This is a genomic window from Thalassobaculum litoreum DSM 18839, from assembly GCF_900102465.1.
GTDB lineage: Bacteria > Pseudomonadota > Alphaproteobacteria > Thalassobaculales > Thalassobaculaceae > Thalassobaculum > Thalassobaculum litoreum.
In genome coordinates this window covers 53,635-161,422 of sequence record NZ_FNBW01000007.1, presented here as the reverse complement: position 1 = coordinate 161,422, position 107,788 = coordinate 53,635, and the positions used below count along the sequence as shown (strand labels likewise).

General features: G+C 66.0%; 128 protein-coding genes and 1 other RNA gene (2 of these 129 running past the window's edge). 68 read left to right on the top strand and 61 right to left on the bottom strand.

All coding sequences use genetic code 11. The features are described 5' to 3' along the window. From BLS34_RS12890 to lpxC, 21 genes are all read left to right on the top strand, one after another. A protein-coding gene (locus tag BLS34_RS12890) for a DMT family transporter (RefSeq protein ID WP_028794087.1) crosses the window boundary here: on the top strand, positions 1-753 show its 3' portion. The gene continues 138 nt to the left of window position 1, outside the view; only the last 753 of its 891 coding nucleotides appear in the window; its start codon lies off the left edge, out of view; its stop codon occupies positions 751-753. Then, entirely contained in the window at positions 750-1,457 is a 708-nt protein-coding gene (locus BLS34_RS12885; RefSeq protein ID WP_093150862.1) for an N-acetylmuramoyl-L-alanine amidase, read from the top strand. The genes BLS34_RS12890 and BLS34_RS12885 overlap by 4 nt, the downstream gene beginning before the upstream one ends. Before the next feature lie 262 nt (positions 1,458-1,719). After that, a complete protein-coding gene (locus BLS34_RS12880) occupies positions 1,720-2,862 on the top strand; it encodes a type III PLP-dependent enzyme (protein ID WP_425441436.1) in 1,143 nt (380 codons plus the stop codon). A 125-nt stretch (positions 2,863-2,987) separates the two neighbouring features. After that, an RNA gene (gene rnpB, locus BLS34_RS12875) (RNase P RNA component class A) lies at positions 2,988-3,394 on the top strand. A gap of 423 nt (positions 3,395-3,817) precedes the next feature. After that, positions 3,818-4,285 carry a division/cell wall cluster transcriptional repressor MraZ gene (gene mraZ, locus BLS34_RS12870; RefSeq protein ID WP_028794085.1) on the top strand — a complete coding sequence of 156 codons (468 nt, stop codon included), beginning with the start codon at positions 3,818-3,820 and terminating at the stop codon, positions 4,283-4,285. Then, entirely contained in the window at positions 4,282-5,298 is a 1,017-nt protein-coding gene (rsmH, locus tag BLS34_RS12865; RefSeq protein WP_093150858.1) for a 16S rRNA (cytosine(1402)-N(4))-methyltransferase RsmH, read from the top strand. Before mraZ ends, rsmH begins: the two co-directional genes overlap by 4 nt. Then, the gene (ftsL, locus tag BLS34_RS12860; protein ID WP_051244481.1) at positions 5,298-5,705 is read left to right on the top strand and encodes a cell division protein FtsL; all 408 of its coding nucleotides are present in this window, start codon (positions 5,298-5,300) and stop codon (positions 5,703-5,705) included. The genes rsmH and ftsL overlap by 1 nt, the downstream gene beginning before the upstream one ends. Beyond that, positions 5,702-7,414, top strand: a complete 1,713-nt coding sequence (locus BLS34_RS12855; RefSeq protein ID WP_028794083.1) for a peptidoglycan D,D-transpeptidase FtsI family protein — start codon at positions 5,702-5,704, stop codon at positions 7,412-7,414. Before ftsL ends, BLS34_RS12855 begins: the two co-directional genes overlap by 4 nt. Beyond that, entirely contained in the window at positions 7,401-8,864 is a 1,464-nt protein-coding gene (locus tag BLS34_RS12850; protein WP_245701971.1) for a UDP-N-acetylmuramoyl-L-alanyl-D-glutamate--2,6-diaminopimelate ligase, read from the top strand. The genes BLS34_RS12855 and BLS34_RS12850 overlap by 14 nt, the downstream gene beginning before the upstream one ends. Continuing rightward, the gene (locus BLS34_RS12845) at positions 8,861-10,294 is read left to right on the top strand and encodes a UDP-N-acetylmuramoyl-tripeptide--D-alanyl-D-alanine ligase (RefSeq protein WP_093150853.1); all 1,434 of its coding nucleotides are present in this window, start codon (positions 8,861-8,863) and stop codon (positions 10,292-10,294) included. The genes BLS34_RS12850 and BLS34_RS12845 overlap by 4 nt, the downstream gene beginning before the upstream one ends. Before the next feature lie 3 nt (positions 10,295-10,297). Then, entirely contained in the window at positions 10,298-11,386 is a 1,089-nt protein-coding gene (gene mraY, locus BLS34_RS12840; protein ID WP_028794080.1) for a phospho-N-acetylmuramoyl-pentapeptide-transferase, read from the top strand. Positions 11,387-11,390: 4 nt separating this feature from the next. Beyond that, entirely contained in the window at positions 11,391-12,806 is a 1,416-nt protein-coding gene (gene murD / locus BLS34_RS12835; protein WP_093150852.1) for a UDP-N-acetylmuramoyl-L-alanine--D-glutamate ligase, read from the top strand. Continuing rightward, positions 12,803-13,930, top strand: coding sequence for an FtsW/RodA/SpoVE family cell cycle protein (locus tag BLS34_RS12830; protein ID WP_093150849.1), 1,128 nt, complete (start codon positions 12,803-12,805; stop codon positions 13,928-13,930). Before murD ends, BLS34_RS12830 begins: the two co-directional genes overlap by 4 nt. After that, positions 13,927-15,105 (top strand): undecaprenyldiphospho-muramoylpentapeptide beta-N-acetylglucosaminyltransferase, encoded by a 1,179-nt coding sequence (gene murG, locus BLS34_RS12825; RefSeq protein ID WP_093150847.1) that lies wholly within the window; start codon positions 13,927-13,929, stop codon positions 15,103-15,105. Before BLS34_RS12830 ends, murG begins: the two co-directional genes overlap by 4 nt. Then, positions 15,102-16,598 (top strand): UDP-N-acetylmuramate--L-alanine ligase, encoded by a 1,497-nt coding sequence (gene murC / locus BLS34_RS12820; protein WP_093150845.1) that lies wholly within the window; start codon positions 15,102-15,104, stop codon positions 16,596-16,598. The genes murG and murC overlap by 4 nt, the downstream gene beginning before the upstream one ends. Before the next feature lie 32 nt (positions 16,599-16,630). Beyond that, a complete protein-coding gene (gene murB, locus BLS34_RS12815) occupies positions 16,631-17,548 on the top strand; it encodes a UDP-N-acetylmuramate dehydrogenase (protein WP_028794076.1) in 918 nt (305 codons plus the stop codon). Further along, positions 17,545-18,465, top strand: coding sequence for a D-alanine--D-alanine ligase (locus tag BLS34_RS12810; protein ID WP_028794075.1), 921 nt, complete (start codon positions 17,545-17,547; stop codon positions 18,463-18,465). Before murB ends, BLS34_RS12810 begins: the two co-directional genes overlap by 4 nt. Then, positions 18,453-19,331 carry a cell division protein FtsQ/DivIB gene (locus BLS34_RS12805; RefSeq protein ID WP_093150843.1) on the top strand — a complete coding sequence of 293 codons (879 nt, stop codon included), beginning with the start codon at positions 18,453-18,455 and terminating at the stop codon, positions 19,329-19,331. The genes BLS34_RS12810 and BLS34_RS12805 overlap by 13 nt, the downstream gene beginning before the upstream one ends. Before the next feature lie 19 nt (positions 19,332-19,350). After that, positions 19,351-20,646 (top strand): cell division protein FtsA, encoded by a 1,296-nt coding sequence (ftsA, locus tag BLS34_RS12800; protein ID WP_028794074.1) that lies wholly within the window; start codon positions 19,351-19,353, stop codon positions 20,644-20,646. Positions 20,647-20,880: 234 nt separating this feature from the next. Then, a complete protein-coding gene (gene ftsZ, locus BLS34_RS12795; protein ID WP_093150840.1) occupies positions 20,881-22,533 on the top strand; it encodes a cell division protein FtsZ in 1,653 nt (550 codons plus the stop codon). 171 nt (positions 22,534-22,704) lie between these two features. Further along, complete coding sequence (gene lpxC, locus BLS34_RS12790) at positions 22,705-23,634, top strand: UDP-3-O-acyl-N-acetylglucosamine deacetylase (protein ID WP_093151046.1); 930 nt, start codon at positions 22,705-22,707, stop codon at positions 23,632-23,634. A gap of 18 nt (positions 23,635-23,652) precedes the next feature. Here the strand turns inward: lpxC and BLS34_RS12785 are convergent, their stop codons facing one another. The 3 genes from BLS34_RS12785 to BLS34_RS12775 all read right to left on the bottom strand — a co-directional run bounded on the left by BLS34_RS12785 (position 23,653) and on the right by BLS34_RS12775 (position 26,191). Then, a complete protein-coding gene (locus BLS34_RS12785; RefSeq protein WP_093150839.1) occupies positions 23,653-24,480 on the bottom strand; it encodes an alpha/beta fold hydrolase in 828 nt (275 codons plus the stop codon). A gap of 151 nt (positions 24,481-24,631) precedes the next feature. Further along, positions 24,632-25,069: a baeRF12 domain-containing protein gene (locus BLS34_RS12780; protein ID WP_028794070.1), complete on the bottom strand. Its 438-nt coding sequence runs from the start codon at positions 25,067-25,069 to the stop codon at positions 24,632-24,634. Positions 25,070-25,288: 219 nt separating this feature from the next. Beyond that, positions 25,289-26,191: a branched-chain amino acid aminotransferase gene (locus tag BLS34_RS12775; RefSeq protein WP_093150837.1), complete on the bottom strand. Its 903-nt coding sequence runs from the start codon at positions 26,189-26,191 to the stop codon at positions 25,289-25,291. Positions 26,192-26,317: 126 nt separating this feature from the next. Here BLS34_RS12775 and BLS34_RS12770 point away from each other — a divergent pair, with 126 nt between their 5' ends. The 4 genes from BLS34_RS12770 to BLS34_RS12755 all read left to right on the top strand — a co-directional run bounded on the left by BLS34_RS12770 (position 26,318) and on the right by BLS34_RS12755 (position 30,324). Beyond that, positions 26,318-26,890 carry a MarR family winged helix-turn-helix transcriptional regulator gene (locus tag BLS34_RS12770; RefSeq protein ID WP_093150835.1) on the top strand — a complete coding sequence of 191 codons (573 nt, stop codon included), beginning with the start codon at positions 26,318-26,320 and terminating at the stop codon, positions 26,888-26,890. Positions 26,891-26,894: 4 nt separating this feature from the next. Continuing rightward, on the top strand, positions 26,895-27,611 hold the full coding sequence (locus tag BLS34_RS12765) for a response regulator (protein WP_175474198.1): 717 nt from the start codon (positions 26,895-26,897) through the stop codon (positions 27,609-27,611). A 98-nt stretch (positions 27,612-27,709) separates the two neighbouring features. Next, positions 27,710-29,419, top strand: a complete 1,710-nt coding sequence (locus BLS34_RS12760) for a SulP family inorganic anion transporter (protein WP_093150832.1) — start codon at positions 27,710-27,712, stop codon at positions 29,417-29,419. After that, the gene (locus BLS34_RS12755; protein WP_093150831.1) at positions 29,416-30,324 is read left to right on the top strand and encodes an amidohydrolase family protein; all 909 of its coding nucleotides are present in this window, start codon (positions 29,416-29,418) and stop codon (positions 30,322-30,324) included. Before BLS34_RS12760 ends, BLS34_RS12755 begins: the two co-directional genes overlap by 4 nt. Before the next feature lie 7 nt (positions 30,325-30,331). Here the strand turns inward: BLS34_RS12755 and BLS34_RS12750 are convergent, their stop codons facing one another. The 5 genes from BLS34_RS12750 to BLS34_RS12730 all read right to left on the bottom strand — a co-directional run bounded on the left by BLS34_RS12750 (position 30,332) and on the right by BLS34_RS12730 (position 35,535). Further along, complete coding sequence (locus BLS34_RS12750; RefSeq protein WP_175474211.1) at positions 30,332-31,642, bottom strand: TRAP transporter large permease; 1,311 nt, start codon at positions 31,640-31,642, stop codon at positions 30,332-30,334. Next, positions 31,639-32,304, bottom strand: a complete 666-nt coding sequence (locus BLS34_RS12745; RefSeq protein ID WP_051244467.1) for a TRAP transporter small permease subunit — start codon at positions 32,302-32,304, stop codon at positions 31,639-31,641. The genes BLS34_RS12750 and BLS34_RS12745 overlap by 4 nt, the downstream gene beginning before the upstream one ends. A 111-nt stretch (positions 32,305-32,415) precedes the next feature. Continuing rightward, entirely contained in the window at positions 32,416-33,453 is a 1,038-nt protein-coding gene (locus BLS34_RS12740; protein ID WP_093150829.1) for a C4-dicarboxylate TRAP transporter substrate-binding protein, read from the bottom strand. 218 nt (positions 33,454-33,671) lie between these two features. Beyond that, positions 33,672-34,544, bottom strand: coding sequence for an NAD(P)-dependent oxidoreductase (locus tag BLS34_RS12735; RefSeq protein ID WP_093150827.1), 873 nt, complete (start codon positions 34,542-34,544; stop codon positions 33,672-33,674). Positions 34,545-34,569: 25 nt separating this feature from the next. Further along, entirely contained in the window at positions 34,570-35,535 is a 966-nt protein-coding gene (locus tag BLS34_RS12730; RefSeq protein ID WP_093150825.1) for a S1C family serine protease, read from the bottom strand. A gap of 147 nt (positions 35,536-35,682) precedes the next feature. On the opposite strand from BLS34_RS12730, the gene BLS34_RS12725 reads away from it, so the two are divergent. Both BLS34_RS12725 and BLS34_RS12720 read left to right on the top strand, forming a co-directional pair. Next, complete coding sequence (locus tag BLS34_RS12725) at positions 35,683-36,612, top strand: NAD-dependent epimerase/dehydratase family protein (protein WP_093150824.1); 930 nt, start codon at positions 35,683-35,685, stop codon at positions 36,610-36,612. Positions 36,613-36,997: 385 nt separating this feature from the next. Next, on the top strand, positions 36,998-37,921 hold the full coding sequence (locus tag BLS34_RS12720) for a TIGR04372 family glycosyltransferase (protein WP_175474210.1): 924 nt from the start codon (positions 36,998-37,000) through the stop codon (positions 37,919-37,921). A 28-nt stretch (positions 37,922-37,949) separates the two neighbouring features. Here BLS34_RS12720 and BLS34_RS12715 read toward each other — a convergent pair whose 3' ends face one another. Beyond that, a complete protein-coding gene (locus BLS34_RS12715) occupies positions 37,950-39,263 on the bottom strand; it encodes a methyl-accepting chemotaxis protein (protein ID WP_093150820.1) in 1,314 nt (437 codons plus the stop codon). Then, on the bottom strand, positions 39,238-39,762 hold the full coding sequence (locus BLS34_RS12710) for a PAS domain-containing protein (protein WP_028794057.1): 525 nt from the start codon (positions 39,760-39,762) through the stop codon (positions 39,238-39,240). Before BLS34_RS12710 ends, BLS34_RS12715 begins: the two co-directional genes overlap by 26 nt. A 372-nt stretch (positions 39,763-40,134) precedes the next feature. Between BLS34_RS12710 and BLS34_RS12705 the strand changes: the two genes are divergently transcribed. Next, the gene (locus tag BLS34_RS12705; RefSeq protein ID WP_093150818.1) at positions 40,135-40,521 is read left to right on the top strand and encodes a VOC family protein; all 387 of its coding nucleotides are present in this window, start codon (positions 40,135-40,137) and stop codon (positions 40,519-40,521) included. 63 nt (positions 40,522-40,584) lie between these two features. Here the strand turns inward: BLS34_RS12705 and BLS34_RS12700 are convergent, their stop codons facing one another. From BLS34_RS12700 to BLS34_RS12685, 4 genes are all read right to left on the bottom strand, one after another. Beyond that, the gene (locus tag BLS34_RS12700) at positions 40,585-40,839 is read right to left on the bottom strand and encodes a hypothetical protein (RefSeq protein WP_139189300.1); all 255 of its coding nucleotides are present in this window, start codon (positions 40,837-40,839) and stop codon (positions 40,585-40,587) included. 2 nt (positions 40,840-40,841) lie between these two features. Then, entirely contained in the window at positions 40,842-41,180 is a 339-nt protein-coding gene (locus tag BLS34_RS12695; protein ID WP_093150815.1) for a hypothetical protein, read from the bottom strand. Positions 41,181-41,360: 180 nt separating this feature from the next. Further along, positions 41,361-42,215 carry an O-methyltransferase gene (locus tag BLS34_RS12690; protein ID WP_093150812.1) on the bottom strand — a complete coding sequence of 285 codons (855 nt, stop codon included), beginning with the start codon at positions 42,213-42,215 and terminating at the stop codon, positions 41,361-41,363. A gap of 5 nt (positions 42,216-42,220) precedes the next feature. Beyond that, entirely contained in the window at positions 42,221-42,961 is a 741-nt protein-coding gene (locus BLS34_RS12685; RefSeq protein ID WP_038013963.1) for a lysophospholipid acyltransferase family protein, read from the bottom strand. A 171-nt stretch (positions 42,962-43,132) separates the two neighbouring features. On the opposite strand from BLS34_RS12685, the gene BLS34_RS12680 reads away from it, so the two are divergent. Continuing rightward, entirely contained in the window at positions 43,133-43,504 is a 372-nt protein-coding gene (locus tag BLS34_RS12680) for a DUF423 domain-containing protein (RefSeq protein WP_093151044.1), read from the top strand. A 12-nt stretch (positions 43,505-43,516) separates the two neighbouring features. Here BLS34_RS12680 and BLS34_RS12675 read toward each other — a convergent pair whose 3' ends face one another. Further along, positions 43,517-44,041 (bottom strand): ureidoglycolate lyase, encoded by a 525-nt coding sequence (locus BLS34_RS12675; RefSeq protein ID WP_093150807.1) that lies wholly within the window; start codon positions 44,039-44,041, stop codon positions 43,517-43,519. A gap of 145 nt (positions 44,042-44,186) precedes the next feature. On the opposite strand from BLS34_RS12675, the gene BLS34_RS12670 reads away from it, so the two are divergent. The 3 genes from BLS34_RS12670 (at position 44,187) to BLS34_RS12660 (ending at position 45,750) form a co-directional block, all read left to right on the top strand. Continuing rightward, a complete protein-coding gene (locus tag BLS34_RS12670; RefSeq protein ID WP_028794051.1) occupies positions 44,187-44,990 on the top strand; it encodes an SDR family NAD(P)-dependent oxidoreductase in 804 nt (267 codons plus the stop codon). A 167-nt stretch (positions 44,991-45,157) separates the two neighbouring features. Next, positions 45,158-45,421, top strand: coding sequence for a hypothetical protein (locus tag BLS34_RS12665; RefSeq protein WP_038013961.1), 264 nt, complete (start codon positions 45,158-45,160; stop codon positions 45,419-45,421). A 74-nt stretch (positions 45,422-45,495) separates the two neighbouring features. Then, positions 45,496-45,750 carry a hypothetical protein gene (locus tag BLS34_RS12660; protein WP_028794050.1) on the top strand — a complete coding sequence of 85 codons (255 nt, stop codon included), beginning with the start codon at positions 45,496-45,498 and terminating at the stop codon, positions 45,748-45,750. A 10-nt stretch (positions 45,751-45,760) separates the two neighbouring features. Here BLS34_RS12660 and BLS34_RS12655 read toward each other — a convergent pair whose 3' ends face one another. The 3 genes from BLS34_RS12655 to BLS34_RS12645 form a co-directional block, all read right to left on the bottom strand. After that, a complete protein-coding gene (locus BLS34_RS12655; protein WP_093150805.1) occupies positions 45,761-46,315 on the bottom strand; it encodes an RBBP9/YdeN family alpha/beta hydrolase in 555 nt (184 codons plus the stop codon). Positions 46,316-46,353: 38 nt separating this feature from the next. Further along, positions 46,354-47,295 (bottom strand): acetamidase/formamidase family protein, encoded by a 942-nt coding sequence (locus BLS34_RS12650; protein ID WP_093150803.1) that lies wholly within the window; start codon positions 47,293-47,295, stop codon positions 46,354-46,356. A 143-nt stretch (positions 47,296-47,438) separates the two neighbouring features. Next, positions 47,439-48,056 (bottom strand): hypothetical protein, encoded by a 618-nt coding sequence (locus BLS34_RS12645; protein WP_139189298.1) that lies wholly within the window; start codon positions 48,054-48,056, stop codon positions 47,439-47,441. A 213-nt stretch (positions 48,057-48,269) separates the two neighbouring features. Between BLS34_RS12645 and BLS34_RS12640 the strand changes: the two genes are divergently transcribed. Beyond that, complete coding sequence (locus BLS34_RS12640; RefSeq protein ID WP_139189296.1) at positions 48,270-49,172, top strand: hypothetical protein; 903 nt, start codon at positions 48,270-48,272, stop codon at positions 49,170-49,172. A gap of 36 nt (positions 49,173-49,208) precedes the next feature. On the opposite strand, the gene BLS34_RS12635 is transcribed toward BLS34_RS12640, so the two are convergent. Beyond that, positions 49,209-49,994 carry a hypothetical protein gene (locus tag BLS34_RS12635; RefSeq protein WP_139189294.1) on the bottom strand — a complete coding sequence of 262 codons (786 nt, stop codon included), beginning with the start codon at positions 49,992-49,994 and terminating at the stop codon, positions 49,209-49,211. Between the two features lie 207 nt (positions 49,995-50,201). On the opposite strand from BLS34_RS12635, the gene BLS34_RS12630 reads away from it, so the two are divergent. Beyond that, positions 50,202-50,561: a DOPA 4,5-dioxygenase family protein gene (locus BLS34_RS12630; protein WP_093150799.1), complete on the top strand. Its 360-nt coding sequence runs from the start codon at positions 50,202-50,204 to the stop codon at positions 50,559-50,561. A gap of 143 nt (positions 50,562-50,704) precedes the next feature. Here the strand turns inward: BLS34_RS12630 and BLS34_RS12625 are convergent, their stop codons facing one another. Continuing rightward, positions 50,705-50,968, bottom strand: a complete 264-nt coding sequence (locus BLS34_RS12625) for a DUF6356 family protein (RefSeq protein WP_245701970.1) — start codon at positions 50,966-50,968, stop codon at positions 50,705-50,707. A 72-nt stretch (positions 50,969-51,040) separates the two neighbouring features. Between BLS34_RS12625 and BLS34_RS12620 the strand changes: the two genes are divergently transcribed. Further along, positions 51,041-51,502 carry an Lrp/AsnC family transcriptional regulator gene (locus BLS34_RS12620; RefSeq protein WP_093150797.1) on the top strand — a complete coding sequence of 154 codons (462 nt, stop codon included), beginning with the start codon at positions 51,041-51,043 and terminating at the stop codon, positions 51,500-51,502. On the opposite strand, the gene BLS34_RS12615 is transcribed toward BLS34_RS12620, so the two are convergent. From BLS34_RS12615 to BLS34_RS12605, 3 genes are all read right to left on the bottom strand, one after another. Beyond that, positions 51,486-53,309 (bottom strand): sensor domain-containing diguanylate cyclase, encoded by a 1,824-nt coding sequence (locus tag BLS34_RS12615; RefSeq protein WP_093150795.1) that lies wholly within the window; start codon positions 53,307-53,309, stop codon positions 51,486-51,488. The two genes, BLS34_RS12620 and BLS34_RS12615, sit on opposite strands and share 17 nt — an antisense overlap. Before the next feature lie 130 nt (positions 53,310-53,439). Next, on the bottom strand, positions 53,440-55,275 hold the full coding sequence (locus BLS34_RS12610; RefSeq protein ID WP_175474209.1) for a sensor domain-containing diguanylate cyclase: 1,836 nt from the start codon (positions 55,273-55,275) through the stop codon (positions 53,440-53,442). A gap of 120 nt (positions 55,276-55,395) precedes the next feature. Beyond that, positions 55,396-56,289, bottom strand: a complete 894-nt coding sequence (locus tag BLS34_RS12605) for a TauD/TfdA dioxygenase family protein (RefSeq protein WP_215906099.1) — start codon at positions 56,287-56,289, stop codon at positions 55,396-55,398. A gap of 95 nt (positions 56,290-56,384) precedes the next feature. Between BLS34_RS12605 and BLS34_RS12600 the strand changes: the two genes are divergently transcribed. Continuing rightward, on the top strand, positions 56,385-57,353 hold the full coding sequence (locus tag BLS34_RS12600; RefSeq protein ID WP_028794038.1) for an aldo/keto reductase: 969 nt from the start codon (positions 56,385-56,387) through the stop codon (positions 57,351-57,353). A gap of 5 nt (positions 57,354-57,358) precedes the next feature. Here BLS34_RS12600 and BLS34_RS12595 read toward each other — a convergent pair whose 3' ends face one another. Next, on the bottom strand, positions 57,359-58,651 hold the full coding sequence (locus BLS34_RS12595; RefSeq protein WP_169400845.1) for an MgtC/SapB family protein: 1,293 nt from the start codon (positions 58,649-58,651) through the stop codon (positions 57,359-57,361). Between the two features lie 115 nt (positions 58,652-58,766). Between BLS34_RS12595 and BLS34_RS12590 the strand changes: the two genes are divergently transcribed. After that, positions 58,767-60,008: a Zn-dependent hydrolase gene (locus BLS34_RS12590; RefSeq protein WP_093150786.1), complete on the top strand. Its 1,242-nt coding sequence runs from the start codon at positions 58,767-58,769 to the stop codon at positions 60,006-60,008. Positions 60,009-60,091: 83 nt separating this feature from the next. Here the strand turns inward: BLS34_RS12590 and BLS34_RS12585 are convergent, their stop codons facing one another. From BLS34_RS12585 to BLS34_RS12575, 3 genes are all read right to left on the bottom strand, one after another. Continuing rightward, positions 60,092-60,652: a type 1 glutamine amidotransferase domain-containing protein gene (locus BLS34_RS12585; RefSeq protein WP_093150785.1), complete on the bottom strand. Its 561-nt coding sequence runs from the start codon at positions 60,650-60,652 to the stop codon at positions 60,092-60,094. Between the two features lie 181 nt (positions 60,653-60,833). Then, entirely contained in the window at positions 60,834-61,013 is a 180-nt protein-coding gene (locus tag BLS34_RS12580) for a hypothetical protein (RefSeq protein ID WP_028794034.1), read from the bottom strand. A 304-nt stretch (positions 61,014-61,317) separates the two neighbouring features. Beyond that, the gene (locus BLS34_RS12575) at positions 61,318-61,527 is read right to left on the bottom strand and encodes a cold-shock protein (RefSeq protein ID WP_028794033.1); all 210 of its coding nucleotides are present in this window, start codon (positions 61,525-61,527) and stop codon (positions 61,318-61,320) included. A 483-nt stretch (positions 61,528-62,010) separates the two neighbouring features. Between BLS34_RS12575 and BLS34_RS12570 the strand changes: the two genes are divergently transcribed. The 3 genes from BLS34_RS12570 to speB all read left to right on the top strand — a co-directional run bounded on the left by BLS34_RS12570 (position 62,011) and on the right by speB (position 66,069). Continuing rightward, positions 62,011-63,903, top strand: a complete 1,893-nt coding sequence (locus tag BLS34_RS12570; protein ID WP_245701969.1) for a TonB-dependent receptor domain-containing protein — start codon at positions 62,011-62,013, stop codon at positions 63,901-63,903. Between the two features lie 16 nt (positions 63,904-63,919). After that, the gene (locus tag BLS34_RS12565; RefSeq protein ID WP_093150781.1) at positions 63,920-65,044 is read left to right on the top strand and encodes a PepSY-associated TM helix domain-containing protein; all 1,125 of its coding nucleotides are present in this window, start codon (positions 63,920-63,922) and stop codon (positions 65,042-65,044) included. A gap of 80 nt (positions 65,045-65,124) precedes the next feature. Next, positions 65,125-66,069, top strand: coding sequence for an agmatinase (gene speB / locus BLS34_RS12560; RefSeq protein WP_093150779.1), 945 nt, complete (start codon positions 65,125-65,127; stop codon positions 66,067-66,069). Between the two features lie 153 nt (positions 66,070-66,222). On the opposite strand, the gene BLS34_RS12555 is transcribed toward speB, so the two are convergent. Then, positions 66,223-67,014 carry a helix-turn-helix domain-containing protein gene (locus BLS34_RS12555; RefSeq protein ID WP_093150778.1) on the bottom strand — a complete coding sequence of 264 codons (792 nt, stop codon included), beginning with the start codon at positions 67,012-67,014 and terminating at the stop codon, positions 66,223-66,225. A 132-nt stretch (positions 67,015-67,146) separates the two neighbouring features. On the opposite strand from BLS34_RS12555, the gene BLS34_RS12550 reads away from it, so the two are divergent. Both BLS34_RS12550 and BLS34_RS12545 read left to right on the top strand, forming a co-directional pair. Next, positions 67,147-68,307 (top strand): acyl-CoA dehydrogenase family protein, encoded by a 1,161-nt coding sequence (locus BLS34_RS12550; RefSeq protein WP_093150776.1) that lies wholly within the window; start codon positions 67,147-67,149, stop codon positions 68,305-68,307. 25 nt (positions 68,308-68,332) lie between these two features. Continuing rightward, the gene (locus BLS34_RS12545) at positions 68,333-69,376 is read left to right on the top strand and encodes a class I SAM-dependent methyltransferase (protein WP_093150773.1); all 1,044 of its coding nucleotides are present in this window, start codon (positions 68,333-68,335) and stop codon (positions 69,374-69,376) included. Positions 69,377-69,400: 24 nt separating this feature from the next. Here the strand turns inward: BLS34_RS12545 and BLS34_RS12540 are convergent, their stop codons facing one another. Continuing rightward, positions 69,401-70,135 carry a PAS domain-containing protein gene (locus BLS34_RS12540; protein WP_093150771.1) on the bottom strand — a complete coding sequence of 245 codons (735 nt, stop codon included), beginning with the start codon at positions 70,133-70,135 and terminating at the stop codon, positions 69,401-69,403. Between the two features lie 314 nt (positions 70,136-70,449). Here BLS34_RS12540 and BLS34_RS12535 point away from each other — a divergent pair, with 314 nt between their 5' ends. Beyond that, positions 70,450-71,031, top strand: a complete 582-nt coding sequence (locus BLS34_RS12535; protein WP_093150769.1) for a PAS domain-containing protein — start codon at positions 70,450-70,452, stop codon at positions 71,029-71,031. Here the strand turns inward: BLS34_RS12535 and BLS34_RS12530 are convergent. Continuing rightward, the gene (locus BLS34_RS12530; RefSeq protein ID WP_093150767.1) at positions 71,028-71,741 is read right to left on the bottom strand and encodes a YrhK family protein; all 714 of its coding nucleotides are present in this window, start codon (positions 71,739-71,741) and stop codon (positions 71,028-71,030) included. The two genes, BLS34_RS12535 and BLS34_RS12530, sit on opposite strands and share 4 nt — an antisense overlap. Before the next feature lie 124 nt (positions 71,742-71,865). Here BLS34_RS12530 and BLS34_RS12525 point away from each other — a divergent pair, with 124 nt between their 5' ends. After that, positions 71,866-72,570: a haloacid dehalogenase type II gene (locus BLS34_RS12525; RefSeq protein ID WP_028794024.1), complete on the top strand. Its 705-nt coding sequence runs from the start codon at positions 71,866-71,868 to the stop codon at positions 72,568-72,570. 84 nt (positions 72,571-72,654) lie between these two features. Here BLS34_RS12525 and BLS34_RS12520 read toward each other — a convergent pair whose 3' ends face one another. The 4 genes from BLS34_RS12520 to BLS34_RS12505 all read right to left on the bottom strand — a co-directional run bounded on the left by BLS34_RS12520 (position 72,655) and on the right by BLS34_RS12505 (position 75,316). Then, positions 72,655-73,401: a S1 family peptidase gene (locus BLS34_RS12520; RefSeq protein WP_028794023.1), complete on the bottom strand. Its 747-nt coding sequence runs from the start codon at positions 73,399-73,401 to the stop codon at positions 72,655-72,657. A gap of 129 nt (positions 73,402-73,530) precedes the next feature. Continuing rightward, on the bottom strand, positions 73,531-73,794 hold the full coding sequence (locus BLS34_RS12515) for a DUF1488 family protein (RefSeq protein ID WP_084618785.1): 264 nt from the start codon (positions 73,792-73,794) through the stop codon (positions 73,531-73,533). A 409-nt stretch (positions 73,795-74,203) separates the two neighbouring features. Continuing rightward, positions 74,204-75,010 carry a transglutaminase-like domain-containing protein gene (locus BLS34_RS12510; RefSeq protein WP_342739917.1) on the bottom strand — a complete coding sequence of 269 codons (807 nt, stop codon included), beginning with the start codon at positions 75,008-75,010 and terminating at the stop codon, positions 74,204-74,206. Positions 75,011-75,115: 105 nt separating this feature from the next. Beyond that, the gene (locus BLS34_RS12505; RefSeq protein WP_139189290.1) at positions 75,116-75,316 is read right to left on the bottom strand and encodes a hypothetical protein; all 201 of its coding nucleotides are present in this window, start codon (positions 75,314-75,316) and stop codon (positions 75,116-75,118) included. A 692-nt stretch (positions 75,317-76,008) separates the two neighbouring features. Between BLS34_RS12505 and BLS34_RS12500 the strand changes: the two genes are divergently transcribed. From BLS34_RS12500 to BLS34_RS12490, 3 genes are all read left to right on the top strand, one after another. Then, complete coding sequence (locus BLS34_RS12500; RefSeq protein ID WP_028794019.1) at positions 76,009-76,218, top strand: cold-shock protein; 210 nt, start codon at positions 76,009-76,011, stop codon at positions 76,216-76,218. A gap of 121 nt (positions 76,219-76,339) precedes the next feature. Beyond that, positions 76,340-76,528, top strand: a complete 189-nt coding sequence (locus BLS34_RS12495; protein ID WP_038013956.1) for a hypothetical protein — start codon at positions 76,340-76,342, stop codon at positions 76,526-76,528. A gap of 256 nt (positions 76,529-76,784) precedes the next feature. Next, a complete protein-coding gene (locus tag BLS34_RS12490) occupies positions 76,785-77,012 on the top strand; it encodes a hypothetical protein (protein WP_028794018.1) in 228 nt (75 codons plus the stop codon). Positions 77,013-77,089: 77 nt separating this feature from the next. On the opposite strand, the gene BLS34_RS25900 is transcribed toward BLS34_RS12490, so the two are convergent. After that, entirely contained in the window at positions 77,090-77,560 is a 471-nt protein-coding gene (locus BLS34_RS25900; protein ID WP_175474208.1) for a hypothetical protein, read from the bottom strand. Between the two features lie 553 nt (positions 77,561-78,113). On the opposite strand from BLS34_RS25900, the gene BLS34_RS12480 reads away from it, so the two are divergent. Genes BLS34_RS12480 through BLS34_RS25465 form a run of 8 tightly spaced genes read left to right on the top strand, consistent with a single transcriptional unit; the run spans position 78,114 to position 80,843 of the window. After that, positions 78,114-78,551, top strand: a complete 438-nt coding sequence (locus tag BLS34_RS12480) for a hypothetical protein (protein ID WP_093150762.1) — start codon at positions 78,114-78,116, stop codon at positions 78,549-78,551. After that, positions 78,541-78,807 carry a hypothetical protein gene (locus BLS34_RS12475; RefSeq protein WP_093150759.1) on the top strand — a complete coding sequence of 89 codons (267 nt, stop codon included), beginning with the start codon at positions 78,541-78,543 and terminating at the stop codon, positions 78,805-78,807. Before BLS34_RS12480 ends, BLS34_RS12475 begins: the two co-directional genes overlap by 11 nt. A gap of 1 nt (position 78,808) precedes the next feature. Further along, positions 78,809-79,060, top strand: coding sequence for a hypothetical protein (locus BLS34_RS12470; RefSeq protein ID WP_093150756.1), 252 nt, complete (start codon positions 78,809-78,811; stop codon positions 79,058-79,060). Next, entirely contained in the window at positions 79,057-79,362 is a 306-nt protein-coding gene (locus BLS34_RS12465; protein ID WP_093150754.1) for a hypothetical protein, read from the top strand. The genes BLS34_RS12470 and BLS34_RS12465 overlap by 4 nt, the downstream gene beginning before the upstream one ends. A 33-nt stretch (positions 79,363-79,395) precedes the next feature. Continuing rightward, positions 79,396-79,773: a hypothetical protein gene (locus tag BLS34_RS12460; RefSeq protein WP_093150751.1), complete on the top strand. Its 378-nt coding sequence runs from the start codon at positions 79,396-79,398 to the stop codon at positions 79,771-79,773. 2 nt (positions 79,774-79,775) lie between these two features. Beyond that, positions 79,776-80,162: a hypothetical protein gene (locus BLS34_RS12455; protein WP_093150750.1), complete on the top strand. Its 387-nt coding sequence runs from the start codon at positions 79,776-79,778 to the stop codon at positions 80,160-80,162. Then, the gene (locus BLS34_RS12450; RefSeq protein ID WP_093150749.1) at positions 80,155-80,475 is read left to right on the top strand and encodes a hypothetical protein; all 321 of its coding nucleotides are present in this window, start codon (positions 80,155-80,157) and stop codon (positions 80,473-80,475) included. Before BLS34_RS12455 ends, BLS34_RS12450 begins: the two co-directional genes overlap by 8 nt. Then, positions 80,472-80,843 carry a hypothetical protein gene (locus tag BLS34_RS25465; protein WP_139189288.1) on the top strand — a complete coding sequence of 124 codons (372 nt, stop codon included), beginning with the start codon at positions 80,472-80,474 and terminating at the stop codon, positions 80,841-80,843. Before BLS34_RS12450 ends, BLS34_RS25465 begins: the two co-directional genes overlap by 4 nt. On the opposite strand, the gene BLS34_RS12445 is transcribed toward BLS34_RS25465, so the two are convergent. Next, on the bottom strand, positions 80,771-81,631 hold the full coding sequence (locus tag BLS34_RS12445; RefSeq protein WP_093150746.1) for a GIY-YIG nuclease family protein: 861 nt from the start codon (positions 81,629-81,631) through the stop codon (positions 80,771-80,773). The two genes, BLS34_RS25465 and BLS34_RS12445, sit on opposite strands and share 73 nt — an antisense overlap. 12 nt (positions 81,632-81,643) lie before the next feature. Further along, positions 81,644-81,778 (bottom strand): hypothetical protein, encoded by a 135-nt coding sequence (locus tag BLS34_RS26670; RefSeq protein ID WP_281241207.1) that lies wholly within the window; start codon positions 81,776-81,778, stop codon positions 81,644-81,646. A gap of 108 nt (positions 81,779-81,886) precedes the next feature. Between BLS34_RS26670 and BLS34_RS12440 the strand changes: the two genes are divergently transcribed. The 10 genes from BLS34_RS12440 (at position 81,887) to BLS34_RS25445 (ending at position 85,580) form a co-directional block, all read left to right on the top strand. Further along, positions 81,887-82,081, top strand: coding sequence for a hypothetical protein (locus BLS34_RS12440; protein ID WP_093150744.1), 195 nt, complete (start codon positions 81,887-81,889; stop codon positions 82,079-82,081). Between the two features lie 276 nt (positions 82,082-82,357). After that, positions 82,358-82,537, top strand: coding sequence for a hypothetical protein (locus BLS34_RS12435; protein ID WP_093150742.1), 180 nt, complete (start codon positions 82,358-82,360; stop codon positions 82,535-82,537). A 22-nt stretch (positions 82,538-82,559) separates the two neighbouring features. After that, the gene (locus BLS34_RS12430) at positions 82,560-82,889 is read left to right on the top strand and encodes a helix-turn-helix domain-containing protein (protein WP_093150739.1); all 330 of its coding nucleotides are present in this window, start codon (positions 82,560-82,562) and stop codon (positions 82,887-82,889) included. Positions 82,890-83,147: 258 nt separating this feature from the next. Then, entirely contained in the window at positions 83,148-83,306 is a 159-nt protein-coding gene (locus BLS34_RS25895; RefSeq protein WP_175474207.1) for a hypothetical protein, read from the top strand. 351 nt (positions 83,307-83,657) lie between these two features. Beyond that, entirely contained in the window at positions 83,658-83,894 is a 237-nt protein-coding gene (locus BLS34_RS25455; protein ID WP_139189284.1) for a hypothetical protein, read from the top strand. A 73-nt stretch (positions 83,895-83,967) separates the two neighbouring features. After that, positions 83,968-84,528: a hypothetical protein gene (locus tag BLS34_RS25450; protein ID WP_139189282.1), complete on the top strand. Its 561-nt coding sequence runs from the start codon at positions 83,968-83,970 to the stop codon at positions 84,526-84,528. A gap of 19 nt (positions 84,529-84,547) precedes the next feature. Further along, positions 84,548-84,835 carry a hypothetical protein gene (locus BLS34_RS12420; RefSeq protein WP_093150736.1) on the top strand — a complete coding sequence of 96 codons (288 nt, stop codon included), beginning with the start codon at positions 84,548-84,550 and terminating at the stop codon, positions 84,833-84,835. Between the two features lie 21 nt (positions 84,836-84,856). Then, positions 84,857-85,066, top strand: coding sequence for a hypothetical protein (locus BLS34_RS12415; RefSeq protein WP_093150733.1), 210 nt, complete (start codon positions 84,857-84,859; stop codon positions 85,064-85,066). A 14-nt stretch (positions 85,067-85,080) separates the two neighbouring features. After that, positions 85,081-85,302, top strand: a complete 222-nt coding sequence (locus BLS34_RS12410; RefSeq protein WP_093150731.1) for a hypothetical protein — start codon at positions 85,081-85,083, stop codon at positions 85,300-85,302. An 11-nt stretch (positions 85,303-85,313) separates the two neighbouring features. After that, positions 85,314-85,580, top strand: coding sequence for a hypothetical protein (locus BLS34_RS25445; RefSeq protein WP_139189280.1), 267 nt, complete (start codon positions 85,314-85,316; stop codon positions 85,578-85,580). 784 nt (positions 85,581-86,364) lie between these two features. Here the strand turns inward: BLS34_RS25445 and BLS34_RS12405 are convergent. The 6 genes from BLS34_RS12405 to BLS34_RS12385 are packed head-to-tail and all read right to left on the bottom strand — an operon-like array spanning position 86,365 to position 88,791. Continuing rightward, a complete protein-coding gene (locus BLS34_RS12405) occupies positions 86,365-87,072 on the bottom strand; it encodes a hypothetical protein (RefSeq protein ID WP_093150728.1) in 708 nt (235 codons plus the stop codon). Continuing rightward, positions 87,062-87,439 carry a DUF1353 domain-containing protein gene (locus BLS34_RS12400; RefSeq protein WP_093150725.1) on the bottom strand — a complete coding sequence of 126 codons (378 nt, stop codon included), beginning with the start codon at positions 87,437-87,439 and terminating at the stop codon, positions 87,062-87,064. Before BLS34_RS12400 ends, BLS34_RS12405 begins: the two co-directional genes overlap by 11 nt. Positions 87,440-87,443: 4 nt before the next feature. Next, on the bottom strand, positions 87,444-87,614 hold the full coding sequence (locus BLS34_RS25890) for a hypothetical protein (RefSeq protein WP_175474206.1): 171 nt from the start codon (positions 87,612-87,614) through the stop codon (positions 87,444-87,446). Continuing rightward, the gene (locus tag BLS34_RS12395; RefSeq protein WP_093150723.1) at positions 87,607-87,822 is read right to left on the bottom strand and encodes a hypothetical protein; all 216 of its coding nucleotides are present in this window, start codon (positions 87,820-87,822) and stop codon (positions 87,607-87,609) included. Before BLS34_RS12395 ends, BLS34_RS25890 begins: the two co-directional genes overlap by 8 nt. Positions 87,823-87,839: 17 nt before the next feature. Then, positions 87,840-88,415, bottom strand: coding sequence for a pesticin C-terminus-like muramidase (locus BLS34_RS12390; RefSeq protein WP_093150720.1), 576 nt, complete (start codon positions 88,413-88,415; stop codon positions 87,840-87,842). A 22-nt stretch (positions 88,416-88,437) separates the two neighbouring features. Beyond that, a complete protein-coding gene (locus BLS34_RS12385) occupies positions 88,438-88,791 on the bottom strand; it encodes a hypothetical protein (RefSeq protein ID WP_093150717.1) in 354 nt (117 codons plus the stop codon). A 59-nt stretch (positions 88,792-88,850) separates the two neighbouring features. Between BLS34_RS12385 and BLS34_RS12380 the strand changes: the two genes are divergently transcribed. Continuing rightward, a complete protein-coding gene (locus BLS34_RS12380; RefSeq protein WP_175474205.1) occupies positions 88,851-89,267 on the top strand; it encodes a thermonuclease family protein in 417 nt (138 codons plus the stop codon). Here the strand turns inward: BLS34_RS12380 and BLS34_RS12375 are convergent. After that, the gene (locus BLS34_RS12375) at positions 89,264-89,932 is read right to left on the bottom strand and encodes a DUF4376 domain-containing protein (RefSeq protein ID WP_093150712.1); all 669 of its coding nucleotides are present in this window, start codon (positions 89,930-89,932) and stop codon (positions 89,264-89,266) included. The genes BLS34_RS12380 and BLS34_RS12375 overlap by 4 nt on opposite strands. A 53-nt stretch (positions 89,933-89,985) precedes the next feature. Here BLS34_RS12375 and BLS34_RS12370 point away from each other — a divergent pair, with 53 nt between their 5' ends. Then, the gene (locus tag BLS34_RS12370; protein ID WP_093150710.1) at positions 89,986-90,369 is read left to right on the top strand and encodes a hypothetical protein; all 384 of its coding nucleotides are present in this window, start codon (positions 89,986-89,988) and stop codon (positions 90,367-90,369) included. Positions 90,370-90,468: 99 nt separating this feature from the next. Here BLS34_RS12370 and BLS34_RS25440 read toward each other — a convergent pair whose 3' ends face one another. The 6 genes from BLS34_RS25440 to BLS34_RS12340 are packed head-to-tail and all read right to left on the bottom strand — an operon-like array spanning position 90,469 to position 101,068. Further along, positions 90,469-92,571 carry a LamG domain-containing protein gene (locus tag BLS34_RS25440; protein WP_139189278.1) on the bottom strand — a complete coding sequence of 701 codons (2,103 nt, stop codon included), beginning with the start codon at positions 92,569-92,571 and terminating at the stop codon, positions 90,469-90,471. Continuing rightward, the gene (locus BLS34_RS12360) at positions 92,571-93,518 is read right to left on the bottom strand and encodes a hypothetical protein (protein WP_093150706.1); all 948 of its coding nucleotides are present in this window, start codon (positions 93,516-93,518) and stop codon (positions 92,571-92,573) included. Before BLS34_RS12360 ends, BLS34_RS25440 begins: the two co-directional genes overlap by 1 nt. A gap of 12 nt (positions 93,519-93,530) precedes the next feature. Continuing rightward, the gene (locus tag BLS34_RS12355) at positions 93,531-94,409 is read right to left on the bottom strand and encodes a hypothetical protein (protein ID WP_093150703.1); all 879 of its coding nucleotides are present in this window, start codon (positions 94,407-94,409) and stop codon (positions 93,531-93,533) included. 3 nt (positions 94,410-94,412) lie between these two features. Beyond that, positions 94,413-94,808, bottom strand: coding sequence for a hypothetical protein (locus BLS34_RS12350; RefSeq protein ID WP_093150701.1), 396 nt, complete (start codon positions 94,806-94,808; stop codon positions 94,413-94,415). A gap of 3 nt (positions 94,809-94,811) precedes the next feature. Then, positions 94,812-96,404: a hypothetical protein gene (locus BLS34_RS12345; RefSeq protein WP_139189276.1), complete on the bottom strand. Its 1,593-nt coding sequence runs from the start codon at positions 96,402-96,404 to the stop codon at positions 94,812-94,814. Next, on the bottom strand, positions 96,401-101,068 hold the full coding sequence (locus BLS34_RS12340) for a coiled-coil domain-containing protein (RefSeq protein ID WP_093150696.1): 4,668 nt from the start codon (positions 101,066-101,068) through the stop codon (positions 96,401-96,403). The genes BLS34_RS12345 and BLS34_RS12340 overlap by 4 nt, the downstream gene beginning before the upstream one ends. 82 nt (positions 101,069-101,150) lie before the next feature. Between BLS34_RS12340 and BLS34_RS12335 the strand changes: the two genes are divergently transcribed. Further along, positions 101,151-101,471 carry a hypothetical protein gene (locus tag BLS34_RS12335; RefSeq protein ID WP_093150694.1) on the top strand — a complete coding sequence of 107 codons (321 nt, stop codon included), beginning with the start codon at positions 101,151-101,153 and terminating at the stop codon, positions 101,469-101,471. A gap of 42 nt (positions 101,472-101,513) precedes the next feature. On the opposite strand, the gene BLS34_RS12330 is transcribed toward BLS34_RS12335, so the two are convergent. The 11 genes from BLS34_RS12330 to BLS34_RS12280 form a co-directional block, all read right to left on the bottom strand. Continuing rightward, positions 101,514-101,699, bottom strand: a complete 186-nt coding sequence (locus BLS34_RS12330) for a hypothetical protein (RefSeq protein ID WP_139189274.1) — start codon at positions 101,697-101,699, stop codon at positions 101,514-101,516. Between the two features lie 155 nt (positions 101,700-101,854). Further along, positions 101,855-102,298, bottom strand: a complete 444-nt coding sequence (locus tag BLS34_RS12325; protein WP_093150689.1) for a hypothetical protein — start codon at positions 102,296-102,298, stop codon at positions 101,855-101,857. A 55-nt stretch (positions 102,299-102,353) separates the two neighbouring features. Continuing rightward, positions 102,354-102,773, bottom strand: coding sequence for a hypothetical protein (locus BLS34_RS12320; RefSeq protein WP_093150686.1), 420 nt, complete (start codon positions 102,771-102,773; stop codon positions 102,354-102,356). 90 nt (positions 102,774-102,863) lie between these two features. Next, on the bottom strand, positions 102,864-103,307 hold the full coding sequence (locus BLS34_RS12315; protein ID WP_093150684.1) for a hypothetical protein: 444 nt from the start codon (positions 103,305-103,307) through the stop codon (positions 102,864-102,866). Continuing rightward, positions 103,307-103,702, bottom strand: coding sequence for a hypothetical protein (locus BLS34_RS12310; protein ID WP_093150682.1), 396 nt, complete (start codon positions 103,700-103,702; stop codon positions 103,307-103,309). The genes BLS34_RS12315 and BLS34_RS12310 overlap by 1 nt, the downstream gene beginning before the upstream one ends. Next, a complete protein-coding gene (locus BLS34_RS12305; RefSeq protein WP_093150680.1) occupies positions 103,702-104,016 on the bottom strand; it encodes a hypothetical protein in 315 nt (104 codons plus the stop codon). The genes BLS34_RS12310 and BLS34_RS12305 overlap by 1 nt, the downstream gene beginning before the upstream one ends. Further along, positions 104,013-104,873, bottom strand: a complete 861-nt coding sequence (locus BLS34_RS12300; protein ID WP_093150677.1) for a hypothetical protein — start codon at positions 104,871-104,873, stop codon at positions 104,013-104,015. Before BLS34_RS12300 ends, BLS34_RS12305 begins: the two co-directional genes overlap by 4 nt. Beyond that, positions 104,870-106,426, bottom strand: a complete 1,557-nt coding sequence (locus tag BLS34_RS12295) for a class I SAM-dependent methyltransferase (protein WP_093150674.1) — start codon at positions 106,424-106,426, stop codon at positions 104,870-104,872. The genes BLS34_RS12300 and BLS34_RS12295 overlap by 4 nt, the downstream gene beginning before the upstream one ends. 14 nt (positions 106,427-106,440) lie before the next feature. After that, on the bottom strand, positions 106,441-107,046 hold the full coding sequence (locus BLS34_RS12290) for a hypothetical protein (RefSeq protein ID WP_139189271.1): 606 nt from the start codon (positions 107,044-107,046) through the stop codon (positions 106,441-106,443). Positions 107,047-107,060: 14 nt separating this feature from the next. Beyond that, positions 107,061-107,711 (bottom strand): hypothetical protein, encoded by a 651-nt coding sequence (locus BLS34_RS12285; protein WP_093150669.1) that lies wholly within the window; start codon positions 107,709-107,711, stop codon positions 107,061-107,063. Further along, positions 107,711-107,788, bottom strand: partial view of a hypothetical protein gene (locus BLS34_RS12280; protein WP_093150667.1) — the end only. The gene runs 279 nt beyond the window's last position; 78 of the gene's 357 nt are visible here — the last part of the coding sequence; its start codon lies off the right edge, out of view; its stop codon occupies positions 107,711-107,713. Before BLS34_RS12280 ends, BLS34_RS12285 begins: the two co-directional genes overlap by 1 nt.

The window sequence follows — 107,788 nt, the reverse complement described above, 5'->3', positions numbered from 1 at the left end:
CTGAGCCCGTGGCTGAAATGGCCGCACGGCCAGTTTCGCCAGGTCGCGGCGATCTCCTTCACCCTGGGTTTTCTGCATTTCGCGCTGATGTTCACCGGGCTGAGCGGCATCGACGCCTCGGTCGCGGCCATCGCCGTGCAGATCCAGGTGCCGTTCTCCGCCCTGCTCGCCTTCCTGATCTTCCGCGACAGGCTCGGCTGGCGGAAGGCACTGGGCGGCGCGCTCGCCATCGGCGGCATCGTGCTGATCGCCGGCGCGCCCCATGAGGCGCCCGATCCGTTCTACCTGTCCCTGACGATTCTGGCGGCCCTGTGCTGGGCCGTGTCGGCCATCCAGGTCAAGCGGCTGGGCCAGATCGACACCATGACCCTGAACGCCTGGATCGCGCTGCTCGCCGTGCCGCAGCTCCTGCTGGGCTCGGCCGTCATCGAGGGCGACCGCTGGGGCGAGGTGCTGGATGCCGGGTTCTGGGGCTGGGCCTCGGTCGTCTACATGGCGGTGGCGGTGACGGTATTCGGCTACGGGTTGTGGTACCGTCTTATCCAGCGCTACCCCGTGACGACGATCATGCCGCTTTCGCTGCTCGCCCCGACCTTCGGTGTCGCCGCCGGGATCTTCATCCTCGGCGAGCCGGCGACGCTGGAGAAGTTCATCGGCGGCGCCCTGACCCTGATCGGCGTGGCGATCGTGATCCTGACCCCGCCGGAGAAGCCGGCAGAGGTTGCGGCGAAGACGGATTCCGCCGAAGCATGATCGAGCGTCCCTCCCCGAATCACGGCGAGCGCCGCGGCCCTGTCGACATGCTGCTGCTGCATTACACCGACATGGTGCGGGCGGAGGACGCGGTCGCCCTGCTCTGCGATCCGGCGGCCCAGGTCAGCGCCCATTACGTGGCCGGCGAGGACGGCCGGGTCTGGCGGCTGGTCGACGAGGACCGCCGGGCCTGGCACGCGGGCGTCGCGTGGTGGACGGGCGAGACCGACATCAACTCGCGCTCCATCGGCATCGAGATCTCCAACCCCGGTCACAGCCACGGCTACCGCCGCTTCCCCGAGGCGCAGATGCTCGCCGTCATGGCCCTGTGCCGGGACATCATCGCCCGACACCGGATTCCCGCGCACCGGGTGCTGGGACACAGCGACGTGGCCCCTGGTCGCAAGATCGATCCGGGTCACCTGTTCGACTGGCGCGGACTGGCGCGCGGGGGCATCGGCCTGTTCCCCGACCGACTGGTTCCGGCGGTGATGGCGGAGGCCGACGCGGTGGCCGCCCTGACCCGCATCGGCTACCGTACCGGCGCCGCGACGTTCGACGATCCGGTGTCGCGCATGGCGCTCAACGGCTTCCGCCGGCACTGGGAGCCGCTGGCGCTGGGCCAGCCATACGATCCACGCGGAGCGGCCATGCTGCAACAGCTAGCAGAAATGTGCCCCCCACCTGAAAAACCGTTTGCATAACAGATCGTTCGTTCATACGTTCCGATCACCGACGCAAACGCACGTGCCCCTGGCCCCACAGCGGTTAAGCAACGACGAGAGGCGTCTCTTTTCACAACCCCGTCCCTTAGGTGGGCGGTTGCGAAGGGGGAACCCCACGATGCTGCAACCCGAAGCGGGCGTGCGCGCCCGTCTCCGTACCTCAACCGATACCCGTCGTCCGATTCCGGCGTCAAAGCCGCTGCTGAGCCTTGTGCCGGCCGCGACACCGCCGCGCGGCGAAGTGACGGACGCGATCCGCGACTATTTCGCGGCGACCGCCCATGAGCACCCGGTCCTCGCCGTCGACCTGTCGGTCGTCGAGTGGAACTACCGGGCGCTGGCCCGGGCCCTGCCGGAGACCGCGATCTACTACGCGGTGAAGGCGAACCCGGCCAATGGCGTGGTCGACCGGCTGGCCGCTCTCGGTTGCCGCTTCGACGTGGCCAGCCGCGGCGAGATCGAGCTGTGCCTGGCGCGCGGCGTCGACGCCTCCCGGCTGTCCTTCGGCAACACCATCAAGAAAGAGCGCGACATCGCCTTCGCCCATTCGGTCGGCGTGCCGCTCTTCGCCTTCGACGCCGAGGAAGAGCTGGAGAAGCTCGCCCGCAGCGCGCCGGGTGCCGAGGTGTTCTGCCGTATCCTGACCTCCGGCGAAGGGGCCGACTGGCCGCTGTCGCGGAAGTTCGGCTGCACCCCGTCCATGGCCGCCACCCTGCTCCGCAAGGCCGCCGAGATGGGCCTGACCCCACGGGGCGTGTCCTTCCATGTGGGCTCGCAGCAGAGCGATCTGGCCCAGTGGGACGGCGCGCTGGCCGAGACCGCCGCCCTGTTCGCCGAGCTGGCGCAGGACGGGATCGAGCTCGATCTGGTGAATATCGGCGGCGGCTTCCCGGCCCGCTACCGTGACGACGTCGCCGAGGCGGACGCCTATGGCAACGCCATCATGGCCGCCCTGGAGAAGCACTTCGCCGGCATGGGCATCACCACCATCGCCGAGCCGGGCCGCGGCCTTGTCGGCGACGCGGGCGTCATCCGCTCCGAGGTCGTCCTGGTGTCCAAGAAGGACGCCGGCGAGGACGAGCGCTGGATCTATCTCGACATCGGCAAGTTCTCCGGTCTCGCCGAGACCATGGACGAGGCGATCAAGTACCGGCTGACCGCCACCCGCGAGGGGACGGAGCTGACCGGTGCCACCGGTCCGGTGATCCTGGCCGGCCCGAGCTGCGACAGCGCCGACATCCTGTACGAGAAGGCCGGCTACGCCATGCCGATGTCCCTGCGGGCGGGCGACGAGGTGCTGATCCTGGCGACGGGTGCGTATACCTCGACCTACTCCTCGGTCGGCTTCAACGGCTTCCCGCCGCTGGAGACCGTCTGCGTCTGACGCACCGGCCCTGCATCCTGTTCAGGAGACGCCCGCCCTCACCGGCGGGCGTTTTCGTATCTGCCATCGTTCGGACGCCGCCTTTGCTTGACGCGTCGCGGGGGGAGGCTTACCTCTCGCCGCGTTCAGACGGTCGGGCGGCCGCCGGCACCCGCAAGGGTGTGGGAGGAAAGTCCGGGCTCCACGGGAACACGGTGCCGGGTAACACCCGGCGGGGGCGACCCCAGGGACAGTGCCACAGAAAGCAAACCGCCCCTTCGTCTGGATTTCGATCCAGGACCAAGGGGTAAGGGTGAAAGGGTGCGGTAAGAGCGCACCGCGAGACCGGTAACGGGATCGGCACGGTAAACCCCACCGGGAGCAAGACCGAATAGGGATGACCGGCTGACTCGAAAGAGGGCAGCAGACGCGTTCCCGCGTCGTCGTCCGGGTAGGTCGCGCGAGGCGGTCGGCAACGACCGTCCCAGATGAATGGCCGTCGCCCCGGGCTCGTCCCGGGGGACAGAACCCGGCTTACAGACCGTCTGAACCTTTCGCTTTTCCCAGCCGGACCCCATGCCGTCCCAGGTGAGTGTCCCATGCCATCCCATTTGGGCCTGCCCACCCCAAATCGGAACATATCATGAACAGTATTCGTGAAACGTCCTTTTATCGCGCCGAAACCCTCTGCTTTCTCGCCTAACGGTTTTTCTTCGCTTCACAGAACGAACGCCCAGCCGGACCCGGAAAACACCTGTAAAACCCAAAGAGTGCGGGTCTGTTCCCATTGACCCCCATAATGTCCCATGATATCCCATCATATCCCATGAATGACGGTGGGCGCTCCACGCCCGTCGTCGTTCACCGGCCCGATCCGTATCGGGGGACACGCTCGGAACCGGTCACGGGTGCAAGGAGGTCGAGGCCGCAAGGTCGTAGGGGAATAACGCCGGGCAGCCGGCACGCGAGGGCACGGGTGGCGGTTTTTCTGTCCACATTCGCGAACAGGATCGACAAGAAGGGCCGGGTCTCGGTTCCTGCGACGTTTCGTGCCGCCCTCGAGCAGGAGCGCTCCGGCGGCGTCATCCTGTATCCATCGTTCAAGCACCCCTGCCTCGAAGGATGCGGGGACGAAAGGATCGAACAGATCGCCGAATCCATCGACGCGCTCGACGCGTTCTCCGAGGAAGCGGAAAACCTTCAGACCATCCTGGCCGACAGCGTGCGCCTCACCATCGACGGCGACGGCCGCATCATGCTGCCCAAGGATCTGGCCGACTTCGCCGGCATGGGCGAGACCGCGATGTTCGTCGGCCTCGGCAAGAGCTTCCAGGTGTGGGAGCCCGCCGCGTTCGACGCCCACCGCAACGCCGCCCGCCAGCGCGCCCGCGACAAGGGTGCGACCCTGCGCATCGTCAAACCAAGTGACGGGGGCGGGCGATGAATGGCTCCCTCCACATCTCCGTTCTGCTGGCCGAGGTCGTGACTGCCCTCGCTCCCAAGGCCGGCGACTGCCATCTCGACGGCACCTTCGGGGTCGGCGGCTATACCCGCGCGATCCTGGAGGCCGCCGATTGCACCGTTCTCGCCGTCGATCGCGACCCCGACGCGATCGCCCGCGCCCAGACCCTGGCCCAGGATTTCTTGGCGCCGGAAAACGGTGGGCCGAACGGCAGCCGGCTGATCCCCCTGCACGGCCGATTCGGCGAGATGGACAGCCTGGCCCGCGCGGCCGGCTACCCCAATGTCGATGGTGTCACCCTCGATCTCGGCGTCTCCTCCCCCCAGCTCGACGAGGCCGAGCGCGGCTTCTCCTTCCGCTTCGACGGCCCGCTGGACATGCGCATGGAGCGCGACGGTCCGACGGCGGCCGACGTGGTGAACGAGGCGAGCGAGAAGGAACTGGCCGACATCATCTTCCACCTCGGCGAGGAGCGGTATGCCCGCCGCGTCGCCAAAGCGATCGTCACGGCACGGACGACGACGCCCATCCGGCGGACCGGCGAGCTTGCCGAGCTGGTCCGCCGGGTGGTGCCGTCCGCCCCGGCCGGTTCCTCTTCCAGGGGCAATATCGATTCTGCCACCCGTACCTTCCAGGCCCTGCGCATCCACGTGAACAGGGAACTGGAAGAGCTCGACCAGGGCCTGGACGCCGCCGAGCGGCTGCTCGCCCCGGGCGGTCGGCTGGCGGTGGTGTCTTTCCATTCGCTGGAGGACCGGCGGGTGAAGACCTTCCTGCGCCAGCGCTCCGGCCGCACCGCGAACCCCTCGCGCCACACCCCCGACGCCATCGCCGGCAAGCGCGCCGAGCGCGCGCCGACCTTCACCCTGACCAGCACGCGTCCGATCGCTCCCTCCGAGGAGGAGATCGCGCGCAACCCCCGCGCCCGCTCCGCCCGTCTGCGGGTCGGTCACCGCACGGATGCCCCGGCCTGGACCGGGCAGGAGGCAGCGTGATGCGTCGCGTAACGATCCTTTGGTTCCTCGTCGCCGCCTGTCTCGGCGTCGCCCTGTTCCTGGTCAAGTACGAGGTCCAGGACCGCGAGGAGAAGCTCGCCGCCCTGCACCGCGAGATCCTTGCCAACCAGGAAGCGGTTCACGTGCTCGAGGCCGAGTGGTCCTACCTGAACCGGCCGAGCAACCTGGAGGCGATGGTCCGCCGCCACCTCGACCTGGTGCCGCTGGACACCACCCGCCTCGGCCGGATCGAGCAGTTGCCGATCCGCCTGCCATCGTTCGAAGAGGCTGGGACGATGACCGCCGGGATCCGCGAAGCCGCGGCCGCCACCGACGACCTGCCGGCGTTCGCGCCACCGGCGCCGCTGCCGCGTCCGATCACCATCTCCGCGAAGGTGCGCCGATGACCGACTTCCCCCAGATCCAAGCGGGTAAGTCGGTGCGCCTGGAGGGCGTGACCAAGCAGGCGCTGGAAATCGGCCGTAACCGTCTCATCCTCGCGGGCTGCCTGCTGACGCTGGCCTTCACCGCCGTCGCCGGGCGCGTGGTCGAACTGTCGGCGCTGCGCGATCACAACGAGCCGACGGTGCCGACCGCCGCCGCCGACGCCGCGCTGCAGACCGGCCGCGCCGATATCGTCGACCGCAACGGCCTGCTGGTGGCGACGTCCCTGCGCACGCCGTCGCTCTACGCCGACCCGAGCGAGGTCTTGGATCCGGCCCGTGCCGCGCGCCGGCTGACCACCGTGCTGACCGATCTGGCGGTACCCGAGGTCGAGGCCAAGCTGCGGGCCAACCGCCGCTTCGTGTGGCTGAAGCGCAGCCTGACCCCGCACGAGCAGTACCGGGTGAACGCGCTGGGCATTCCGGGGCTGCATTTCATGGACGAGTGGAAGCGGATCTATCCGCAGAGCTCGCTGATGGCCCATGTGGTCGGCTTCACCGATATCGACGACCGCGGCATCTCCGGCGTGGAGCGGTCCTTCGACGACGTGCTGCGCGACGGCCGCGAGCCGTTGCACCTGTCGATCGATCTGCGCATCCAGCACATCGTGCGCCAGGAACTGGCCCATCAGATCAGCCTGTTCGAGGCGATCGGCGGCACCGGCATCGTGCTCGACGTCGATACTGGCGAGACCGTCGCCATGGTCTCGCTGCCCGACTTTGATCCGAACATGGCCGCCGAGATGAGCGACGATCAGCGCTTCAACCGCGCCACGCTCGGCGTGTACGAGATGGGATCGACCTTCAAGATCTTTAACACCGCCATGGCGCTGGACGCCGGCACGGTGACCCTGCGAGACGGCTACGACGCCAGCAAGCCGATCAAGATCGCCCGCTTCACCATCAACGACTTCCATGGCGAGAACCGCTGGCTCTCGGTGGCCGAGATCTTCAAGTACTCCTCCAATATCGGCTCGGTGAAGATGGCGATGGACGTCGGCACCGAGCGCCAGAAGGAGTTCATGGGGCGCATGGGCATGCTGCAGCCCATGTCGCTGGAGTTGCCGGAGCGCGGGTACCCGCTGGTGCCCTCGCCCTGGCGGCCGATCAACACCATGACGATTTCCTTCGGTCACGGCCTCTCGGTCAGCCCGATGCACCTCGCCGCCGGCGTGGCAACTGTGGTCAATGGTGGCATCAAGCGGCCGACGACCCTGCTGAAGACCACCGGCCGCGTGCTGGGCGAGGAGGTGCTGAAGCCGTCCACCTCCGAGGTCATGCGCAAGCTGATGCGGCTCGTCGTCATGGACGGCACCGGCCGCAACGCCGACGCCGAGGGCTACCTGGTGGGCGGCAAGACCGGTACGGCGGAAAAGGCTGGCGGCGGCCGCGGTTACGCCCGCAAGTCGCTGCTGTCGTCCTTCGTCGCCGCGTTCCCGGTGAACGACCCGAAATACGTCATCCTGATCATGGTGGACGAGCCGAAGGGCCAGAAGTTCAGCCATGGCTACGCCACCGGCGGCTGGGTCGCGGCCCCTGCCGTCAAGCGCATCGTCGAACGCGCCGCCCCCCTCCTTGGTGTGGCGCCGGTGGACATGGACGCGCCCGAGATTCGCCGCGATCTGCTGGTCGATTTGCCTGATGCTGGAGGTAAACGACTTGCGTCTTTCTGATCTCATCAACGCCCAGAGCGCGGCCCCGGCGGTCCTGGTTTCCGGAGACCCGGAAATCGTCGGCCTGACCGCCGACAGCCGCGAGGTGCGCCCGGGTTTCCTGTTCGCCGCCCTGCCGGGCTCCAAGCTGGACGGCCGCGCCTATATCGCCGATGCCGTCGCCAAGGGCGCGGCCGCCGTGCTGACCACCCCCGACATTGCCGAGTGCGCGGTCGGGCTGGTGCGCGATGCCAACCCGCGCCGCCGCCTCGCCCGCATGGCCGCCTGCTTCTACGGCCCGCAGCCGGAAACGATCGTGGCCGTGACCGGCACCAACGGCAAGACCTCGGTGGCCGAGTTCACCCGTCAGATCTGGAACGGTGCGGGCTATTCCGCCGCGTCGATCGGCACGCTGGGCCTGACCGTCGACGGCGAGACCACCGGCCCGAGCCTGACGACGCCGGATCCGATCCACCTTCATCAGGTGCTGCACGATCTGGCCGATGTCAGCGTCGATCACGCCGCCCTGGAGGCGTCCAGCCACGGTCTGGACCAGGCGCGCCTGGACGGGGTCGAGATCAAGGCGGCCGCCTTCACCAACCTGACCCGCGACCATCTCGACTATCACGGCGACATGGACGCCTACCGCACCGCCAAGCTCGGCCTGTTCGACCGGGTCATGGCGCCGGGCGGCACCGCCGTGCTGAACATGGATTCCGCGGAGTTCGACAAGTTCCGCGAGGCGGCCGAACGCCGTCAGCACCGGGTGATGTCCTACGGCATGCGGCCCGGCGCCGAGTTGCGTCTGGTCGAGCGCCGGGCCCGCCCCACCGGCCAGGAGCTGGAGATCGCCGTCGGCGGCCGCTCCCACGTGGTCGAGTTGGCGCTGGTCGGCGACTTCCAGGCCTGGAACGCGCTCGCCGCCCTAGGCCTCGCGATCGGCAGCGGAACCCCGATGCAGCTCGCGCTGGAGGCCCTGCCCCGCCTGACCGGCGTGCGCGGCCGCATGGAACGGGTCGCGGTGCTGGAGAACGGCGCCGCCGTCTATGTCGATTACGCCCACACCTCCGACGCGCTGGAGACGGTACTGAAGGCGGTGCGGCCGCACACGGACGGCGAACTCTGGTGCGTGTTCGGCTGCGGCGGCGACCGCGATCCCGGCAAGCGGCCGATGATGGGCAGCGCCGTCGCCAAATACGCCGACCGGCCGATCGTCACCGACGACAATCCACGCTCCGAGGACCCGGCGCTGATCCGTGCCGCCACCCTGGCCGCCTGCAAGGGCGGAGTGGAGATCGGCGACCGCCGCGCGGCGATCCATGAGACGGTCGCGAGGCTCGGCCCCGGCGACGTGCTTGTGATCGCCGGCAAGGGCCACGAGCAGGGTCAGGAAATTCGGGGCGTCAAACACCCGTTCGACGACGCCACCGTGGCGCGCGAGGCGATTGCCGCGCGGGCAGGTGACGCATGACCGCGCTTTGGACCCGCGACGCCGCCGTCGAGGCGACCCAGGGCCAGGCTCACGGCCCCGACTGGTCGGCCAGCGGCGTGACCATCGACAGCCGCAAGATCGCGGCCGGCGACCTGTTCGTCGCCCTGCCCGGCGAGCGGGTGGACGGCCATGACTATGTCGCCGCCGCGCTGCAGGCCGGTGCCGCCGCCGCCCTCGTGTCCCGCGTGCCCGAAGGGCTGGAGGATGCGCCGCTCCTGGTGGTGACGGACGTGCTCGAGGGGCTGGAGGATCTGGCCCGCGCCGCCCGTGCGCGCTCCCAGGCCCGGATCGTCGCGGTGACCGGCAGCGTCGGCAAGACCGGTACGAAGGAAATGCTGGCCGCCTGCCTCGCCGTCCATGGCAGGACCGTGGCGAGCGTCGGCAACCTGAACAACCATATCGGCGCACCGCTTTCCCTGGCCCGTCTGCCGCGGGATTGCGACTTCGCAGTTTTCGAGCTCGGCATGAACCACGCCGACGAGATCAGGCCGCTGACCCGTCTCGTCGCGCCGCACGCCACGGTCATCACCAATGTCGAGCCGGTGCATATCGAGTTCTTCGACGGCATCGACGGCATCGCCGACGCCAAGGCGGAGATCCTGGAGGGCCTCGAGCCCGGCGGCATCGCCGTTCTGAACGCAGATAACGCCAGCTTCGAGCGGATCCGCGCCCGGGCCCGGACGCTCGGCGTGGACCGCATCGCCACCTTCGGCCAGGGCGCCACCTGCGACGTCCGCGGCCTCGCGATCGAACCCGGCACCGACGGCACCCGGGTCACCGCGACCGTGGCCGGTGTGGAGATGCACTGGACCGTCGGCGGCATCGGCCAGCACTGGGGTTTCAACAGCCTCGGCGTGGTCGCGGTTCTGCACGCCCTGAAGCTCGACATCGCCCCCTGCCTAGAGCGTCTCGCCACCGTATCGGCCATGCGCGGCCGCGGCGGGCAGATCGCCCTGGCCACAGCCGATGGCGGCAGCGCGCTGCTGATCGACGAAAGCTACAACGCCAGCCCGCCGGCGGTGCGCGCCGCGCTGTCCGTGTTCGGCGGAACCCGGGCCGCCCGCCGGATCCTGGTGCTCGGCGACATGCGCGAACTGGGCGAGACCGCGCCCACCGCCCATGCCGGGCTGAAGGATGCCGTCGAGGCGACCCAGCCGGATGCGATCTACCTCTGCGGCGATGCCATGGCCCATCTGCGCGACGCGCTGGGCCCGGATCGCGTGACCCTGTGGACACCGACCGCCGGCGCCCTGGCCGACGCGGTCGCGGACAACGTGAAGGATGGCGACGTGGTGCTCATCAAAGGATCGCTCGCCATGGGCATGAAGGCGATTGTCACGGCCCTCGAAGCGGCCGGCAAGGACGAGACCGGCACGCCGGCCTCGCGCATTCGGGCCGGGGGACGCTGAGCCATGCTGTACAATCTCCTCGCTCCCTTCGCTGACGAGTTCCAGGCCTTCAACCTGTTCCGCTATCTGACCTTCCGCACCGGCGGGGCGACGATGACGGCGCTCTTCCTCGCCTTCGTGCTCGGTCCGGCGGTGATCCGCTGGCTGAAGAGCCGGCAGGCCGACGGCCAGCCGATCCGCGAGGACGGGCCGGAAAGCCACCTGCTGACCAAGAAGGGCACGCCGACCATGGGCGGCCTGCTGATCCTGATCGCGCTGGTGGTCTCCACCCTGCTCTGGGCCAACCTGTCGAACCCCTATGTCTGGGCGACCCTGATGGTCACCCTGGGCTTCGGTGCGATCGGCTTCTCCGACGACTGGCTGAAGCTGACCAAGAAGAACACCAAGGGCCTGCCTGGCAAGCTGAAGCTCGCCTTCCAGATCGCCATCGCGACCGCGGCGGCCCTGGCCATCACCTCGACCTTCGACGAGCCGCTGACGTTCAGCCTGGCGGTGCCGTTCTTCAAGGACCTGCTGCTGAACCTGAGCTGGTTCTTCATCCCGTTCGCGGTGTTCGTGATGATCGGCGCGTCGAACGCGGTGAACCTGACCGACGGGCTCGACGGCCTGGCGATCGTGCCGGTGATGATCGCCGGCGGCGTGTTCGCGCTGATCTCCTACCTGGTCGGCAACGCGGTCTTCGCCAACTACCTGCAGATCCACCACGTCGCCGGCACCGGCGAGCTGGCCGTCGTGTGCGGCGCGCTGATCGGCGCCGGCCTCGGCTTCCTGTGGTTCAACGCCCCGCCGGCCATGGTGTTCATGGGCGACACCGGCTCGCTGTCCCTGGGCGGCGCGCTCGGCACCATCAGCGTCATCACCAAGCACGAGCTGGTGCTGGCCATCGTCGGCGGCCTGTTCGTGCTGGAGACCGTCTCGGTCATCGTCCAGGTCGCCTCGTTCAAGCTGACCGGCAAGCGCGTGTTCCGCATGGCGCCGCTGCACCACCACTTCGAGAAGAAGGGGTGGCAGGAGCCGACCATCGTCATCCGGTTCTGGATCATCGCCATCATCCTGGCGCTGGTCGGCCTGTCCACGCTGAAGCTGAGGTAGCGCCATGGTGAGCCTCGACTTCGCGAAAGACAGAACCTACGCGGTGATGGGCCTCGGCAAATCCGGGGCTGCGGCCGCACGCGCGCTGGCCCGGGCAGGCGCGAAGGTCCTCGCCTGGGACGACACCGAGGCCGGCCGCAGCCATGTCACCGGCATGGCCGGCGTGGAACTGGTGGATCTCGCCGCCCGCGGGCTGGCAGAGGTCGACGCGCTGGTCTTGTCCCCCGGCATCCCGCACACCTATCCGGAGCCGCATCCCGTCGCCGCCGACGCGAAGAAACGCGACCTGTCGATCATCGGCGATGTGGAACTGCTGCTGCGCGCCCTCCCGGACCGCCGGGTCGTCGCCATCACCGGCACCAACGGCAAGTCGACCACCACCGCCCTGATCGGCCACATCCTGGCCGAGGCCGGACTGAAGGTTGAAGTCGGCGGCAATCTGGGCCGACCGGCACTGGAGTTCGAGGATCCGGGCCGCGACGGTGTGCTGGTGCTCGAACTCAGCTCCTACCAGTTGGAGATCACCCCGTCCCTGGCGCCGACGGTCGCCGTCTGGCTGAACATCACGCCCGACCATATCGAGCGCCACGGCAACCTGGCCGGCTACATCGCCGCCAAGCGCCGGATCTTCGCCCACCAGCTTCCGGGCTCGGTGGCGGTGGTCGGGGTCGACGACGAGCCGTCCCACGAAATCGCCGAGAAGCTGCGCCGCGACGGCTACCGGCTGATCGAGATTTCCGGACAGGAACAGGTGGTCGGCGGGGTCTATGCCGATCACGGTGTGCTGATCGACGCCCGTACCGGCCAGCCGCGTCGGATGCTGGAGCTCGACCGCGCCCCGGCCCTGCCCGGCATGCACAACGCCCAGAACGCCGCAGCCGCCGCCGCGGCCTGCCTGGCGCTGGGTCTCAACCGCGACATCATCGCCGCCGCCATCACCGGCTTCCCCGGCCTCGCCCACCGCCAGGAACGGGTCGCGGTCTCCGGCGCCGTCACCTATGTGAACGACAGCAAGGCGACCAACGCCGACGCCACCGCCCGGGCGCTCGCCTGCTACGACACGATCTACTGGATCGCCGGCGGCCGCGCCAAGGAAGGCGGCGTCGAGCCGCTCGCGCCGCTGTTCAACCGGGTCAGACGCGCCTACCTGATCGGTGAGAGCGCGGGCACTTTCGTGCGCCAGATCGGCGACGCCTGCCCGACCGTGCTGTGCCGCACGCTGGACAGTGCCGTGCGACAGGCCCATGCCGACGCCCAGGCCGACGGTATCCGCGGCGCGACGGTCCTGCTCTCCCCGGCGGCGGCCAGCTTCGACCAGTTCCCGAATTTCGAGGTGCGCGGCCAGCAGTTCAGCGATCTGGTCCACGACCTGACCGGTAACGGCGATGACGGCGCGTCGGCGCAGCGGAGGGCCTCATGAGCGCCATCGCCCGCACCGACCGTTCCGTTCTCGGCCGCTGGTGGTGGACCGTCGACCGCTGGACCGTGGGCGCGATCCTGCTGATCGTGCTGATCGGCTCGCTGCTGATCCTGGCGGCCAGCCCGGCCGTGGCCGAGCGCATCGGCGTCGACAGCTTCTATTTCGTGCGCCGACAGTTCCTGATCCTGCCGGTCGCCGTCGCGGTGATGATCGCGGTGTCCATGCTGTCGCCGCAGCAGGTCCGCCGCCTCGCCACCGTCGGCCTCGCCGGCACCATCGTGTTGCTTGCCCTGGTCCCGGTGATCGGCACCGAGATCAAGGGTGCGGTCCGCTGGATCAGCATCGGCGGCTTCTCCCTGCAGCCCAGCGAGTTCGCCAAGCCGTTCATGGCCGTGGTGACCGCCTGGATGTTCGCCGAGTGGCGCCGCGACCCGGGCTTCCCCGGCCATCTGATCGCCATCGGCCTCTACGCCCTGCTCGTGGTCCTGATGCTGTCCCAGCCGGATTTCGGCATGACCGTGATGATCAGCGTCATCTGGTTCGGCCAGTTCTTCCTCGCCGGCCTGCCGATGATCTTCGTCGGCGGGCTTGCATGCCTGGGCGCGGTCGGTGCGATGGGCGCCTATCTGGTGTTCCCGCACGTCGCCAGCCGCGTGCACCGCTTCCTCGACCCGGCCTCGGGCGACACCTATCAGGTCGACCGCTCCCTGGAGGCCTTCGTGAACGGCGGCCTGCTCGGGACCGGTCCCGGCGAAGGCACGGTCAAGGCCTACCTGCCGGACGCCCATGCCGACTTCATCTTCTCGGTCGCCGGCGAAGAGTTCGGCGGACTCGCCTGCCTGCTGATCATCACGCTCTATGCCTTCGTGGTACTGCGCGGCTACGCCAAGCTGCTGTCGGAGACCAGCCTGTTCGTGCTGATCGCCGCCGCCGGCCTGCTGACCCAGATCGCCCTGCAGGCGCTGATCCACATGGCTTCGGCCGTCAGCCTGATGCCGGCCAAGGGCATGACCCTGCCGTTCATCAGCTATGGCGGCTCCTCTCTGATCGCGCTCGCCTTCGCCATGGGCATGGCACTCGCGCTGACCCGCCGCCGCGGGACCGATCGGGAGGTGCTGGCATGAGCCCGACTCTCCAAGATGGCAACCGTCCGATCGTCCTCGCCTCCGGCGGCACCGGCGGCCACGTGTTTCCGGCCAAGGCCCTGGCCGAGCTGCTGGCCGCGCGCGGTCATCGCGTCGCGCTGGTCACCGACACCCGCGGCAGCGCCTTCGACGATGCGTCCGCAGGCATCGAGGTCCACAAGATCCGTGCCGGCGGCATTGCCGGGCGCGGGATCGTCCCGAAGATCAAAGGCGCCGCGAAGCTGCTGCTCGGCTGGTTCGACGCGCGCCGCCTGATGGGCGAGCTGCGCCCCGCCGTCGTCGTCGGCTTCGGCGGCTACGCCAGCGTGCCGACGGTGCTCGCCGCCGGCGGACGCGGAATCCCCGTGGTGCTGCACGAGCAGAACGCGGTGATCGGCCGGGCCAACCGAATGCTGGCCAAGCAGGCCTCCGCCATCGCCACCTGCTTCGAGCGGGTGGAGAAGATCCCGGCGGGCGACCGCCGCAAGGTGGTGCTGGTCGGCAACCCGGTGCGCGAGGCGATCAAGGCCGTGCGCGACATGGGGCCGGCGCCGCTGACCGAGAAAGGCCCCCGCGAGATCCTGGTGACCGGCGGCAGCCAGGGCGCCACCGTCTTCGCCGAGCTGATCCCGGCGGCCATCGCTCTGCTGCCCGACGCCCTTCGCGCTCGCCTGCGCATCGCCCAGCAGGCCCGCCCGGCCGAGGTCGACCAGGTGATCGCCGACTATGCCGCGATGGGAGCGACCGCCGACGTGCGCCGATTCTTCGACGACATGCCGGAGCGTCTGCGCGCGGCCCACCTGCTGATCTGCCGCTCCGGCGCCTCCACCGTCGCCGAGAACACCGTCGCCGGACGCCCGGCCCTGCTGGTTCCCTACCCCAGCGCGATCGACGATCACCAGACCGCCAACGCCCGCGCCATCGAGGCGGCGGACGGTGCCATCGTTCTGCCGCAAGCCGACCTTACGCCCGCGCACCTCGCTGAGTTGCTCACCGATCTGCTCGACGACACCGACCGGCTGTCCGCCATGACCGCTGCCGCCCGCGCCTATGGCCGGCCGGACGCGGTCGAGGATCTGGCGGCCCTGGTCCTGTCGACCGCCGGCATGGTCGAGACCGCCGCAACCGGCGCTGCCGCCACCCAAGCCCCCGCGACCCGGAGCGCCGCCGCATGAGAACCATTCCCCTCACCATCGGCACCCTGCATTTCGTCGGGATCGGCGGCATCGGCATGAGCGGCATCGCCGAGATCCTGCACAATCTGGGCTACCAGGTGCAGGGCAGCGACATCGCCGAGAACCCGAACGTCAAGCGCCTGAAGCAACTCGGCATCCCCGTCTTCATCGGCCAGACCGCCGAGAACGTGGCCGAGGCGGCCATCGTCGTCATCTCCACCGCGATCAAGCCGGACAATCCCGAGCTGATCGCCGCCCGCGAGCGGATGATCCCGGTCGTCCATCGAGCCGAGATGCTGGGTGAGCTGATGCGGCTGAAATGGTCGATCGCGGTCGCCGGCACCCATGGCAAGACCACGACCACTTCCCTGGTCTCGGCGGTGCTGGACGGCGGCGGGCTGGACCCGACCGTGATCAACGGCGGCATCATCAACGCCTACGGCACCAACGCCCGCCTCGGCGAGAGCGACTGGATGGTGGTGGAGAGCGACGAGAGCGACGGCAGCTTCGTGAAGCTTCCGGCGACCATCGCCGTGGTCACCAACATCGACCCGGAGCACCTGGACTTCCACGGTTCGTTCGAGAACCTGCAGCGGGCGTTCGAGAGCTTCGTGCAGAACATCCCGTTCTACGGCTTCGCCGCCATGTGCCTGGACCACCCCACGGTGCAGGCGCTGATACCACGAGTGTCCGACCGGCGCATCGTGACATACGGCTTCGGACCGCAGGCCGATATCCGCGGCATCGACGTGGACATCACCGCCGCCGGCTCCCGCTTCACCGCACTCATCGCCGACCGCGCCCACGGCGAGGCCCGGCGGATCGAGAACCTGCTGCTGCCGATGTACGGCCGCCACAACGTCCAGAACGCCCTGGCCGCCATCGCCGTGGCCGCCGAGATGGGCATTCCGGACGAACAGGTCCGCACCGCACTGGAAGCCTTCACCGGCGTGAAGCGTCGCTTCACCAAGACCGGCGAGGCCGGCGGCATCACGGTGATCGACGATTACGGCCACCACCCGGTCGAGATCGCCGCCGTGCTCTCCGCCGCCCGGGCGGCAGCCGGCGACGGCCGGGTCGTCGCGGTCGTGCAGCCGCACCGCTACACCCGCCTGCGCGACCTGTTCGAGGATTTCTGCTCCTGCTTCAACGACGCCGACGCGGTGGTCGTGGCCGACGTCTATGCCGCCGGCGAGGCACCGATCGACGGCATCGGTCGCGACGCCCTGGTCGCCGGCCTGCGGTCGCGGGGCCATCGCCGGGTCATGGCGCTGACCGATCCGGTCGAGCTCGCCGCCATGGCGGTCGACCTGTGCGGCAGGGGCGACATGATCGTCTGCCTGGGGGCCGGCAGCATCACCAACTGGGCCCAGGCCCTGCCGGACCAGATCGCCCACATCCTCGGCCCCGAGGCCGTCGCCGCCGAAGAGAGCGGCGCCGATCCGCTGCCCTTCCCGCTGCGGCGGCCGTCCGGCGAAGGGGGTGCGGCGTGATCACCCTGGCCAAACCACCGCGGCGAACCGCCATGACCAAATTGATCGACCGACTGCCCGAGCTGCGCGGCGCATACCGCGAGGACGCGCCGCTGGCCCCGCTGACCTGGTTCAAGGTCGGCGGTCCGGCCGAGGTCCTGTACCGGCCGGCGGACGAGGCCGACCTGATGGACTTCCTGGCCGGCAAGCCGGGCGACGTCCCGGTGACGGTGATCGGCGTCGGCTCCAACCTGCTGGTGCGCTCCGGCGGGCTGGACGGCGTGGTCGTGCGGCTGGGCAAGCCCTTCGCGCAGATCTCGGTGGACGGCGAGCGGGTTACCGCCGGTGCCGCCGCCCTGGACGTGACCGTCGCCGCCACCGCGCAGAAGGCCGGCCTGACCGGGCTGGAGTTCCTGTCGGGTATTCCCGGCTCCATCGGCGGCGCGCTGCGCATGAACGCCGGCGCCTATGGCAGCGAGGTGCGCGACGCCCTGATCTCCGCCCGCGCGGTGGACCCCCTCGGCCACGCCCACACCCTGAGCGCCGACGACCTCGGCCTGTCCTACCGGCACAGCGACCTGCCGGAAGACTGGATCGTCACCAGCGCCACCTTCCGCGCCCGGCCGGGCGATGCGGAAACCATCGCCCAGACCATGCGCGACATCCGCGACGCCCGCGAGGATACCCAGCCGCGCCGCGTGCGCACGGGCGGGTCGACCTTCGCCAACCCGGAGGGCGGCAAGGCCTGGAAGCTGATCGACGAGGCCGGCTGCCGCGGGTTGCGGATCGGTGACGCCATGGTGTCGGAGCTGCACTGCAACTTCCTGCTGAACATGGGCGACGCCACCGCAGAGGAGATCGAGAGCCTGGGCGAGGAAGTCCGCCGCCGGGTGAAGGACACCAGCGGCATCGAGCTGCGCTGGGAGATCCGCCGCATCGGCAAACCGGCTAACACGGGAGAGCAGGCATGAGCCGGGCCGAGACCCATGTGGCCGTCCTGAAGGGCGGCTGGTCGCCGGAGCGCGAGGTGTCGCTCTCCTCCGGCCGGGAATGCGCCAAGGCGCTGCGCCAGGCCGGGTTCAAGGTGACCGAGATCGATGTCGACCGCGCCATCGCCGGCAAGCTGGAGGCGATGCACCCGGATGTGTGCTTCAACGCCCTGCACGGCCCGGTCGGCGAGGACGGCACGATCCAGGGCGTGCTGAACGTGCTCGGCATCCCCTACACCCATTCCGGCGTGCGCGCCTCGGCGGTGGCGATGGACAAGCCGACGGCGAAGGACGTGTTCGCCCGTCTCGGCCTGCGCTGCCCCGGCGGCAAGGTGGTCACTCTCGATGCCTTCGAGACCGGCCATCCAATGGATCCGCCCTACGTGATCAAGCCGATCGACCAGGGCTCCAGCGTCGGCGTGCATATCGTCAGGGAAGGCGACAACTACCGGCCGACCGGCGACGACTGGACCTTCGGCGACCGGGTGCTTGTCGAGCCGTTCATCGACGGCCGCGAGCTGACCGTCGCCGTGCTCGACGGCGAGCCGCTGGAAGTGACGGAGATTACCTCCGACCGCGGCTTCTACGATTACGAAGCGAAATATGCCGAGGGCGGCTCGATCCACCTGCTGCCGGCGCCGGTCCCCGCCACCATCCGCAAGGAGGCGCTGGAGATGGCGCGACGCGCCCACGAGGCGCTCGGCTGCCGCGGGGTGAGCCGCTGCGACTTCCGCTACGACGACACCCAGTCGGATCCGGGCACGCTGTACCTCCTTGAGATCAACACCCAGCCCGGCATGACCCCGACCTCCCTGGTGCCGGAGCAGGCCGCCTTCCGCGGCATCTCGTTCCAGGACCTGGTCGCCCGCATGGTGGAGGGGGCCCAATGCGACTACTGACCCCCTTCTCCGGCTCGAAGAAGGCCCCGGCCAAGGCCAAGCGCGGCAAGGCAGCCCCCCGCCGCCACCGCCCGGCCCCGGCCTGGCGCGGTCACCTGCTGCGCTTCGGCGTCGCGGCCGTGGTGATCGTCGGCGCCGGCGGGGCGATCGGCTGGACCGTCCAGTCCGGCCACCTCACCCGCGCCTGGTCGAATGTCACGACCGGCGTGCTGCAGGTCACCGCCGATGCCGGGCTCGCCATCAACGACGTGCTGGTCTCCGGTCGCGAGAACACCAACCGCGCCGCCCTGCTGGAGCAGGTGGGCGTGCAGCGCGGCACGCCGATCCTCGCCATCGACCTCGCGGAGATGCGCGCGCGCGTCGTCGACCTGCCCTGGGTCAAGGACGCGCGGATCGAACGCCGGCTGCCCGATACCCTGCATGTGACGCTGGTGGAACGCCGGCCGCTGGCCCTGTGGCAGCGCGGCCGCGACTTCACCCTGGTGGATCAGGACGGCGTCGCGATCGACGGCCAGGACATCCGCAAGTTCCACGACCTGCCCATCGTGATCGGCGAGGAGGCCCCGAAGCGCGCGGCCGGCGCCCTGGCAATGCTGTCGAGCGAGCCGGACCTGCTGCAGCGGGTGCGCGCCCTGACCTGGGTCAGCGGCAGGCGCTGGACCATCCGGCTGAACAACGGAATGGACGTGGAGCTGCCGGAAGTCGATCCGGCCGGCGCCTGGACCCATCTCGCCAGCCTGGCGCGCGAGCACGGCGTGCTGGAGCGCGACGTGGTGACCATCGACCTGCGCATTCCCGACCAGCTGATCATGCGGGTGACCCCGGCCGCGCGCGAGCGCGCCCGGGCGCCCGGCGAAAACACCTGACGAGAAGAAGGAAACGACGGTGAGAAAGCCCCTGGGCAAAGCACGAAGCGGACTGGTCGCCGCCCTCGACATCGGGTCGAGCAAGGTGTGCTGTTTCGTGGCCAAGATCGGCGATCCCTCGTCGAACCCGCTGCTGGCGGGCGCCGGGCTGCCGTCGGGCTCGATCCGCGTCGCCGGCATCGGCCACCAGGTCAGCCGCGGCGTGAAGGCCGGGCGGATCACCGATGTCGACCAGCTCGAAGCGTCCATTCTCAATGCCGTGCACGCGGCGGAGAAGATGGCCGGGGCCGAGCTGCGCTCGGTGCTGGTGAACATCTCCGGCGGCTGGCCGGCCTCGCAGACCGTGGGGGTGGAGGTCTCGGTCGCCGGTCACGAGGTCGGCGACAGCGACCTGCGCCGGGTGCTCGACCAGTGGCGCCACCTGGAGGACCTGGAAGGCCAGGACCTGATCCACTCGATCCCGATCGGCTTCACCATCGACGGCACCAACGGCATCCGCGACCCGCGCGGCATGTTCGGCGAGACCCTGGGCGCGCATATGCACGTGGTCACCGCCAACAGCGGCGCGGTGCGCACCCTCTCCACCGTACTGGGACGCTGCCATCTGGACATGGACGCGCTGGTCGTCTCGCCCTATGCGTCCGGCCTGTCCTGCCTGGTCGACGACGAGATGGATCTGGGCGTCACCGTCATCGACATGGGCGGCGGCACCACCAGCTTCGCCGTCTTCTTCGACGGCAACGTGGTCTATACTGACTGCATCCCGGTCGGCGGCCACCACGTCACCAACGACATCGCCCGCGGGTTCTCCACCCCGATCCTCGCCGCCGAGCGGATCAAGACGCTGTACGGCAGCGCCCTGCCCTCGCCGCTGGACGATCAGGAGACGATCGACGTTCCGCCGATCGGCGAGGAGGACCACGTCCAACCCAATCACGTCTCCAAGTCGCTGCTGGTCGGCATCATCCGGCCGCGGCTCGAGGAGACTTTCGAGCTTGTCCGTTCCCGCCTGGAAGCCAGCGGGTTCGACAAGATCGCCGGCCGGCGCGTCGTGCTGACCGGCGGTGCAAGCCAGCTGCCGGGCGCGCGCGAGCTCGCCCAGCTCATCCTCGACAAGCAGGTCCGCATGGGCCGGCCGATCCGCGTCCAGGGCCTCGCCGAGGCTGCGGGCGGGCCTGCCTTCTCCACCTGCGCCGGGCTGCTGGTCTACGCCGCCAACCCCCACCTCGACACCCCGCGACTGGCGCCCGCCCCGCAAACCGAGTCCACCGGCCTGTTCGGCCGCATGGGCTCGTGGCTGAAGGAGCATTTCTGATGCGCGAACGATCCCCGCACTCCCCCGCATCCGCCCGCCCCATCACCGTCCAGCCCTCGGTCGGTGCCCACGGCTCCTGCTGGCGCCGTCAGGCGACGAGCGTCGTTTCGCGCGACCCGCACCACTCCCCCGCCGCCGACGCGCCCGGCGACGGACCCTCGACGAAACAAGACCCCCGCGGCGACGGCCGCTCCCCCCACCAAGACCAGAATTGACGTTACCCCGGAGGCACCGATGACCATCAACATCACCGTTCCCAACGAAGACAACGAGCTGGCCCCGAACATCACCGTCGTCGGTGTCGGCGGCGCCGGCTGCAACGCCGTCAACAACATGATCAGCGCCAATCTCGGCGGCGTGAACTTCATCTCGACCAATACCGACGCCCAGGCGCTGAAGCAGTCCATGGCCGAGCGCCGCATCCAGCTCGGAGCCGAGGTCACCCAGGGTCTCGGCGCCGGCTCCCGTCCGGATGTCGGCCGTGCCGCCGCCGAGGAGTCGATCGAGGACATCCTCGACGCCCTGAACGGCGCCAACATGTGCTTCATCACCGCCGGCATGGGCGGCGGCACCGGCACGGGTGCCGCTCCGGTGATCGCCCGGGCGGCGCGCGAGCGCGGCATCCTGACCGTCGGCGTGGTCACCAAGCCGTTCCACTTCGAAGGCCAGCACCGCATGCGCCTGGCCGAGGGCGGCATCGAGGAGCTGACCAGCTACGTCGACACGCTGATCATCATCCCGAACCAGAACCTGTTCCGCATCGCCAACGAGAAGACGACCTTCGCGGACGCCTTCAACATGGCCGACGACGTGCTGCACTCCGGTGTGCGCGGCGTCACCGACCTGATGGTCATGCCGGGCCTGATCAACCTCGACTTCGCGGACATCCGCACGGTCATGAGCGAGATGGGCAAGGCGATGATGGGCACCGGCGAGGCCAGCGGCGAGAAGCGCGCCATCGACGCCGCCGAAGCCGCGATCAACAACCCGCTCCTGGAAGACGCCTCGATGAAGGGCGCGAAGGGGGTGCTGATCAACATCACCGGCGGCTTCGACATGACCCTGTTCGAGGTCGACGAGGCGGCCAACCGCATCCGCGAGGAAGTGGACAGCGACGCCAACATCATCTTCGGCTCGACTTTCGACGAGAAGATGGAAGGGGTGATGCGGGTCTCCGTGGTCGCCACCGGCATCGCCGCCGAGGGCCAGGTCGCCAAGCCGCGTCCGCAGCTCTCCGTCGTCACCCCGCGCCCGGTCAAGCAGCCGGAGCCGGAGCCCGTGCCGGAGACCGCGATCCGCGCCGAGGCGGCCCAGATGGCCCCGGCCCAGAAGCCGGCGGCGTCCATGTCCACCCTGGACATCACCCGCCAGGCCGAGAGCGGCATCGGCGAGCTGTCCTTCCCCGACTCCGATGATTACGCCGAGGTGGCCTCCCTGGACGACTCGGCCGAGCAGACCCGGGAAGCCGCCCAGGTCGAGGAAGCCGAGATCGTCGATGCCGCGGCCCCGGCCGTGGCCAAGGTGGCCTCCGACGCCTTCGTCCCGTCGGCCTCCACGGTGCCCCAGCGGCGCCCGGACATGACGCCGAAGGCGGCCGATCCGTTCCGCGGCAGCGACATGGTCAACGCCAGCCGTCCGGAAGCCGCAGAGCCCGCGCCGAAGTCCCGTGGCGCCGGTCTGTTCCGGCAGATCACCGGCCTCGGCCTGAAGAACGACAAGCCGGCGGAAGCCCCCGCTCCGCAGCCGCAGCAGGCCCAGCGCCCGGCCGCGGCTTCGGCCTCCCAGCCGCGCCTCGGCGCACTCAACCCGGGCGATCGGGTGCGGGCCAGCCAGAACGAAGACGAGATGCTCGACATCCCGGCCTTCCTGCGGCGGCAGGCCAATTGAGCATCGCCTTGTAACTCTTTGATAAGGAACCGTAATTACGGTAACAGTCTGTAACAAAGAGTGAATTTCGCGACCCCGGTTGGATTGCTACATCTACCGGGGTCGCTTTTTGTCCATTTCGGATATTTGAGTAGACCCCGAACATGGAATGATTGAGGCCCGACAGTGATCATGGCGACACGATTCCCCGGACACGCCGAAGCGTCCCGACAAAAGACGCTCAAGCGCGCCATTCCGTGTCGCGGCGTCGGCCTCCATTCGGGCAAGCCCATCACCATGCGGCTCTGCCCCGCCCCGGTGAACCACGGGATCGTCTTCCACCGTACCGATGTCCACGACCGCAACCCGGTGATCGCCGCCCGCTACGACAACGTGGTCGACACCCGCCTGTGCACGGTCCTGGGCAACGAGGACGACGTGCGCGTCGGCACCGTCGAACACCTGATGGCCGCCTTCGCCGGCTGCGAGATCGACAACGCCGTGGTGGAACTCGACGGCCCCGAGGTGGCGATCATGGACGGCTCGTCCGAGCCGTTCGTGTTCCTGATCGACTGCGCCGGCATCGCCGAGCAGGATGCGCCGCGCCGCGCCATCGAGATCCGCAAGCCGGTCACCGTCGACATGGACGGCAAGCGCGTGACGCTGAGCCCGGCCGACAGCTACGCCATCGATTTCGAGATCGACTTCACCAGCAAGGCGATCGGCAAGGCCTCGCTCGGCGTCGAGATGGTGAACGGCACCTTCCGCCACGAGATCGCCCAGGCTCGGACCTTCGGCTTCCTGCACGAGGTCGAGTATCTGCAGGCCGCCGGCCTCGCCCGCGGCGGCAGCCTGGACAACGCGGTCGTGGTCGACGGCGACCGGATCATGAACGAGGAAGGCCTGCGCTTCCCGGACGAGTTCGTGCGCCACAAGGTGCTGGACTGCGTCGGCGACCTCTACCTCGCCGGGGCGCCGCTGATCGGCCACGTGGACGCGGTCAAGGCCGGCCACCAGATCAACAATGCCGCCCTGCGCGCGCTGTTCGCCGACCCGAGCGCCTATGCGATCGTCGATTATGACGACGTCTATGCCGGTGAGATGCTGCCGGCGACGGCCTGATCCGCCGCCCCGAGTCTTTTAAACACCCGCCTCCCAATCCGCCAGGAACGCCGCGAGCGCTTCGCCGCACGCGTGCCCATGCGAGAACGGCAGCCCGTGGCGGGCATGCGGGAAGATCTTCAGCCGTGAGTTCGGCAGGCGGCCGTGCAGATCCGCCACCAACGCCGCCGAGACGAACGGACTGGAATCCCCGTGCAACAGCAGAACCGGCAGGTCCAGCTCGGCGACCCGCTCCTTGAGATCCAGGTTCTGAAGCTCGCGCAGGATGCAGACGACCGACTCGCCCGTCGTCGTCGCCTGGCGGTTCAGGTACCATTGCGCCATCGGCGCGCTGATCCCGTCGGGATGGAACCGGTGCGGCATCATCTCCTCCGCCCAGCCCGCCATGCCGACCTCGTCGATCAGCCGCTGCCACCAGTCCACGCTGGCGATCGACGAGCCGACATGGGCCGTCGTGACCGCCGTCAGCGTCTGGATGCGTTCGGGCGCGGTCAGCCCGGCCAGCAGGGCGACCGTGCCGCCATAGGACTCGCCGACCAGATGGAACCGCTCGGCCCCGACCGCGTCCGCCAGCGCCAGGATATCCCGCACCCGGGCCTGGGGGCTCCAGTCCTTGGCGGAGCCGTCGGCCTCCGACTCGCCACAGCCGTACATGTCGAAGAGGACCACCCGGTGAGTATTCACCAGCGCGGGCAGCCAGTCGCGCCACATCTGCCGGTCCATGGCGACGCCGTGGTGGAACAGGACCGTGCGCTGCGGACCGGACCGCCACGGGGCGGTGATGTCGATGACGTCGTAGACGATGCGTCGGTTCTCGACCTCGAGAACCTGCCCCATGCCGGTCATATGCGTCCGCGCTCCCTCGTCTGCCCCGTCGCGCCAGTCGGCGCCGCGGCGGCCGGTTGATCGGTCTCACTATGGGGACCGTGACCGCCAGCTTGGGCAGCGGTACCGGCCCTGTCCACCCGGATACCGGCGCGGCACCGCGTCGGGACCGTCAGGCGGCCTTGACGATCCGCTCGACCTCGTCCACCGGCATGGAAGTCAGATCCTTGTCGATCTCGCCCACCAGCCGGCGCGAGACCTCGCTGTGGTATTTCGGGCGGATCGTGCCGAGGGTCTTGGGATCGGCGCAGATCAGGAGTTCGGAGAACCGGTTCTTCAGCGCCCAGTTCTTCAGCCGTCCGGCCACGTCGCCGGCGAAGTTGGCCTTCTCCAGGGCGTGCCAGTCGGTCTGCTGCACGGCGCTGCGCCCCAGGCCGGCATCGGCCATGCGGCCCGGCCTCTCGGTGCCCTGATCGTGGGTCGGCGGGTTCTCGATCTCGTCGTGCTCGACCACGCGCAGGTCGAGAATTTCCGCGTCGCCGCGGTTGTGCAGCAGCAGGTACTTCTCGCCGTCGAGAACCATCACCCAGGCTCCATGCGATAGATTCATAGCCGTCTCTCTCCCGTTGCAGGTTCCGCCGGGCCACGGACTGTCGCCCGGCATTTGCAGAAGAAACGCATCACCCCCGGCCGCCGTTCCGTCGCCAGACCCGGCCGTCGCAAGCGTGTTCCGGCGTCCGCGCGAAACGAAAACGGCCGCCCGAAGGCGGCCGTGTCGGTTCCCGTTACGGGAAATGGTGCAGCGGTCGGCCCTACTCGGCCGTTGGCTCTACTCGGCTGCCTGGGCCGCCGAGGACGGCCGACGCACCAGGGCGTCGTAATCCTCGACCATATGACGGGTCAGTTCGCCCGGGGTGAACGTGTAGTCGGCCACGGAGCCGACCGGGGTCACCTCGGCCGCCGTACCGGTCAGGAAGCACTCCTCGGCATCGGCCATCTCTTCCGGCATGATGTGCCGCTCGACGACCTCGACGCCGCGCGCCTTCAGCAGGTCGATCACCGTGCGCCGGGTAATGCCGTTCAGGAAGCAGTCCGGGGTCGGGGTGTGGACCCGGCCGTCCTTCATCACGAAGAACACGTTGGCGCCGGTCGCCTCGGCCACGTAGCCGCGGTAGTCCAGCATCATGGCGTCGTGGAACCCGTCCTTCTCGGCGCGGTGCTTGGACAGCGTGCAGATCATGTAGAGCCCGGCCGCCTTGGCATGGACCGGCGCGGTGTCCGGCGCCGGACGGCGCCACGTCGACAGCGCCAGGCGGATGCCCTTCATCTTGGCTTCCGGATCGAAATAGGACGGCCATTCCCAGGCCGCGACCGCCAGATGAATGGTGTTCTGCTGGGCAGACACACCCATCATCTCGCTGCCGCGCCAGGCGACCGGACGGAGATAGCCGTCGACGATTCCCATGGAGTCGAGGACCGCCCGCTTCGCCGTCTCGATCTCGGCGGCCGAGAACGGAATCTCGAAATCCAGGGTGCCCGCCGACTTGATCAGGCGCGCGGTATGCTCCTCGGATTTGAAGATGTTGCCGGCATAAACGCGTTCGCCCTCGAAGACGGAACTGGCATAATGCAGGCCGTGAGTAAGCACGTGCACAGAGGCTTCGCGCCACGGAACCAACTGGCCGTCAAACCAGATCGACCCGTCACGATCGTCGAATGGAATCAAGGACATGGTATCGTTTCCTACCTGAAGCCGGAGGGTTTTCGCCGTTACAAACCATCGCGAAGCCCAGCGGTCGTGTACTTTTGTTACCCCTATCAGGCCGAACGACTAACATTCGGAAGAAAGTAAGTCAACATGGTTGACGTAAAAAGCGTCGCGAATCCGTTGTTCCTGCGGGAAGAGGAATTGCGCCAGGCAATCGAGATGCTGTTCTTCGCCTACCGGGACTTCACCGGCGGACCGGACGAGATGCTGGCGGAGATCGGACTCGGTCGGGCGCACCACCGGGTGATTTATTTCGTCGGTCGCAATCCCGGCATCACCGTCTCCGAACTCCTCAAGATCCTGCGCATCACCAAGCAGAGCCTCAGCCGGGTCCTCAGCCACCTGGTGGAGGAAGAGTTCATCATCCAGACGCCGGGCGAGCGCGACCGCCGACAGCGGCTGCTGACCCTGACCCAGAAGGGTGTCGAGCTGGAGCGCCGCCTGACCGCCGATCAGCGCGAGCGCATCGCCGACGCCTTCCGCAAGGCCGGCGCCGATGCGGTCCAGGGTTTCAAGCTGGTCCTGCACGGCATCATCGACGCGCCAGACCGCGAGCGTTTCGACGTGTCCGGCGGTCCGACCCACGCACCGGTCGCCCGCGTCGGCAATAAGATTGCCGGCGACAAGATGCCGGGCACCAAGATCGCCGGCATCAAGCGCTAGGCCGGTGCGCGAGGAAACCCCTCATATCCTGGCGGTCGACGACGATGCCCGCCTGCGCAACCTGCTGCGCCGCTTTCTCATGGAGAACGGCTTCCGGGTCTCCGTCGCGGCCGATGCGGCGGCTGCCCGCGCCCATCTCCAGAACCTGGTCTTCGACCTCATCGTCCTCGACGTGATGATGCCCGGCGAGAACGGCGTGGAGTTGACCCGCTCCCTGCGGGTGGAGTCCCAGGTGCCGATCCTGCTGCTGACGGCGATGGGCGAAGGGTCCGACCGCATCGCCGGGCTGGAGAGCGGTGCGGACGACTATCTCACCAAGCCGTTCGAGCCGCGCGAACTGGTACTGCGGATCCGCACGATCCTGCGCCGCTCCACCCAGCCGCTCCCCCCCGCCCCGGAACCGATGCCGGCAGGCGAGATCACTTTCGGCGAATTCCGCTTCGATCCCGTCCGCAACATGCTGTGGCGCGGCGAGGAGCCGGTGCGGCTCACCGAGTCCGAAGGCGCCCTGCTGGCGGTCTTCGCCGCCTCTCCGGGCACCGTGTTCAGCCGCGAGGACCTGGCCGAGGGTGAAGGGGCGGCCACCGAAAGCAGCGGCAATGCGCGGACCATCGACGTGCAGATCACCCGACTACGCCGCAAGATAGAGCCGGACCCGAAGTTCCCGCGTTTCCTGCAGACCGTGCGCGGCCGCGGCTACGTCCTGCGGCCGGACAGCTGAGAGCGACCAAAGGTCCCGCCTGCAGGGTCGCCGATTGCGCCGAGGGACAGGGGGCGTCAGACTGCGCTCACCCCTCCTCTTCGAGTTCGGTCGATCCCATGACCGCAGGCACCCAGGCCCCTCACTCCCCGGCAGCTCCCAGCAAGCTGGAACTCTTCACGCCGAAACTGTTCACCGTCTTCCGCGAGGGATACGGCGCCGCCCAGTTGCGCCGCGACGCCATCGCCGGTCTGACCGTCGCCATCGTCGCCCTGCCACTCTCCATGGCGATCGCCATCGCCTCGGGCGCGACCCCGGCCCAGGGGCTCTACACCGCCATCGTCGGCGGCTTCCTGGTCTCCGCCTTCGGCGGCAGCCGGTTCCAGATCGGCGGACCGGCCGGCGCCTTCATCGTCCTGGTCGCCGCCACCGTGCAGACCCACGGCATGGACGGCACGATCCTCGCCACCCTGATGGCCGGCGTGATCCTCGCCCTGATCGGGCTGCTGCGGCTCGGCACCTTCATCAAGTTCATCCCGTATCCGGTCACGGTCGGCTTCACCGCCGGGATCGCGGTGATCATCTTCGCCAGCCAGATCCGCCCCCTGCTCGGCCTGACGTTGCCCGGCAGCGAGCCTGGACCGCTGGCGGAGAAACTGCCGGCTCTGGCCGGCGCCATCGGCACCGCCGATGCGGCGGCGATCGCCCTGTCGCTCGGCACCGTCGCGGTGATCGTCGCCCTGAAGCGGTTGCGCCCGGACTGGCCCGGCATGCTGATCGCCGTGGCCGGATCGGCGCTCGCAACCGCGCTCTTCGGCCTGCCGGTGGAAACCATCGGCAGCGTGTTCGGCGGCATCCCCCAGAGCTTCCCCATGCCGTCGCTGCCGGAGGTATCGCTGGAGAAGATGCAGGCCGTGCTGCCCGCCGCCATCGCCTTCGCGCTGCTCGGCTCCATCGAATCCCTGCTCTCCGCCGTCGTGGCCGACGGCATGACCGGCCGCCGCCACCGCTCCAACTGCGAGCTGGTGGCCCAGGGCGTGGCCAATATGGGCTCGGCCCTGTTCGGCGGGATCTGCGTCACCGGCACCATCGCCCGCACCGCGACCAACGTGCGGGCCGGTGCCCACGGACCGGTGTCGGGGATATTGCATGCCGTCTTCCTGCTGGCCTTCGTGCTGATCGCCGCGCCGCTGGCCAGCGACATCCCGCTGGCCGCGCTGGCCGGGGTACTCGCCTTCGTCGCCTGGAACATGGTGGAGAAACACGCCTTCCTCACCCTGCTGCGGGCCTCGCGCGGCGATGCGGCGGTCCTGCTGGCGACCTTCGGGCTGACCGTGTTCCGCGACCTGACCGAGGCGATCGTCGTCGGCTTCGCGCTCGGTTCGGTACTGTTCATCCACCGCATGTCCAAGGTGACGGCGGTGGAAAGCGCGGTTCCCTTCGTCTCCGAGGACGAGCGCGACGACCGTCCCGACTATGACGACGCGGCCGCCGCCGACCGGGATACGGTGGTCTATAGGATCAGCGGCGCCTTCTTCTTCGGGGCGGCCGCGTCGATCGGCTCGGTGCTCGACCGGATCGCCGACAGCCACCGCCGGCTGATCGTCGACCTCGCCGCCGTGCCGTTCATCGACAGCACCGCCGCCAACACCATCGAGAGCCTGGTCGCCCGGGCCAAGCGCAACGGGGTCGAGATCGTGCTGACCGGCGCCTCCGACGACATCCGCCGGGCACTCGCAGTCCACGGGATCGCGGCCCCGGCGGTGACCATGGCGCCGACCATCGAGGCCGCGCTCGCCCGCCCGCTGACCGCAAAGGCCGATCCATGACAGACGACGACCTGCCGATCATCGACGCCCATCACCATTTCTGGAAGCTGGGCAGCGGCCACCACCCCTGGCTGGAGGGTGCGCACGACATCCCGTTCCGCTACGGCGACTACAGCGCGATCAAGCGCGACTATCTGGTCGACGATTTCCGCCGCGACCACGGCCGCCACAACGTCGTGAAGTCGGTGCATATGGAGGTGGAATGGGACCCCTCCGACCCGGTCGGCGAGACGCGGTGGCTGCACGAGCTGCACGACCGCACCGGCTGGCCCCATGCGGTGATCGGCCAGGCCTGGTTCGCCCGCGACGACATCGCCGGGGTCCTGGCCGGCCATGCCGCCTTCCCGCTGGTCCGCTCGGTGCGCCAGAAGCCGGCCGCCGCGCCGTCGCCGGACAGGTTTGTCGCCGGCGCGCCCGGGTCGATGGCCGATCCCGCCTTTCGCGCCGGCTACCGGCTGCTGGCCGAGCACGGGCTGCATTACGACCTGCAGACACCCTGGTGGCATCTGGGAGAGGCGGCGGATCTGGCGCGGGACTTCCCGGACACGCAGATCATCCTCAATCACACCGGCCTGCCGTCCGACCGCTCACCGGCGGGAATCGACGGCTGGCGCGAGGGGATGGAGCGTCTGGCCGCACAGCCGAACACGGCGGTGAAGATCTCCGGCATCGGCGTGCCGGGCCAGCGCTGGACGCCCGAGCTGCAGGGCGAGGTGGTGCGCGAGACCCTTCGGATCTTCGGCGCCGGGCGCTGTATGGCGGCAAGCAACTTCCCGGTGGACTCGCTGTGCGCCAGCTACGACGAGATCTTCACCGGGCTGAAGGCGATCACCGCGGACATGCCGCAGGGCGACCGCAGGGCGTTCTTCCACGACAACGCGCTACGGATCTACCAGCCGGCCTGAGCTACCGTCAGTTCAGCAGGGTCTGCGGCAGCCAGGTAATCACCTCCGGCCAGATCATGAAGACGGCGATGGTGATGAAATCGGCCACCACGAACGGCCCGACACCGCGGAACACCGTGGTGATCGGAATGTCCGGGCGCACCGCCGAGACGACGAAGCAGTTCAGGCCGATCGGCGGCGTCACCAGACAGACCTCCGCCATCTTCACCACGATGATGCCGAACCAGATCGGGTCGTAGCCGAGCGCCATGACCGCCGGATAAACCACCGGCAGGGTCAGCAGCAGCATCCCGATCGCATCCATGAACATGCCGAGGATCGCGTAGCCGATCAGGATGAAGATCATCACCACCCAGGGCTCGAACGGCAGCGAGACGATGAAGTTGGTGAACTGCTCCGGCAGCCCGGCGAAGCCCAGGAACCGCACGAAAGCCAGCACGCCCCAGATCAGGCTGAAGATCATCACGGTGAGCTTCGCCGTATCCAGCAGCGACTCCTTGAACGCCCCCCATCGCAACCCGTTGGCCACGGCCATGAGGAACACGACGAAGGCCCCCAGGGCACCGGCTTCGGTCGGGGTCGCCCAGCCGTAGTACATGGCGCTGAAGATGATGATCACGACGGCGATCACCGGGAAAGTCCCCGGCAGCGACCGCACCCGGTCGCTCCAGGTGTACCCATGGATGCCAGGTCCGATCTTCGGGTCCAGCTTGGCCCAGAGCAGGATGATTGCGACGTAGATCAGGGCGGAGACCAGGCCGGGGATGAAGCCCGCCAGCAGAAGCTGCCCGACCGATTCCTCGACGATGATGGCGTAGATCACCAGGATCGCGCTTGGCGGGATCAGAGTGGCGAGCGTACCGCCCGCGGCCACGACGCCGGCGGCGATCCGGCGCGAATAGCCGGCGGCCAGCATCTCCGGAATGGCGACCCGGGCGAACACGGCGGCGGTCGCCGTCGAGGCACCGGAGACGGCGGCGAAACCGGCCGTGGCCATGACCGAGGCGACGGCAAGGCCGCCGGGCAGCCAGCCCAGCCACTTGCGCGAGGCGTCGAACAGCGCGCGGGTGATGCCGGCATGGAAGGCCAAGAACCCGATCAGAATGAACATCGGCAGGACCGACAGCGTATAGGTCACCGACTTGGAATGCGGGATCGTCCCGATCATCCCTGCCCCGGCATCCCAGCCGAGCAGGGCGATCAGCCCGACCAATCCGACCAGGGCCGCCGCGATATAGACGCGCACGCCGAGAACGACCATGACAAGCAGGGCGGCGACGCCGATCAGGCCCACGGCCTCATTGCTCAACCCGGTCATCGCACGCTCCCGTCGGAAGATTTCTCTGCGGTCTGACCGTCGACCGCCCCAGCGCCCGTGGCCTCCTCCATGGCCTGGCGGCGCACATCCGCGATCAGCGGCACCGCCACCGGCGCCGCCTCACGGTCGATCGCCAGGCGCAGATAGCCGACCAGGTTGAGCAGCAGCCGCAGGAACAGCAGGGCAAAGGCGGCCGGAATCAGCAGTTTCGACGGCCACCAAGGGATCTGAGCATCGATCGTTGAGTCGCCGTACTCATAGGCTCGCATCGCGTGCTCCCAGCCGTACCAGATGAGAACCGCGAGCACGAACAGGCCGAGGATCTGGCCAAGCGCCTCCGCGATCCAGAGCGGCCGGCCTCGGAGTTTGCCGATGAGGATCTCCATGCGGACATGGCCGTTCATCCGCTCGCAATAGGCGATCGCCAGGAAAGCGAAGACCGCGATCGACATTTCGACCGCGTCGATATAGCCGAAGATCGGCGCGTTGAAGAGCTTTCGCCCCAGGATCTGGGTCACCCCGACCAGCATCAGGGCGAAGATGAACAGGCCCGAGAACAGGGCCGTAGCGCGTTCCACCGCCCCCAGCATACGGTCCAGCCGGTTGAGCATGCGTCCGCCCGACACCGCCTGATCCGCCGTCAGGGTCGAGAGCTCCGTCATGGTAGCTGCCCCTCTAAATGAATCCCGTCACCCCGTCGACCGACGGCCGGCGGGTGAAGCGGGGCCGCGCACTGCACGGCCCCGCGTCAGAATGCAGGCGGGTCGTCGACCCTACTGACGGGCCTTCTTCGCCTCGGAGAAGATCAGGTCCAGCAGCCCCTGGGCGTCGAAGTCGCCGGAATTCTCCGCGACCCACTCATCCCAGACGGGCTTGCCCGCCGCCTTGCGGAACTCGTCGAGCTGTTCCTCGGTATAGGTCACCTCGGTCAGGTTCGACTTGAACATCGGCAGGTTCTTCTTGTCGATGTCGACATAGGCGGCGATCTGCGCCTCATACGCGGACGGCTTCAGGTCCATCAGCAGCTTCCGGTACTGCTCGGGCAGTTCCTCGAACGCGGTCTTGTTCAGGACCGTGGCACATTCCGAGGTGCCCGGGGACAGGTTCGCGGTGAACCAGTCGCTGATCTCGTGGAGCTGATAGGCGGCGTGGGCGTAGGTGAACGGCATCGAGGCCGCGTCCATGGTGCCACGCTCGATACCGGTATAGACCTCCGTGGCCGGCACGGTGGTCCGGGTGGCGCCCAGCTTCTCCATCGCCAGACCGATGCCGCCGCCGGCCCGGACCCGCTTGCCCTGCCAGTCCGCCAGGGACGCCGGCGGTTCGCCCCGGCCGAGGAACTCGTATTGCGGCAGCACCGCCGAGAAGTACGGCATGGCATTCCAGTTGGCCATGTCGGCGACGAAGGCGGGGTGCGCCATCAGCGCCTCGCGCACCTTGACGGAAACCGCCAGATCGCCGATCGGCAGGAACGGCATGGTCAGCACCATCCAGGCCGGATTCTTGCCCGGATGGTAGAAGTTGCAGAACTGAGCCGCCTGGAACGCGCCGAGACGGATGCCGTCAAGGTTCTCGCGCGCCTTGGACAGCGCCTCGCCGTAATGGATCTTCAGGGTGAACTTGCCGTCGGTCTTCGCCGCGAGCTGCTCGGCGATGTACTCCAGACCGACGGTGAAGGCCCGGGGCTTGCCCCAGGTCGACAGGTTCCACGACACCTCGGGTCCCTCGACCTCGGCGGCATGAGCCGACCCCAATCCAAATGCCATCGCTCCGGCGAGAACCGAGGCGCGCACAAGCGTCCTGATTTTCATGATTTCCTCCGCTGATCATTTTTATGGTTCCACCGCTTTCCCAACCGATCAGCTGGTCCACGGCAGTTTTGCGCACCGTTCTGCGATGCTTGTTTCTTTGCCGTCTTCACAAGCCCTGGCGACCGCAGCCACCGGCGGCTCGTGTGACGGTTGGGTTTGTATACAAAATAACAATTGCCCTGTACACCTTGATTGCCGCCTTGCGAATCGGCCCGCTGCTACACCGCTTCCCCGGTGAACAGCTTCAGCACGGCGATGCCGTCCTCCTCCGCATGCCCCCGCGCCGCCATCAGCCGGAACAGTTCCGCCGCCTGGGTCGACATCGGAATCGACGCCTGCAGGTCGTGGGCGAGGTCGTGGACCATGTCGAGATCCTTCAGTACCTGCCGCAGATAGCCGGCCGGGGCGTAGTCGCGCGACATCATCCGCGGCCACATGGCCGCCATCAGGTTGGACCCGGCATAGCCGGTCTCCAGCGCCGCCTGCAGCCTGCTCGTATCCACGCCGCCGCGCTCGGCCAGGTTCAGGGCCTCCGCCAGCACCACGAAATTGGTCAGCACGCAGACCTGATTGACCATCTTGGTCACCTGTCCGGCGCCCACCGGCCCGAGATGCACCAGGCTCGCCGCCAATTGGTCGAGGACCGGCCGGGCGCGGGCGATATCCGCCTCGTCCCCGCCCATCATGATCGCCAGTTTGCCGTCCCGCGCTGCCGGCGGGCCGCCGGAGACCGGGGCATCGATCCATCCCGCCCCGCACTCGGCCTTCAGCCGCCCAGCCATGGCCTTGGTGCGGGCCACCACCGTGGTGGAGAAATCCACCAGGACCGCCGCCTCGGACATCGTCCCGGCGCAACCGTCCGTCCCGAATAGCGCCGCTTCCAGGTCGTCGGTGGTGGTCACACAGGTCATGACCAGATCCGCGCCCTCAGCGGCGGCGGCGGATGTCTCGGCCGGCGTCACGCCCCAGGCGGAGGCGGCCAGGCGCCGCTCGGCCACGGGGTCGAAACCGGTCACGTCGTGCCCCAGGTCGATGAGCCGACGGGTAAATCCCTCGCCCATCAGGCCGAGGCCGAGGAAGGCGATGCGCATAGGTGTCCTCCGTCGAACCTTGAGATCAGTGCAGCTGCGGACCCTTCAGCAGGGTGCCGCGGGCGACCGAGGCGATGGTGAGGTCGAGCCGCTCGCCCTCGCGCACCACGGTGATCGGAATGTCGGCACCGGCCGGTCCGACCGACCAGACCCGGCGGAACATCTCCGCCAGGGTGGACACCCGGGTACCGCCGATCTTCTCGACGATGTCGCCGACCTGCACGTCGGCGGCCTCGGAGGGACCGTCATCGGCCAGACCGGCGACCACCAGCCGCTCCTCCACCTCGGTGCAGTACATACCGAGCCACGGCCGCGGGATCCGGCCCGACGTGCCGCTGGTGATCATGGTCTCGTAGATCGGCTTGATGAGGTCGATCGGCACGATCATGTTGCCGTCGATCGGCGTGTCGTCGCCGTGGCTCTGCTGGATGAACAGCGAGCCGATGCCGACCAGGCGTCCGTCCTGGTCGAACATGCCGGTGCCGCCCCAGTTCGGATGGGCCGGCGCGGTGAAGATCGCCTCGTCCAGCAGGTATTCCCAATACCCGGCGAATTCGCGCACCGCGATGATCCGGGCGTTGATCGCCGAGCGACGGCCACCATGGCCGACCACGATGACCGAATCGCCTTCCAGCATATTGGAGGACACGCCCAATTCGACGGCCGGCAGATCGGCGCGTCCCAGGGTCTGGATCAGACCGAGCCCGGTCTCCTGATCATAGGCCAGCACCGTGCCGGGAAAGGCCCGGCCCTGGTTGTCGGTGATCCAGATCGTCTCGGCCTCGGTCACCAGATAGCCGATGGTCAGGACGAGGCCGTCGCTGCGGATAACCACGCCGTTTCCCGAGCGCTCGGTACCGAGAACCGAGGCCGTGAAAGCGTCCTCGGGGATGTGGCAGCGGACGCCCACCACGGCGGAGAGGATGTGGTTCAGGTCAAAGCCCAAATGCTCCTGGCGGGGATGTTCGGGCTGTGGCGCTTCCTCGGGCATGTCTCATCCGTTTTGGGTGATGCTGTCGATGGTCAATCTAACACGCATCGAGGACATTTCAGCCCGGCCGTGACGTCGTCTATCTCGATCGGTACAAGAGAATTAGTCTGACCGCGTGGCGCAATCCGCTGGAGGTGGGGATCCGAGATGGCTGAGAACACGGTACTGATCACCGGCGGCAGCGGGCGCCTCGGGCATTTCGTCGTCGAGGCGATGCTCCCCGACCATCGGGTGGAGGTGCTGGACGTCAGCGCGCCGGGTCAGGACGTGGTCTACCGGGAAGTCGATATCCGCGACGTCGCCGCGGTCCGCAGCGCGGTGCGCGGGCACGATCGGATCATCCATCTGGCCGGAATCGACGACGGCGTCGAGGTGCCCGATCACACCTATTTCGAGGTCAACGTCCAGGGCACCTGGAACCTGCTGCGCGCCGCCGAGGAAGAAGGCGTGAAAAAGGTCGTCGTCGCCTCCTCCGCCGCCTCCTACGGCTTCAACACCGGCGATGCGCCCCACTATCTCCCGGTCGACGAAGCGCATGCCCAGCGTCCGCGGCGGACCTACGACCTCACCAAGCAGCTCATGGAGCGCACCGCGGAGAGCTTCGCGCGGCGCCATGCCGCGAGCGGCACCGGGATCGCCTCCATCGTCTGCCTGCGCCCGACCCTGGTCGCCCGACCGGTGAAGACACCGCAGATGCTGGCGGAGCTGGCAACCCTGCCGGCGGAGGACGGCAATCCGGGGATCGCCTTCGACGGACCGATCTATGGCGGGCTGCCGGCGCTGCGGACCTATGTGACCTCCCGCGACGCGGCGGCGGCGTTCCGGGCTGCCCTGCTGGCCGACACGGCCCCGTTCTCGGTCTACCTGATCGCGGCCCGTGACACGCTCGGCAGCGTCGATACCCTGGACTTCCTCGCCCGCAACCGGGGTATGCATCCCCCGCTCTACGACGAGGGCTGGTTCTCGCGCGCCGACGCGAGCCCCTTTGACACCCGGGCGGCCGAACGCGACCTGGGATGGGTGGCGCAGGACGACTGGTCGGCGGTGATCCGCAGCGTTACGGAGACCAACTCATGATCAGGCAAGATACCCCCACAGGATCCGCAGCCAAGCCCGTGGAGCGGCTCCGCGATCGGGAATGCCGCGGATAAGCATCGCGAGCGGCAGAGAGACCCCGGTCCTCTCAGACGAGGCGATACGGGCGGTCGCGCTGGAGATCGTGAAGCTGGCCATACCCGAACTCGCACCCGGCGGGAGGACCTTGGCCTAGATCCTGCCGCAGACGGCACGAATCGGGCATTTCGGCTTCGAGACCCAAATCATCTCCACGCTGTTCGAAGACGACTACGATCGTATCCTGATCTTCACGGACCTGATGTCGTGGTCGGGGACGAACCCCTGGATCCGAAACTGCACCAGTCCGAAGATCCGGTTTATCGAAATCGACAATTTCGACGCCCTCGTGCTCGGCACGAAGGATGCGGGCTTCCATCGTATCGGCAACCTCGACTGCCTGTTCGCCGGCCCACGCAGCATCTTCATCCGGTTCTATCGCCATGTTCTGGCCGGAGGGGCGGTGAAGTTCCTGGAACTGCCGGAAGAGGCGGAATCCATCGCCCGCGAAATCCTGAGCGCCCATGAGATCGACCCTGACGCGCCGTTCGTCTTCTTCCACAACCGAACGCTCGCCTACGTGCCGGGCATGACGTACCACGCCTACCGCACGCCGAAGGTCGAAACCTATCAGCCGTCGATCCGCCGGCTGATCGAGGCCGGCTACCGGGTCATCAGGATCGGCGAGCCCGGACTGGACACGATGGGCTTTCCCCCCGACGCATATGTCAATATTCCGGACTGGGGGGAGGTCGATCGCGCGGTTGATCTCTTCGTTCTCGCCCGAAACGCATTCGGTCTGGCGCAGAACTCAGGACCGATCTGGGTCGCCGGCGCCTTCGGCCGCCCGGTACTGAGGACCAATGCGCCATTCGAACACATGAACATGCCGTACAACGACGATCTGACGCTGTTCAAACACTATCACGTCGCCGGCTCAGCCGAGCCGATGCGGTATCGCCAGATTCTCGATGCCGGCATTCCTGCCATCCTCTTCAGCGATAAGATCGCCGAGGCGGGATACGAGGTGCGCGACAACTCTCCGGACGAGCTTCTCGCCGCCACCGAGGAGATGCTGGACCGCACGGCCGGCACGTGGCAGCGGGATGTCGAGACCGATACCGCGTTCCGGGCGCTGGGGGCGGAGTACGAAGCCCGCATCGCGGCCGATCCCGACATGCAGGCGAGCAATTTCGCGTTCTACGGATACGCCCACCCATTCGGGTCGATCGCCCGGGTCACGCTGGAGGCGCAGCCCGGGTTTCTCGACTGATCGTCGCCGCTGATCGTCGCCGCGTCGCTCAGGCCGACCGGCGAGCCACCGACAGGAACTCCTGCACCTCGCTGCGCAACGTCTTGGCCTGCTCGGCCAGGTCGCTGGAGGCCGAGCTGAGGTCCGAGGCGGCCCCGTCGGTCTCCCGGGCGGACTGCGCCACGGTTTCCGTGCTGCGGGCGACCTCCCGCGTTCCGGCCGAGGCTTCCTGAACGTTGCGGGAGATCTCGTTGGTCGCCGAGGACTGCTGCTCCACCGCGGCGGCGATGGAGCCGGTGACCGAGGACACTTCGGCGATCGACGACACGATGGTCTGGATCGCCTGCACCACGTTGGCCGTTGCCTCGCGGATCGCGCCGACCTGTTCCTGGATCCGCTGGGTCGCGCTCGAGGTTTCGTTGGCGAGCGACTTCACCTCGCTGGCGACGACGGCGAAGCCCTTTCCGGCCTCCCCCGCCCGTGCCGCCTCGATGGTTGCGTTCAAGGCCAGCAGGTTGGTCTGTTCGGCGATGTCGGTGATCAGGGAGCCGACCGTACCGATCTCCTCCGCCGCCTGGGACAGGGTCCCCACCAGCTTGTCGGCGGCCTCCGCCTCCTTGCTGGCGGCGGTCGTGACGCGGCTGCCTTCCCGGACCTGCCGGGTGATTTCCATGATCGACGCCGACAGCTCCTCCGCCGCCGAGGCCACCGTCTCCACGTTGGAGGAGGCCTCCTCGGTCGCAGCCGACACGCCGGCGACCTGGCGCGTGGTCTCGCCCGCCTGAGTCTTCAGCGTCCCGGAGGTGGTCCGAAGTTTCTCGGCCGCGGCGGAGACGCCGTCGACCACCGACCAGACCTTGCCCTCGAAACGATCGGTCAATTCCGCGAAGGCGTCCAGACGCGTGCCCATGCTGGCCGTCGCGTCGTTGATCTGCTGTGCGTTCCGCAGATAGAGGCCGTTCAGGCCTTCCGGGCGGATCAGGCGGAAGAACTTGCCCTGCTCGACGGCTTCCATGGCGGCACCGGCCTCGCGCACGAAGGCGTCGGCCATGTCCACCATGTCGTTGACCGACCACAGCATCCGCCCCAGCGCGCCGGTCTCCTCGATCATGACCAGACGCTGTTCGAAATCGCCCTTGGCAACACCCTTGGCGACAGCGGCCGTTCGGTCGATCCAGCGCTGGATCCGGGCCAGGTACACGAAGGCGAGGACCGCGCCGAGCGCCGCCAGCACCGCGCAGGCCGACGCTGCCAGACCGGCATACGGCACCGGCAGGAACGGCAGGGCCGCGCTCGCCACCGAGGCGACCACCGCGACCGTCAGGGTCGCCTTCGTCCTAGAGAGAGAGCACGAAGCGGTCATAGCCGATCTCCTTCTTGGCGAGGATGCTGAGAAGCTCTTCGGTGGCGGCCTGCATGCCGTCCTTGCGGTTCGAGGGCGCGTCCTCGATGGCCTTGAGCTGCTTGTACAGGCCGCTGGCCGCGGCCACGGCGTCGGCGCGTGGCTTGCGGCGGTTCGAATGGTAGCTGACGATCCGGCCCGAACTGTCGTAACTCGGCGTGACATGGGCGAAGACCCAGTAATGATCGCCGTTCCTGGCCATGTTGATCACATAGGCGAAGATCTCGTTGCCGGCGCCGATCGTGTCCCACAGCAGCTTGAACACCGACCGCGGCATGTCCGGATGACGGATGATGCTGTGCGGGGCGCCGATCAGCTCCTGCTCCTGGAATCCCGCCACCCGCAGGAACACGTCGTTGCAGTATGTGATCCGGCCTTTGAGGTCGGTCTTCGACACGATCAACTCGCCGTCATGGAACGGCGCTTCGCGTCCCGTGGGCGTCACCTTCACCTTGGCCATGGCCTCCTCCTCCCCAGTCCGATCCAGGTCGACGGGGATCAGACTAACAGCCTTCAGGTAAACAAGAACTGAACAATTCGGGTTTTGATCTGAGTCAAAACATTGATTTTCATATACTTACAATGCTTTTAGAGGATCCGCGGCACGGCAGAGAACCCGGGCGGGACAGCGCCGAACAAACCGCTAGACTGTGGGCTGGACGAGCGTCAGGCCACGAGGGAGAAGACCCGACATGCCAGCATCCAAATGCCGCTGCTCAGCCCGGCTTTACGGAGCCCGGTCGTACGGGGCCCGGTCGCACGGGGGCCTGTCGTACGGGGGCCTGTCGTACGGGACCCCGCCATACCCAGCCTGGGCCCACACGGCGCCGCCATGATCGACCACATCTCCATCCCGGTCAGTGATCTGCTCCGGTCTGCCGCGTTCTGGGAAGGGGTTCTCGCCCCGCTCGGACTGACCCGGCTGGTGGAACGGGAGCGGACCGTGGGGTTCGGCAAGCGGTATCCGGAGTTCTGGGTGAACCTGCGCGAGAATCTGGCGCCCGCCCCGCCGGATACCGGGGCACATGTCTGCCTGCGCGCCCCGGACAGGGCGGCGGTGGACGCCTTTCACAGCGCCGCGGTCGCCCTTGGCGGGCGCAGCGACGGCGCGCCCGGCCCGAGGCAGGCATCGATGACCACCTATTACGGGGCCTTCATCCGCGATCCGGACGGCAACAAGGTCGAGGCCGTCACCTTCCCCCGGAGCGAGAGACAATAGGATAGAGCGGATTCAGGCACGCTGACACGATCACGACGTGATCCCGTCAGCGCACGATCTGCTCTAACGCTCCAGGGACGGGATATCCAGGGACGCGATCCCCCGGCGTTCGACTCGCCAGGTCGACAGCATCAGCCGGCCGGTCAGGACGGCCATGCCCAGCGCGGTCAGCCCGGCGGCGCCCCAGAGCACCGCCGTCGGCAGATCGGCCAGGGAGAGGGCGACCCAGACGGTCGCCACGCCATCCACGCCGATCGTGCCGGCGAACAGCAGCCCGACCAGGGCCGCTGTCGCCAAAGGCACACCTCTGGACGCCATGGTCACGCGCCGGCCGGATGGGCGCCGGGGACCATGGGGACAACATGCTGGTGCGGGCCAAGCGCCTTCCAGGTGAAGCGTCCGACCACGAACATGACGATGACATAGGCCGGAATCAGGACCATGGCCGCGGTACTCCCCATCCCGGCAATCCAGATGATCGAACTGATCGCGCCACCGCCGAAGGCGGATGTGATCAGCAGCGCCATCAGGGTGGTCGAGAAGTAGCCGGAATCCGGGTCGGGCATGCGATGGGTCAGCCGCGCAGCCAGCGGCGTGGCGACCAGCGCCAAGGCGGACAGGCCGACGCCCAGCAGAAGGGTGATCAGGGTGGTGGTCATGAAAATGGGAACCAGGGCTCAGTGCATGGGCCGGCCACCGAGCACGAGCCGGCCGGCAGTCAGAACTATCGCGCCGTTTCCGACCCACGATCAGCGCAGATATCGCATGCCGCGATCCGCGTATTTCGCATGGCTCGAAGGGCGGGGCGGTCCCGGCGGCAGATCACGATCTTCAATGCGCTAGCGCAGGCCCACCAGGGTCATCGGCGCCTGGGCGACATAGCGGTTCACCGAGGTCAGGTCGGGCATCGGCTCGGTCCAGTCGATCAGGTCCCGCCCGGCCTGCAGGTCCGCCTCGCTGACCGTATAGGAGTAGCGCTTGCCCGGGCGCTCCCACTCGCAACGGGTACCCGCCGGCAGGTCCGGGTCGGTCAGCATCGCCACGGTCGGCACCGGCGGCGAGCCGGTCGCGTAGAGGGTCAGCGCGTCGTAGTCGTCGTCGACCAGGGCCAGTTTGGCGCCCCGGGCCCTGGCCTGCTCCAGGCGCAGGCGATGGGAGATGTGGTCGTCGAAGACGCAGAGCGTACCTTCCGGCAGGGTCTCAAGGTCCTTGGCGTCGCTCCAGTCGCCGAGCCGGTACTCGATCCGCTTGTCGCGCAGCCGTCCGTCCTCGCGCATCACGTCGAAGGTGATGATCCGGGTCTCCGGCGACGCCTCGGCCATCAGCCAGGACGAGTGCCCCTTGAAGGTCCCGCACTCGACGATCGCCGGCGGCCGCAGCAGGGCGGCGACGGCGAAGAGCCAGGTCGAGGAGTTGCGCATGGTGCCGCCGGCATTGTCGCGCAGGGGCCGGCGGGCGTAGCTGCGTTCGAAGGCCGCCACGACGGTGGCGCCGTCGGGCGCGTCGGCCGGCAGAGCCCCCCGGGCCGCCAGGTTCTGCCGCAGCAGGTCGACGCGGGCGGCCACGGCGGCACTCGCCCGGCGGACCAGCGCCTCGGTGATCAGCGATCGGCCGACCTCCCGCGCCGCCTTGCCGCCGGCACGGGGCTCGGAGTCGACACCCTGGACTGAATAGATCTGACGGGCCTTGGGCATTGCGTTCACGCGTCTCCAGGTCGGTCGATGCCGCACAACAGGTCGGATTCGGCACTGATGGTCTCCACCAGCGCCTCCATATCCTTGCGGCCGAAGCGTTCCACGTCTTCGATGGCCGGCATGAAGCGGATGATGACCTCCCCCGGATACCGTAGCAGCGATTTCCGCGGCCAGTAGAGGCCGGAATTGAGGGTCACCGGCACCACCGGCAGTTTCAGGCTGCGCACCAGCGCGATCAGGCCCGCATGGGCCACGCCGCGCTCACCGACCGCCACCCGCGTCCCTTCCGGGAAGATCAGCACGCAGCGTCCCTTGCTGGCCTCCGCCTTGGCCCGCTCCAGCATGTCCCGCAGCGCCGAGGCGCCGCCGCCGCGCTCGACCGAGACCATCCTCGAGCGCCGCAGGAACCAGCCGAACAGCGGGATCGCGTCCAGCTCGCGCTTGTAGATGATGCAGAGATCCGGGACGACGGCGTTCATCACGAAGGTCTCGAACGCCGACTGGTGCTTGCAGGCGAGGAAGGCCGGGCCGTCGGGAAGGTGCTCGCGCCCCTCCACCCGATAATGCAGCCCGCAGATCGACGCCAGCAGCCAGGTCGTGCCCCGCGACCACACGCGGCTGACCCTGCGCACGAAGCGTCCGTCGTCGCCGCGGTGGAACAGCAGGTTGATGGGGACCGTCGCCGCCATCAGGAGCGACCACACCATCCAGACCACGTTGAACAGGGAGGACCGTAGATAGATCACGCAGGCACCGTCTCGAAATGCTCGGTTCGTCTTACGCAGTTCGTGGAGGATTGCAAACACCCCAGCGTCCGCCCGCGCCGGAGAAAGCCGGTTCCAAGATGTCGATACTTGGGGGCGTGACCCGTGGCGCGCTATAGCTGGCGCCTTCGAGACTTGGCAGGACACGCCGCCATGAACAGACCCGTCGCCGCCATCGCCGCCCTCTCCCTCAGCCTGGCGGTCGCGCTGGGAGCCGTCGGCGCCCACGCGATCGGCTCCGAGCCGGCCGCCCGGGAGCTCTGGCGCACCGCCTCGTTCTGGCATACGGCCAACAGCCTGGGCTTGCTTGCGATCGCCGCGCTCTGGCCGCATATCGGCGGACGTCTCGGGCTCGCCGGCGTGCTGGCGGTCGCCTTCGGCGCCCTGGCGTTCTGCGGCTCCGTCTATATCCAGGCGGTCCAGGGCAGCGCGCCGGTACCGATGCTCGCACCGGTCGGTGGCACGCTGCAGATCCTCGGCTGGCTGCTGGTGGCGGTGGCCTGCCTGCGCGGTCGCGCGCCCTGACGACGGGCCGGATCAGATCGGCGCCGACGCCAGCCGGATCCCCTGCACGTCGTGGAGTTCGGTCTCGGTGGGTGTGCGGCCGTGGGCCATATGCCCGATCAGGTCCACCGTCGTCGTCGGGCGGGTAAGCATCAGGCAGGTCGAGCCCGTGCTGCGGGTGGCGTGCCAGACCTCCGGCTTCATGCATATCCCCATGCCCGGCGGCACGCTGAACGCCCGCAGGCAGTCGAGATCCGGCGTGCCGTCGGGCAGCGAGGTCGCCAGGATCTGGACGATGCCGCCGACCAGCGGCACCACCGCCTGCTGGGTCAGCAGGTGGCGCTCAAGCGTATCGACCGTCGGGTCGGCGTTACGGTAGCTCACCCACAGCACCTCGACCTCGCCCCCCTCGCCCGGGTGAAAGAGGTGCTCCCGGCGGAAATCCGTCGCCGCATTGGTGAAAGCCACCGCATTGGCGGCTTCGGGATACGGCTTGCCGAGCAGCCAGCCGAAGGGGGCGACGGCCTCTGGCGTCAGGGTATCGACGGGAAGGGTCACGGCACGGTTCCTTTGGCGGCGGAGACGGGCGGGTCCCGGAACGCTAGCACCGGCACGCGCCGGGTGGCGATAGCGCCTCGCCCTACCCGCCGCCGATTGGGTATGAATCGTGGTTCATGAAAAAACCAACGACGAGGAAACGGGCATGGTCGATCGGATGAAGGACAAGGTGGTGGTGGTCGCGGGCGCCGGCTCGGTCGCCCCGGGCTGGGGCAACGGCAAGGCGTGCGCGGTGCTCTACGCCCGCGAAGGCGCCACGCTCTATCTGATCGACCGCGACAAGGCGGCGGTGGAGGAGACCGCCCGACTGGTGGCGCAGGAAGGGGCGAAGGTCCATGCCGAGGCGGGCGACCTCACCAACGACGACACGGTGGAGCGGCTGCTGGCCGACTGCGTCGACCGGTTCGGCCGGCTCGACGTGATGCACAACAATGTGGGCGGCTCCCATCCCGGCACGGTGGAGGAGATGGACGTCGCCACCTGGGACGCTCAGATGGACCACAATCTGAAGACCGTCTATCTCGGCTGCCACCACGCGATCCCGCACATGCGCAAGGGCGGCGGCGGGGCGATCATCAACGTCGCCTCGGTCGCCGGCTACCGCCATATCGGCACGCCGATCCACGCCTATGCCGCCGCCAAGGCCGGGGTGGTGCAGCTCTCCCGCGCCATCGGCGTGAGCTATGCCAAGGAGAAGATCCGCTGCAACACGGTGGTCCCCGGGCTCATGCACACCCCGCTAGTGGAGGCGCGGCTCGCCGGTCAGCGCGGCAACAACGACGCCCAGGCGCTGATCGCCAAACGGAACGCCCAGGTGCCGATGGGCCATATGGGCGACGCCTGGGACATCGCCTACGCGGCGCTGTTCCTGGCCAGCGACGAGGCGAAATACGTGACGGCGACGGAGATCGTGGTCGATGGCGGCCTGGTCATGAGCGCGCCGGTGTAAGCGGCGAGTTGCCCGCCCTCTCCCACTCCCCGGACGTGTTCCGGGGAGTGGGAGAAGGGGAACGCCCCCTCACCGCCGATCACGTTCGCCTGAAAGGCGCGCGAGGCCGTTTCCTGCCGCTCGGGCGAGGCCTACCTTGAGACCGTCAGCGTCCTGAGGAGGCCGGAATGGGTGAGGTCATCGCGTTCCAACACCGACCGCGCGCACGCGCCTGGAGCCCGACCGATCTTCGCGCCCTGGACCGCCTCGTCGCCCGGCTGCCCGCGGCGACCGGCTGGGAACTGGACCCCGGGACCTGCCGCGCCTTCATCACCGGGGCCGAGGACGAGACCCTGCTGATCGTCAGCCGCGAGGCCGACGGGCTCGCCGTCGCCTGCGGCTGGGAGCGCGCGCCGCACTGGCACGGCCGCTCGCTGGAGCGCTACGGCTGAGCTTGACGCCGGGCCGGCGCCGCGTACGGTGGGTGGGAGATCCGGACAGGATCGGCCGGCAGGCGGAGGATCCCATGGCGTTCGACATTTTCGGTGAAGCGCGCGAGGACGGCGACGGCGCGGCGCCGCGCTACCAGGCGGTCTCCCGCCTGGACAAGGTTGCCATCCTGGTGGGCCTGCTCGACGCCACCATCGACCACGAGCGCAACAAGGACACGCCGTTCGAGGCCGCGGAATGGCTGGTCAAGCACTACCCCCATGTCCACCCGAACGATCTCGACCATGTGCTCGACGCCGGCCGCCACGCGCTGACCCGGCTGGTCGGATAGCGCCCGCCGATCAGGCTGGGGGAAGCTGGCCCAGGAACTTGCCGAAGGTCATCAGCCCCTCCGGCCAGGGTCCGTGTCCGCTGTCCGGGTCCACGTTTCCGCTTTCCCGCAGATCGACCAGCCGGGAGCCCCAGGCGCCGGCCAGATCCTCCGCCACCTCGAAGGCGCAATGCGGATCGTTCCGGCTGGCCAGGACCAGCGACGGGAACGGCAGCGGATCGCGCGGCAGCGGGCGATAGCCCTCGGCCACGCCGTGATCCGCCGCCTCGATATCCGGCACCGCCGCCAGGAAGGCACCCCGAACCTTGCCGTCCGCCAGGTCGGAGGCGGCATGGACAGCGGCCAGGGAGCCGTAGCCGTGACCCACCAGCACGACCGGCCGGTCGGCACCGGCAACGGCGTCGAGGATCGATTGCACATAGGCGTCGCGGGCCGGGCTGGACCAGTCGTCCAGCGCCACCCATTCGGCCGTCTTCAGTCCGGCCTGCCAGCGTGCGTACCAATGCCCGTCCGTCCCGCCGCCGAGGCCCGGCAGGACCAGAATTGTCGCCTCCGAAGATTTCATGCCGTGTCGTCCAGTCTGATGCGGCCGGACGGGTCCTCTCAGGCTCCGCCCAGCGCCGATTTCGGGAGCACCACGTGGATGCCCTTCTCCTGGTTCACCAGTTGGGTCACCCGCACGTCGGCCGCAAGGCTCATCAGCATGAAAGCCTGACTGCGCGACAGGTTGGTGGTGTCGACGATCCAGTCGATCATCTGGCGTAACGCATGACTGGCCGCGTTGTCCAAATCCGCGTTCATGCCCATGGTGATCCGCGCGTCCGGGGTCTCGGCCCGGGGATAGTCCAGGGACAGATCCTTGCGCAGATGCACTTCGATCTCGCCTTCCAGGGCGGTCTCGATGGCGGTCACGCAGACCTCGCCGTCGCCCTGCACGCCATGGCCGTCGCCGAGGGACAGCTTGCCGCCCTTGGTCCAGACCGGCAGGTAGAGCGTGGTGCCGGCGATCAGTTCCTTGTTGTCCAGATTGCCGCCGTTCTTGCGCGGCTGGATCGTGGAAATCGCCCCCCAGCCGGCCGGCGGCGCCACGCCGATCACGCCGAAGAACGGGCGCAGCGGAAGCTCGGTGCCCCAGGGCAGGCGACCGACGTTGCGCTCGGCATCGAGATTCACGGTCATGCGGTCCGGTTCGTCGAAATCCTCCGGCAGCGCGCCCGCCAGCGGCCGCACCTTCGTGTAGCCCCAGTCCTGGCGCAGCTTGATGTCGAGCAGGCGGATCTCCAGCACGTCGCCCGGCTCCGCCCCCTCGACCGCGATCGGCCCGGTCAGCAGGTGACCCGGCATCCGGCGCTCGGAGCGCTTGTGGATGTCGAGCAGTTCCGGCGGGATGTGGTAACCGTCGCCCGGCAGGTCCTCGGGCGCGCCGGACACGGTCTCGACCGTCACACGGTCGCCGCTGGCGATGGTCATGGCGGGCGCCATTCCCGCGTCGAACCAGCCCCAATGGCAGGTCTCCGGCGAAGCCTTCAGATGATGATGGGCCATTCAGTCCCCCGTCGCTCGACATTGCAGATGTTCCGACGATGATGCGACGGACGATGCTGCACTGCAATCGATGGCGCGCGGATCGGAGCGATCCGCGAAGTGCCGGTTGTAATCGGGGTTTGAAGGCCGGGCGTCCGGCGGGGTCAGAAACGACCGCTGCGCAGGCTCCAGGGCGTGACCGACGGACGGGCCATGGCATCGACCGCCGCGACACCGTCGTCGACGCCGATCCGGCGACAAATCTCGGGCCAGAGCGCGCGCGGATCCCGGCGCAGTTCGTCCTCGTCGACGGTATGGATGCGCTCCGCGCCGACACCGAAACCCGTGACCCGCCGCTCGAACGACTCAAGGGCCTTGCGGGCCGCCTCGACGACACGGGTGATCGCGCCGGCGCCCACGGTCCGGGCCGCCGACTCCGCATCGCGAGTCAGGACCAGCAGATCGATGTCGGGTGGGTTGAGAAACGGGAACATCGGCCCGCTCGGATCGTGCAGGACAATTGCGGACTTGCCGGTCGAGGCCCGCAGCGTGGTGAAATAGGAGGCCAGGGCGGCGCCCCCCTCCTCGCGCGCGAGGGTCAGCAGCGCGTCGCCCGACCGGTCGCCGGCGGAGGCCGCACTCACGGCCCGGCGCGCCACGGCATGGAGTGTGTTTCCAAGCGTCACCGGCGGCAGCGCGGCGATGTCGGGATGGCAACCGAGTTCGGCCATGAACCGCCTGGGGTCGGTCACCGGTCCGGCAATCAAAAGTATGTTACGCATCCGCTAATCCCGTGGAGTCCAATGAGGCCAAACAACCAGAGGCATGCCGCGCTTTTCCTGTCGCGGAGAGTTTCAACCGTTTCGCGTCGGACTGCAAGCCTTGGTGGAAAGTCGCCCGCGAATCGGCTGTTTGCCTAAATGTTCATCACAACGACCTTGACCAAAACCGCATACAAGCGATGATATGACGGGACGTAGGTCAGGGTTGGGGCAATGATCAATAGTAGCCGCACAACGGGCTTGATCGGCATCACCACTCAGTGGATCGACGAGAGTGGGCGGGTGGCCGACCTTGCCGCGAAACTGGGCAGACTGGGCGAAGACGTTAGCGAGTTCGCCATCCACACGATGGGATGGATCCGCTGCACGTCCATCGGCGCGTTCGAGGAGTATTCCTTCGATGCACGGTCTGTGCACACCCAGGCGCTGACCACGCTTCTGGATCGGCTGGTGAGCGATACCGCTCCGTCGACGACCCGCCTGCGCTGCATCGAGGTCACCACCGCCCGGGGCACCACCAAGATCTCCGACGACCGGCCGGACCGCATGGTCAGCCTGGTGCTGAAATGCATGGAGATCGTCAATCCGCGCGCGCCGAAGGACTCCATCCGCCGGGGCCGTATGGACAGTTCCGGGATCGCCGCGCTCGACGACCCGGTGGCCGCCCGGCTCATCGCCGCGTGGAAGGCGTCCGGTGCGACGCTGCGCGCACCGATCCTGGACCTGATGACCGATCCGAGTATCAACCGCGGCATCAAGGTCATGGTTCCCCATGGCGAGACGTTCCGGCTGATGCGTTATCACGGCTCGCCGAACGCGCCCTGGGATCCGGCGACATGGCGCGCCTTCGAGGGCGGAACCCTCGACCAGGTGGTTCCCGACCGCGGCATGATCGAATCCGTCAAGGCCTCGACCCGCACCGCACTGGCCATCCGCGAGCCGCTGGTGGAGTTCTGCGAAGGCGTCATCCTCGCGAGCCAGGGGCTCAAGGAATTCCAGTGGTACCGGATCTCGCTTCCGGTCGATGTCCCGACCAATACCGCCGGGTTCGGCGATGTCGGCCAGGGCGTCCTGGTCCTGCTGTCGCCCGTGCCGCAGACCCGACAGGCGGCGTAGGCCGGCGCACCGGCGCCACGCCGCCCGTATCGGTGGTCACGCGATCCGCCGGTTCTCGTCCACGCGATAGATCAACGGAACCTCGCCCGCACTATGGGTCAGGGTCTGCCGCGCGATGTAGTCCGCGTCCTTGGCCAGCAGCACCCATTCCTTCTTCTCGGGCCGGGCCGGATGGGTCCAGATGATGCTGTCGAGAACGTGCTGCATGTCGTAGCTCTTCGACACCAGCCCGCGCTCCGCCATCACCTTTTCGGTGACGCTGACCATCCCGACCCGGCCCCATCGCGCATGGGCCATGGACCCGGCGGCGATGCCGAGAAGTTTGGGGAAATTGGTCTGGCGGCCGCGCAGGTCCGGGCGCACCCACAGCCCACCCGTCCAGTACACCTTGTCCTGAAGGCGCGAGGCATAGGCGTCGGCATCGCCCTGAATGCTGAGCCGCTCGCCCGGGATCATCTGCTCGGCCGGGTTGCTGTAGAACAGACTGAGCGTCTCCAGGTGATCGGCCATGGATGTGACCGTGAAGCGGTAGAGCCGCACGCCCAGCGTCGCGGCGATGCCGGCGTCGTCCCGCACGGTGAGGCCGATGCAGTCGCCCGTCCGCGCCGGCTTGAACCGGCTGTCGAAGGCGCTCGGCACGTACTTGCCGACCTCCCGCAACCGATCCTTGAAGGTGTCGATGTCGTCGCAGGCCTGCAGATCGAGCTTGGCCTGGTGGAAGTCGCGATCGATCCGGATCAACGATTCCTGGATTTCACTGCGTCTGGACTCGCATTCGGCATGGATCGGGCCGATTCCTGCGAGAAACGGTCTCTCAGCCATCGTGATGTCCCCCACTGAAGCTGATACTGGGAAATCAACCCTAAGGAGACAATTGTATGCGGACGATGGGCAGCCCGCGACTCGCGGGTCGCGTTGATTTCTCTTCGGCAGGAAAATCACTGCGCGACGGGCGACTCGGGAAAGGTCGCATCGTTACGGCCAAGGCCGCTAAAATGCGGTATATCCGGCGGAACCAGGGAGAAGGCGATGAGCGAGACACCGAAGACCGGGCCGGAGGCCATCGAGAGCTGGCATGCGCATGTCTATTTCGACGCGCAGACCGCCGCGCCGGCCAGAGACCTGTACGCCCGGATCCAGGCCGCGTTTCCGGCGGCGGAGATGGGCCGGTTCCACGAGAAGCCGGTCGGTCCGCACCCGATGTGGAGCTATCAGGTCGCCTTCGCGCCCGATCTGCTGGCGAGCCTCCTGCCGTGGCTGACCCTGAACCGCGGCGGGCTCGACGTCTTCATGCACCCCAATACCGGCGACGGCATGGCCGATCACCGGGACCACGTTGTGTTCCTGGGCAAGTCGTATGCGCTGAAGCTGTCGATCTTCGACGGTTAGAGCAGATCGTGCGGTGACGGGATCACTGCGTGATCGCGCCCGCGTGCGTTAATCTGCTCTATCTCATTGTCTTAGAGACAAATTCACCGACCATATTGAATCATGAAATGATTCAATATGGTCGGATTTGGCTCTAGCGGATGTCAGGCGGTCTGGCGGCTGTCGGCGGCGGCGTGCCGGTTGCGATGGGTCACCATGCGGCCATGCAGCTCGGTGACGATCCGGCTGCCGGTCTTGGTGAACAGGAACGGAAGGATGCCGTGTACCAGGCAGGCCAGCCCGCCGAGGATCATGCGGAACCCGAAACCGCTCGCCATGCCGAGATGCTCGCCATAGGTCTCGCCGACGCTGGCGGGGTGGTCGGTGAACATGCGCATGCTGGCCCCCTCTTCGATCAGGTAAGCCAAGTGTGCCCTCGTTCCGGGCGAAACGGTTTGCTTTGATTGCAATGCAGAAGCCGATCTATAGAATATTTTTCTATGGATCATGTGGACCGTAAAATCCTGGACCTGCTGCAGCGGGATGCGGGGCTGGCGTTGGCCGACATCGCCGAGGCGGTCGGCCTGTCGACCACGCCCTGCTGGCGGCGCATCCAGCGGCTGGAGAAGGACGGGGTGATCCGCCGGCGGGTGGCGCTGCTGGACCGCGAGAAGATCGCCCTGGGCGTGACGGTGATCGTCCGGGTGCGGACCAACCGCCACGACATGGACTGGCTGGAGCAGTTCGCCCGCACGGTCGACGACATCGACGAGATCGTCGAGGTCTACCGCATGAGCGGCGACATCGACTACATCCTGAAGGCCGTGGTCCCCGACATCGCGACCTACGACGCGATCTACAAGCGGCTGATCACGGCGGTGCCGCTGATGGACGTGAGTTCAAATTTCGCGATGGAGGAGATCAAGTTCTCCACCCGGCTACCCCTCAGCTACGCGCCTTAGCCGCCGAGGACAGCGACGTCAGGTCGACGACCTTGCCGGGGGTCGGCTGTCCCTGGCCCTCGATCTCGTCCAGGTCGGAATAGGCGCGCACCTGGTTCCGGCCGGCCTTCTTGGCGGCGTAGAGCGCCGCATCGGCCATGGCGATCAGGGTGGCCTCGTCCTCGTCCGGGCTGTTTCCGACCCGCACGAGACCGGCGCTCAGCGTGTGGCCGATCTTGAATCCGTCATACCGCGTCGGCGTGTCGGCGAAGCGCTGGCGCACCCGGTCGGCGGCCGACCGGGCGGCCTCCTCGGTCTCGGCCTCGAACAGCAGGATGAACTCCTCGCCGCCGAACCGGGCGGTCACGTCGTTGGCCCGGAACTCCCGGCGCAGCATGCTGGCGAAATGGGTCAGCACGCCGTCGCCGGCGGCATGGCTGTAGGTGTCGTTGATGTCCTTGAAGCGGTCGAGGTCGATGAGCACCAGCCACAGCTTCCCGGGCCACAGTCCGGTGCGCTTCAGGTGATGCACATGGGCCTCGAAGCCCCGACGGTTCAGCAGACCGGTCAGGGAATCCCGGCTGGCGGCGGTTTCCGCAGCGATCCGCCGAACCTCCTGGCCGCGCAGCCACTGGGCCAGCGATGCGCTGAGCAGCAGGCTCTCGATCACGATGCCGATAAAGACCAGCCGCACGAGTATGATGTGCGAGATCGCGAGGTACGGCACGAAGTACGCAGTGACGCTGGCCGTCAGCAGGGTGGAGAGCGAGACCAGCCCCCACCCGAACGCCATCCAGGAGGCGTATTTGAGTCCGTCGCTCCGCCAGGCAATCCAGCTCAGCCAGGTCAGGTGGAACGGCATCGTCATCAACGCGAAGAAGGTCAAAGGCGTCTCGATGACCGGGGCCTGGGCCGGCAGCGCCAAGAGGGCCGCAGTCGCGTAGAAGCCGACCGCGACCCGCAGAACGATGTTGTGCCGGGGGTGCAGGCGCTCGAGATCCAGATGGCGTCGGACGAACTCGTAGGCGGCCGCCGTCAGCATAAACACCGACCAGTCGAAGCCGAGATGCTGCAACCAGGAATTCCCGGGGAACAGGAGCTGAAGCCCGACACCGGAGAAGATCACATAGGTCGAGGCGACGGCGCTCATGTAGACCGCATAGACGACCATGCGGGCCTGGCGCATGAAAATGCCGTAGAGCAGCCAGAACGACGCCGCCGTCGCCAGGCAGCCGATCCAGAACACGAAGAATGCCGTGCTGGTCACCGAGTGGTGTTCGAACCCCCGCTCGCTCCACAGCATCAGATTCAGATGGATCGGAATCGCATGGTCGTTGCCGAACCGCGCCACCACCTCGCGACGCTCGCCCGCCAGCACGGTGAACGCCACCGCCGCTCCCGCATAGGCCAGCGGCCGGTCCTCGTAGGCCTGCATCGCGTCGAAGGCTGTGCGGTCTACCTGACCGTCCGGAGAGATGGTGAAGATCGCGAAATCGGTCAATCGGCCGACGTCATGGGTCACCACGAGTTCGCGTGGCACCGCCGTGTCGTTCACCACTGCGAAGCGCATCCAGAACTTGGCGCTGGTCAGGCCACGCTTCCGCGACGCCTCGGTCGCCGGCTCCCAGCCGTCCGATCGCAGTGCTGCGTCGAGGGACAGCACGCCCTCCGGGTCCACCAGGAAGCTCGAGCGACCGAGAAGGCTCAGATCGTCGCGCTGTGACGAAAGGGGGATCTCCGGCAGATCCTGGAAATCGACGGCGCGGCTGGGCGAAGCGATCAGGACGAGGCAGAAGACCAGAACGAATATCGGGAGGCGAGCAGTCATGCCGTTTCCATCAGGCCACGATCCATCCGCGGCCCGATCCGAGCGGCTAGCCGGTGATCCTGGGCATTATCATCAAAACCGAATGATCGGAAAGGCCCATCGCACGGCCGACGGTCTCCGGCCGTGGCCCTCACTGCCGTGCCGTTGCCGTCTCGATAAGGGGCGACAGCTCGGCGGACCCGCCCGGAGCCGGCCGCTGCGCGATCTCTGGATCGGTCAGTTCGGAAGAGGCCCGGACGATATTGCGCCCGGCTTTTTTCGCCCCATACAGCGCCGCGTCCGCCATGGCGATCAGGGTCGCCTCGTCCCCGTCGGGTCCGTCGGCTACCGGCACCAGCCCGGCGCTCAGGGTATGGCCGATCATCGACCCCTCGTAGCGGGTCGGCGTGCCGGCGAAGCGTCGACGCACCCGGTCCACCGCCGAGCAGGCGGCCTCCTCCGACTCCGCTTCAAACAGCAGGATGAACTCCTCGCCGCCGAAGCGCACGGTCACATCGTTGGCCCGAAACTCCCGGCGCAGCATGGTTGCGAAATGGGTCAGGACCGCATCGCCCGCCGCATGGCTGTAGGTATCGTTGATCTCCTTGAACCGGTCGAGGTCGATGAGCGCCAGCCAAAGCCGGCCCGGCCACAGACCCGCCTGTTTCAGGTGCAGGACTTGGGCGTCGAATCCCCGACGGTTCAGGAGCCCGGTGAGGGAATCCCGACTGGCCTCGGCTTCCGCGGCGATCCGCCTGACCTCCTGGCCCCGGAGCCATTGCCCCAGAGAGGCACTGAACAACAGGCTCTCGACCACCGTGCAAGCGAAGACCAGACGCGTGAACTCCGCCTGGGAGAGGTCGAGGTAGGGCAGGTTCAGTTCGCTGCCGAAGACGCCCATCACGGACGACGCCGTCACACCGCCCCAACCGATCACCATCCAGCTGGCATAGGAAATCCCGTCCCGGCGCCAGGCGATCCAGCTCCGCCAGGTGACGTAAAGCGGGGCTCCCGTCATGGCGACGAAGGTGAGCGGCGCCTCGATTTCGGGATAGCGGCTCGGGAACGAAACGACGGCCATGCAGAGGCAGGCCGCCGCGCCCAGCCGCATGAAACGGTCGTGGCCGGGATGCAGCCGCGCGATGTCGAGATGTCGGCGCGCGAACTCCAGACAAGCGGCGCCGACGCAGAACATGGCCCAGTGGAAACCGAGCCCCCGCAACCAGACGGTCGAGGGGAAGAGAATCTGTTCCCCCACGCCGGTGAAGCTCAGGTAGACCGCGACCAGCCCCGTCATGTACAGCGCATAGACGACCATGCGGCCCTGGCGCATGAACGCCCCGTACAGCAGCCAGAAGGCTGCCGCCGTCGTCAGACAGCCGACCAGAAAGACGATGAATGTCGTCAGAAGCAGGGTGTGACGGTCGAAGCCGGCGGCACTCCACAGGTTTATGTCCGTGTTCATCGGGACCGGGAACGCGTTGCCGAAGGCGACGGTCACGTCCCGTTCCTCGCCCGCCGGCAGCAGGATCGACACGGCCGGCAGCGGCGAGGCGACGGCACGCTGATCGTACGGCAGGCCCGGATCGACGTCGGTGCGCGTCAGGCTGCCGTCCGGGACCCGCACATAGGCGGTGAACGCCGTCAGGTTGGCGATGTCGTAGCTGGCCACCACCTCTTGCGCGGTCCCGGTGTCGTTGCGCAGACGGAAGCGGATCCAGAACAGGTCGTCAGTGATCCCGGCATTGCGTCTGTCGGGTCCCAGCCATTGCCAGTCCGGCGAGGTCAGCGCCTGGTCGAGATCGAGAACCGCGCCCGGATCCCGCAGGATCAGGGCATGGTTGATCAGTTCGATACCGTCGCCGATCGTGGACAGGGCAATGGTCGGGACGGCGTGCGGCGATCCGGTCTGGCCCAGGGCCGGGCGCGCCCACACGCCCAGAGCGCCGCACAGGCAGATCAGCAGCAGAAACAAGCGGACGGGCATGCGATTTCCATAAGACCCGGAACGTTCGGCACCCATCTGCTCAACCGGCTCGCAACCTAATCCTCAGCCATTTTAGGGAATGTGCGACAGAATCCCAGCGACCTGATCGGCCGCAGAGGATTATCCCGCATAGGCCGCCGGCTTGAGCGCACCCTTCACCTGGGTTCGGCGCATCAGCCGGCGCGATGCCGCGTCGAACGGGTCGCGGCGGTGCATGGTGGCCCGATTGTCCCACATCAGCACGTCACCGATCCGCCAATGGTGCCGGTAGGCGTTCTCCTCGCGGGTGGCGTAGGACCACAGCTCGTCAAGCAGCGCCTCCGACTCCGCCAGGTCCAGCCCCTCGATATGGGCCATCCGGCGGCGGCCGAGATAGAGCAGCGGTTGGCCGGTGTTCGGATGGGCGATGACCACCGGATGATAGGTTCCGGGGCTCTCGCGCGGGTCATCGGTCGGGGTCACCCCCTGGCGCACATAGCCGCCGGAATTGTAGGTGCCGTCATGCTTGATCCGCAGTCCCTTCACCCGGCGTTTCAGCTCCTCGGGCAGGGCGTTGTAGGCGGCGTTCATGCCGCACAACCAGGTATCGCCACCGGCCGGTGGCACCTCGATCGCATGCAGCATGGAGATGTCCGGCGGGGCGGCGAGATAGGACATGTCGGTATGCCAGACCGCCTCCCCCGCTCCCAGGCTGCCGATCTCCTTGCCGTCCGGCCCCTTGATGTTGGAGACGAGATAGACCTCCGGCAGGCCTGGCACCGCGGTCTGCCCGTTCTCCATGATCGGCGCATGGTCGAGTTCGCCGAACCGGCGGCTGAAGGCCACGAGCTGCTCCGGCGACAGGTCCTGGCCGCGGAACAGCAGCCCGGCATGACGATCGAAGGCCTGGCGAATGAAGGCGAACTGGGCGTCGTCGACATTGCCCAGGTCGATCCCCAGGATCTCGGCGCCAACGACCGGGGTCAGCGGGCGGGCATCCATGCCCATGCTCGCGGATTGTGCGGTATCGCTCATCATATCCTCCCGTATTCCCTGTTTTTTCCAAGGCTACACCCGACCATGCCCCGCCTGCTAGCGTTGCTGGCGAAACAGGAAATCGGGAGAGACGCATGGAACAGCGCAATCTCGGGCCCTTCGGTCCGGTCAGCGCCCTCACACTCGGCGGCGGCGGGATCGGCCATCTCTGGGGCAAGACGACGCGCGAGGAGTGCCTTGCGACCGTGAAGGCGGCGGTGGATGGCGGCATCACCCTGCTCGACATGGCGCCACGCTACGGCGACGGCGAGGCGGAGTCGGTGATCGGCGAGGCGTTCGGCGGCAGGCTGCCGGCGGGGGTGCGGGTGACGACGAAATGCCTGCTCGGCGGCACGCCCCCGGCGGAGATCGAGGCCCGCCTGCGCAGCTCCATCGCCACCAGCCTGAAGCTGATGAAGCTTGAGAAGATCGATCTGTTCTTCCTGCATTCCAACGTCGCCCCCGACGACCACCCGATGCGCGGCCATCCGGACGCCGCCGTGCGGGTCACCCCCTACTCCGTGTTCTGCGAGCATGTGCGTCCGCTGTTCGAGACCTTCGTGGCCGAGGGCCTGATCGGCGCCTGGGGCCTGACCGGCATCGGCCAGCCGGACGCGATCATCCGGCTGCTGGGCGAGAGCCCCGCCCCGGCCGCCGTACAGGCCATCAGCAACCCGATCGACAGCCCCGGCGCGCTGAAATTCTATGACGGCCCTACCAGGCAGCGCGACGTGATTGCCACGGCCAAGGCCAACGGTGTGGGCGTGCTCGGCATCAAGGCGGTGCAGGCCGGCGCGCTGTCGGCCGAGATCGACCGCCCCCTGCCCGACGATCACCCGGAAATGCTGGACTACAAACGGGCCGGCCGCTGGCGCACACTGGCGGCGGAGATCGGCGAGGATCCGGCCGACCTCGCCCACCGCTATGCGCTGACCATGGACGGCGTCGACACCGTCGTCCTCGGGGTGAAGAACCGCCGGGAACTGGCGATGTGCCTGGCGGCGGAAGCCCGGGGACCGTTGGATGCTGATCTGGTCCGGCGCATCGACGAGAGTTTCGACTGACCGGATCAGCCGATAAAGCTGCGCGCCGCGATCGCACTGATTGCGATCAGAACGGAGAACCCGAACAGGCCGGCAATCCCGGCGGCGAGTTGCCGATCGCCCAACGCCGCGACCAGCGCCGCCTTGGAGATCATGTTGGCGATCACGGCCACGCAGATGACATCAGCAATCGGAAGGCCGTCGGGGGCGGAAGCCGCTGTGTCTCCGACGGTCTGCGCAAGTCGCGCCATGGTGATGGTCAGCGCGTCCACATCGGCCAGACCGGTGATCGCAGCCACCACAATCAGGCCCGCGCCCGAAAAAAGCGAACGGCCGATACTGGCGGCCAGCGAGACGAGACCGACCAGCAGCGCCATCAGCACGCTTTCGCCGATCGGCACCGGTGCGTCGATCATCTCGGCAAGCCCGCCCGGGCCGACCGGCGCCGCCGGGTGCAGCAGCCTCCAGAGCATCCAGCCGAGGGACAGCAGACCGATCGGCGCCAGCACGGAGACCAGATCGGTCAGGAGCGCCGGGGCCATCAGACCGGCCACGGCGCCGACGCGCACCACCATCACCGCGTTGGCCGCAGCGATCGCACTTGCCAGGGCCGGGGCCAGGCTCGGCTGAGCCCGACTCAGCCGGGCGGAGGCCAGGGTGACCGCCGTCGACGAAACCAGGCCGCCGGCCAGCCCGAACAGCAACGGACCCGCCCGTGACCCCATCAGTTTCACCAGCCAGTAGCCGACGAACGAGATCGTGGCGAGGGCCACCGCGATGATTCCGATCTGGCGTGGGTTCACGAGCCCGTCGGGGCCCAGGTCGGCATCCGGCAGGACCGGCAGCACGACCACGGCGAGCAGGAGCAGCTTGATCGCCGCCTCGAGCTCGCGTTCGGCCAGCCCCTTGAGAAACCGGTGCAGAGGCGCCTTCGCCTCAAGCACGGCGGCCACCACCGCGCCGCCTGCCGCCGCATAGGTCGGATAGCCCCAGCCGGAAAAGACGGCGAGCAGGAAGGTGGTCAGTGCCGACACTTCCGTGGTCAGGCCCAGATCGCGGTCATCGGCACGCAGGTATGACACCACGAGCAGCGACGCCAGCGCGACCAGTCCGGCTCCGACCAGCAGTTCGTTGCCGACAATCCCGAGGATGCCTCCCGCCATGCCGATCAAGGTGAAGGTCCGCAGGCCCATGGTGCGTGCGCCGGCCTCCAGGGCGCGCTGGCTCCAACCACGCTCGATACCGACGATCACCCCGACCGCGACTGCCACCGCGAAACGCAGGAGCATCGCCTCATCGACAAGCCAAACCGTGTCCATGGCGACAGCGTACCGCAGATCAAACCGCTTCGGGGGGCGTCTCAGTGTCTCGTCCCGACATGCCTGACCGGCTAACATGCGCCCATCGTTTCAATGGCTCACGTCGGAGACCCCCATGGCCCGCAATTCCATCGCCATCGACGGCGCGCGGTTCTGGTCGACCATCGAGGCATCGGCGGAGATCGGCAAGGGACCGCGCGGCGGCCTCGCCCGGCTCACCCTGAGCCCGGCCGATGGCGAGGTGCGCGATCTGTTCGCCGAATGGTGCACCGATGCGGGCTATGCCCTCACCGTCGACAAGCTCGGCAACATGTTCGCCAGGCGGCGCGGCACACACGACAACCTTCCGCCGGTGGTGATCGGCAGCCATCTGGACACCCAGGCGGCCGGCGGCCGGTTCGACGGCATCGTCGGCGTGCTGGCCGGCCTGGAGATCCTGCGGGCGCTCGACGATCAGGGGATCGAGACCAGGCGGCCGATCGAGGTGGTGAACTGGACCAACGAGGAAGGCGGCCGTTTTCCGCCACCGATGCTGTGCTCCGGCGTCTTCGCCGGCATCCACGAGCTGGACTGGGCGCTGGAACGGGCCGACGAGGACGGCACCACCGTGGCCGACGCGCTGACCGCCATCGGTTATGCCGGAGACGCGCCGGTGGGAGGGCGGGCGTTCGACAGCTATTTCGAGATCCATATCGAGCAGGGCCCGGCGCTGTACGAGGCCGGGGTGAAGCTCGGCCTGGTGACCGGCACCTATGTCGCCCGCGGCATGCGGATCGAGGTGACCGGCGTGAACGCCCATAGCGGGCCGACCCCGATGGACCGGCGGCGCAACGCCATCGTCGGCGCCGCGTCCGTCGCGTTGGAGGTCGACCGCATCGGCCTGAAATACGCAGACCGGGAGGCGAAATCGACCGTCGCCCGGCTTGAGGCCTGGCCGAACAAGCCGGGCATCATCTCCGACCGGGCGACCCTGTTCGTCGATTTCCGCTCGCCCGACAGGGAACTCACCGAGACCATGGAGGCGGAGATCCGCCACGCCCTGGTCGACTGCGCCCAGCGCTCGCGTACGGACATCGCCGTCGGCGACGCCTGGAGCTTCAACACCCCGGTGTTCGACGCGGAGTTGCAGGACCTGATCCGCGGCGCCGCCGCCGGCCAGGGCGTGGAGCTGATGGAACTGCGCAGCCAGGCCGGACACGACGCCTACAACATCGCCAAGATCGCCCCGTCGGTGCTGATCTTCACGCCCTGCGATGAGGGCATCAGCCATAACGAGGCGGAGAACACCTGCCTGGAGGACCAGCTTCCCGGCATCCAGGTGCTGGCGGAAGCGGTGGTTGCCCGGGCCAACCGGTAACCGGCTACCCAAAGAAAATCCCCCTCCCGGAGGCCGGAAGGGGGATCGCGTTCGTTTCAGATCGTCAGGTCCAGCTGCCTGGATCAGGCGGCACGGCGCTCGTGCCGCCCCTCCTGGACCTCCTCTATGATCTTCTCGCAGAAGGCCTTGAGGTCGTCCGGCTTGCGCGAGGTGATCAGGCCCTGGTCGACCACGACCTCGGAATCCTCCCACAGGCCGCCGGCGTTCTTCACGTCGGTCTGGATCGAGCCGTAGGACGTCACGTTGCGGCCCTTGATCACGCCGGCCTCGACCAGCAGCCAGGGGCCGTGGCAGATCGCGGCGACGGTCTTGCCGGCATCGAAGAACGACTTCACCAGCGCAACCGCACTGGGGTTGGCGCGCAGGATGTCCGGGTTGATCTGACCGCCCGGCAGAACCAGCGCGTCGAAATCACCCGCCTTGGCGTCGGCGAGATCCATGTCGACATCGACACTCTCGCCCCAGTCCTTCTCGTCCCAGCTCTTGATCGCGCCGGTTTCGGGCGACACGACGGTCACCTTGGCGCCCGCCTCCTCAAGCCGGCGTTTCGGCTCGAACAGCTCGGACTTCTCGAACCCGTGGGTGGCGAGGATCGCGATCTTGGCGTCGGCGATATTGGGCATTGTCGTCTCCATTCATCTCGGGGATCCGCCCCCTTCGTCATGGTCGCCGATCCGCCGTGTCGCGGCGGTCGCGCGCCCATGGAACTCATGTCGGGAAACGTGCCTCGTCGCCGGTCGTTCCAAGAATTGCCGACCCGTGCGGCGCACGGTCGCGCCGGCCCCGGACGTCGGTCCGGGGGGCTCAGATCACACGGATGGCGGCAGCCCCGCCGAAATTGCCCGTCAGCAGGGTCTTGGCGTGGCGGATCATCTTCGGACCAGCCGGCGCGCGGATGGTGAAGATGCTGCGGTCACCGACCCTGTCATGGGTGACGTAGGAGTGGAGGCCATAGGTGATCAGGAAGCTGTCTTCGTTCTTCATGGGATATCCTTGGGTTCGATGCGCGAAATCGACCGGCGCTTCCAGGCAATGCCGAGCGCGTCGTTCGCTGAAATGTGTGTGTCGATTTGGGGTGTCGGCTGGCCGTCCGCTTGGACGTCCGGATGCGGACGGCGCCCGGCCTAGGGCTGTTCCCCGTAGATGCCGGCAGGTCCGCCGGACTGATCCGGGGTCTCGTCGACCGACCCCTCTGAAGCGCGCCTCCGGTTGCCCGGGCGCGTGGTGTCTTCGTCCTTCGCAGGATCCGCTCCGGACAGGGTCCGGAGCGGTTCGTGTGCTGTCGGTATCAGTCGATCAGCGACAGGTTCTCGGCAGCCGGCTTGCCGTCACGGCCAGCCTGAAGCTCGAAGGAAACCTTCTGACCCTCATTCAGGGTGTGCAGGCCGGCGCGCTCGACGGCGGAGATGTGAACGAAAGCGTCGTTCCCACCGTTCTCCGGCTCGATGAAGCCAAAGCCCTTGGTCGAATTGAACCACTTAACAGTACCAGTAGCCATGGGAGTGTCCTCTAACAGGCGTTACGATTCCGCGGTCACGGCACAGCCGTCGCGGAAAATATAGCGATAACATTGTCAGGGGATATCTAAGCTAAACGGTGTACCGTCGGTCCAGGCAGCACCAAACAAGTGTATCAACTACGCCTTATAGCTAGTCTTTTCTGCACGGATGTCAAGACGAATCGCTGATCGCCCCGCAGAACTTTTTGGCGCGAGACCTGATCTCTAAGGACTTTCCGGCCGAATACCGGCCGTTTTTTTGATGAAATTTCTGTGAATGGCGACTCCCGGCGAGGAAAAGACCCTACTTTAAGCCGCTAATGCGAGTGCTACTAAGAATCGTTTGCAATAAGATCCGCACCACCACATACTCCGCGCGCCTCGGGTGGGAGCGGGGCGCATACGCAACCTTGACCGGGGGGTCACCGGAGTATGTCGGCACGCACGCTCGCAGGCGCACTTGGTGCGCTGAGCCTTTCACTGATGAGTACGACCGCGATCGCGGAAGTCTTCGATCTCAAGCCGGTGGTGGTCACCGGCACGAACGTTCACGAATCCCAGCAGATCCGCTCCAAGGTGGACGGCGCCTACAACAGCAGCCGATCCGCATCCGAGGTCGATGGCAGCGTGATCCAGAATGTCAATCCGGTGAACAAGTATGACGCACTGCGCTACAATGCCACCGGTCTGATCAATCAGCCGGGCACCGGAGACCGGTTCGGCGGTGGCACCAAGATCCGCACCTTCGGCGACTGGGGCGCGTCCCAATCGATCGACGGCCTGCCCGGAATCAAGTTCCAGGGCACCGATGGCGGCGGCTACGGCAACACCAGCATCCCCACCATCGCCGTGGATAAGATGACGGTGCAAAAGGGTGGCCGCGCGGTGCAATACGGCAACGGCAGCGACGGCGGCGTGCTCGAGACCCGAATCAAGTCGGGCCGGGACTACAAGAACCACCAGGCGATCAGCCTGGACGCCAGTAGCGCCCGCGAGGGCCTGATGCAGGGCGAGATCGCCGACAGCACGGAGCAGTGGGACTACTACGCCGCCGCCAGCGGGTTCTACGGCGACTACAACGGCGACCCGGAAAACCTGGAGCAGCAGTCGGTCATCGGCGGACTGGCCAAGGTCGGCTGGAACTTCAGTCCCGACACCCGGGCCGAGTTCCTGGCATCCGTCGACCGCAACCAGCCGGACATCATCCGCAACGGCGAGGTCAACGAGATCACCGGCGAGACCATGATCGGCGCCGCCACCCTCGATCACCGTCTGAACGACAGCCAAAGCCTGCAGTTCGGTCTGCTGGCGACGAGCAGCGAGATGCAATGGCCGGCCCGGTCGCGCGACCGCAGTGTCGACAACCAGATCGGTTTCATGAACCACTTCATGACCGCCCCGGTGGCCGACGGCATCGTGTGGGACGGATCGGTCGGCGCCGAGGTCGCACGCATCCACACCGAACGTGACGGGCTCTGGGACAATTCCTTCGTCGACTACGCGCTGAAGACGACCAATGCCGTGACATTCAACGACAATCTCCAGATCACCGGCGGCCTGCGCCATACGTGGTTCACCAACGACATCGTCTATGACGGCGCGGAGCAGCCGGACAACCTTGAGAACGACGGCCTGTTCTCCTACCAGTTCGGCGCATCCTACAGCGTGCTGGAGAAGACCCGGGTTCGCGCGTCCTACGCAACCGGCTTCAACCGCTATGTCGGCAAGTATGGTAATTTCGGCACCGATGCGCTGAACCCGTCAGGCGCCGGCGACGAGATCGTCGAGTCCCGGACCGTCGAGGTTGGCCTGAACCAGGGCTGGGACGGCGGCTATGTCGATCTCGCCCTGTACAACATCGTTCAGGAGAACGTGCCGCGGCGGAACAACGGGGCGATCGAGAGCGTCGAGGTCGACCAGTCCGGCTTCGAGGCGGAGATCTTCGCCACGATCACCGACCGGCTGACCGCGTCGGCCGGGTACATGCGGGTGATCGACATGGAGGCGACCCGCGCCGACGGGACCGAGGTCAACAACAATATCTTCTGGTCCGGACAGACCACCTCCGTCCCGGAGAACCAGTTCAGTCTGCGCCTCGACTATCGGGTGACCGACGAGATCGGCCTTTGGACGGCGGCCTACCACTCCACCGGTTACGAAGCGGTCGATGCGGACGGCGAGGTCACCAAGCGAGACGGGTTCACCCGCCTCGACCTCGGGGCGAGTTGGTGGGCGACCGCCAACTGGGCTCTGCGCGCACGGGTCGAGAACGTGCTGGACGAGCGCGACTTCGGCACGGCCGTTCAAGGCACGACCGTGAACGACGAAGGCAAACTCGGCCGCGTGTTCTGGCTCGGCACGGACATCATCTTCTAAAGCGACGAGAAACCCGATGCGGTATCGAAACCTGCGACGACTGCACCTCTGGGTGTCGCTGCTGACGGCGGTACCGCTTCTTGTTCTGAGCCTCTCCGGCGCGCTGTTGGTGTACGCACCCGAGTTGCAGCAAGCCCTCGATGGCGAGGTTCGGAACACCGGCCCGGTTGGCGCATCGCTGTCTCCCACCGCGATCGTCGACCGGGTCGCCCAACAACGGCCGGAGCTCGACATCTGGTCGATCTCCCTCGCCAAACAGGATGTCTGGACCGCCTGGCTCTCCGGCGGTGCCGGCGTCATGCGGATCGATCCGACCTCGGGCGACATCCTGGAGCATTTCCATCCCAAGGACCGGTTCGAGGGCTGGCTGACCGCCCTGCACCGCCGCTATCTGGTGGACGGACCGACGGCGAAATGGGTCCGGCACGGGGTGTCGGCCGTGGCCCTGCTGCTGGTCGTGCAGTGCGCGATCGGCCTGTGGCTCTGGCTCAAGCCGCCCATGCCGTTCCGCCGGCTCTCGGTGAGCTTCCGGCAAGGTACCCGCTTCGGCATCCTGCGCCTGCACCAGGCCACCGGGATCGCCACCTTCCTGATCCTGACGGCCGTGGCGCTGACCGGCATGGCCATGTACTGGCACGATCCGATGCGCGTGGCCCTGGAATGGGCGACCTTCTCCAAGGTGGAGGAGCCGCAGCCGCCGAAGGACCAGACCCTCGCCCCGCTAAAGGACCTGGACGCCGGCATCGCCGCGGCAACGGTTGCGATACCCGACGCCAGGCTCAGTCACTTCCGCCTGCCCCGCAACCCGACGGATTCTATGGTCGTCGGCCTGATGCCGGAGGGGGCCGGCGACGGCCAGGCGACGCGGGTCTGGGTCGGCGACGACCCAGCACGCGTGCTCTACGTCTACGCCGCCAGCGAGGCCAACCTCGCCACCACCATCTGGCACATGCGCTACATCATCCATGTGGGCAAGTTCGGCCTGGGCACGTCTTGGGGTCCGATCGTCCGCGCCCTCTGGGTGATCGTCGCCCTGGTGCCGGCGGCCTTCGTGATCTCCGGCCTGTGGCTCTATCTCGGCCGCCGCAGCCGCGAGCAGCGCTCGCGCGCCCGCGCCCGGTCGTTCGCGCCGGCCGAATAAGACGCCAGTTAACGGATTGCCCGGCACCGCCCTGCCGTGGTGCTGTTGCCCCATCGCATTGCCAGACAGGGGAGCAGAGCATGGCGGGTGATCCGAGGTTTCAGCCGGTGGACGCGGCGGTGGTGCCGCGCTTCGCCGATGTCGCAACCTTCCTGCGCACCAAGCGTCACGAGGTGCACAGCGACGTCGATATCGGCCTGGTCGGCGTGCCCTTCGACCTCGGGGTGAACTACCGCACCGGTGCGCGTCAGGGACCGGCCGGCGTGCGCGAGGCATCCCGCCTGATCCGCAAGGTGCACCCGACCCTGGGCACAAGGCCGTTCGATACCTGCAACGTGGCCGATCTGGGCGACGCGCCGGTCAACCCGCTGGACAAGGTCGCCTCCATCGACCTGATCCAGAAGTTCTTCGAGGAACTGCGCGAGAACGCCATCACCCCGATCTCCATCGGCGGCGACCACACGATCCCGACGCCGATCCTGCGTGGGCTGGTCAAGGACGGGCCGGTCGGCATCCTGCAGATCGACAGCCATCCGGACACCCTGCCCGAGCTGTGCGGCGACACCCTCAACCACGCCACCTTCATGCGGCTCGGCCTGGACGAGGGTTGGATCGACCCCAAGCGGGTGGTGCAGCTCGGCCTGCGCGGCAGCCGGTTCGGCGACGACATCCAGTACGGCCTGGACCAGGGCTTCACCGTCATCACCATCGACGATTACGAGGAGCTGGGCCGGGCGGAGACGATCAAGCGCATCCACGGCGCCCTGGGCGACCAGCCGTTCTACCTGACCCTGGATATCGACGGGGTGGACCCAGCCTATTGCCCGGGCACGGCGGTGCCGGAGATCGGCGGCCTGATCCCGCGCGACCTGCAGGTCATCATCCGCAGCCTCGCCGGCAAGCCGATCATCGGCGCCGACATCAGCGAGATCGCCCCGTGCTTCGACCCCACCGGCATCACCTGCGTGACGGCGGCCAACCTGATGTTCGAGATGCTGTGCGCCATTGCGGAGGGTCGGAGATAGAGCCTCAGGGTGGTTCAAACCCGTTCGTCTTCCCGGACCTGATCCGGGATCCAGCCTTCCACGTGCTGGAGCGCCAACGGCAAACCGGCCATGCCTCAGCACGCACCTTCGATAGGCCCCGGCGCAGGGCCCGGGAGACGGAGAGGATTAAATCTACGCCGCGCTCTGCCGTGCCAGATCCGCCGCCAGATCCGCCGCGATCTCCTGCAGCGGAACGACCAGCGCGTCGGCCGCGTCCTCGGCAGAAAGGGCCGAGCGCAGATACAGCACGTTGATGCAGGCGAAGATCGTCTCGCCGTCGCGGATCGGCACGCCGACGCTGGAGATCCGGTTCTCGTATTCCCGCGCCATATAGGCCGGGTTCATGGTGGCGTAGCCGGCCGAGCGGATGGCGCCGAACACCGCGTCGGCCTGTGCCCGGTTTCGGGCCACGTCGTTCCAGGGGGCGGGGTCCTGCGCCGCCGTCTCCAGGATCGCCGCCCGCTCCGCCGCACTGCAGAACGCCGTATAGGCAAGCCCCAGGCTCGCCGCCAGCATCGGCGCCCGGTAGCCCGGACCGCGGTTGACGAAGATCGGCCCGGACTCGCGCGAGGTCTCCACCACGATCATCGCATCGCCGTCGCGGATCGCCACGTCCGAAGGCCAGCCGATCCGCCGCCGGAACGCCCCCAGGCGCGGCGCGACGGCCGCACCGATGGCGTTGTGGGCCCGGTACCCGGCACTGAGCTGCAGGGTCTTGCCGGCGGCGTGATACAGCCGCGTGTCGTCGTCGCGCACCACGTAGCCCGCGTGCACCAGCGTCTCCAGCATCCGCAGGATCGTCGCCTTGTCGAGATCCACCACCCGGTGGATCTCCGCCAGGCTGGCGCGGCCAGACAGCCGGTTCACCGCCGCCAGGACGTCCAGGCAGCGCAGCACCGATATCACCGGGCGATATGACGCCACTCCCGCCTCCCCGAGCCGCACGTCTGAAATTTCAACTGATGAAATTCTATTTCATTTACAGCCTAACAGCCGGAAGACCAAAGTGCCAACCGACTTCACAGACACGCCAACGAAGAAGCGGAGGATCCACCGGTGGACTTCAGACTGACCGAGGAACAGCAGGCTCTGCGCGACACCGCGCGCCAGTTCGCCCAGACCGAGATGCCGGCGGTGGCCAAGGAGCTGGAGGAAAAGGACGAGGCCATCTCCAAAGAGTGGCTGAAGCGCTACGCCGAGATGGGGTTCCTCGGCATCAACGTGGCGCCGGAGCTCGGCGGCCTCGGCCTCGGCAATCTGGAGGCGCTGATCGTGCTGGAGGAGTTCGCCAAGGTTTCACCCGCCGTCGCCTTCCCGATCTTCGAAAGCTCCGTCGGCCCGATCCGCGCGGTCGAGCATTTCGCCGGCTCCGAGCTGGCCAAGTCCGTGGTCCCGAAGGTCTGCGCCGGCGAGATCGTCTGCGCCGTCGCCATGTCGGAACCTGATGCTGGCACCGCGCTCACCGACCTGAAGACCCGCGCCGTGCTGGACGGCGACCACTACATCCTCAACGGCCAGAAGCGCTGGTGCTCCGGCGGCGGCCATTCCGACAGCTACGTGGTCTACACCAAGCTCTCCGACGAGCCGGGTGCCAAGGGCATCGGCGCGCTCTACGTGGAGAAGGACCGCGACGGCGTGTCCTTCGGCCCGCGCGAGCGGCTGATGGGATTCCGCGGCATCCCGTCCGCCGACATCTTCTTCGAGGAGGTGCGGGTGCCGAAGGAGAACCTGATCGTCCCCGCCGGCGGCTTCCGCAAGCTGATGGAGGCGTTCGACCTGGAACGCTGCGGCAACTCCACCATGTGCCTCGGCATCGCCCAGGCGGCGCTGGATCAGGCGCTCGACTACGTGCAGGAGCGCAAGGCCTTCGGCAAGGAGCTGGTGGAGTTTCAGGCGGTGCAGATGAAGCTGGCCGAGATGGCGCTGAAAGTGGAAGCCTCGCGCCTGCTGATCTGGCGTGCCGCCCAGAACGCGGAAGACGGATTGCCCAGCATTCTCGACAGCTCGCTCGCCAAGTGCTTCTCCAACGAGATGGTCCGCGAGGTCACCGGCGCCGCCTTGCAGGTCATGGGCGGGTACGGGTATGCCAAGGAATATGGTATGGAGCAGCGGATGCGGGATGGCTGGGGCTGGGGTATCGCCGGCGGCGCCATCGACATCCAAAAGATCAACATCGCCAGTGCCCTAGTGGGAAGGCGGTTCAACCAACGCGCATGACCCATCGGCGGAGAGGCCGGACTGAATGGATAGACGCGGCCTTCTGCGCCAACACATCGACATCGAGACGGCGCGGGTGCTGGAAATCGGCGCCCTCGCCGTCCCCCTCGTCGCCCCCCACGAAGCCAGGGTCGAGTATGTCGACCATCTGGATACCGAAGGGCTGCGGCGCGAGTATCGCGGGCACCCCGGCGTCGATGTCGATAAGCTCGTGGACGTGACCTATGTCTGGAACGGCGGCACCTTCGCCGAGGCGGTCGGCGCCGCGGAACCGTTCGACGCCATCGTCTCCAGCCACGTCTTCGAACATTTCCCCAACCCGGTGCAGTGGCTGGCCGACGCCTACAGCCTGCTCGCGCCCGGCGGGCAGATCTACATGGTCGTGCCCGACATGCGCTTCACCTTCGACCGCCACAGGGCCAAGACCCGGACGGCCGACTGGATCGAGTGGTATCTGGAGAAGCCGTCGCGGCCGAGCACCGGGCAGGTCTACGACTACCATTCAAAGGTGGTCGACGTGCCGCCCGGTTATGGCTGGGCTCAGGAACCGGCCGGGGGATTCGCCAATATCTACGACCCGAGCACCGCGCTGGAGCAGGCCCGGTCCGCGTTCGAGACCGGCCGGTACATCGACGCCCATTGCAGCGTCTTCACGCCGGTCAGCCTGCTGGCGCTGTTCCGCGAGATCGACGACCTCAACCTGTTCCCGTTCGACGTGACGGCGGTCTATCCGACCGAGGTCGACGATATCGAGTTCGCCCTGGTCCTGAAACGCAGCGACGTCCCGCCCCGTCCGCAGCTCAGCCGAGAGATCGACCAGCAGTTGGCGCAGGAAGCCGGCTATACCGGCGACTTCGGCGCCGGCGGCTTTGCCGCCGCCCTGGCGGCTGATCCGGAATTGCAGAAGCGGCACAACGCCCTGAAGCGGCAATGGGCGGCCGAGGCGATCCGCAACCGCAAACGCGCCGCCCTGCCGGAACTCGATCCAACCCGGCATGACGCGTTCCCGCCTCGCGACGACCCCCGCTTGGCGCGCCGGACAACCTGGTTTCAGCGCCTGCGCAGATAGTCGCCACCACCTGAACCGACAGGGTCAGTCGGAGGAGCGCCCACGGGCCGGCAGATCGAAGTAATTCGACGCGTCCATCTCATGCCCCTGCGCGGAGCCGTGTGCAGCCGTCTCGGGGCCAAGGTCCTCTTCGGGCGACGCCGCATAGCCGAGGCTCTCCGCCCAGGCCGCCGACATCCGCGTCTCCATCTCCTGCATCGCCTCGAACTTCTCCAGCTCCCCGCGCCACTGGTCGGCGGAGACGAGCTTCTTGTCGAGCGGAAAGATCGCCAGGAGAATCCGTCGGACCTCGGAAGCCTGGAGCCGCATGGGCAGGATCAGCCGATCGTAGCCGAAGGACTTCCTCAGGATCTGGAACTCGCGCCGGTAGTACAGCGGCCGCTGGGTGTCCATCGACTTGAACAGGGCGCCGCCAACCTCCTGGGCCACGTCCCTGCTGTACACCTCGTTGATCAGCATCCCGGTCGGGTTTTCGCCGAGCAGCCGGGTCAGCGCCTCGCCGACCAGAAGGTAGCGTGCCCGTAACGGGAAACCGGGCGGAAGATCCTTGTCCTCCCGCGTCGGCCGGGCGACATCGATCAGGGCGATATTGGACAGACAGTCCGGCATGTCGTGGAGTGCCAGATCCTTTTGGCGCGGCGGAACCCCATTGACGGACAGGTCGCGCCAGTACCGGTACAGGTCGGCCAGTACCGGGCGGTCGATCGCTGAAAGCGACAGATATTCGGCCGTGTTGGACCAGATGCGGAATCGAGCCATCGCTAGGTGTTTCCCGTAGACCCGAGCAGAACTAGGGCGCTGTTCGGGTTTCGCAATACATCGTCCGCCATCGAGACCGCCACGTGGCCTTCCTATCACTTAAAGCGACATGGCGAAACGCCGCGCCCCGCCGATCAAAACGACCGTGCTCGATAATTCCCTTTGATGGATGAATAACTATTGACTCACAATCATACAGTGTTGCGACATATGCATAATTGGCAGTGACGGGCGCCGTGAGTGACTAATTATGCGGCACCCGAAACAGTCTCCGAATAGATGCAACTTGCACTGGCTGGGATGACAAGGTGTCCATGACCGATCTGAATGAGATGACGTCCTCGCTGCTTGATGGCGATTTTTTCTATTTAGATAATATTTTTAGAAATATTGGATCCGACAGCCCGCTCATCCGACTGAACCCGACGGCCGACGATGTCGAAAGCGCCCGCCTGAAATCCCTATTTAAATACTGGATACACCTGTCCCGTGGCCAGCGTCTTCCGCTTACCCAGGCGATCGACGCGGTCGAGATCGGTCCGGCTCTCGGCATCGTCATGCTGTTGGAGACCACCGACGACCCTTACGAGTTTATCTACCGTTTGTATGGCAGCGAGATCGCCACCATCAGCGGATTGGAACTGACCGGCAAAACCACCGCGGCCATCTCCTCGCCGGAGATGCGCACGTATTTCCGGATCACCTATGCCGCGGCGGTGCGGTCGGGCGCTCCCCTGTTCTGCCATCACCGGCCGCCGCCGGCCCACGGCATGACCTGCTGGGCGCGGCTGATCCTGCCCTGCGAAGACGGCACCGGCCGCATCGACCGCCTGCTGGTCGGCAACGAGCCCGGCTTCCCGAAGCTGCTCGGCCGCAGGCCCTGGCCCGATGGTTAAGAATCCGGCGCGGGACCGCTCCGAACCACCAGCCAGGCCCGCCAGTAGTTGAACAGCCCGCCGGCGAGGAACAGCACACTCCCCACGAGAAACAGCCAGGCGAGATACGTGTCCAGCAGCAGCCGGTCTGCCTCGGCGGTCAGCTCCCACAGGAACGGGATGGACGCGACGCAGAACAGCGTGGAGCCGACGATGAAGCTGATCGCCGTCAGGTTCAGAAGCTGCAGGGTCTTCAGTGTGGCGGCGAAGATGATCTCCAGCACGTTGACCACCGCCCCGAACAGGAACAGCACCGATCCGATCAGAAAGCACCACGCCCCCGGGCCGATCCAGTCGAAGGCGGAGAAGAAGAACACGCTGCCGGCCACGAACAGCAGCGTACCGACCAGGTAGGCGACCGCCGCCCAGAACTCCAGCACCCGCCAGACCGCGCGCCGACGCCTCCGGTCCAGGTGGTTGGCCAGCACTTCGAACATGTCGTGCCCGGTGACCAGAAGGTACAGCAGCGACCCGACGAGGAAGGCCCCGGCCCCGACATTCTCCCAGGCGGACAGGCTGGGAAGGAACAGGACACTGCCCACCATGAAGACGACGCCTCCGACCGTGTAGAGCGTCGCGTTCACGGTCTCCCAGCGGAAATGCAGCACCCTGTTCCCGGCACGACGCACCAGGGCATGCACGCGCGGACGGTTCGAAAAGAAGTGCGGCATCGCTCCGCCCACGGAATGCGTCAAGGGATGGACGGAGTCACCACCGATGCCGGGTGGCGTCAACCCGCGCGGGGCGGCTCTAATCAGTCGCGCATCAACGACACAAAGAAGAGAGGCGGAGGACATGCCCGAGATCGACACGCTGAAGAGCACCATCAAGGCCTGCATGCTCGACCAGTACGGCACGGTCGTCGACATGCAGGGCGGACTGACCAAGATCGCGACCCCCTATCTCAAGGCGAAGGGCTGGACCGGCAACCCGAACTCCTTCGTGACCTGGTGGCGACGGACTCATTTCGAGAACTCGATGATCGACGCGCTGCTGCATAGGGAGCACACGCCCTATCGCGAGATCGGATTCCGGGCGGTCGACCAGGTGCTGAACCGGGCCGGCATAGAGCACACCGACGAGGAGGTACGCGACCTGGTCGCGGAGATCGAGAAGCTGGAATGCTTCCCCGAGGTGCCGGCCGCGCTGGCGAAGCTGCAGACCCGCTACCAGCTCGTGGTTCTGTCGAACGGCGATCCGGACATGCTGGAGGCCGCCAAGCGGTACCACAAGGTGCCGTTCGACCGGGTCATCTCGGTGGCCGAAGCCAACTCCTTCAAGCCCCATGTCGCCACCTACACCAAGGCGGCGGAGCTGATCGGCCTACCGATGGAGCAGGTGCTGTTCGTCGCCAACCACGCTTTCGACGTCATCGGCGCCAAGGCGGCCGGCATGAAGACCGCCTTCATCAACCGCCGGGAGCGGCCGTTCGAACGGACCCCCTACCAGCCGGACATCACCGTACGGACGATGCAGGACCTGGCCGACCTGATCGCCTGACGCCGAGCAGCACCGGCAGGCGCGACCCTGGCAGCGAGCGCGTGGCCCTGACCGGGGTCTCCCGCACAAGGCGGGTGGCCCGGGTCATGGCTTTGTCAGGGTCATCAGGATGTCCGCATACCAGGTGCAGTTGAGCCCCAACGCCTCGTCCAGATCCAGGTCGCGGGACCCGAGATCGAGACGGGACGAATGCACGCCGAGGAGCAGCCACGGCACCTCCTTCAACGCGGATCTGCGCGCCGTGTGCCGGCGATCGATCGGCATCACCACGGGCGCGCCGCTGGTCCCGCGATGGGTCCGCGCGTCGGTGAGGAAGTAGCCCTTGCCCTGGAACCGCAGCCCGAACGACGAGGCCAGCGCGGCATGGCGCACGACCGGCATCCGGTGCAGCGTGTCCTGAAACCCCAACGGATAACCGACCACCAGAAGCGGAGAGCCGATCTCGATCTCGTCCCGCTCGCAGGCCAGGTTGTCGGCACAGAAGGCCCTGTACAGGCTCGGTTCCGGAAGGGCGTCCCGATCGATGGGGATCACGGCCACGTCGACCCCGCCTCCCCCGTCCGTGCCGTCCCGCCAGAGCGGACACCGGTCGCGATAGAGCGGGATGGAGAACCCCGTCGATCTGGCGAGGTTCTCCGGGTCCGTATGCAACTCGATCGAGATGCGGTCGGGGGTGTGGTCGTTTTCTCGGTCGAGAACGACATGGCGGCTGGTGACCAGGAAGAGGCTGGTATCGCGCTCGAAGAAGAACCCGCTCGCATTGGTGAGATGCATCTGTCCGGCGAAGGTGTGCAGCCGTACCGTCGTCAGCAGGATCGCGTCTCTGGCCACGACTCCCGTTGGGAGGCCTTCGTTAGGGTCCAACAGGCGATCCATCGGTCATCCCTTCGGGTCGGCGGCAAAGCGCCGGAGGCGGTCCTCCGCCGGTGACGCGGCATGGTTCCGGGCGGCGGCGGCCGGTCAAAGGTCTTCCGCTGTCAGTACGTAGGCGAAACAGCGGTCGCGGGCATATGCCGCCCGCGCCGCCTCATGTATTCGGTCGATGAGTCGATCGAAGGCGAGAAGCAGGTCCGCTTCCCGATGTTCGGTGTCGGGGGCCGATTTGAGCAACGCGGACGCCTCGACGAAGAAAGAGACCTCCAGAGCACGATCGTAGCCCCAGAAGCGAACCCGATCATGCGTCGGATCGAAGCTGCGTGACGCGTTCGGAAAGTTCAGGGTCATCGCACGCCCCCGTGGGATCGCGGTCGAGCACGTCGGCTCGCGCGCGCTCCGGTTCAGACTTTCGGCGGAACCTTGTTCGCCGGGCCGGCGACGTCCTTCTCAGGAGACGCGGCCGCCGGTGCCTTCACAGCCCCCGCGTCCGTGACCGCCTCCGTCGAAGCGTTCGGCTTTCCGATGTCGCCAGAGCTTTTCCAAAAAGACTTGAAAGACATTTTATCACCTACATGAAAATTACTTAATTATACAGATTACAGCCGTATTATTTTATAATCAATCAAATACACAGGCGGAATATATTATAATACCCCAGACAACACGCTTGGCTTTATTTCGCCCACGCGCAACCAGGCCGAAGGGCGATGCCCGGCGGCCGCGCGCCCATTGATCGGCTCGAATGCCGAGACCGGGTTCAGACGTTTGTCGCCGGCGGCTGGCCGATGGGAGCGGCGTCCGGATCGATGGCATCGGCGTCGAAGGTCCAAACCCGGAAATCGGACAGCACGCCGGGGCCGAAGATCTGTGTCAACGGCACGTCCGCCGCGTCCCTGCCCTGACCGATCAGGATACGGCCGACGCGGGGGGAGTTGTTGCGTGGATCGAACGCCCACCACCGTCCGCCAAGATAAACCTCCATCCAGGCGGCGAAATCCGGAACGCCGTGCGGCTCGGGCGTACCGATATCGCTCAGATACCCGGTGCAATAGCGCGCCGGGATGTTGAGGCACCGGCAAAAGGCGACAGCCAGGTGCGCGTAGTCGCGGCATACCCCCTGGCGCTCGGCAAAGGCTTCCGACGCGGTCCGGGTGGCCCGCGCCGTTTCGTATCCGAACGCGATGTGGCCGTGCACGAAGTCGCAGATCGCTTGCACACGTGCGGCGCCCAGCGGGGTCGATCCGAACCGGCGCCACGCCTCGTCCGACAGATGGTCGGTGTCGCAGTATCGGCTTCCCTGCAGGTACACGAGGGTCTCCGCGGGAAGGTCCTGCACCATGTGCTGAACGGCATCGGCCGGGACGGCGGGGTCGGCCGCCCCATCGTCGCGGATGACCGTCGCCGCGCCGAGGGTGAAGCGGCCGGCCGGCGCGACCAGGCGGCTGCACCAGTTTCCGAACAGGTCGCGGTATCCGGTCACCTGAACCGACGGGTCGGTCAGCAGAATGTCCGGTTGTTCAAGGTCGCTGGCCCGCGAGTAGTGGACGTTCAGCAGCGTGACCATCGGCGTCACCTGAGGCAGGTCGAAGGTCATGCTGCATCCGATGCTGATCCGCATTTCTTTTCCCGGTTTGGTGTCCATCAAGACGATGTCTCGGGGTCGGGCGGGTCAATGCCCGCTGGGTCGATTCCCGTCGTTTGCCGCGTCGCGCCGCTTCGCCGCCGCGACCGCGTCCTGCAGATTGGTGTATTTGTAGCCTCCCACGGAGAAGTTCGTGACCGTGACGGCCGTAATATTGTGGCTTCTCAAGAGATCGGCCTCGGCGTCGGTGAGCGTCGCGTATTCCATGCCACGGTTATCCTTCTTCACGATTTTTCTCCTTGAACCGGATGGTCGGATGAAACGACACGGAGACTGCCGCGTATCGGCCGCCGCGTACCGGCCGCCGCGTATTGGCCGGCCGTACTGACTGGATGACGGGCAGCCGCGCCGACCCGGATGAGGATCGGCGCGGCGCCCATCGCATCCCGAGCCGGGCGCGGCATAGGCCAACACGTCAGCTCGGTGCGGGTTCTGCAGGCAAGATACAACCGACCGCCGCGGCAAGGACGGCACGAACCGAAATACCGCCGAGAACGGAGGCGATCCATTCCGACTTGCTCGCGAGACCCCTTAAAATTCGAGTCCCGAATATTATTTTTAATTATTACTTATATTAGTATATTTCGTATCGGCGATTGTCAATTTTTAAACCGGTTTTCCATATTTATTTTTATCCATTTTTTCATCCACTTGAATTTGCTGATGCTTTGTTAGAGAGCCAAGGCTCTGTCGACGCCGCGACGGCGGGGTGGTGCCGGATCTCCGGTCCGCCAAAGCGGCTCCAGTTGACTTTACCGTGCACCTATCCTATGTATGAGCTCGTGATTCATCGTTTGGTGCTGCCTGACATACCGGTACGCCGCTACGTTCTGCCTTCCCCGACAATGTGATCGCTACCCGTCCGCGCCGGCACGTGCCGTGACGCGTTGTTATGTAATGCCCTGTTGGAGGAAGCTTCCATGGCTAAAGGTACTGTTAAGTGGTTCAATTCGACCAAAGGTTTCGGCTTCATCGAGCCTGAGAACGGTGGCGCCGACGCCTTCGTTCACATCTCCGCCGTCGAGCGGGCCGGCCTGCAGACGCTGAACGAAGGCCAGAAGGTCTCGTTCGAGCTCGAGACCGGCCGCAACGGCAAGGCTGCCGCCGAGAACCTGTCGCTGATCAACTGATCACGCTGGGACCGCCCCCGATTTCGGTCGGGGGCGGTTTCCGACCCGCTCCCTATCGAACGCGCACTCGCGGAGCCACGCGTTGCCCGAAACGGGTACACGCCCATAAGACTGGAACCCGATGGCACGGCAACCCAACTACAACTTCGAACGCAAAGAACGCGAGCGCGTGAAGGCTGAGAAGAAAGCCAAACGCGCCGCCGCGAAGAAGGATTCCCGGCAGGACAGCGTCGGCGACGCCGACGTTCCGAACGAAAGCGACGACAACGGGTCCGACGCGCCCGGTTCTGGCGAGCCCGGTTCCAGCTAGAGCGCGATCGGTTCAGATCGAAACGATCTGTACCGTGAATCGCCCTCTAACTCGTTAAAGATAGCGCAAAATTCACACGAGCAGATGTTTCCATCTGATCGTGATTTGCTCTCGGACCGTTCAGACACGCCCCGTTGCGCCGATGTCGGTCGCCTACCGATACCGCTATTTCCGCCTCGATTCCACGATGCCTGTGGCCGCGCCGCGTCCATTCGCGTCACCTGACACCCACAGACAGCCGGAGAGAGGCAGCCCGATGGCGCGCACCAAGTCCCGGAAGGCCGCGGCCTTCACGACCTTCGCCGTCACCTACGAGGACGATTCGATCTCCTCGAACCGGCGCGTCGACAATGACCGTCTCGACCAGTCCTTCGGCGACTCCCTGCTCGACCTGGCGCGCATAGCGCTGGAGGAGCAGGATGCCGAGATCGCCCGGCGCTCCAACCGGCCGCGCCCGAAGATCAAGACCGTCAGCGTGACATAACCGCCGGACCAATGTCGGGAACGGAACGCCGGGGCCGACTGCCCGCCGTCCGACGCACCCCTACCCGCAAGCCGATCCTATTCGGTGTCTCTGTCGCCCAGGCCCTTGAAGAATTCGTCCGAGAGGCTCTGATTGATGTCGGCTCGGTCCTGTCGCGACGGCTCCGGCTCCGGTTCCGCGGGCGTGCTGGCCTGGCCCGGGCTCTCCGGCGTGCCCCGACGCTTGGCGGTCGCCGCGGAAGCGCCGGAGGTATGTTTCCCCGCATCCGTCATCGCGGCTTCGCCGATCACCCCCCGGTCCTTCGCCGCCGCGCCGAATTCCTGAAGCTCGATCAGCAGTTCAAGCAGATCCGCTCGGGTTTCCGTGCTGGAGATCGCCTTGCGCGCCTGGCGTGCCATGCCGACGAACGTCGTGGGTTTGATCTGGTATCGGAGCAGGAGCTCGCGGAGATCCATCTGGATCTCGAACAGACGCGCCAGGAGAACGTCGTCGTCGAGATCCGCGGCCGACTGGAGTTGGCCGGCATGCTGCTTCGGTCTGTCGATCATGAGTCCCATATGGCGATCACTTGGCGACTGTGCGCCGACTGACGGCAACTGTTACAGGATTGTTCTCGCACCCGATACCTGCTGCGCGTCTCGCACCGGCGGTCGGCGACGGAAATGGACCACCGACTGGCGGCCCCCGCCCCCAAGCGCATTCGGCGGCAAAGCAATGCGCTCCGACAGCGGTTTGGAACGCCGCGTCGGGCACGGAACACGCAGCGTCAAAGACACCGTCACACGAGCGAACGAGCGCGGTACGCCCTTTAGGCGGCACAACGTTTCGTAACGCATCGAAATGGTAGGGGAAGTTGGTAGCGGAGGACCGCTACCGTCAAAACCCACATTACTTATCCCGCTCGCCTGCTGAGGTTGAGCGCATGTCACCCCTACGATGTCAACGCACTGGCCTGTTCCAGAAAGCGCGGAACTCTGCGGCTTTCCCCCTCCGCTTGCGAGCGTCTCGGACAAGAACGCCAAGCGAACATTTCCCATTTGCACCCAAGATGCACCCAAGCGCCGTTTTCGGCTGCGGTCAGATGAGTGAAGGAGGTAAGCAGTGACCGACATAGCCCGCGACCTCCGTCACCTGGACAAGAGCCTGCCGCCCCCGACGCTGCGCACGCCGGAGGTCATGGAGCGCTGGCTTGATGACATCACGGAGCGCCACCAAGCCGCTGCTGAGGAGATTGACCGTCTGCGAACCGTAGCGGCACAGCAAGGCACTCACATCCTGCGCCTGCGGCTTGCCTTGAAAATCGCCGCCGCCTTCGGCTTCCAGGCCGACGGGTTCGATGGCCGTGTGTCCATCGATCTTCGCAAATGGTGGAACGCCGGCGGTACGACGCCCATTCCCTGGCCCGACAATGCTTTCTTTGAGGCATGGGCGAAGGAGAACGGGCTCTCCAATGTCGACGGTGATGTTGGTTACCGCTTCACCGTCGATCTTAGCGATGCCGACGAGGCACCAGCAAAAGGGGGCGGCAATGAGTGCTGACGTTGAGTTCGAATTCGAGGATCCGGACGACTTCAGCTCCGCCACCGACACGTGCCCGGACTGCTACGGCGACAGCGACCCTATCGACGACCTCTACTACTGCAGCCTCTGCAAGGGGCGCGGCTGGGTCTACGTCGAGATGATCGAACACCCTCATTTCGACCATGCCGACATTGAGCGCGAGCTGCGCCGGCAGAAGGAACGGGACGCGTCAGCAAAGCCCGGACCCCAGTCGAACCCTCAACAGGAGATCTGACATGGAGATGAATCCGAACCATCCGGTCACGCAGAAGATCAGTGATCACTGGCACAAGCTGGCCGGACTGCTGATGGTCAAGTTCGGCGCAGAGCACGTCGTGATCACCGCAGCCGACATCGAGGCGATGGCCATCCGGCCGGGTGGCCTGAACATCACCATCCAGGAGCTAGACGACGGTTTGCATCTTCGCCTGGTAGACAACCGCGAGGCCGCCGCACTTGCTCGCAAGCATGGAGGGCTGCCGACATGAGCTACACGACCGACCCGAACCATCCGGATCTGGTGCGCCGCGACGATGACGCGCCACGGAAGCAGGCCGAAACCTATCTCGTGCTAAGCGAGGAGGAACGTGCCAAGGGCTTCATCCGGCCCGTGCGCCGATCCTACAAGCACACGATCTGTGGGACGGTCACCACCATGGGCATGGCGATTGCCGAGACCTATGCGCGAGATCCGCAGTTCTACACCGGCACCTACTGCTGCGGCTGTCAGATGCACCGGCCGCTGAGCGAGTTCACCTGGGAGCCTGACGGCTCTCTGGTCGGCTCGTGATGTCCGGTCGTCAGATGAACGACGGAGGTTCCGATGGAAATGGTTGAGCGCGTAGCGCGTCGTATCCACACGAAACTGACCGGCGACCCGAAGGCGTGGGACGCGCTCACGCCCGGCCGAAAGAACGCTGCCATGGACTTGGCGCGCGAGGTCTTTGACGAGATGAAGGTGCCGACCCCGATCATGGCGCTCAACGCTACCGGCCGGACGGCCGAAGAGAACTGGAAGCTAATGCTCCGGGCGGCTGAGTTGCGTGGCCCCGAACATCAATGTCCGTACAACGCCGGGTTGGTGCGCGAGGTCAGAATTGAATGGCCATGCCCCGCTTGCGGAGCCGACTACGGCGACAATCTCGTGAACTGCCTAGACCGCAAGCAGCCCGGTCGTCGGCTGTCCGAAAAGGAGGAATGACGATGCTCCCCACGATGCGGGATGAGTTCCCGATTGATGACCTGCCCGTCGGCCTGCAAGCGGCCCTGGTCAACTTCGACCACTACCGCCAGCAGTTCGGATATGAGGCGGCCGACGCCATCGCCCAGGACAAGTGGGGATGCCCGGCAGTCAAAAAGGTTTTCAGCGGGCTGCGTAAGATCAGCCTGCGCGGCATGACCCGGATCGCGACGAAGCACTCGCACGTCTGCCCGGTCTACTGCCGCCAGCACAGCGACACCCTGCGCTCGCTGTCCGGCCTCTTCTACTGGACCGGTCCGGCCGAGGTGCGGCGCCGCCTGCTGCTCCTGGCGTGGCGCAAGGGGCGGTATCCGGCTCGTCAGATGAACGAAGGAGGTGGAAATGGCTGATTGGCGAGACAGTCGCCCGCCTTTGAACCAGGAAGAGATCGACCGCCTGTTGGCTTTGGATGAGGAACGCGACGGTGATCCGATATCAGGCTGGAGCTTCCCGAACCGCTCCCGGCGCGCCCCGCTGTTCGGCTTCCTGTGGTGGCGGATCGACCGAGCCTACCGGCGCGAGTTTACCGAGTACCTAGCTCGCCGGGTGCGTCGGGCTATCGGCTTCCAGATCAGCGACCGGATCTTCATTGGAATCATGATCGGCGATGGCGAGACCGTAAGCCCAACCTCTCGTCAGATGAACGAAGGGGGTGAGCAGTGACCGATATAGCGCGCGACCTCCGTCACCTGGACAAGAGCCTGCCAGCGCCGACCCAGCGCACGCCAGAGGTCATGGAGCGCTGGCTCAGCGACATCACGGAGTGCCACCGGACTGCCGCCGACGAGATCGAACGGCTAACCGAAAATATCAAGCGCCTGACCGCCAACCCGGCCGATCACCGGTATTGGGAAGGACGCTACCGGGACGAGGCCGCCGATAACGACCGGCTGCGGGATGCGCTGGAGAGCTGCATTGACAGCCTGCACGGCGAAGGCATGTACGCCCCGGAGGATGCCTACTCGTGCTTAGGCCTCAAGTTCGGCGGGGAGCCGGGAGAAACGTCCGACACCTCGGAGGAATCCCGGTGACGCTCAACGTACTTCTCCCACTCGGCGGGGTACGGGGCACCCGCCTGCATCAGCGCCCGGTACTCGTAGACCGAGGCGCGGTGCGGCACCGGCTTAATCTCCCAGCCCAGCGCGGCCAGCTTCGGGTCACGCATGATGACCGTCACCGGCACGCTGTTCCGAAGCTGCTCACCGATCCATTCCCACTGTTCGGGCGTGATCGACGGACGGCGACCGGGAATACCCGGAGCCCCCATTTTCTTGCGCGGCTTCCGATCCGGCGGTGGTCTTCCTTGGGCCTTTTTCCTCCCACCAAACTTGCGCCACATGGTCATCGGGGTCACGCCGTAAGCACTGGCGATTTCCTCGTTCGTCATTCCCGAGTTCAGCCAATCAGCCCGCGCAAACTCCAGCAGCGCCGGGGGTATGCGATCTGGCCGACCAATGGAAGCGCCCGAGAGTTTGGCAGCAGCATAGGCTTCTTTGAGCGCCTGTATTCGCTTTGGGTCTATGCGAAACGGCGGCTTCCACCCACTTGCTATGCGCTCGGCGGCCTCGTGAATGGCAGAAATCGCCCGCTCAGCAGAGACGTTGAACCACTCTCCGTGTTGTCGGTGCTCATGGAGGAGAAAGTGGGCGCCTGCTTCGACCGATTTTGCATCGTCCATCGGCGCAGCATGGAGGACACGAAGAGGATAGGGCCAGTGAGCGCGAAAAGCGTCACACCGGCGCTGCGGGTTCTTCGACATGCCAACTTTAACCGGCAAGTCCTCGTGCCCTATGACGTATACGTAATTCGTGCTGTCCATGCGCTTTGTCCATCATTTCTTCGCTCGACGGCGGGCGGCGATGTGGCGCCGGAGACCATCTTCGATCTGGTCGGTAAGAGTCTCGCCCTCCGCGCGGACCTCCTCGGCCCCCTCGATCACGTCGGCCGCGATCTTCCTGTGGATCATGACCCCGTCCTTTTTCGGGCGACCGCGCTTTTTCATGTACATTTTATTCCTTGACGGAGTGGGATTTAATGTACATAGTATACCTATCAACGCACCGGGAGACAAGCCATGACCACCTACATCGTGACTCTTCGCTTCGAGCACCCCGCGTGGGACGAAATTAACGGCATACCCTACGAGATTGATGCCGAGAGCAAGCGCGATGCGATCAAGTCTGCGCGGCGGAAGGCGGAGCGCGACGGCCACATCGGCGCGGGGGCCATGACGGGGCGCACCTGGTTTAAAGCGGAAGCTCAGGTTTGACCCTTACTAGCGCCCGGCCAAGGTCGGGCGACGGTAAGTGCCAGACCACAAACAACGGAGCACCGAGCAATGAAACGCTGCGAAACCTGCCGCTTCTGGGACACCTCGACGGAAAGCGCGCACGCCGAGCCTGACACCACGGCGACGTGCAGACGGCGGCCTCCTGCCGTTGATGATCGCACCGGTCTGGCTATGTGGCCGATGACCCAGGATTCAGACTGGTGCGGCGAATGGGAAAGCGCGGTGGTAGCCGCTTAAGGACATAGGGGCACGGACATGACTGACGAGGAACTGGAGCAACTCGGGTTGGCGTTCGACCGGCTGGAGAACGTGACAACGATGCTGATCAACGGCGCAAGCGTGGGAGACGACATCCACGTCCTGGCTCTGCGCAGCGCTCTCCCCGAGATCGTTGAGCAGATGCGGCCGATTGTCGAAAGCGTTAGCGCCGACTGATTCAGAACAACGGAGGCAGGGCATGGCCGGCATCAACACTGTCGATACATCAGGCATGGCGCTGCGCATTCGCGACTTGCGAAAGCAGCATCGCCTAAGCCTGGATGAAGTGGCCCGCCGTGCTGGATGCTCCAAGACGCATGTATGGGAGCTAGAGCAAGGGCGCGCGGTCAACCCCACACTCTCGACCGCTCTTTCAATTGCCACGGCCCTCGGGGTGTCGCTGGATTATCTGGTCGGGATTACAGCGGGCAAGCCGAAGGTACCGGCGCATTTGGCAGTGGCGATCGGAGCCGTCATGGATGTAGCGGAAGCCGCTTACGAGCGCGGCAAAGCCGAGAGTCAGACATAGGAGGCAGGACATGCCAGGACCAGTCAGCGACACAGCGCCGTCCTTACCGGATCGGATGCGAGCTTTTCAGGGGCCAGAGGCGGACGAACTTCGCGATCTTGCGGACAAGATGGACGCTGCGACCGCAGGGTTCTACGGCGAGCCCCAAACCCACACGGTCCAGCAGTTCGTCGGGGCCTGGGCGCGTGCCCGTCGCCGGTGGTGCGAGGTCACCGGCGAAGAACTGGTTTGAGATTCAAAACAACGGAGGCAGGGGCCATGAGCATCGACGCACAGGCCAAACTGATCGCCGGGTTGGCAGAAACCATGAGCGATCGTGATTGGGCGGACAACACGCTCCGACGGTGCGCCATGATCCGCGAGGCCGTGAAGGAAATTGAACGCATCGCCACTCAACGCCTGGGCGGCGAGCGATAACCGACGAACAACGGAGGCAGGACCGTGCGTGGCTCAAAACACCACTACGAACTGACAGACGGCGTTGGCAAATGCTCGGTGCCGATGTGGCAGTTTGGGATGGAGTGCTTCTGCGATAAGCCCGCCTTTGGTGAGCGCCCTGAAGTCCCGATGTTCAGGGATGGGTACACCGGAAGGATGTTCCGTAGTGACTTCAAGTACGACGGGTACGTGCCGGGCCTTGCCTGCCCCGCTCATGGCGGCCCGCCGTGTCCCGGCATCGAGATTGAGCCGGGCGTGTTTTCCGGGTGCGCCGCCTCGCAAGGTGACTGCCCGACCTGTGGACAATGATTCAGAACAACGGAGGCAGGGATGCACGAACCGAAAGATGACGCAGCGCGCATCGCTAAACGCCTTAGCCATCGCATGGTCGATCATCTGCGCCGTGCGGCCGACCCCGATGGTCTGACAAGATCAAACGGCAACTCAACCCTGCGCGCGCTGTTGGAACGCGGGCTGATAGCGGAGAGCGAAGACCAGCCCGCGAACACCATGCGCACGACTTGGGTGCCGACCGAGCTAGGACGCCGCGTGATCGCGGCAGCCTGACAACCGATGGCCGAGAAGATCACAGCCATCACCCCAGACGAAACTGACTGATTCAAGACAACGGAGGCCGACCATGATGAACATTCCCGAAGGTGCATCTGGGGACTGGTCCATCGAGCACTTTGAAGTGACCGAGGATGGCGCCAGATTTCACAATCTTAGAGCAGCGTTCAGTCCTGGATCTCGCACAATACGGCCGGGTCGGTACACTGCTCTCAAACGCCGTGGGCGGGTAATCATGTCGGACGTTCCGGCAGAAATTCGCGACCACGGCTTCTTTATCCACCAAGCGTCAGGCCGCGTCCTGATTAACGGGCTTGGACTGGGGTACTGCACAACGAAAGTTCTGGAAAAGCCTATCGTCACAGAGGTCACGGTAATTGAAAAGTCACCCGATGTGATTGCTCTGGTGGCGCCGCACATATCGGACGCCCGCCTTACTGTAGTCGAGGCAGATGCTCTTTCTTGGAGACCGCCCGTTGGCATCCGATACGACGCTGTATGGCACGATATCTGGGATGACATTTGCGCCGATAATTTGGAGCAAATGAAACTGCTGCACCGCCGCTACGGTCGTCGCTGTGACTGGCAAGGTAGCTGGGCGCGGTCGCTCTGTGAGCGTCAGGCGGCTTAATCGGACATAGGAGGCCGCCGTGCTGGAGGACATGAAAATCACCGACTGGTCGCGCAATCCTGCCGATCCGCAAGCCTACTCCGGCGGCTTGATTGAGATGCCCGATGGGTCGTGGATCGACCCTGCACGGATCACCCGTGTCGTGCCTCTGGATCGATCCAACGAGTTCAAGATTGACGCCATGCCGCGATGCGTCGTGCACCTTGGCGAGCACGATCTTGTCGTAATCGAGTGCTCCGATTTGCCGGGAGCTAAAGACCTCGCGCGGTGGTTCGCTTTGATGGCGAACACCACCCGTCGCGGATAACCGGAAAGGGAGCACCGGCCGATGGAGCCTGCACTGTCCAAACTGAGCCCGCTCGCACAGCTTGATTTGGCGCAGATTGAGTTCGACCAAGCTGTGCTTGCCGCTGACGCTCCCCGCATCCGACGAACAGCAGCTCTCTACGGCGCGCTTGCTCGACAATACTACGGATCGAGCGACGAGGCCGCATGCATCTATCGTCGGATCGCGGCCGTTCTCCACGACACTCAGTAAGGGATCGAAGGGCCATGAGAACGCTGTATCGCAATGCAGATGGGAGCGGCCGGCTGGAACTACTCGAACGCTTTGATTTTAATCTGGTGTTGGAGATGCGCGCCCATCGCGAAGGCAAGACCGCCGCTTTCGGGCATGTGTGGCGGCGAGATAACCGCGAGGACATCCAGGCCGCGAAAGATCTCAGCGAGGCGATCGCTCAATGGGCGGCCTTCCACGAGAGCCGACTGACATAGGGGCAGCGAGCATGGAACAGCATGAAATCGACTGTTGCTGCGCCGAGATCCACCTCAGGGATTCCATGCGGCTGCGGCACGCCGCGGCGATGATGCGTTGTGATCCAGATCTGTCACCGTTGCCGCCCGATCAAATGGTAGAAGCGTTTCGTGAAGCGCGACGCATCAGGACTGAAATGCTTCTCACGGCTTCTGGCTTTACGATTACCGACGATGCTGGGCCGATAACCGCCGAGCAGTGGCAAGCCCTATTCCGTAAGGATGCCCGAGATGCTTAGCCGACCAACATTCAACTCGATAGACGTTATACCCACTAAAGGCCGTGGCGTGACGTTTACGACTTTTCTAGACCGCGACACATATGATTTTTCTCATTTAATCGACAATGAAGTCGAGATCGACGGCGTTGTTTATCGTTGCATTGGTATTGAAAGGCGGTCTCACAGCGGACTGCATCGAATTGGCGAGCCGATTGGTATCTTAGTCCCGTTTGCAGAGGCGGGAGACAGAGGGTTGGAGGAATGACGCAGCACACTGAGAGTGCACCGCGCCTCAGCCGCCGGTTCGTGACCGTAGGCCTGGCCGCGGCAACATGGGTCGCCTGCAGGGCTGTCGAAGAGGTCGTCTTCGACACCGCCAAGGATCTGGTGACGCCTGAGCGCGTGGCCGAACCTTTCGTGGGCAACGACATCATGGCGCTGTTCACGAAGTATGCGTCGCGATCGCAGATGGAGGCCTTCCGGCGCTGGGATGCCGGCGAGGACGTGGTCGATAGTCTGGGGGAGATTTGCGAGGACCGGAGATACGCGGTCATCGACTTTTCGAACTCGACAGCAGTCTATAGCCGCGTGGGCGAGAGGCTGTCAGTCCTGAACCCCGGCACGGTGGGAGCGCCTGTCGTAGATGCGCCTACGCCGGAGTATGGCCGCTTTGTCTACAGCCGGGCCTTGGCTGTTCGTATGTCGGGTCGGCCGAGCTTCATGTCGTGCGCCGGCCGCCTTCCTGGTCGATCTGGGCTGGTGTCCTACGCCGCGCTGATGCTGCCGTCGGGCGCCCATGTCGTCAGCATAGGGCAGCCGTCAGCGCCTGCCGCAGGTGATCGGGTGACTGCACGCCGAGATGGCCGAGCACTGGATCCTGCTGGCCAGGGACTTGCCATCTGACACCAGCGGCCAGCGTAGGCAGGCGATAGTGCGGCTGGAGGTGGTCGACCTGCACATCCCGGAGGATCGTCACGTATGCCGCTGGCTCGCCCCACAGACCGTTGGCCAGCGCCTTGTTCATGAGCGGCGTGATCGGCAGCAGCCACTTCGACAGGCCTGATCCGTCCTTGCCACGGTCGGCGGGGTCGAACACCGCCAAGTTGCCGGAGAAGACCACCGGCCCGCGGATCCTCGCTGCTTCCCGCGCTGCATCACCTTCCAGCCGGATCTCGTGGCCAGCAGCATCCATGCCGTGGGCGTCGTTGACGAACTCGCACAGATCGGCCGGCGCCGTCGAGTAGAGCAGCGCTCCACCGGTGGCTCGCGTCCGGCCGCTGTCGTCCCGCCAGTCGACCCAGAAGCCGGCAGCACCGCCCTCGGCAGTCGGCAGCCACCCGGGGAAGCCTGGGGAGCCGCCGTGCAGCTCCTTGAGCCGCTGGCGATCGTTGGTCAGCGACGGCACCACCCCGAACTCTCGCAACCCTTCGCGCTCGATGTGCTCCAGGAACCGCGCCTCGATGCCCCGCGGCTCCTCGCCGTCGGCCTGGCTGTAAAGTCTACTCGTCACGGTACATCCTTCCCCCGCCGATTCTTACGGCGGCGTACATGATCCATGTCTTGATGGGGCCGACACCGCGCAGGCGGAGTGCCTCGCGGAAGACGCGGTCGGCTTCACGGCGGGTGAGGCTCGGGAAGGTGGCAGCGCTGGCCCGGGTGTAGAGGTAGTCGTGAACGACGGCGGCCTTGGTGTGGTCGCCGTCGACGGAGACGTACCAGCGGCCGAACCAGGGGATGCTGGCGAGATCAGTGGTGAAGCCGGCCGGCACCTCGATCCACCACAGCAGCCGAGCGGACCAATAGCGGAAGCGCGCTTGCACCTCCCACTCTGATCCGTTCAGCTTTCTGAGGACGAGTTCGTCGGGGAAGCGCTCCACGACGTCAGCCCCCGAAGATCACCGAGTTGATGATCGGTGCGACAGAGAGCAGCCAGTCCCGGATTTCGGGAGAGACCGCGCCGCCACACGCTGCCACGAGAGCCAGACCGCCGGCCGTAGCCTTGCCCGGGTTGGCGGCCATCCACGCCTTCGCGCGGGCGATCACGTCACTCATCGCCGGACTCGCAGTAGATGACCTGCTCGCCGGCAGTCATCAGGTCACGGGCCTGCTGCTTACCCTGCTCGGTGATGCCCAGGCAGTAAGCGGCGCGCACGGCTCCGACTGCGGCAACGCCCACATGAACCGCCGGCGGGATAGCAGCAATGCCCGCGCAGCCTTGCAGGCCGGCCGCCAGGACGGCGGCCAGAAGCACCTTCTTCATGATGTCCTCCAGGGTGTTTAGGGCACCAGGACCGGTGCCAGGTGGTCGGCTTCCTTCCGGCGGCGGGTTTCATAGGCGTCGCCGAAATTCATGAGATTCGCGTGAGCCTCGGCCCACCGGCCGTCGGTGACCTGCCGCCAGAAGTTCGGGGTTCTCGAGGAGAGCGCCGGGCCGTATTGGAATGCCACCGACGTCACCACCGTGCGGCAGGGCTCCGGCAGGGCGTTCCACCGCAGAGAGCCGGCGGCCTTGGCGGCGCTGTCGTAGCGGCTCTTGACCGCATCGACGATGTCACCGCGGATGCAGTCGGTCAGCATGCGGGCGTCGTCGGGAGAGAGGATCAACGGCCGGTCGCGGGCAAGCTGGAGCGCCGGCCAGCCACGGATGCCGAGATACGGACCCACCGCATCGATGATGTGCTGCGGCACGCGCCGGCGGCGGAGCTGCTCCACCGTCCAGTGACCGAGATCCACGCCGGACCCGATTGTGACGCCCGACATACCCAGCGGGGCGCCGCCGGAGACCGGGACATAGCCGGTCGTCTCGAAACCCTCCAGGGGCTCGATGAAACTCCAGTCGATGCTGGGCAGCATGACGCGCTCCGATGTGGTGGTGCTACAGGTCCCGGCGGCCTTCGATCCACCGCTCCAGGCGAGCGCCCAGGCCGGTGATCGCAGCCTCGAGCTTTTCGAAGCCCCGCTCCATGTGAGCGGCTGACGCGAACCGTGATGCCGCGTCCAGCTTCCAGGAGTTCAGATCATCGTGGAGCGTCTTGATCGCCTCTCGATGCTCGCGCCGGCAGGCCTCGGACTCCGCATGGCGGGCGCGGGCTTCCGCTTCGATCTTCTCGTGCAGCCGCTCCACCTGGTGGCGTTGGCGGTCTCGCAGATCACGGACCCACCAGATGAGTAAACCGCCAAGCGGGATTGCCCCCCAGCGCAGCAGCTCCCACAATGCCTCAAACGTCATCGGCCTCTCCCCAGAGGTCAGTGCTTGATCTTCCCGGCCGGGCGGCCGATCTTCTCGCTATGCGATATCTACTGATCCTGCTGTGCCTGATAGCCGCTCCGGCGGTGGCAGAGCCGTGGACGGTGAAGCTGCGGTCACCGGCGGCTTACGATGCAGATACCCTGTATGTCCTGGTGCCGAGCCTGCCGGAATCCCTGCAGCGCATGTCGATCAGGGTGATGGGCATCGACGCACCCGAGATCCGCGGCAAGTGCGAGCGCGAGAAGGTTCACGCCCGTGCCGCCCGCGACTTCGTGCTGTCAGCGCTCAAGGGCGAGGAGGTCGTGACCGTCGATGTGATCGGCTGGGACAAGTACGGTGGCCGCATCGACGCCCATGTAGCGCTGCCGGATGGTCGAGACCTGGGCACTGTGCTGGTCCGGGCCGGGCTCGCTCGGGTTTACGATGGCGGCGCCCGTCGGGGATGGTGCGACTAGCTGGGCCAGGAGCCAGAGCTGTCGATGCTGCCGGCGGCGATGTCGATCAGATCCAGGTCGGCGCCATCCGCCGCATCTTCAACCGCATCCTTCAACGCACGAGCCCGCACAAACAACCCGGACGCCCGGGTGAACGGCGCCGCCGCGACCGCGATCATCTCCGTTGGAGTCAGCATGTACTCGATGTTGTCCGCCGCACCGAACGGCATGACGGGATCGGTGATCTCCGCGGCGGCCAACTGTGTGGCCCGCAGAGACAGCGCGATCAGGTTCGCCTCGTCGCGGGTATTGCGTATATCCGGCTCTACCATCACGGACCCATCACCCTTGATGTCAACCGCATCTATCGGCAGGTAGATCCGCCGGTCCCGCTCCTCGTTAATGGCCGCTCGCATCACCTCCTTGCGTTCGGCCAAAGTGAAGTCGGTCACCGTGTATTGCCGCTCCACCGTCTCGGTCTCGGTGTCGGCTACGTAGACCGGCCCGGTGACACGCTGCCACTGCGTTCCGGCCGGCCGCGTCCCGGTGATCGGCCACAGATCGTGCGCCCGATAGTCGGCGTCGGTGGCGTTCGGGCCGGGCGTCCATCCCTGGAAGGTCGTGCCGGCACGGATATTGATGCGGAGGATTTCACCCTCCACGACGTGAGCGTAAAAGTCGGCCATGCGTTGACTCTCCAACGATTGGAACTGATCCTCCTTTCAACCAGGAGGGGCATATGGAGCGGGTGGAGTTTGATACTTCGATTTCGGTCGATGACGTGATCATCGAGGTGCACGGCAGCCCAGACTTCAGATGGTCGCCGTTCATGAAGAAGCAGTTTCGAGAGGGGAACCGCCTGACCGCGGCGCTTTTTAAGAGCGGTGACACCGGAGAGCCCCTCCGGCCCGGCGACATTCTTATCCCGAAGTTCGGGGACGATCTCTCAGGCGCAATCACTCCACAGATGGTTCAAGCCGCGCTTCTTGGGCCGCTCGACACCATATTTGACGTCCGGATCACATATCCGCCCGGGAAACTCTCGGTGACGGATGCGGAGAATATGTCGTGGCAGATATCGAAGCTGACAATCCGTCTGCGGATACAAATGCGACGAAAGTGAAAGCGGTACCGTCCATTCGTTTGCCTTCCGGAATTGATCGGGCCGGCCGCAGTATGGCGTCGGTCTCACGCTCGAATTCGCAGAAATAATCTGATGCCATCATTCGTCCCCTCTCACAGACCCGCCATCGACAGGGCCGTTCTGCGGTGTGAAGTTGTTCCCGTTGCCGGACGAGTCCGTGCCCAGGTGGAAATTCCGGTTCAGGTACAGCGCGGGCGGGATGCCGGTCGGAAGCTCTCCCCGCTCTCCGAGATAGACGGGATAGCCAAACGCATCGACCGTAAGCAGCCGGTTCGCCTCTTGGGAGAAGTCGATGTACTGGCCGGGATAGAACGCGAAGAACCCGATTTTTCCGGGCCACCAATCGCTTGCCGACGCGGAAAGTGCCGCTCCGCCGACCGCTGCGATATCGACCGAAAAATCTATCGCGTCATCGGCATAGTTGTTCCATGTGATTGTGCCGACCGCCGCACTGTCTTTGTAAAGGTGGCGAAGGCTGGTGCTCGATAGGTCTATGCAGAGATGGTAAATCTCCCATACCCCAGAAGACGACAGCGTCGCCTTGTTGAGGTTGAAGATCGTTGTGTCGGCGCTGTTCTTGCCAATGACCGCAAGAGTGCCGGTCGATCCGAACTCGATATAGAACTCTCCGCCCGTGCTGCTGTCGTTCAAGTGGAAGATGCGGCCGCCCGCCGACGTGTTGCGGACTATCGCCCAGACCACCGAGAAAATACCGCTTGCAGCCGCGCCGTTGAGGGCGGAAGTGCGCTTGAGGAACTGTGTGGTTCCGTTCCCCTGCATACTCCCCGCCCAGTATTCGTTTGGACCTCTTCCACCGGGATACGGCCCGCTATTCACCGTCAGCGTGTTGCCGTTGCCCGACGCATCGCGGCCAGGGTCGGCGGCGTTCAGCGGCCAGTAGGCTGTCGGGGCCGTACCGGTCGGAAGCTCGCCGTTGGCGCCCAGGTCTTTCGCCTTGCCGGTGGCGGTGTCGAAGAAGCCCGACAGGTCGGCGTGATAGGCGTCATCGAACCAGACGTCGGAGAGTTCTCCGTGGTAATACTGAGAGCCACTTACCTGCCCTCCCACTCGATAATCAGACCTTGTAAGGTCAAACGTGTCGTTAGTGTATGTGTTCCAAGAGACGGCAGCGGCTTCACCGTCGATAAGCACCTGCCTGTTCGAGGGGTTAGACAGGTCCAGAGATATTGCTATCGTTCCGTATCTGCCAGCCACCGCAATTGGGCTTACAGTACAGGCAGCAGCTAATATCAATACCGTCGATGAGTTGAATCCCTGAATATTTATCTGGGTTGATGTGAATCCAACGGAAAAATAACTTCCCCCGATATCGAAAACCATGTGGTTCCCGAGGCTTGCTCTCTTGAATGTAAAAACGAGCGTTATTGCCTTGCCATCTGATAGACCTGAAATGCTTGTCGTTGAAAGGTTATCCGCCGACCCATCAAACGTGCTCGCCGCCGGATTGTACTGGTTCGGCCCGCGCCCGCTCCGTGCGACAGTTCCATTCGCGGTAATCGTGCCGCCCGTACCGTCGTTGCGATATGGGTCGGTCGGGTCATCCATCGGGAGGGATAAGATCCCCGTTGTCGGCGGCTTTACGTAGAAACCGTCAGCGGTGATGAAGTCGCGGCGGTTCGCTTCGACGGATAGGTCGCGGTATGTGTAGTCGAGATAGAGCCCAGCGAGACGGCCCTTTAGTTTGTTCCCCCCTGTAGCCTCAGCACCAATCCCGTGAGCGTCGCACGTAAAATCAATGTCGTCGTTTGAGTACGTATTCCAGGTTGGGGACGTGGCCCTGTCATCCACGTACCAGTGGCGGTTACTGGAATTAGTCAGGTCGACACTTATCAGGTGGTGCTGAAAAGTGTTTTGTGTGAGTGCAGCCTCAGCGTCTACTGATAGAATTGTGGAGCCCGCCGCATTCCGTGCCACAAAGCGCATGCGCCCAGAGAATGTGCGAAACTCAAATCTGTCGTTCCCGCTGTTTTTACCGGATAGCACATAAAAGAATGTGTCATCGGCGTATATCCAAACTGAGAACGTAAACGTCTTCCCATCCGCATTCCCGACCAGATCGCTCCCCCGCGACCCGTAGTCATTCACCCCGTCGAGGTCGATGCCGACAGGTGAGACGTTGCCAGCAACCGGAACTGCGAGACAGTTGAACGGATAGGTCATTACGCGATGTCCTGAACGTCGAGGGCGACTGAGGTGATGATCGGGGCGCCGGAGGGGCGGAGGAGGAACTGGACGACATCTGTGCCGCTCTCCGTCAGCGTCGGCGCGGTACCGCCTGCCGCTCGGATCGCCGTGCTGCCCGTGCTCTCCCAGGTGACCGATGCGGTTCCACCATTGATGAACTCAACGGAGACGACCAAAGACAGGCCAGACGGAACATTCGTGAAGTCAATGTCCGTGATATCGGCCGAGACCGTGACGACAAAATCGTTGCCGTTGGCGAGGTTGAAGGTGAGTGCGCCAGACGAGTCGTGGGTGATGCTCGATGTGGCGGCTGCTGGTTTGATCACCGGCTTGTCGTTCATCGTCAGCCCGTTCGGGCCGAAGTCGAGGATCTTACTGCCGTCAGCGGAGTATGAGGTCTCTCCGGTCGCCGTGCGGGTGAAGCCCGTGTCCGGGTCGTTCGCCCAGGACATGCCAGGGGCGCCGATGGTGCCGTCACCGGCCGCCGAAACGGTTCCTGTCGCCCCCGTCTTACCGGAGATGGTCACCGTCCACGCGGCAATCGTGCCAGAGCCCCCGAAGTCACCGGCTGCTACGGTGAAAGCAAGCGCGCCGGTGCCGCTGTCGTAGCTGTCGACGGTGCCGGTCATGTAATTGGTCGGCGTGCCCGTCTGGAACGCGGTGATGATGTTGCCGGCGGCGAAGCCCTTGCTTGCCTGGATCGTCAGCGCCTTTGATCCGGCCCCGATTGTTTCAGACGTCGTGGAGGTCGCGGTCAGGGTGGAGCCGACACCGGTGATCCGCGTGTTGAGCTCCCGGATACCGGCCTGCCACATGCCCTCCCAGCGCTGATAGCTCTGGCCGTTGACCGTGATGGTCGTCAGGTGCCCGCGGTTGACCCAATCGGAATCCTGGAAGGTAACGCCGTCGAGTACGATCGTCATCGGTTTCTCCTGCTATGCGACGACTTCGCGGAACTGATAGGTCGTGCGGAAATAGCCGTAGGTAGCGGCCACCAGAGGGTCGATGCGATCGATGGTGGCCGGGAAGGACCGGCGGTGCCGGTGCGTCGTGTCGTCCGGGTCCCAAGCGACGAATACCTGCTGCGAATTGCCCAGCGTGTAGATCTGGTCGAGCATGTTGGCCATCGCTTCGTCTTCGGGCGTGAGGCCGAATTCGAAGGTGATCCGCCGGCGCTTCTCGCGCTCATCGTAGTAGTCAGCACCGCCCAGGGACGTGACCCGGATTGAGGCGTCCTCCGCGCTGATGTTTGACCCGTACCAAGCGTTCAGGGTCGGCTGGTAACCGGCCGCCACAATCAGGCGGCTGAGCTTCAGCCTGCCCTCAGCGTTTCCGGTGTCGTTGATCTGCACCAGGACATAGCGGCCGATGACGGGCGTTCCGAAGATCTCGAACCACGGCACGGGGAAGATGGCGCGGTTCTCTGCCGTCAGCTTGCCGTCCCACAGCTCAGCGTCTTCCCAGAGCACCGAGTCCAGCGGGTAGACCTCTCGATAGACCAGGCTGTCGACGATGCTGCCCTTGAGCTCGGTCAGGGCCGCATCCTCGTAGACGTAGAGGGAGACGGTCGCGGCGGCGCTGAAGTTGTGCCACGGAAGGGCGGCGCCCTTGATCGATCGCTGAGTGCCGAGATCCAGCAGGAGCTGCGTGGAGTCCGTCGTCAGATCGAGCGACCACGCCTCGTGCGCCCGGCGATCCGTCGACAGGTTCGACAGTGGGCGGTCGGGCAGCCACAAGCCGACGTCGCTGGAATACGACGGCGAGAAGTATGTGGCTTGCCCGAGGTCTGGCCCGAGCATGAGGACATTCGCCATCGGTCAGCCGGAGAAATAGTTGACCCGGACGGACGTGCTGCCGGCGTAGGTGCCGGTCGACGTCACGACCATCCGCAGGCGATCACCGAGAATGCCGGAGCGAGCGGTGTTGTCTGAGGGTGCAGCGCTGATGCTCACCGCGCTGGAGACGGCCGCCGCTGCCAGACACGTCATGTAGGCCCGGTCTGTGCTCGTGGTCTCGTTAAAGCGGGCGATCTTGATCCACGTCGAGCCCTCGTCCAGCGAGGTCTCCATGTCGACATCCACATCGGTGCCGCCGGACCCGTATGTGAAGATCAGCTCGAATGCGACCCACGACTTGCCCGTGAAGCCGGTCTTGGTCGCCACCACCTCACCGGTAAGGGCCGTCGTGATCTCTTGCGTGCCGAAAAGTGGCATGGCTTATCCCCACAGAATGAGAGTGGTTACGGACGCGTCGGTCTGCTCGTCGAGGTCGTCGATGATGCCGACCACCCGAAAGTTCCGGGTGTCCCAGTCGAACCGGCCGATCGGGATTGAGATGGTCTGCAGCAGCTTCACTGCGGCTGCGGCTTCGGTCGGCAGATCGACCTCGACGATGAAGCGTCGAACCCCGAAGAGATCGACGATGCGGGCGGCGGCCGTCGTTGCCTGAGCGGCAGTCGTGAAGAGCGTCTTGCGCTCGAACGGCCGGGCGAGGCGGTGCTTGACCTTGATCTGCGAGTTGTCGTTCGCGACCCGCCTGTTTTCCTCAGCCGCAAAGGCCCGAAACGCATTCGTCGCACTGCCGGCGAGATCGTCCCCGGCCTGGACGGTCCAGTTCCGGCGGTACAGCACCACGCCCTCGGATATCGGAAGCGGGCTTCCCGGCTCAGAGCCGGATAGGATCCGAAAGCCCTCGCCGCTGCGCCGGTACAGCTGCGAGCGCTCAAACGTGTGGTCCGCTTCAAGCGCCGGCTTCTCCAGCCGCGCGAACGTGAAGACACCGCTGCGATCGTCAGTCCAGGTTCCGAATGCGCCGGCGAGGATGTCCCCGAGGACAGAGCCTATCGAGCGTTCCTGAGTGCCGATCCAGATGCCGATGGCCTCCGGAGACACCGCGTCCAGCTCGTCGACACCGGCGATGCTGCCATCTGCGACACCGCGGGCAAGGAGGATGCGCCGGCTCAGCTGACCCGCTGTTGTGGTGGCGGCCGACCCTTCCTGCGCGGTGACGGTGATCGTGCCGGCCGGGTTGGACTCCAGGCGGATAAACCAGCCCTCAGGCCCGAAGTACCACCAGATCTCGCTCGAGGGCCCCGTGGCGTGGGTGAAGTCGGCCCAGGTGTTCTTCTGGACCTTCGTGGCCGTGAGGACGACGCCCTTGTCGTAGATCGTGGTGGGCGCCGCGCCGGAAATCGGGATCGTGGAATTGTCGGAGAGCTGCCAAATCCGCTTCGACGTGTTGACGAACAGAACCGGGACGTTCTCGTTGTAGCCCAGCCAGATCGGCTTATAGGCGTCCTTCAGGTCGTCGGCCGTGCCTTCGACGCCGTCGGGCAGCGCATTGTCGCCGGCATAGCGCAGGATCTGGACGGGGAGCGATGCCACCTCAGCCTGCCGGTTGCGAAGTTGGAGTTCGATCACTCCGTCCGCATAAGTCGACAGTGCGGTGGTGCCCTCCAGGTAGAGGTCCATCTCGCTGAACTCGGGGTCTCGGGCCCGGCCGGTCACCGCATCGATGAAAGACAGGGGCTGGCCGCGCCATAGCCGGATCAGTTGCCCGTCCACGCCGGCCAGCTGCAGATCGTCCAAGCCGCCGTTTCGGTTGTTCAGCTTTGAGACACCGAAGTCCACGTCCGGGGCGCCGGTCACCGACCCCCTGCCGAAGGCGTGCCGCTCGAAGTTCCCGGCCTTAATGATCCGCGGCTCCCATCCCGCAGGCAGGCCGACGATGTCATGCGTCGAGAACGTCCAGGTCCGAGAGCCGCCGTCTGTGTCCGTTGCAGCGGTCTGCTGCAGCACGTACATGCTCATGCGGCGGCCGGCTTCGCAGCGTTTCGCTCAGCGGTGGAGGCCATGCGCTTCTGAGTAGCGTTGCCCTCCTGCAAGGCTCCTATGACACGAACCGAACCGGTGGCGGTGACCTGCGTCAGCTGCCGGAAAAGCTCGGCGTTGTCGCGGCGCAGCGCCCGAAGTTCCTCCGCCATAGCCGCCATGTTGTCCTGTCGGGAGACGTTGACCACCTCGCCGGCGGTCACGCGGACCCGCGGCATCATCAGGTTGTCGTTGCCAGCAGCACCGCCGACCGTGAACGACCCACCCGTGGCGAACCCCTGGCGTCCATCCTCAAACTGACCCGCCTTCAGCCAGTGGTCATACCCGCTGGCGAACCAACCGGCTTCGATGCCGGCAGCCACGTCGGGGTTGTTCGTCAGATAGGCGTTCTGCCTGCTGATGAACTGGTCGGCATTGATCGTCCCACCGCCAATGGAGTCCGGTGCGGCGACAGAAGATCCGACCGAACCAGAAGAGCCGCCGGCGGCGCCGGTGTTCGGTGTGCCGCCGGCCGCGACGATGCGCAGATTTTCCAGAGCCGTCACCGCCGCCGCCAGGCGCGTGTCGATCGAGGTGAGTTGGCTCAACTGCTGCTGCTCAATCGTCTCAAGCGACGCAGCGGTCGAGTTCAAGGCCTTCTGGACCAGAGCGAAGTCGCGCAGGTATCCCTCACTGCTGGCATAGTAGGCGCGCGACGCCTCCAGCAGCGTACGGGACAGGTCCGGCAGCCGGTCGATCGCGTCCTGCGACAGCGTGTCGAAGGGTGTGCCGTCATTGGCCAGCGCGAGGGCGCTCTCGAACTGGGATCGCGCCTCGTTAACCCGGTCAAGGGCGGACAGCGGGGAGAACTCGGGATCCGTCAGCAGGCCCTGCGCCGTCTGCCGCAGAACACGGCCAAACCGGCTGGCCGCGGACGACACCGCGTCGAGGGCGTCCTTCTCCAACTCCAGCGCTTCCACGCGCATGGTCTGCTCGTAGATCAGCGCGTCGTACATCTGCCGCTCTTCGGCAGCAGCGCGAGCATCGATCAGGCCGCCCATGGCAAGGTCAGCGCCCTGCACCTGGCCCTTCACCTCGGACAGCGCGTTGATCAGAGACTGGATCTCGCCGGAAGTCAGGCCGGCAACGGCGGCAGTCAGGCGGCCGTCGATCACCGTGGCGAGGGTCTCAGCCGAAACCCCGGCGATCGCCGCGTCCTTCGAGAGCTGATCAAGCTCGGTAGCCAGCGCCATGATCTGGCCGAACTGACCGCCAACGCCGGCAGCCTCCGCGCCCAGGCTGGCGCGGAAGGCCTCCTTCATGTTGTCGTTGGCCGCCGCGAAGTTCCGGCTTAGATCGTCCGTGGTGAGCCCCAGGGCCTCCGCGCGCTTCTTCGCCTCGTCGAACGCGTCCGACATCTGGTCGAGCGCGGTCTCCAGCGGACCAGCAGCATCCAGAACAGGGGCGAACATAGACCGGAACGTCTCGCCAAAATCGAGATCGGACAGCAGGCCTTCGACCGTGGTCGCGACCGTGTTGCGGGCAACGGTTTGCAGGTCGGCGTTCTCAAAAGTGAACGCCTCCTTGATAGCGAAGTTGAACGCCTCGAAGATCGCATCCGTCTGGCTGAGACCTTCGGCTATACGCTTCTCAGCCTCGCCACGGATGAAAGCATTAACCTCAAAGCCGGCAACCCGGTCCTTGCTATTGCCGTCCTCCGGGCTGGCATAGCTCGCCACACGGAACCGCAGGGACTCGTCGATCGTCGCACTGAACCGGTCGGCCGAGTTTGCAATGATCTCCGCAATCGCCTCAGCGATCGGACGCATGGACTCAGCGTTGCCGCCATTGTCTGCCGTCAGGAACTCGAGCGGGTTGACCGCGTTCGGACCGAACTGCAGGTCACGGCCAAGACCAGGCGAGAAGTCAGCGATACCGACCGGCCCGGACGTCGGACCGGGGCCGATCAGACCCATCTGGTAGGCCGTGAAAGCAGCCATAGCAGCCAGTGCCGCTGGCCCGGCCACGCTGCTCAGCAGTTGAGCGCCGCCGGCCGCCTGCATTGCGCCCTGAGCGGCAATACCAGCCTCAGCACCGAAGATGGAAGCTCCCGCAGCCGCCGACTGGGCGGGGAAGATGCTGGAGACGATGCCGCCAATGCCTTGGGTCACGCTGTCGCCGATGAAGTTCAGCGCCGACAGTGGGTTAAACCCTCCTTGCCCACCGAACAGCGAGCCGAGGCCACCGCTGTTCTGATTCGCCGCTGCCGGCAGACCGAACAGCCCAGGCATGCCGCCAACAACGGACGTCGCGATCGGCATGACGATCGTCTGCGTAGCCGCGGCAGCAGCCACGTTCGCGATAGCCCGCAGGAGCGTCGTCTCCATGAACTCCGCAAAGTCCACCGTCTCGCCCCGCAGCATGTCGTAGAAGCTGTCGCCGAGAGCCTCCTCGGAGAAGTCGCGGATGTTGGAGAAGGTCTTTTCGTAGGCCTTTTCCACCTCCTCGGCCGCCTTCTCCTGGGCCTTGGCCGACTTTTCCGCTGCTTGCTCGGACTCTCGGTCCTTTGCGATCTTCTGCTGGATCGCGCGCTCTTGAGCGTTGATCTGAGCGACCAGTTCACGTATCAGACCGGCCTCGATCTCAGTGCCCCTCAGCTTCAATTGCTGAACGATGAGTTCGGCCTCACGGGCGTCCGTGACGGCGTTGATCGCGTCCGTTCCTTCGTCATGGGCGCGGCGGAGGTCTTCTTGATACCGGAGCTCGTCCTGAAGCTCCTCGATCGTCTCCGTGCGACGCTCGTTCAGGCGGGCGGCTTCCTGCTCCTGGCGCTTCGTCTCCGCTGCGGCGTCAGATGCGGCCTTGGCCGAATTATCATTCGCCTCGGTCAGATCCATCTTCTGCCGGACGAGGCGGGCGATCTCCTTCCCCTCGTCACTGGTCGCCGAGACGTTGGCCTTTGTCTGCTCTTCGAAGATCGCCTGCTCGACGCGGGCCTCGCGAACAGCTTTGGCGCCGGCCTGGTAGGCGGTCGCCAGCGCCTGCTGGAACTTCACCTGCTCCTGAAGGGTGGCGATCGTGGTCGACGTCTCGGAATTGTCGTTCGCGCGGGTGTCCCTCAGAATGCCGAGCCGCGCCGTCAGGTCATCAATTACTGCCGCCTGAGCATCGTATTCCTCGTTCAGACGAGCCTGCTGCCGTTCGTACTCCGCCAGCACATTCTTGATCGGCGTCGGCACCGCCCCGCCCGAAGCCGCGACATTCGCTCTTAGCCCGTTGACGAGCCCTGTAATGCGCTCGGCCTCTGCCGCCGTCTCTGCCATCTTCTGATCGGCGGTCTGAAGAGCGGCCTCGAGAACCAGGACTTGCTGAGATTTCAGTTCCTGGTTCGCGTCCCTCAGGCTGGCTTCGAAATCCTGTGATCGCCCCTGGACCGAAGCAAGCGTGCGCTCATACTCACGAAGCGCATCCTCAGCCCCTACAGCGGATTCCGCGGTGTCTGCGAGGGCATCGCTCGAATTCATGAAGTATAGCGCTGTCGCGCCGGCGACTGCACCAACAGCGCCAAGCACGGCGCCAAGTGGGCCAAAGAACCCGAGAAGCTGACTTCCCTGCTGTGTAAGAGTTTGAATAAAACTCGTACCCATCTGCAACTGGACGGCCATGTCTGCCGCCTGGAAGCCGACTTGCTGGAGCACCAGTCCATAGCCGCCAAATGCACGACCACCACTTGCTGCCATGCTGTGGAAGCGCTGCATGCTGGCGGCGTGCTCTTGCAACTTCAGGTTCTGAAGTTCGACCTGCAGTCCCTGGATTGAGGACCGCCACTGGTTCGTGGCAGTCGAGGCAGCCAATTGGCTGGCACCGGTGCGCTGAATAGTTGTCGCATAGGCTGTGTACTGGTTCTGAACCGCCTGAATGAGGCGTGCCTGCTCCTGCTGCCCCAAATTAGATCTTTGGACGGCGGCAGAGTAGGCGGTGACCTGGCGCTCAGCAGTTGCTATTGCTGTCTCTTGTCGCTTGAAGGCGCTTTCAAAAACCGCGGCACTTTGAGCGGCCGACTTGTTCGCTAGGGCAGACCGCAGATATTCATCGTTAGCTTTTGCGGCGGCTCGTGCGGCGGCATCGGAGGCACGCTCGGCCTCCTTCATTGCTGCCTGCCTAGCACGCTCCTCTCGCTGCGCCGCCTGAAGCGCCCCTTGCTGTTCAATGAGCGCGCGAGAGAACAAAGTTGTCTTTTGTCGGATCTCGTCCGCTCTGCCGCTTGTCTCTCGGACGGCATTAGAGTAGCGATTGAGTTCTGCCGCTGAACGTTCGATCGCTTTCTGTTGGTCCGCCGACGCTGCCGCGGAATTCTTAATGGTATTGCCAAACGCCATAATTCGATTGGTGGCCGATGCTACCGCAGCCTCCTGGCGTCGCACTGCCGCCTCTGCGGAACGTGCGTTCGCAGTCACATTCTTGGTCGCATTTGCAGTCTGCTCCGCAGCGATGCTGGCTTCCCGCATGCCGCTGCTGCCGCTCGCCGCCCGCGCGTAAGCCTGCTGCATGTCGTTCGCGGCCCGAGCCGCCGAAACCATCGCCGCACGCATTTCGTCGGTGCGACGCAGAGCGGCGTCGTCGTTCTCGGTCTCGAAGCGGAGTTTGACTGTAGGGGTCGTCATAGAGACCTCCCATGAACAGCCACCACGAGTTGCAACGCGGTGACTTGTCATTCACGCTGGCGCCGCCATTTAGGAGGGCGCCATGACAACCATGATCAGAATTGTTGTGCTGATTGGGCTCTTTGCCGCTCCGGCGAGCGCTACTCAGCCTCAGCCCGACGATTGTCGGAATTTCGCAGCGAAGTCTCAGAAGGTCGCCGACGGCTTCAACGACATGATCGACCTCGTTGAATCGCTGACCAGCCCTTACGAACCGACTAGAACACTCAACATCGCGATTTCGGACGGAGCTATTGAACGAGAGCGAGTTGCCAAGGCTGCAGTCATTGAAGCGCTTCAGCGTTATCGCGATTCGGTAGATGTTTTGGCTGCTGAAATCCGGTCTTGTCAGCCAATTCAGTAAGCCATAACACCACAAGGCGCTGCTGCGCGGTGCTGTTTCGCGTCACCTCAGCAGCGCCCGGCTGTATTCCAGGTAGGCCCTGTCCATCGCATCCGCGACCGTGATGAACTCGTCGATCGCATCTGGGGCGACGATGCCGATCCCGTGGGCGTAGGCGATCAGTTCGGATACTGGAATCTCCAACGGGAAGACCTTGCCGTTCGGTGTGATGGCCCGGGGCCGTCTCATCGAGCACCGCCAGAAGCCGCGCCAGATCCAGTCGTATGGATCTGGGCGTTCCAGGGTCTCGAGCCGAGGATCCATCCTGCCGACCCGATTGGACTCAGTCAGCAGGCGCCGGGCGTGCTCCCCGACTGGATCCTCGTACGCTCCGTAGTGAAGCGTTACTTCGACGAGCCCCGCGTAGCTTTTCCCTTGGCTTCGACCGCCTTCGCTCGGTAGGCGTCGTCGTCCTGGGCAAAACGGGTGACGAGGTTGCGGAACGGGCGGTGCTCAGGGTCGGCCAGGATCGCGGCGGCAGTATCGACGCTGTAGGGGAGGTTGTTGCCTTCCTCGTCGGTGAAGCCCTGCCAATCCACGAGCACATGCTCCGCTGTGCACCGGGCGGCCTGCTTATCGTAGGACACCTCCATGGGCCCGCTCAGCGTGCCCTTTTGGGCCGCGTCGCGGATGGCCGGCGGAATCTTGTTGTAGGCTTTCAGCCATGCGGAATTGCCGAGCCGGGCGACCTTGATCCGCACCGGGGACTCGTCTTCGTTGTAGCCGATCGTGTGCCAGACGCCTTCGGCTTCCTTCTCGATGTCCGTCTTGAACTCGCTGAACTTCATGGTCGCGCTCCTCAGAGGAAAGCCGGCCGCGGCTGAGTAGCGCGGCCGGTTTGGATTACGAGGTCAGGGTGGAGAGGTTTCCGGCCGCCTGGAAATCGACGGTCGCAGTGGCAATCTGACCAGCCGAGCCGGAGTACGGCTGGTAGTTGCCGAGCACCACGAGGCACCGGCGCTTCGGGTTCGCCGCGCCGACCGCAACGGTGCTGTCCGGCGTGATCTCCAGCAGGACGGAGCCGCGGTTTGCCATGATCGCGCGGATCGTGGCGTCCACACCGCCGGTGACGAACGACTGGTTAAAGGTGATCGTCCCGGAGAACTGCCGCAGTCCCTGGACGGACTGGTCGGTGTCGTCGCCCATGGAGGGACTATTCTGCAGCGAGAAGCCTTCCGTCAGCGCCACCTGCGTGACCTGCTCCGACAGGTCGGTGGAGTTGATGATCACTTCGGCGTTCGTCCAGACGAGACGAGTGCCCATGGCTGTGCTCCTTTCGGTTTTCGCCCGCTAAGCAGGCACGGTGAAGCGCCGCCGCGGGCGCGGACGGCGAGGCCCCGGCTAGAGCGGGGATCAGGGTTGGGTGAAGGCGCCTTGGGCCAGTTCGGGACCGACTATCGAGGCTTCGGTGTAGATGTCGGTGCCGAGACCTTCGGTCCAGCCGATGTCTGGGAAGTAGCCGACTGCCGTCCCGATCTCGACGGCCTCACCGAACTGCAGGTCGGCCAGTTTCGCTAGTTCCTGCGCCCTGGACGGCTCGATGAGGCCTTCATACTCACCGGAGGCTGGATACGGATTGCCGCGGCGGATCCTCGGGTTGAGCTCGGCGTCGTCCAGGGTTCCGATCGCGATGCGCTGGTTCGCTGCCGCATAGCCTGACCAGACGACGGTGTTGTCGACGATCATGTTGAACGTCATCGACACCACCAGGCGCATGGCCTCAGCACCGGCGTCGAGAAGCTGCTCCTGGACCATTGCGTCGAACTGGCGCTCCAGCGCCGAGAGGTCGTTCAGCATCACGCGCTGCGGACCATCCGGGCGACCAGCATCCACATGGACAACCCGTTCTCATCATCCGGCATCTGGCGGGGCTCACCGGCGGCCGACACATCCTGGTAACCAGCGATCGACGTGGCGGTAAGAGCATCGCGGATCGCGTGGATCTTGGTGCTGCCAGCGACCGCTCCTCGCCACCGAAGCCGAAGTGTGACCATCGAGACCCGCAACTCGCCCGTGTTGGCGACGTCGCGGTTGCGCGGCTCCGGCCCGCCGGCATCGGCTGCGAACAGAGCGTTTTGAGGCACCCTGTCTCCCGCCGGCCGTACCAGCCCCAAGAGCGCGTTGGTCCCGACCGTCAGATCCAGTCCGAGGCCAGCCAGATGGTTCAGGAGGTCAAGCGCCGGCTGGGCCATCAGAGCATCGCCCTTCGTTCGCTGTCCGTGCCGCGGAGGTTCTCGACCTTTCGGAAGGCCTCGACACGCCACGCTGTCGAAGGGGGCGAGGCCGACACCGAACTGCCCTGGAGCAGGAAGTCACCGACGGCGACGTCGGATGCCAGATAGACGATCGCCCGAGACACCGCCTCAGTCCCGTCCGACCGGGTGAAAAGCTGCTGCGACTCCTCCCAGCGGCCAAGGATCTCGGTCCGGGTGTAGCCGATGGGGTCTCCAGCCGCGTCGGTGCCTGTTGGGGCCCAGCGCGTCACAGTTTGCGTGAGGTTCCTCACAGGTCAGCCATCCAGAGGCGCAGGAGGCTGTCGAAATCGCTGATCGACTTGCTGCAGTCATGTCGCATGCTGTCGCAGCGGCAGAACTCGTCCGGCATCGCGAACGTGACGCGCTCAGCCGCCAAGTTTGGCCCCACCAGCACCTCAGGGCAGTTCATGTGGCCGTGGCCGCCCAGGACGCAGAGATGCGGTACAGACGCCGCGATGCTGAACGGCAGCAACCACCCAACGCCACCCACGGTGCACGCCGCACTCTGGATGAGGTCGACCAGATCCTGAACGCTCAACTCGCCGCGGAGATAGGCCTCGTCGAACTCCGGCAGATCGCCAACCAGGCGCTCGTGCTCGTCGTCGATGTCGGCGACCAGGATCACGTGAAAGCCGGCAGAGCGCAGCGCCTGCGCCGCAGTTCCCACATACCCAGGATCTGGGCTTCTGGCGTGGTCAGGCCACTCCGCCCGCTCTGTGACCGGACGGACCACCGCAATCGGCCGATCACGATTCCAGACGGTCGCTGACCGGGGCAGCGTGAGGGAGCGCGGCATATCAGACAGCCCGGCGGCGGCGCCCATCGCGTCGAGCATCGGCAGACCATCGGTGGCGCTCAGGTGATAACGCATGCGGACCTGCACGGCCCCGTTCGAATCCTCGGCCCAGCGGCCCGGTTCCTGCCGCGCGATGTTCTTTGCCTGCGTCCGCAGCGGCGAGACCGCTCGGGCGAACTGCACGTCGAGATCGCTCAGCAACTCGGGCCACGGCGTAGAGATCAGCACGTGGTCCTTGGCGAGCAGCGCTTGAACGATCGCCCGCTGATAGACCGAATCCCCCAGGCCCTCCATACCCTGGACCCTGATCATGCAGCACACCGAACGGCCAGCATGGCGTCCAGCGCCTTCACGACGTCGGGCACCCCCACCTTCGACACGTCAAGCGCGGCGTAGCTCGAGCCAACGACGGACGGCGGGACGGTATTGAGCCAGAAGCGCCGATCGAAGTGGTTGTGATAGAGCATGACGGTCGGCGTGCCGAGAGCGGCGCCAACGATGGTGTTGCCCGCCGGGAAGCCGACGATCCCCGAGGCGCCACGGAGAAGGCCGAGCATCTGATCGATGTTGGTCTTGCCGGACAGATCGACCACAGGCCCGCCGGCGCGACTGGAGATCCCGCCCTGGTCCCAGCCCGCTCCCATGACGACAACGGTGCGGTCCGCGGACAGGGTCTCGAAGAGCTTCCGGATCTCGTCGCGTCCGAAATGGGCGGTCCACTTGTGATAGAAGCCGCCGTCCACAAAGAACGCGACCACGTATTCGCCGAAGCGCTCTCGATACTCCCGCTCGGCCTCGACCTGGGCCAGCGACCGGAACATCGGGTAGCGCCAGTCCGCCTTAGCATCGGGCTCGACGTCCGAGAGGCTTCGGCCAGCCCCAAGCGCTCCGTTGAAAGCGACGAGATAGTCGCGGCCGCACACGTTTGGGATCACTGCGCGGCCATCGGTCCGATAAGCCTCATGGAACGCGGGCCGGCTCCCTGTCTGCGAAACCGTGCCCTGGTACGACACGAACGGAGCCAGGCGCACGAAGTCGGCCGCTCGGTTCCGGTCCCGCGCTTCCTCGACCCAGACGTCGACCACGGCTCCCCACCCGCGCGCTGCCATCAGCCCCTGCAGCTTGACCAGCGACCAGTAGCAGTCGCCGATCCCCGGCGGCAGAATGACCGTTGTCCGGCTCTCACGCGGAGCGCGGCAGTCCAGCAGCCACTTGCCCGGGATCGGGTGTCCGGCCGCTTCACAGGTGAAGCCGGTCGCGGACAGAAGCTCGACCAGAGCGTCGATGCCCAGCAGCCAGAGGTGCTCGACCTCTTTCCAGTGGTGGCGGCCTTCCGGCTCCTCGAATGCCGGGAAGTCCAGCAGCAGTCGGCCGCCCTGCTTCAGGATTCGGCGGACTTCCAGTAGGAACTTCACCGGATCGGGCACATGCTCGAGAACATCGTGGATGGTCACCACGTCGAAATGATCGGCCGGGAAGTGGATAGCCTCCAGCGCTGCCGAATAGGTCCGTTCAGGGACCATCGACGCATCATCGGCCAGATCCTGACCGAAGGCGTCGAGCCCACGCTCGCAGGCCTCCACCACGAAGGCGCCATTCGCGCAACCGACGTCCAGAAGGCGGGCGCCGGCCGGGATCCGGTAGGCGTCCAGGCGCTTGCGGGCCACGTTGCGATCGTGGGCGAAGCTATGGGTATAGTGCCCATCGTGGTACTGGCGCCGATACCAGTCGGCGTACTGATCCAGGCTCATCTCGACGTGCTGGTGGAGCGCACCGCAGCTCTGACACTCACGGACCCGCAGGCCGTTGCGCTCGAAATCACGGAAGGTCGTCGCCGCGCAGAGGCAGCTTGAGATGAGGTCCACCGCGATCTCCTGGATCAGTGGGTCAGCAGGGCGGGATTCGTGAAGGCGGCAACGGCGTCGTGATCCGTTTCCAGGCCGACGGCCTCTAGGGCGGCCGACAGTTGGTCGTGATCGCCATCAGCGAGCCTGCGGGAGTCGATGTCGAAGCCACCGTAGGCAGCGCGGACGCCATCCATCTCGACCTGGTGGGCCTGCGCGATCTCGCGCCACCTTGCGGGGGAGTTAGGAGCCTTGGGGTCGTGCCGCTTGGCGGATGCAGATATGGCGTCGATATTCCGGCGAACGAAAACGAAGACCGGGTCGAAGGGCGTCCACAGGGGCCAAGCGAAGGCGTTGGTTTTCACCAGCCATGGGCCGCCAACGTATCCCTCCTGCGCCTTAACGGCCTCCACGAAGGACGGCCAACCCTGATCCGCAGGTGCCGGTTTCAGGTCTCGATAGATCGACCCCGGATAGAGGTCGCCGAGCGCGCCGTTGATCCGGAGGTTCTCGAAATAGCCCCTCGGGTTGTGGCGATCCGCCGGGCGGCACTCGCCGGTCCACATCCCGTGGAGTGCGAGGCAACCAGCGACCATGGAACTGCCGGAGCGCCCCATGGTCAGGACGATGATCGGTCGCACGTCGCTAGCGCCCGTCATACGAAGTCCCGGTAGTCGCCGGTTCTGAAGGCTGTCAGAGCGCTGCCAGCCGTGGCGTTCACCACATCGAGCCCGAGTTCGGCCAGCCGCGGTGCCACGTCGTGGTAGCCTGGCTGATAAAGGAAGTCGTACGTCTCTTCGTAGATCGGCCGCTCGTGCCGCATGTGCCAGTTGTGCCGGCCGTCGATCGTACGCTGATCGTAGGCGAGCAGCACGGCCCGAGATGCCCCGAGCTTCTGTGCGAGCAGGATGGCGTTCAGACCACCGTCATTGCCGTAGCCGATCCAGCCTTCTCGCTCGTCGACAATCCGGTGGAGGCCCCGCCGAAGATGTGCGACAGCGGGAAGTTGCCGGTTCGGGAAGATCGTGCACTTCAGGCCGGGAAAGGCGGCAACCTCGGCGCCGTACTGGTCCCACCACGGCCCGTCGGTGAAGAAGCAGACAGGCCACGGGCCCGGCGCCTTTGGCGGATCCTCATTCCAGTATTCCGCCCCAGGCCGGGCATACCAGGCGTTGTTGATGGCGATCACCGGTCGACCAACCAGCAGGCTCAGGTCGTAGCTCGGCAACGATGGGCCGCCGCCCAGGATGAACACGGTCTCGCCAGCCCAGAACGCCGGCAGGTCGCAGAAACGCTCGACCGGCATCAGATGGCTTCCAGGCTCGCTTTTCGGCCGCCCATTGTCGCCAAGGTGCCGCTGGTGTCGAGTGAGGCAGCCATGAC

Bases quoted from the DNA above. Each gene is read 5' to 3' on its own strand.
- BLS34_RS12885 (WP_093150862.1), top strand. From the start codon at position 750: ATGATCGAGCGTCCCTCCCCGAATCACGGCGAGCGCCGCGGCCCTGTC.
- rsmH (WP_093150858.1), top strand. From the start codon at position 4,282: ATGAATGGCTCCCTCCACATCTCCGTTCTGCTGGCCGAGGTCGTGACT.
- ftsL (WP_051244481.1), top strand. From the start codon at position 5,298: ATGCGTCGCGTAACGATCCTTTGGTTCCTCGTCGCCGCCTGTCTCGGC.
- BLS34_RS12855 (WP_028794083.1), top strand. From the start codon at position 5,702: ATGACCGACTTCCCCCAGATCCAAGCGGGTAAGTCGGTGCGCCTGGAG.
- BLS34_RS12845 (WP_093150853.1), top strand. From the start codon at position 8,861: ATGACCGCGCTTTGGACCCGCGACGCCGCCGTCGAGGCGACCCAGGGC.
- mraY (WP_028794080.1), top strand. From the start codon at position 10,298: ATGCTGTACAATCTCCTCGCTCCCTTCGCTGACGAGTTCCAGGCCTTC.
- murD (WP_093150852.1), top strand. From the start codon at position 11,391: ATGGTGAGCCTCGACTTCGCGAAAGACAGAACCTACGCGGTGATGGGC.
- BLS34_RS12830 (WP_093150849.1), top strand. From the start codon at position 12,803: ATGAGCGCCATCGCCCGCACCGACCGTTCCGTTCTCGGCCGCTGGTGG.
- murG (WP_093150847.1), top strand. From the start codon at position 13,927: ATGAGCCCGACTCTCCAAGATGGCAACCGTCCGATCGTCCTCGCCTCC.
- murC (WP_093150845.1), top strand. From the start codon at position 15,102: ATGAGAACCATTCCCCTCACCATCGGCACCCTGCATTTCGTCGGGATC.
- murB (WP_028794076.1), top strand. From the start codon at position 16,631: ATGACCAAATTGATCGACCGACTGCCCGAGCTGCGCGGCGCATACCGC.
- BLS34_RS12810 (WP_028794075.1), top strand. From the start codon at position 17,545: ATGAGCCGGGCCGAGACCCATGTGGCCGTCCTGAAGGGCGGCTGGTCG.
- BLS34_RS12805 (WP_093150843.1), top strand. From the start codon at position 18,453: ATGCGACTACTGACCCCCTTCTCCGGCTCGAAGAAGGCCCCGGCCAAG.
- ftsZ (WP_093150840.1), top strand. From the start codon at position 20,881: ATGACCATCAACATCACCGTTCCCAACGAAGACAACGAGCTGGCCCCG.
- lpxC (WP_093151046.1), top strand. From the start codon at position 22,705: ATGGCGACACGATTCCCCGGACACGCCGAAGCGTCCCGACAAAAGACG.
- BLS34_RS12785 (WP_093150839.1), bottom strand. From the start codon at position 24,480: ATGACCGGCATGGGGCAGGTTCTCGAGGTCGAGAACCGACGCATCGTC.
- BLS34_RS12780 (WP_028794070.1), bottom strand. From the start codon at position 25,069: ATGAATCTATCGCATGGAGCCTGGGTGATGGTTCTCGACGGCGAGAAG.
- BLS34_RS12775 (WP_093150837.1), bottom strand. From the start codon at position 26,191: ATGTCCTTGATTCCATTCGACGATCGTGACGGGTCGATCTGGTTTGAC.
- BLS34_RS12770 (WP_093150835.1), top strand. From the start codon at position 26,318: ATGGTTGACGTAAAAAGCGTCGCGAATCCGTTGTTCCTGCGGGAAGAG.
- BLS34_RS12760 (WP_093150832.1), top strand. From the start codon at position 27,710: ATGACCGCAGGCACCCAGGCCCCTCACTCCCCGGCAGCTCCCAGCAAG.
- BLS34_RS12755 (WP_093150831.1), top strand. From the start codon at position 29,416: ATGACAGACGACGACCTGCCGATCATCGACGCCCATCACCATTTCTGG.
- BLS34_RS12750 (WP_175474211.1), bottom strand. From the start codon at position 31,642: ATGACCGGGTTGAGCAATGAGGCCGTGGGCCTGATCGGCGTCGCCGCC.
- BLS34_RS12745 (WP_051244467.1), bottom strand. From the start codon at position 32,304: ATGACGGAGCTCTCGACCCTGACGGCGGATCAGGCGGTGTCGGGCGGA.
- BLS34_RS12740 (WP_093150829.1), bottom strand. From the start codon at position 33,453: ATGAAAATCAGGACGCTTGTGCGCGCCTCGGTTCTCGCCGGAGCGATG.
- BLS34_RS12735 (WP_093150827.1), bottom strand. From the start codon at position 34,544: ATGCGCATCGCCTTCCTCGGCCTCGGCCTGATGGGCGAGGGATTTACC.
- BLS34_RS12730 (WP_093150825.1), bottom strand. From the start codon at position 35,535: ATGCCCGAGGAAGCGCCACAGCCCGAACATCCCCGCCAGGAGCATTTG.
- BLS34_RS12725 (WP_093150824.1), top strand. From the start codon at position 35,683: ATGGCTGAGAACACGGTACTGATCACCGGCGGCAGCGGGCGCCTCGGG.
- BLS34_RS12715 (WP_093150820.1), bottom strand. From the start codon at position 39,263: ATGACCGCTTCGTGCTCTCTCTCTAGGACGAAGGCGACCCTGACGGTC.
- BLS34_RS12710 (WP_028794057.1), bottom strand. From the start codon at position 39,762: ATGGCCAAGGTGAAGGTGACGCCCACGGGACGCGAAGCGCCGTTCCAT.
- BLS34_RS12705 (WP_093150818.1), top strand. From the start codon at position 40,135: ATGATCGACCACATCTCCATCCCGGTCAGTGATCTGCTCCGGTCTGCC.
- BLS34_RS12700 (WP_139189300.1), bottom strand. From the start codon at position 40,839: ATGGCGTCCAGAGGTGTGCCTTTGGCGACAGCGGCCCTGGTCGGGCTG.
- BLS34_RS12695 (WP_093150815.1), bottom strand. From the start codon at position 41,180: ATGACCACCACCCTGATCACCCTTCTGCTGGGCGTCGGCCTGTCCGCC.
- BLS34_RS12690 (WP_093150812.1), bottom strand. From the start codon at position 42,215: ATGCCCAAGGCCCGTCAGATCTATTCAGTCCAGGGTGTCGACTCCGAG.
- BLS34_RS12680 (WP_093151044.1), top strand. From the start codon at position 43,133: ATGAACAGACCCGTCGCCGCCATCGCCGCCCTCTCCCTCAGCCTGGCG.
- BLS34_RS12670 (WP_028794051.1), top strand. From the start codon at position 44,187: ATGGTCGATCGGATGAAGGACAAGGTGGTGGTGGTCGCGGGCGCCGGC.
- BLS34_RS12665 (WP_038013961.1), top strand. From the start codon at position 45,158: ATGGGTGAGGTCATCGCGTTCCAACACCGACCGCGCGCACGCGCCTGG.
- BLS34_RS12660 (WP_028794050.1), top strand. From the start codon at position 45,496: ATGGCGTTCGACATTTTCGGTGAAGCGCGCGAGGACGGCGACGGCGCG.
- BLS34_RS12655 (WP_093150805.1), bottom strand. From the start codon at position 46,315: ATGAAATCTTCGGAGGCGACAATTCTGGTCCTGCCGGGCCTCGGCGGC.
- BLS34_RS12650 (WP_093150803.1), bottom strand. From the start codon at position 47,295: ATGGCCCATCATCATCTGAAGGCTTCGCCGGAGACCTGCCATTGGGGC.
- BLS34_RS12645 (WP_139189298.1), bottom strand. From the start codon at position 48,056: ATGCGTAACATACTTTTGATTGCCGGACCGGTGACCGACCCCAGGCGG.
- BLS34_RS12640 (WP_139189296.1), top strand. From the start codon at position 48,270: ATGATCAATAGTAGCCGCACAACGGGCTTGATCGGCATCACCACTCAG.
- BLS34_RS12635 (WP_139189294.1), bottom strand. From the start codon at position 49,994: ATGGCTGAGAGACCGTTTCTCGCAGGAATCGGCCCGATCCATGCCGAA.
- BLS34_RS12630 (WP_093150799.1), top strand. From the start codon at position 50,202: ATGAGCGAGACACCGAAGACCGGGCCGGAGGCCATCGAGAGCTGGCAT.
- BLS34_RS12620 (WP_093150797.1), top strand. From the start codon at position 51,041: ATGGATCATGTGGACCGTAAAATCCTGGACCTGCTGCAGCGGGATGCG.
- BLS34_RS12615 (WP_093150795.1), bottom strand. From the start codon at position 53,309: ATGACTGCTCGCCTCCCGATATTCGTTCTGGTCTTCTGCCTCGTCCTG.
- BLS34_RS12610 (WP_175474209.1), bottom strand. From the start codon at position 55,275: ATGCCCGTCCGCTTGTTTCTGCTGCTGATCTGCCTGTGCGGCGCTCTG.
- BLS34_RS12605 (WP_215906099.1), bottom strand. From the start codon at position 56,289: ATGAGCGATACCGCACAATCCGCGAGCATGGGCATGGATGCCCGCCCG.
- BLS34_RS12600 (WP_028794038.1), top strand. From the start codon at position 56,385: ATGGAACAGCGCAATCTCGGGCCCTTCGGTCCGGTCAGCGCCCTCACA.
- BLS34_RS12595 (WP_169400845.1), bottom strand. From the start codon at position 58,651: ATGGACACGGTTTGGCTTGTCGATGAGGCGATGCTCCTGCGTTTCGCG.
- BLS34_RS12590 (WP_093150786.1), top strand. From the start codon at position 58,767: ATGGCCCGCAATTCCATCGCCATCGACGGCGCGCGGTTCTGGTCGACC.
- BLS34_RS12585 (WP_093150785.1), bottom strand. From the start codon at position 60,652: ATGCCCAATATCGCCGACGCCAAGATCGCGATCCTCGCCACCCACGGG.
- BLS34_RS12580 (WP_028794034.1), bottom strand. From the start codon at position 61,013: ATGAAGAACGAAGACAGCTTCCTGATCACCTATGGCCTCCACTCCTAC.
- BLS34_RS12575 (WP_028794033.1), bottom strand. From the start codon at position 61,527: ATGGCTACTGGTACTGTTAAGTGGTTCAATTCGACCAAGGGCTTTGGC.
- BLS34_RS12570 (WP_245701969.1), top strand. From the start codon at position 62,011: ATGAGTACGACCGCGATCGCGGAAGTCTTCGATCTCAAGCCGGTGGTG.
- BLS34_RS12565 (WP_093150781.1), top strand. From the start codon at position 63,920: ATGCGGTATCGAAACCTGCGACGACTGCACCTCTGGGTGTCGCTGCTG.
- speB (WP_093150779.1), top strand. From the start codon at position 65,125: ATGGCGGGTGATCCGAGGTTTCAGCCGGTGGACGCGGCGGTGGTGCCG.
- BLS34_RS12545 (WP_093150773.1), top strand. From the start codon at position 68,333: ATGGATAGACGCGGCCTTCTGCGCCAACACATCGACATCGAGACGGCG.
- BLS34_RS12540 (WP_093150771.1), bottom strand. From the start codon at position 70,135: ATGGCTCGATTCCGCATCTGGTCCAACACGGCCGAATATCTGTCGCTT.
- BLS34_RS12535 (WP_093150769.1), top strand. From the start codon at position 70,450: ATGACCGATCTGAATGAGATGACGTCCTCGCTGCTTGATGGCGATTTT.
- BLS34_RS12530 (WP_093150767.1), bottom strand. From the start codon at position 71,741: ATGCCGCACTTCTTTTCGAACCGTCCGCGCGTGCATGCCCTGGTGCGT.
- BLS34_RS12525 (WP_028794024.1), top strand. From the start codon at position 71,866: ATGCCCGAGATCGACACGCTGAAGAGCACCATCAAGGCCTGCATGCTC.
- BLS34_RS12515 (WP_084618785.1), bottom strand. From the start codon at position 73,794: ATGACCCTGAACTTTCCGAACGCGTCACGCAGCTTCGATCCGACGCAT.
- BLS34_RS12510 (WP_342739917.1), bottom strand. From the start codon at position 75,010: ATGGTCACGCTGCTGAACGTCCACTACTCGCGGGCCAGCGACCTTGAA.
- BLS34_RS12500 (WP_028794019.1), top strand. From the start codon at position 76,009: ATGGCTAAAGGTACTGTTAAGTGGTTCAATTCGACCAAAGGTTTCGGC.
- BLS34_RS12495 (WP_038013956.1), top strand. From the start codon at position 76,340: ATGGCACGGCAACCCAACTACAACTTCGAACGCAAAGAACGCGAGCGC.
- BLS34_RS12490 (WP_028794018.1), top strand. From the start codon at position 76,785: ATGGCGCGCACCAAGTCCCGGAAGGCCGCGGCCTTCACGACCTTCGCC.
- BLS34_RS25900 (WP_175474208.1), bottom strand. From the start codon at position 77,560: ATGATCGACAGACCGAAGCAGCATGCCGGCCAACTCCAGTCGGCCGCG.
- BLS34_RS12475 (WP_093150759.1), top strand. From the start codon at position 78,541: ATGAGTGCTGACGTTGAGTTCGAATTCGAGGATCCGGACGACTTCAGC.
- BLS34_RS12470 (WP_093150756.1), top strand. From the start codon at position 78,809: ATGGAGATGAATCCGAACCATCCGGTCACGCAGAAGATCAGTGATCAC.
- BLS34_RS12465 (WP_093150754.1), top strand. From the start codon at position 79,057: ATGAGCTACACGACCGACCCGAACCATCCGGATCTGGTGCGCCGCGAC.
- BLS34_RS12460 (WP_093150751.1), top strand. From the start codon at position 79,396: ATGGAAATGGTTGAGCGCGTAGCGCGTCGTATCCACACGAAACTGACC.
- BLS34_RS12455 (WP_093150750.1), top strand. From the start codon at position 79,776: ATGCTCCCCACGATGCGGGATGAGTTCCCGATTGATGACCTGCCCGTC.
- BLS34_RS12450 (WP_093150749.1), top strand. From the start codon at position 80,155: ATGGCTGATTGGCGAGACAGTCGCCCGCCTTTGAACCAGGAAGAGATC.
- BLS34_RS12445 (WP_093150746.1), bottom strand. From the start codon at position 81,631: ATGGACAGCACGAATTACGTATACGTCATAGGGCACGAGGACTTGCCG.
- BLS34_RS26670 (WP_281241207.1), bottom strand. From the start codon at position 81,778: ATGATCCACAGGAAGATCGCGGCCGACGTGATCGAGGGGGCCGAGGAG.
- BLS34_RS12440 (WP_093150744.1), top strand. From the start codon at position 81,887: ATGACCACCTACATCGTGACTCTTCGCTTCGAGCACCCCGCGTGGGAC.
- BLS34_RS12435 (WP_093150742.1), top strand. From the start codon at position 82,358: ATGACTGACGAGGAACTGGAGCAACTCGGGTTGGCGTTCGACCGGCTG.
- BLS34_RS12430 (WP_093150739.1), top strand. From the start codon at position 82,560: ATGGCCGGCATCAACACTGTCGATACATCAGGCATGGCGCTGCGCATT.
- BLS34_RS25895 (WP_175474207.1), top strand. From the start codon at position 83,148: ATGAGCATCGACGCACAGGCCAAACTGATCGCCGGGTTGGCAGAAACC.
- BLS34_RS25455 (WP_139189284.1), top strand. From the start codon at position 83,658: ATGCACGAACCGAAAGATGACGCAGCGCGCATCGCTAAACGCCTTAGC.
- BLS34_RS25450 (WP_139189282.1), top strand. From the start codon at position 83,968: ATGATGAACATTCCCGAAGGTGCATCTGGGGACTGGTCCATCGAGCAC.
- BLS34_RS12415 (WP_093150733.1), top strand. From the start codon at position 84,857: ATGGAGCCTGCACTGTCCAAACTGAGCCCGCTCGCACAGCTTGATTTG.
- BLS34_RS12410 (WP_093150731.1), top strand. From the start codon at position 85,081: ATGAGAACGCTGTATCGCAATGCAGATGGGAGCGGCCGGCTGGAACTA.
- BLS34_RS25445 (WP_139189280.1), top strand. From the start codon at position 85,314: ATGGAACAGCATGAAATCGACTGTTGCTGCGCCGAGATCCACCTCAGG.
- BLS34_RS25890 (WP_175474206.1), bottom strand. From the start codon at position 87,614: ATGAGTGACGTGATCGCCCGCGCGAAGGCGTGGATGGCCGCCAACCCG.
- BLS34_RS12395 (WP_093150723.1), bottom strand. From the start codon at position 87,822: ATGAAGAAGGTGCTTCTGGCCGCCGTCCTGGCGGCCGGCCTGCAAGGC.
- BLS34_RS12390 (WP_093150720.1), bottom strand. From the start codon at position 88,415: ATGCTGCCCAGCATCGACTGGAGTTTCATCGAGCCCCTGGAGGGTTTC.
- BLS34_RS12385 (WP_093150717.1), bottom strand. From the start codon at position 88,791: ATGACGTTTGAGGCATTGTGGGAGCTGCTGCGCTGGGGGGCAATCCCG.
- BLS34_RS12380 (WP_175474205.1), top strand. From the start codon at position 88,851: ATGCGATATCTACTGATCCTGCTGTGCCTGATAGCCGCTCCGGCGGTG.
- BLS34_RS12375 (WP_093150712.1), bottom strand. From the start codon at position 89,932: ATGGCCGACTTTTACGCTCACGTCGTGGAGGGTGAAATCCTCCGCATC.
- BLS34_RS12370 (WP_093150710.1), top strand. From the start codon at position 89,986: ATGGAGCGGGTGGAGTTTGATACTTCGATTTCGGTCGATGACGTGATC.
- BLS34_RS25440 (WP_139189278.1), bottom strand. From the start codon at position 92,571: ATGACCTATCCGTTCAACTGTCTCGCAGTTCCGGTTGCTGGCAACGTC.
- BLS34_RS12360 (WP_093150706.1), bottom strand. From the start codon at position 93,518: ATGACGATCGTACTCGACGGCGTTACCTTCCAGGATTCCGATTGGGTC.
- BLS34_RS12355 (WP_093150703.1), bottom strand. From the start codon at position 94,409: ATGGCGAATGTCCTCATGCTCGGGCCAGACCTCGGGCAAGCCACATAC.
- BLS34_RS12350 (WP_093150701.1), bottom strand. From the start codon at position 94,808: ATGCCACTTTTCGGCACGCAAGAGATCACGACGGCCCTTACCGGTGAG.
- BLS34_RS12345 (WP_139189276.1), bottom strand. From the start codon at position 96,404: ATGAGCATGTACGTGCTGCAGCAGACCGCTGCAACGGACACAGACGGC.
- BLS34_RS12340 (WP_093150696.1), bottom strand. From the start codon at position 101,068: ATGACGACCCCTACAGTCAAACTCCGCTTCGAGACCGAGAACGACGAC.
- BLS34_RS12335 (WP_093150694.1), top strand. From the start codon at position 101,151: ATGACAACCATGATCAGAATTGTTGTGCTGATTGGGCTCTTTGCCGCT.
- BLS34_RS12330 (WP_139189274.1), bottom strand. From the start codon at position 101,699: ATGAGACGGCCCCGGGCCATCACACCGAACGGCAAGGTCTTCCCGTTG.
- BLS34_RS12325 (WP_093150689.1), bottom strand. From the start codon at position 102,298: ATGAAGTTCAGCGAGTTCAAGACGGACATCGAGAAGGAAGCCGAAGGC.
- BLS34_RS12320 (WP_093150686.1), bottom strand. From the start codon at position 102,773: ATGGGCACTCGTCTCGTCTGGACGAACGCCGAAGTGATCATCAACTCC.
- BLS34_RS12315 (WP_093150684.1), bottom strand. From the start codon at position 103,307: ATGCTGAACGACCTCTCGGCGCTGGAGCGCCAGTTCGACGCAATGGTC.
- BLS34_RS12310 (WP_093150682.1), bottom strand. From the start codon at position 103,702: ATGGCCCAGCCGGCGCTTGACCTCCTGAACCATCTGGCTGGCCTCGGA.
- BLS34_RS12300 (WP_093150677.1), bottom strand. From the start codon at position 104,873: ATGATCAGGGTCCAGGGTATGGAGGGCCTGGGGGATTCGGTCTATCAG.
- BLS34_RS12285 (WP_093150669.1), bottom strand. From the start codon at position 107,711: ATGCCGGTCGAGCGTTTCTGCGACCTGCCGGCGTTCTGGGCTGGCGAG.